This is a genomic window from Herbaspirillum sp. GCM10030257 (assembly GCF_042666555.1).
Classification (GTDB): domain Bacteria; phylum Pseudomonadota; class Gammaproteobacteria; order Burkholderiales; family Burkholderiaceae_D; genus Noviherbaspirillum.
Window position 1 is genome coordinate 1 of record NZ_JBHTDH010000005.1, and the last position, 113,097, is coordinate 113,097.

Below are 113,097 nucleotides of genomic sequence, written 5' to 3' on the forward strand. Positions count from 1 at the left end.
TCCTGCTCCGATAGTGTGACCTCCGCTTTCTTTGGACGTCCGCGTTCCATGGCCATACTCCTGTTTCAGCAGCATAGCCAATAGACACCTCAACTTATATAAAGTTACTTGCGGGACGCCACACTAGGAGCCTCGGCGGCCCCGAACAACGCGGCAAGCGGCATTTTGATAGGCGCTCTAAGTAAGGCGCCACATGGACGCCTTTGTTCAAGCAGCACAGGAAGCTGAGGGAGGCGGACGCCTGTCCGCCGCCGCTTAGAACTTGTGACGGACGCCGACGTTGAAGACCGACGGATCGCGTCCTGCGCTTGCCGCACCATTCAATGCCGCGAGACCGTCGTTGCGGGTCTTGCCGATCGATGTGTACAGGTTGGTGCGCTTGGACAGATTATGCGTATAGCCAAGTGCCCACAGGTTGGTATCGCGGTTGTTGACCAGGTCGTCGCTGCGGCGGATGTAGGAAGCAAGGATGGTACCGGCACCACCAATTGGTGCGCTCAGGCCGACGAGAAGGTCGTTGCTGTCGGCCGTGGCGACGCCGGCTGCAGTGTTGTTCTTGTTCCAGGCATAGGCAAGATGCGCCTTTGCAACACCGAAGTTGTAAGTGCCGCCGAGCAGCGTCGTCTTGGCATCGCCGGTATCCACAGCGCCGGTAGCGAGGTTCTGCTTGTGATGCGCTACCAGGACATTGATTGGGCCAGCCGCGTAGCCGGCGGAAGCGCCGAGCTGGCTACCGGTCGAGTTGCTGCCAGCAACCTCACCGAAGCTATAGGCAAGCTGACCGGTAAAACCGCCAAAGGTCGGCGTGGTGTAGTTAATAGTGTTGTCGGCACGGTCACCATACACGTTGAATACGAACGACGCGTTGCCGGCGAGGCCGAGGTTGAATGGATCGAGCGTATCGAGGGCCGAGCGGATCGGGTTGTACTGGCGACCCAGTTTGAGCGCGCCGAAGCCACCCTGCAGACCGACAAATGCCTGGCGACCGAACAGGCGTCCGCCCTGACCCTGCGTACCGTTATCGATGCTAAAACCGTTTTCGAGCAGGAAGATCGCATTCAGGCCGCCACCGAGATCTTCGGTGCCACGGAAGCCGATACGGCTGCCGGACTGGATGCCGCTGTCGAGCGATGTGGTCTTCGTCACGCCGTTGTTGCTACGGCTGATACCGGCATCGGCGATACCGTAAATAGTGACATTGGTCTGGGCAATTGCGGTGCCTGCTACGGTGCCGAGCACGGCAAGTGCGATGAGCGATTTTTTCATTTTATTCCCTGGTTGATGATGTAAGGGCGAATGCCCGCAGTCCAACCGCGACGGTTGTCCTGCATAGTCGGGCCGCACTGTAGCACCGCACCTGTGTGAGACCAACGAATGTTTCCGTCTATGCTCATGCGTCGACGATGATTATCGATAGATCATCGGGATGTACCGCCAGAGGCGGTCGGTGCTGCTGTGCGACATCGGCAATGCGAAGCGAAGCAATCAGCCGGGATTGTGCCGAAGGTAGATGACACGTTGATGACATGCGATGCAGGGGCAAGGCATCGTGGCAAAGAGGCCACAATGCTGGTCGATACAGGAAACGCCGAATAAAAAAACGCCTGCGTATCGAATGCCGGGGAAACCAGGCAAACACTACGCAGGCGAAGTCAAACCTTGGGGATCAGGAGACGGTGTCATCTTGCCAGCGCTTTATTACGCAGTCATGACAGTGCTACCGATCCAATGCGTCAGGCAACCCTGGGCTTTTGCAGCAAAGCTTTCAGGTTTGCCAATCGGCTTTGCGGCGTGATCGCTTCCTCTTCCGTCGGCACCGCAGTTCCTTCGTCGAGCTTCATTTCCTTGATGAAGCGCGAGACGTCGCAGTTAATGCTTTCACGCGCGCGCTTGCGCTTCTTGCACCAGGTGATGTGGAGGCTGCGCTGGGCACGCGTAATTCCGACATACATGAGTCGCCGCTCTTCTTCGATGCGTGCAGCCAACGTGTCGAACGGCGCGTCGGGATCACCCTTGTGCGGCAGGATGCCCTCTTCGACGCCGACCAGGAACACATGCGGAAATTCCAGGCCCTTCGATGCATGCAGCGTCGACATGCGCACTGCATCCGGTTCTTCGTCGCGACCTTCGAGCATGGTCATCAGCGCCACCATCTGCGTCAGTTCGAGCAGGCTCTTTTCTTCACCCGCGCCGTCCTTGCCGCCGGTGCCCTTTTCCTTCAGCCAGCTGGTAAAGTCGATCACGTTCTGCCATTTGCTCTGCGCCTGACGGTCGTCGAAGGTATCGTAGAGATACGCTTCGTAATGAATCTCCTTCATCATTTCATCGAGCAGTTCGGCGGCGTTCTCGCCACGCTTGGAAGCGCGTGCCTCAAGCCCGTTGATGAAGTGGCAGAACTCGCGCAGCGGATGCAACTGGCGATCGGCCAGCTTGGATTCAATACCGCCTTTGAACACGGCTTCGAACAGCGAACATTGCCATTGCCCGGCAAAGGCACCGAGTGCTTCGAGCGTCGACTGGCCAACACCGCGCTTGGGCGTGGTGACCGCGCGGATGAAGGCGGGGTCATCATCGCCGTTGGCCACCAGGCGCAGATAGCTGACGATATCCTTGATCTCCGCACGGTCGAAGAAGCTTTGGCCGCCGGAGATGGTGTAGGGGATGCGTTCCTTGCGCAGTGCCTGTTCGATCACGCGTGCCTGGTGATTGCCGCGATAAAGAATCGCGTAATCGGAAAACTTGGCGCGGCGTTCGAACTTGTGCGCGGAGATCATGATCGCAACCTGTTCGGCTTCCTGTTCGTCATCCTGCATTGCCAGTACCTTGACCGGGTCGCCGAGGCCGTGTTCCGACCACAACTGTTTCTCGAACAATTTCGGGTTGTTGGAGATCACCGCATTCGCCGCCTGCAGGATGCGCGTGCTCGATCGGTAGTTCTGTTCCAGCTTGATCACTCTCAGATCGGGGAAATCGACCTGCAGCTGCTTGAGGTTTTCGATGGTCGCGCCGCGCCAGGCGTAGATTGCCTGGTCGTCATCGCCCACTGCGGTGAACATCGGCTTTTTGCCAACGCCGGTGACCAGCAGCTTCACCAGTTCGTACTGGCAGGTGTTGGTGTCCTGGTATTCGTCGACCAGCAGATAGCGCAGCTTGCGCTGCCAGCGGTCGCGTACCGCGTCGTTGCTACGGAACAGTTCGACCGGCAAGCGGATCAGGTCATCGAAGTCGACTGCCTGATAGGACGACAAGGTCGCCACGTAATTGCGATATACGCGCGCAGCCTGCGCCTCGTCTTCGGTGACGGCCTGCCGGAGTGCGGTTTCAGGATCGACAAGGCCGTTCTTCCACAGCGACATCGTGGTCTGGATGCGACGGATCAGTTGCTTGTCAGTGGTGACCGCGAGGTCCTGCACCAGTGAAAAACAATCATCGCTGTCCATGATCGAAAAGCGATCCTTGAGACCAAGCTCCTTGGCTTCGCGACGCAGGATTTGCACGCCGAGCGAATGGAACGTACACACGGTCAGCTGCTTGGCTTCCTTGGGTTCTTTGAGCAGCTTGGCGATACGCTCCTGCATTTCCAGCGCAGCCTTGTTGGTGAAGGTCACTGCCGCGATATTGCGCGCTTCGTAGCCGCAATCCTCGATCAGGTGGGCGATTTTTTGCGTAATAACGCGGGTTTTACCGGAGCCGGCGCCGGCCAGCACGAGGCAGGGACCGTCCATGTATTTCACCGCTTCGCGCTGCGGGGGATTCATACCATGCATACCGGGAGACGAAGGATGTGACATGCGGAAACCGAAGAAGCAAAGCGGCCCATTGTAGCAGCGTGACGAAGAGACGCCGTTGACGTTGCGGCAATGCGACGGATAGTGCCGCAACGCCTGTTTCGTTAGCGTGGTGAGGAAGAATTTCGCTGTTGAAACCTTGTTAGCCTGATATTGCATCGTTACTGGTCGATCGTACAATAATTCATGGCCAGACCTTCCCAGCACATTGACCAGCGGCTGTTGCAAGCCGGACTTGAGCTACTGCCGCGCACTGGCTGCCGTGGTTTGTCGGCGCGCAAACTGACTGAGCATGCCGGTGTGCACCTGGGCATGTTTCATTATCACTTTCGCAGCAAGGAGAATTTCATCCGTACGCTGCTCGGTCAAGTGTATGAAGATATGTTTGCCGAACTGGAAATCCGCACACGTGAAAACGCTTCTGCTCTGCATAACCTGCGCAACGCGGTGCAAGTCATTGCCCGCTTTGGCCGTACGCATCGACAGTTGCTGTTGCGCATAGGCGGCGATGCGCTTGCCGGCGAAGCGGTGGCGGCGCAATTCCTGCAGCAAAACCTGCCGCGTCATCTTGCCGTAGTCGCACGCCTGATCGGCGAGGCGCAACGCGATGGCGACCTGATTGCAGCGCCACTGCCACAAATGATCGGCTTCATCGCCGGCGCAGTCATGGGACCGGTGTTGCTTGGCACGGCGGCACTGGAGCATGACTTGCTCGGCCCGGTGCTGGGCGGGATGATTGAGCGCGAGATGCTGTCGCCTGAAGCGGTGGACCAGCGAATCGACCTCGCGCTGCGAGGCTTGTCGACGTCCAGGGAAGGATCTCTACCATGATTGCCATGTTTGCATGCCCTGCCCGCCTTGCTCTGCTTCTCTGTGTATTTCTCGCGGCCTGCGGCGACAAGCCGGCCGATTATTTTCCCGGTTACGCGGAAGCCGACTATGTCAGGCTTGCAGCGCCGATCGCCGGTACGCTGGTCAAACTGCAGGTGCAGCGCGGCGATGCGGCGCAAGCCGGTGCGCCGGCGTTTGTCCTAGAACAGGAAAATGAGCGCGCCGCACGTGAAGAAGCGACGTTTCGCGCCGAGCGGGCGCGGGCGCAACTGGCCGATCTGCGCAAAGGCAAACGTCCCGACGAAGTGGCGGCTGTGTTGGCACAGTTGAACCAGGCCGCTTCGGCGCTGCGCTTGTCGACGTCCAATTTCGCGCGCCAGGGGCAACTGGTGGCCGACAAGTTCATTGCGCCATCCGCCGCCGATGAGGCGCGGGCCGCGGTCGAGCGCGACCAGGCACGCGTCAATGAATTGCAGTCGCAGCTGCGGATTGCCAGAACCGGCGCTCGCAGCGATGAAATTGCTGCCGCCGAACAGGAATTGAAGGCTGCCGAAGCACAGCTGACCCAAGCCGAATGGAAACTCGAGCAGAAGACCCAGCGCATCCCGGTCAAGGCGAGCGTCAATGATGTGCTGTTCCGGGAAGGTGAATTCGTGCAGGCGGGAAGCCCGGTCATCAGCTTGCTGCCGCCGCAGAATATCAAGCTGCGCTTCTTCGTACCCGAGCCGGCGCTGGCCACGCTGAAAATCGGACAGGCGCTGGACGTGCAATGCGACGGCTGCAAGGGGCCGATCCCGGCGAGCATCAGTTACGTGTCCAGTACGCCGGAGTACACCGCGCCGCTGATCTACAGCAAGGAAAACCGGGCGAGCCTGGTGTTCATGATCGAAGCGCGACCCGCACCGGAGCAGGCGGCATTACTGCATCCCGGCCAGCCTGTCGAGGTGCGCATCGCCAACGCACGGGTGGAGCCATGAATACACCGGCTGCGATCATTGATGTGCACGGTTTGACCAAGCGTTATGGTAGCAGGACCGTGGTCGACCACGTCGACATGCGCGTCGAGCGCGGCCGGATTTACGGCTTCCTCGGGCCCAACGGCAGCGGCAAGACCACCACGATACGGATGTTGTGCGGCTTGCTGACGCCGGACGAAGGCAGCGGTACCTGCCTCGGTTTCGACATCCGCAAGCAAGCTCGGCGCATCAAGCGCGAAGTCGGTTACATGACGCAGAAGTTCGGCCTCTACGAAGACCTGACCATCGAAGAGAACCTGGCCTTCATCGCACGGGTCTATGCAGTGCCGAACGCCGCCGCAAAGGTAAGCGCCACGCTGGAACAGCTCGGGCTGGCCAGCCGCAGGACCCAGCTCGCCGGTGCCTTGTCCGGCGGCTGGAAACAGCGCCTGGCGCTGGCAGCCTGCCTGCTGCATGACCCGCAATTGCTGCTGCTCGACGAACCGACAGCGGGCGTCGATCCCAAGGCCCGCCGGGAATTCTGGGATCAGTTGCATGCACTGACCGAAAATGGTTTGACGGTGCTGGTGTCAACCCATTACATGGATGAAGCGGAGCGGTGTCACCGGCTCGCCTATATCGCTTACGGCCGCCTGCTTGCGCAGGGCACCGCGGAGCAGTTGATCGACGCTGCCGGACTGGTCACGTGGTCGATCAGCGGTCCACGCGTGGGGGTGATTGCGTCGACGCTGCATGCACAGCCACGGCTCAATATCGCCTCATTCGGCAATGCCTTGCATGTCAGCGCACGTTCGGAAGCCGAACTGGAAAGCGCACTGGCGGCATGGCATACGCCGGAGACCAGGATGACGCGCATTGATACCAGCCTGGAAGATGTTTTCATCGCGCTGATGCAGGGCGCGGCCGATAACTATTCATCATGAGCTGGTCACGATTTCTTGCCATCCTGATTAAGGAATTTCGTCAGATCAGGCGCGACCGGTTAACGTTCGCGATGATGGTCGGCGTGCCGGTGATGCAGCTGATCCTGTTTGGTTATGCGATCAATACCGATCCCAAGCATCTGCCGATGGCGCTGGTCGAAGCTGATCACAGCGAATTTTCACGGAGCCTGGTGGCAAGCCTGGAAAATTCTGCCTATTTTCGCGTGACCGAGCGGCTACGGAGCGAAGCCGAGGGCAAGCAGGCGCTCGATGCAGGCCGCGTGCAATTCCTGCTGGTGGTGCCGCCTGATTTTTCACGTCGCGTGTTGCGCGGTGAGCAACCAGCGATATTGCTGGCGGCGGATGGCACCGATCCCGCAGCCTCGGGCAATGCGCTCGCGGCACTCAATGCGATCAGTCGGCAGGTCGCCGCACGCGACCTGCCTCAGCAGACCACTGCGACTGTATCGGCTCCGTTCGAGATACGCGTGCAGCGCCGCTACAATCCGGAAGGCATCTCGCGCTACAACATTGTCCCGGGGCTGATTGGCGTCATCCTGACTATGACCATGGTGATGATGACATCACTGGCGATGACGCGCGAACGTGAGCGCGGCACCATGGAAAACCTGCTGGCGACACCAGTCAGGCCGATCGAAGTCATGGCAGGCAAGATCGCGCCATATATCGTTATCGGCTATGTGCAAGTGGCGGTGATCCTGCTCGCCTCAAGGCTGCTGTTCGATGTGCCTGTGATGGGAAGCATGTTGCTGCTATCGGCGGCACTGGTGGTATTCATTGCGGCCAATCTTGCGGTCGGTTTCACGTTTTCAACCGTGGCAAAAAACCAGCTGCAAGCGATGCAGCTGACCTTTTTCTTTTTCCTGCCATCGATGCTGCTGTCGGGTTTCATGTTTCCGTTCCGCGGCATGCCGGTCTGGGCGCAATGGATCGGTGAAGTATTGCCGCTGACGCATTTCCTGCGTATCGTGCGCGGCATTATGTTGAAGGGCAATAGCCTGGCCGACATCGTCCCCCATCTCTGGCCAATTGCATTGTTCATGCTGGCGGCTGGGCTGGTGGCGTTGAAGCGTTACCGGCAGACGCTGGACTAGCGAATCAACATGACCCTGCGACATCAAAGCCGGGGCGCCTTGCCATCGTCATTTGGATCGCACATCTCCGGCGTGTTTCAAACCGAACATCGCCATTCCATTGCGGTACGCAATGCGCTCGGCGACATCGCGCGGCAATGCCGACAGCATGCGGCGGTAAAACGCGGCGAGCTTTTCGACTTCCGACCAGCGTGGCGTGACCCAGGTATCGGTCCCGACGACGAAGCGGTCCGGATACTTGAGCATCAACTGCTTCCAGCGCGGATTAAGTGTGCCGTTTTCTTCGAGATCGCTACGGTAGGACAGTTCGCCGACGATGTTCGGGTATTGCGCAAACATTTGCTCAACCTTGTCCATCGACGTGTTCATTCCGGTGTGCGCCCAGATCAGCTTGACGCCAGGGGCGTGGCGCAGAATGCGTTCGACCGCATCCTCATCCGAATGCGCATGCAGCCACAGTCCACGGTCCCGGGCAAGACGCGCAATACTTGCCATGTAGGGTGCGTCGGCATCTGCGCCGAAAATGTGAAACTCACCGATGCCACGATAGATGCCACGTTTGAGTTCTTTCTCGACATAGGCTTCCACACCCTTACTATTGAACCAGTCATGCCGGTCCGGTTGCACGCGGTAAGGACGCAGGAAAGGCACGATCTGGATATCCGGGGCCTGTTGCGCCATCAGTTCGAGCGTGCCGTCATTCGGACGGCTGGTAGCCAGCACACCGCGTATGCCGACTTTGCGCCACAGTGCAATCACTTTCGGCGCCGGAATGACAGCCCACGCTTCGACGTTGTAATGCATGTGCGCGTCGAATAAGGGTAGCTGTTCCTGCGCGGGGGCCTGAACGCTGACACCAATGAGGATTCCGTACAGCAGCGCGAGTCGCGCCATGCGGCTCATTCCACGACTCCCAGCTTGCCGCTGTGACTGCCCATGTACCAGAGCCTTCCCTTGGCATCGACGATCATCTTGCGTATTCCTTCATTTTTGGTAGGAAGCGAAAATACCCTGAATTTTTCAGTGGCCGGATCGAACAGTGTCACCGTGTCAGTGCCAATCTCGTTCGCCCAGACCTTGCCAGCCCCGTCAACCGTGACTGCATAGGGATTGCCCGGGGCGCCGGCCGGCATGTCGTAGCTCTTGATCAGCTTGGCGGTGGCCGCATCGATGTGGGTGAGTTTGCCGTCGCCATAGCGTACCACCCACAAAGTATTGTCGGGGGCGACCGCAATACGGCGCGGCAGCGAGCCGCTGCCCAGATCGATTTCGGACACCTTGCCGGTTGCCGCATCGATGCGTCCGACACGCTGGCCGCTGGCCTGGCAAAACCAGACGTTGCCGCCTTTGTCCATCGCCAGGCCGTAGGGGCCGTCACGCGATGAAAATTCGGTCATCTTGCGGGCGCTGCGCTCGAAGCGGGTGACCTTGTCGGCCGATTGGTTGGTAAACCACAAGGCATCCTTGCCATCAAAAATAATCGTGTGCGGACTTCCGCCGGAGGGTGTCTTGTGCGCGATCATGGTGCCGGGCTGGCCATCGCGGAAAGGAATTTCGAGCAGAGTGCCGTTGCCATTACCGGTCATCCAGACGGTGCCGCGTTCATCGACCACGAGCCCGTGCGGGCGTGTTCCATTTGGCAAATCCCATTCGTCAAACTTTTGTGTGGCAGGATCGAAGCGCGCGAGTTTGTTGCCGTGCATGACGGCGATGTAAATTTTGCCATCAGGCGCAGCCGCCGGGTCGCGTGCGAACTTCGGCGTGGGCACCATCCATTCGGTGACTTTTCCCGATGGAGTCGAGATGCCCGGGGAGACGGTGTAATTGGAGCCGCCGGCCCATGCCAGCGCAGGCAGCAACAGCAGAAGGGAGGAAACGGTACGCATGATGGCGCTCCTTTCTCGGAACGCCTATTGTGACGCAAGCACGCCGCTTATGCATCCATCATCGGGATGCAGTCATTAGTGAGGTTGTTGGCGATGCTGGGGTCGACGCTGTTTGCGATGGCGCCGGTAACGAAGATGCCGGTGCGTTTGAAGCGGCCGTCAGTTCTTCCAGCGCGGGAAAATGTGAACTGACGACAATCATGATCAGGCCCGTGACCAGTGAGGCCACCGCAAGAATGGCGCCGCCGATGTCGAGCATCCGGTTACGCTTTTCCTCCTGGGCGGCGAGCGCACGGTCATAGCCTTGCCGGCGTGATGGCGAAGACAATACAAGGTAGGCGTTACGCATGCTTTGCAAGCGCATCTGGTCACGCTTGCGTAACGGGCGGCCGCCATTGCCGAGCAGGTGACGGTTGAGATGACGGCGATAACCGTGTTCGATATCAATAAGCTTGGCCTGACGGCTGACGCCAAGTAAATCGTAAAGTGTTTTCATGTAAAAGTGCCTTCCTGACAAGCACCATCTTTATAACGAAACTGCCGCACCGCAACAATCCCCTGTTTATGGGAACATCATTTGCTCGGTAACCAACAGACAGTCAACATACGATCAACATACGGCGACTGTACGAAATCTGGCCGCGGCAGCCAAAGCTGCGGCATAATTTCCGTATAGCAAATTTTCTGTTCACATCGCCGCAGGATGGGCCGCCATGATTTCTGAAAACCCCGTATCGATTGCGAACCTGCGCTTCCTGATTGCCGAAGATGACGAGTTTCAGCGTCGCTGGCTGGCGGTGATGCTGGCCAAGTTGGGTGCGCAGCATATCCTCGAAGCCGAAAACGGCCGTGTCGCGCTCGATCTTCTGCGCAGCAAGCAGTCGGTCGACATCAGCTTCATTGACCTCAACATGCCAAGCATGGATGGCATTGAACTGGTCCGGCATCTGGCCAACGGCGATTACAAGACGGCCATCGTGCTGACCAGCGCGCTTGGGTCGGCATTGCTGTTTTCCGTTGAGACCATGTCCAAGGCTTACGGCGTCGATTTGCTGGGCACTTTCGAAAAACCGGCCACCCCCGAGATACTGCAGCGACTGATCGGTCAGTATCGGCCGCCCATGCAGCGCAATGATGGTAAAACCGCAGTGCCGTCGTTCAGCCTGGAAGAAATCCAGCGGGCCGTGCAGGCGGATCAGTTCGAACCGTTCTTCCAGCCGAAAGTGGAGCTGGCGACGGGCAAGGTGAAAGCAGTGGAAGCCTTTGCCCGCTGGCGTCATCCGCAATACGGTGTGCTGAACCCCGCATTTTTCATTCCGGTACTGGAAGCCAGCGGCCACATGGAAGACCTGACCTGGTCCGTGATCGAGCGTTCGGTCGCCGCCTGCCGCACCTGGCATGATCGCGGGCTGATGCTGTCGGTGTCGATCAATCTGTCGGTGACCTCATTGTCGGAACCAGGACTTGCCGAAAAGATTTTGCAACACATTGCCGGTCACGCCATCGCGCCGCAATACATCACGTTTGAAATCACCGAACTGATGGCCATGACCGATGTGCCGATCTGCCTTGAAAATCTGGCCCGACTGCGCATGAAAGGATTCGGACTGTCGGTCGATGACTACGGCACCGCGCATTCCAATCTGCAGCAATTGCTGCGCATTCCTTTCCTCGACCTCAAGATCGACCGCTCCTTTGTTGCCGGCGCGTCGCAAAACGGGCAAATGCATATTGCGCTGAGTTCTTCGCTGGAACTGGCGCGGAAATTACGCCGCAATTCAGTTGCGGTCGGCGTTGAAACACGGGAAGACTGGGATTTGCTGCGCGACCTGGGCTGTACCTATGCACAAGGCTATTACATTGCCAAGCCGATGGAACGCGATGCGGTGCCGGGCTGGGTGGAAGAATGGTCGCAGTTCTTTTGAGCCGGCAATCCGGCAAGGATCCAATCGCCTCCGATCTGGTGTCACTACGCGCAGGAAGCGTTACACTGGGCGATTGTCTATCGTTTCCTGCACCATGAAATTTTCACATCTGGTCGAAATCAACGACCCGCTTAACCCCCTGATCGATGCCCTGTCACGCGAGCAACTCTGGCGTGGGCTGGTGTTGCGTGCGGAAATGCCAAAAGCCTTTGTCCCGTATCTCGATGGCTGCGAGATTCTGGAAAAGTCTGCGCTGTCGATGCTGCGCGAACTTCGCTATGGAGAGTTGATCGTACGCGACCGCGTCACCTTCCTGCCACAAGAACAGATCGTCTACCATGTGCCACAACAGGAGGGCATCCCGGAGTCGACATTGACGATGACCATCGAAGAACCGGAGCCGGAAATCCTGTTCGTGCGCTTCGACTACGACGACGGCGCCAGTGAGGCGCAAGACACCGCAGACGCTTTTTACAACGACTTTCGCAAGTCCGCGTATACCGAATCGGATATCGACACGATCCGCACGATTCGCGACATGGCGGAAGAAGGTCGACTAGGCTGATCGGCCTTCATCTCCACCCTGCACCGCCAATCCCGGCTCTCTACAAATAAAAAAAAGCACCCTGCTTCGAAATGAAGGAGGGTGCTTTACCGGGCTTTACCCGGCTTTACCCGGCGGCTCTGGCCGGCGACTTAAGGCCGGTCAATGGGCATCAAATGGATGCCCATTCAGGCGCATTATTGCCGGTGCTGGTTGCCAGTGACGCGCTCAGCGCCGTAGCGCACTGCGTCCTTGACCTTTTCCCATGCGCTTTCCGGGTGGTTCGATTCCCAGTCGCTACGCATCGACGGTTCGACATCTTCCCAGCGAGCGTTCTGGTAACGGCCACTACCGGCCATCGTCGAACCATAGCGGTAGGCTGCGTCATAGTCCTCATAGCGTCCGCCGGACTGGCCATAGGCATTCTGCCAGTGCGTACGATAATCGGAATCGTCCGAAGTCATTGCTGTGTCGCGATAAGCGCTGTCTGCACGCATGCCGGTGTTGCCGGTTGCACCAAGCTGCTCGACTTCAACATCGGTGCGACGAACGGTGTCGTTGATATCCTTGGTCTGCTCGGTGACTTCCTTGCCGACCACGACTTCCTCGACGACACGCGCGGTCTTGGATACCACCGCCTCTTCTGCGGTTTCACGCAGTTCGATTGCACCTTCCTTGATCGCATCCAGGTCGGCGGAGGTCGCCGGCTGGTCGACAGGATGACGTTCGACATGCACGTGCTCTTCACGCAGTTGTACCGATTCGTTGACCGGTGTTTCTCGTACACGCTGGTAAACACGCACACCACCGCGCTCCACCTGGCGCTTGCCAACCTGCAGTTCTTCTTCGACCACCGGGATGCGGGTGGTATCGCCACCGCTCAGGTTTTGCGTCGCAGTGGTGTTCGCCGCAGTGCTCGCAGTAGTGTTGCTTGTCATATCCGCCGAAGTGCCGGCGGTCGATGTGGTGCTTGTGCCGGTCCAGTCGCTGGATGGTGTACGGGACTGCCCATACAGTGCGCGATCCTTTTCGATTTCACTGTCGGTAAACATCGGCGCGCTCTCGTCATAACCGCTCCAGCCCTGCGAGCGCCAGTGCGAACTACGCTCATCAATATCGACCGGATCGTAGCGGTTCATGATCTCGGTGGCACGGTCACGCTGCTCGTCGCTCGCGGCACTGACGGTCAGCACGCAGCTGCCGCGGCGTACCGCTTCCGAATAGATGTCACCGTGTTCGCGGTGTTCTTCCATGCCGAACAGCGAACGGAAGAAATTGCCGATGCCCGATCCGCCGGAGCTGCTTGTGTCAGTGTCTGCAACGCGGGTGGAGCTTTCTGAATCGGGACTCAGTTGCACATCGGAACGGGAGAAGCCTGCTGCCATCAATTCATTCAGTGCGTTCTGCGCCTGGGCATAACTGTCGTACACGCCTACTACGGTATTTTCCATGATCAGTCTCTCCAAGAAAACGTTGGTTGCCCGGAATAGGTACCCGGGAAAATAGGACTAGAGTGGTCCTGCGCAGGCATAACTCGTGCCTGCCAAGCCGGCCTACTGCGGACGCTGGACCTCGCCCTTATCGTTACCAATGACTCCGTCATCAAAACGTTCAACCGTGACTTGTTCCGAACGCAGGATAACGCTCTGTGGGTCGGTGACACTTCGCTGTTGCCGACGGATATGGACTTCTTCCTTGAGCATCAGCTGCTTCCTTACCACCAGTACCTCCTCCAGCACAGGGACAATCAGCGTGTCCCCCTCATAGCGCATCTGGGGCGGCGTTTCCTCCGCAATCACACGTCCGACCGTCACGTGCTCAACCAGCAGTTCATCGTGCATCAGGGGCTGGTCGATGGTCTGTTCACGTTGCGATACCGTCTTGTGTATGCGTACGCCGCGTCCGGTTTCAACCGTACGTTTGTCAACATGCAGTTCCTCTTCCATCACCGGGAAGGTCATCTGTGTCGGACTGTCGCCAGTCGCCGGCGTATTGAAGGTAAAAGGAAGGCTGTACACACCATCCTCGCGAGGCATCAGCAGGTTGGAGGGAACTAGGACGAGTGTGCCATCTGCGAGTTTTACCCAGACCTGCGCCTCTTCGGCGGAGTTGCCTTGTTCAAGCGAAGCAATCGATGCCTGATTACCGGCAGCATCCACGACGCGAGCACTAAGTAGCTGCCCTGCCGAAGCAAACAGATTGCCGTTCTGATTGAGTTGCGCCATCGCCGCTTTCCATGTGGGTCAAAGGTGGAATGAAGCATGCAAGGAGTGGGCCGGATGTGACCCAAACGCCAGCGATGAGGAAAAACTGCAGTTTCACAAAACCTCTGCGTTGTTTTTACCTTATTTGAAGAAAAATTTACATGAAGGCTGCACTGTTGCCGGCTCTAGAACTATTGGACGATGCCGGCCTCTTACTCATATTCACTTTTTAACAAAGGAGCCAGCCATGACGAGTATTATTGCAGGCCGTTTTCAGGAACAGGCAGAGGCTGACGATACGATCGCCGAACTGCTGCGCGCGGGATTCCCGCGTGAGCGTGTCTCTACGTTTTATTGCAATCCGGCCGGGCAGCATGCCACCTATCCGATCGGTGGCGACAGCGATAAATCGCCGGGCGCAAAGTCATCGGACAAAAGCACTGCGGCAGGCGCCGCAGCGGGCGCCGTGATAGGCATTGCCGCGACCCCCATTCTGGGGCCGGTCGGAACCGTTACCGGTGGACTGGTCGGCGCCCATCTCGGTGGACTCGTCGGCGGACTGTCCGGCATGAAAGAGAAAGGGGATGCCGGCGACCATGCAGAAGATGTAGAGAATGCGGTGCCGATGCGCCGCTCCGGCATGATGGTGGCCGTCGCCGTACCCGACCAAGAGTACGAAGATCGCGCACTGCAGGTCTTGCGCACACTGGGGGCAGTCGATATCGAGCGCGCGGAGGGCACGATAGAAAACGGTGACTGGTCTGATTTCGATCCAATGGCCCCGATGAATCTTGTGCAGTATGCCCCCGAACACTCGCGTCCGAGTGGTCCTAATCAACGAGCCTAGGAAGCTGCGGGAGCCTGATCGTCTTCCCGGCAACAGTCAACAGGCATATGCTTTTCTACTGCGTGACGCCGTCGCGATGACGGCGCCCACGCCCGACGCTCTTTCGTTAAAAGTCATTGCCAAATGATTGCCCCTTATCCGTCGATATGGGCGATCAGCGGAAGGTGGTCGGAGGCAATCCGAGCCAGCGGCGTAGCATGCACTTCCACATGCACCAGGCGGTGCCTTGGCCGGATCCAGATGCGGTCGAGCGGAAACAACGGGTAGCGTGAAGGAAAGGTCTTGGGGGCCGGTACTGCCTGAAAATGCGACACCAGCCAGCGCAAGGACTGTCCCCAGATAAACCACTCGTTAAGATCGCCAAGCAGGATCACCGGCATCTCGTCAGTATCGAATCTCTGCAACAGCTTGCGTACCTGTTCGCGCCTCTCCTTGACCCTGAGGCCGAGATGGGTCGCCACCACGCGCAGCAGATGACCGTGGCAGTTCACATCGGCATCGACCGCCGCGCGTGGTTCGCGGCTGCCGAAAGATAAATCGATATTGCGTACCGACAAAATGGGGTAACGGCTGAGCACGGCGTTGCCATATCGCCGTTCGGGGCGATCGCAGGCCGGGCCTTCGGCCGCGACATAGCCGGTCGCCTTTTGCAAAATGTCCAGTACGTTGGGTGTTCTGGAGCCGCCCATCGGGACTTCTTGCAAGGCAATGATGTCGGCATTGAGTTCCTGCAGCACTTGCGCGACACGTTCAGGGGCAAATTTACCGTCGCAGCCGACAGCGCCATGGATGTTATATGTCGCAATCGTCAACGGCCATGGATCAAGATCCGGCACGGCCGTGGGTATTGCTGTTCTGCTGGTGCTGATCAGGTCGTCCATTACGCGGTTCGATTCTCTCTACGGGTAAGAAGTTTTTGAAGGCCCAGCGCAACGGCGATGATGGACAGCGCGACACCGACGAGGATAGCTACCGTACCGGGAGTGGGATTTCGAATGGCTTCCGCGAGGTGATGCACGAAGGTGACAGTCATGATGATGCCAGGGAGCATACCGAGCAGCGTACCGATCAGATAATCACGCAGGCTGATATGTGATGCGCCAGCGACGACATTGACAACGGTAAAGGGAGCAACCGGCAGCATGCGAATGATGACCATCGCGACGATGCCGCGTTTGGCGATACGTTTGCTCAGCTTGTTGATGCGCGTGCCAAGCACGCGTTGCACTGTGTCGCGCCCGAGCCACTGGCCGATGCCATACGCGACGGTTGCGCTCAGCAATGAGCCACCAATCGCATACAACGAACCGGTCAACGGTCCAAAGACGATACCCGTAACAGCAATCAGCAAAGTCACAGGGACCATCACTAGTCCTGCCAGAACATAGCAGACGACTACCGCAAGCGGGGTGAACGGCAAGTCTTCAAGGTTACGCGCAAAAGCGACCAATGCGTCCAGATTGGCCCATTCGCGCAACGGGGTCCAGCGCCAGGCGACAGCAAGCAGAGCCAGTGCAATGGCGAAGAGACCCAGGCCGACGAGACGGCGCGGTATCGGCTTGCGTGCTTCATTTGGCAGAAACTGGCTGACCAGTTCGTCCGGGTCGATCGGCTTTTCCGGATCGAACAACGCCTGTTCGGGAATCAATGCATCCAGTTCAGGTGTCGTGGTGGCATCCATCACCCGCAAGCTGCGTTCGGAAGTCTGCAATGTCAGTACTGTCCGGTGCAGGCTGTCTTGCTTGTGCATCTCCGCTTCCACGGCCTCTGGCGCGGTGTCCAGGTGCTCCGCCAGCAGGCGGCTGCGCAGACGTGAAATAGCGGCCTGTATGCGTGGATCGCCACGCGCTTCTATCGTGATGTTGCACTCGGTATCGAGGGCCATGGAGCGGCTGCTCAGGTTGGCTGAACCAACCGAAAACAGCTCATCATCCACCGCAAACACTTTACTGTGCACGTTCAGGCACTGGTCTTTCAGGCCGGGAATATGCGGACAATACATCCGGTACCGTTCGTGCATGTCGGCATCTTTTAACTTTTTGTGAACCCGTGCACGCAGAACCCCCATGGTTGCCTGTTCCAGCCATCCGCTCTGCGTCTGCGGGGAGATGACCAGCACTTCCGGCCCGTCAGGCTCCTTGAGACGCGTGGCGAGTGCATCGGCAATGGTGCCGGACGTGAAATACTGGTTTTCAAAGAACAAGTGCTTGCGTGCGCTGGCGATGGCGTCCAGATGCAGTTGCCGGATTTCATGCACGCCATGCTGACCTTCGTATTCCGGTTCGGTCCGCGAAATCGCGACATCGATATCTTCAAGATCGGGCACGACATGCTCCGGCCACGGATCATGCTCGGTGCGCGAGACGATAACCGGCGTTTCACCGCAGGCACGCTGCCAGCGGTTGCGCGCCAGTTCACCAAGGGTGCGGGCAACTTCGCCATCCACCATTGCCTGCACATCATGGAAAGGCGCGTGCGGTTTGCCGTCGCTGTCGCGCCGCAGCGGTGCGTGGCATGCATGCTCGGAGGTATCCCACCTGGCCTTCGTGATGTCGAGTCCGCCGACAAAGGCGACACTGTCGTCAATGACGACGATTTTCTGGTGATGCGAGCCACCGATCGGATGTTTTGCATCCATGCGGAAAGAAAGCCTGCGGTGAGTACGCCAGTCGAGCTTGTATACCGGCAACCATTCACGCTCCAGCGCGTACAACATGGCGAAGTCCCAGTTCAGCACATAGGCGCGTAAACTCGGACGCGTTGCCACTACCTGATGCAGGAAATCGCCGAGCCCATCCGGATATCCATCGTTTGCCCCGCCAGGAATCAGTCGTGTCCGGCTATCGATATCCCAGCTGAGAATGAATACGCTATGCCGGGCATTGAGGATAGCCGCCCGCACCGCACGGAAATACGCGTCAGCATCGACCAGCATGGCAAAGCGCTGCGCATGTTCGATCCGCCAGCAATTACGTCCGGGCTGCAATAGCCCGGACAAAACGGGATGATGAGGGGAAAGCTGGGGTAAGGCCATGCGCTCGCTGTTGAAAGGAAAGGATTTGCTCTTTCGACGCGACGCCTCTGTTGAAGTTTCTAAGCTTGATCCACGTGCTTAGCGATGACCCTCGATCGATGATTGCGTGGACCGGACATGCTGTTTAGAAACCCGTCAATCACCCGATCAACTCAACAGTCCGTATTCGCCGCCGCGCTCCAGGGCCTTGCGGTAGGCGGGACGTTGGTGAATGCGCTCCAGAAAAGCTTGTAGCCTGGGATAGCGGGCGTCCAGACCACCACGCGCTGCAGCCGCCTCCAGCGGAAAACTCATCTGGATGTCGGCAGCGGAAAATTCATCGCCGGCAAACCATGGACGCTGCGCCAACTCGCTTTCCAGGTAGTCGAGGTGTCGTTTGATCTGCGGTTCGATGAACGTGCTCTTCGCCCGTCCGGCGATGGCTTTGGCGATCGGCTTCGCAAAAAATGGCATCGGACCTTTCTCGATGCGATCGAACACCAGCTTGAGCAGTAGCGGCGGCATGGCCGAACCTTCCGCATAGTGCAGGAAGTAGGTGTACTTGAGGCGGGATTCGCCACCCCGTCCCGGCGCAAGGCGGCCAGCGCCGTAGCGATCGACCAGGTATTCGACAATGGCGCCCGACTCGGCAATGGTCAGGTCGCCATCGGTGATCACCGGCGACTTGCCCAGTGGATGCACTTGCCGCAGCGTGTCCGGCGCCAGCATGGTCTTCGAGTCGCGCTCATAGCGCTTCACTTCGTAGTCGAGGCCAAGTTCTTCAAGCAGCCACAGAACGCGCTGCGATCGGGAATTGTTCAGATGATGGACGATGATCATGCGGTTTCTTTTCGAGAAATGTAGGTACTGGTAGACCGGTCCGCTGAACATCCGCGGCAGCCTGATTCTGCCATGAATGCGCGCTGGGCTCAGCAACTGAGCAGTTCAGCAGTTCAGCAGTTCAACAGTTCAGCAACCGTGTATCAGGTCGACATAAGCGCCACGGACAAGTTGGTCGGGGCGGATTCCGAGTTGCCCCATGATGCCCTCGGCAATCGCCGTGCCCTGCTCCATCGTCTGGGTGTCGTTGAGTACCACCTCAAGCTCGATGAATTCGCCCAGCCCCTCGACCAGATCAAGATGCACGCGGGTCTGGCCGATAAGGAACAAGGTGCGCTGCTTGCGCACCCGGCCGGCTTGTCCGAAGGCGTGGGCCAGCGTATCGCGCAGGCTGTCGGGATGATCGGTTGGCGTGATCAGATAAAAGGATTCCTTGGGGCCGTCGTCGTCGGCGCGCTGATAAAAGATGAGTTCGCCCTTGCCGTTTTCGAAACAGCGCAGTTTAAGGCGGCCGTTCGGACATTGGAAAAAAGTGTCGTCCTGAGCGATGTCAATGGGTCCCTTGTCGGCGATGGCCTCCACCAAAGGGCGCAGTATTGCAAGCCCTTCGGTGCGTGCTTTGATTTCTACGTTGCGTGACATGTGCGTGTTGAGTGTAAATAGGATTGGCGCAAGCGACGGTCAAATGTCGACCGGATCGACTTCGAGCGACCACTTTGCGCGAGTTTTCATTGCCCGGAGCGCCGCCATCCAGGACTTCAGAAAGGCCTGTAACGCCGGGCGGGATGGCGACTCGATGAGAAGCTGTGCCCGGTCGACGTTGGCAACCCGTGTCATCGTCATCGGAATCGGATCATTGATCGTAATGCCCGGATGCTGCATGCAATCGGCCGCCTGCTGCAGAAAGTCGAGCGCGGTCTGCAATTCGCGCGCTTCGGCCCGCAGCAGCGCCTGGTACATGAAAGGCGGCACGCCGGCCTGCTGACGTTCTTCCAGCAGCTCACCGGCAAAGCGATCATAGTCGTGCGCCATCACGGCGCCGAACAGGGGATGCTGCGGATAGCGCGTCTGTATCAGCACTTCACTGGCATTGCCACCTTCCTTGCGCCCGGCCCGCCCCGCCCGGCCGGCGACCTGCATCAGCTGCGCAAACAGGCGTTCGCTGGCACGGTAATCGTGCGAAAACAGCGCGGTATCCGGATTAAGTACGCCGACCAGTGTGAGATTACGAAAGTCGTGCCCTTTCGCGACCATCTGTGTGCCGATCAGAATGTCGACTTCGCCCTGATGAACCCGTTCGAAAGCTGCTTGCGCACTCCCCTTGAGCCGCGTCGAGTCCGCATCGATACGCACGACACGCGCCTGCGGAAATACTTGCTGCAGCCCCTCCTCCACCCGCTGGGTGCCGCGCCCGAGCGGCTGGAGGTCGATGTTGCCGCAGGTCGGGCAAGACTTTGGAATGCGCTGCTCCAGGCTGCAATGGTGACAGCGCATGCGGTTTTCCGGTTTGTGCAGCACCATGAAGGCGGTACAGCGGGTGCAATTCCCTATCCAGCCGCAGGCGTCGCAGGCAAGGACCGGCGCATAGCCGCGGCGGTTCAGGAAAAGCAGCGACTGTTCACCGCGCTCCAGCCGCAGTTTCAGCGCACTGACCAGGGTCGATGTCAGGCCCTGGGCCGGCTTGTCGCGTTCCATGTCGATCAGCCGGATGCGCGGCAATGCGGCGTCGGGTGAAGCACGTTCGCGCAATTCCAGCTTGCGATAGCGTCCCGATTGTGCGTGATGCCATGTTTCGAGAGAAGGCGTGGCGGAGCCGAGCACGATCGGAATCTTTAACTGGCGGGCACGCCAGACAGCGAGATCGCGCGCCGAATAGCGCAAGCCTTCCTGCTGCTTGTAGGAAGGGTCATGCTCTTCGTCGATGATGACCAGCTTGAGATGCGGTAGCGATGCGAGAATCGCCAGGCGCGTTCCAAGAATGATCCGGGCATGCCCCAGATGCCCTGCGAGCCAGTGGCTCAGGCGCTCTCCTTCAGCCAGGCCGCTATGCAGGGTCGCCACTGGTACGCCGGGAAACCGGGCACGAACGTTGTTTTCGAGTTGCGGGGTCAGGTTGATCTCGGGTACCAGAATCAGTACCTGAGCCTCGGTCTGTGTACCTTGCGCGTTTGCCAGCACTTGGGCAGTGGCTTGCAAGTAGACCTCCGTCTTGCCACTGCCGGTGACACCGTACAACAAGGTCGGGCTGAAACCATCGGCATTACCGATCGCAAGTGCCGCCTCAAGCTGCGCGGCATTGAGCACGGGCGCATTGGCTGGTGCGGGGTCATGCGGGAATGTGGTCTTGGCGAGCTTTTTCAGCGTGCGGTCGAGGGATACGGTTTTTTGTACGCGCAGGTTTTTCGGAATTCCTGGCACCATCACTTCGCCGATCGGTCGCTGGTAATAATCGGCGGCAAAACGGCATAGATCAAGCCATTCTGTTGTCAGTGGCGGCAATTGTGCGCGGACCTCGAGCGCGTCCTTGAGTTTGTCCGGCGGCACCTCGGTCCGGTCGCTGATGTCGACAATCACACCGACGACTTCACGCCTGGCAAAGGGCACAAGGACAAGCTGCCCGATCTGCGGCCGGTCACCATGTCCTGGCCAGCGGTAATCGAAGCAGGTGTCCAGCGGCGTATCCAGGGCGACGTTGAGATAAAGGTCGGTCACAAACTTAATGTATTTCTTGAAAAAGGCGACTAAAGTCGCGATTCTTAAAGGCTTTTCAGACTATCCACAAAGCCTGTGGATAACTTTGTGGAGAACCGAAGCTTGATCGGCAGCAAACCATAACCAAGCGTGATCCTCATTTCATGAAGCTTTGGAGGATAAAAAAATAAAGCCAGTTATTTCAATTACTTAGCGCCTGACTCTTGGCTCCATGAATGCACTCAACGGAAAAATTTTATTGCTTTGCACAAGTGAAGTAGGCGGCGCAAATTGTGAATAACTCTGTATAAGGCCACTTTTCCGCTTGACTTTTGCCAGACGTCACTGTCCTTATGGCAATACACGTGCACTGGGGTTTTCCTGGAGTCATTTTTAGATGCATCCGTTAATGGCTTGGAAGAAGAAATTTTCCACCGTTCAGTGACTTGCTGCAACTTAACAGATTTATGAAGGATCTCTGCTAAGTTCCCGATTTATAAACATTTTTTTACCTATCCACAAAGTCTGTGGATAACTTTGTGGACAAACCCTGTATGACGCCCCGGCAGCCCTGATTTTATGCGGTTTTCAATAGAATGCTAAATTGAAAAGCAAAATTTTTTCCCTTTAAAATCAGTGGCTTAGGAAAACGAAAAAGTGGTTGTATATTGACGTCCACCCATTCGTTAACGATTTGCACTATCGCAAAAAATGTGAATAAGCGCGTCATTCCGACCGGAAGTGTTTCACCGATGATAGTTGTCCACAGGGGGTTGATAACTTTATTTAATCGCCGCTGCGTTGTGCCCTGCTGAACTCGTGCACTGCATCTACCAGCACCGATACGGATTCGGGCGGGGTGAACTGCGAAATGCCATGACCGAGGTTAAATACATGCCCGTGTCCGGCGGTCGGCTTGCCGTAAGAATCGAGCAGGTTTTTTACTTGAGTACGGATCTGGTCCGGACCGGCGAACAAGACATTGGGATCGAGATTGCCTTGTAAAGCTACCTGATGTCCGACACGAGCTCGTGCTTTGCCAAGGTTCACCGTCCAGTCGAGGCCGACCGCATTGGCGCCAATATCGGCAATTTCTTCGAGCCAGAGACCGCCGCCTTTGGTAAAGACAATTGCCGGAATCTTGACACCGTCGTGCTCGCGCTTGAGTTGTTGCATAACTTCGCGCATGTAACTCAACGAAAACTGCTGATAGATGCCATCGGCGAGCGCCCCACCCCAAGTATCGAAGATCATCACTGCCTGGGCTCCAGCCTCGATCTGCGCATTCAGGTAAGCGGCGACTGCCGTGGCATTGGTCTTCAGAATGTGATGCATCAGGTCGGGGCGGTTGTACAGCATCGTCTTGACCGTCCGGAAATCATCGGAGCCACCGCCTTCGACCATATAGCAGGCAAGTGTCCATGGGCTGCCGGAAAAGCCGATCAACGGCACGCGGCCAGCCAGTTCGGTGCGAATCTGCGTGACCGCATCGAACACGTACTGCAGCGATCCTGCTTCCGGGGTGCGCAATGCCATAACGGCCTTTTCGTCGCGCAACGGACGTTCAAACTTCGGGCCCTCGCCTTCGGCGAAATACAGGCCGAGACCCATGGCGTCCGGCACCGTCAGAATGTCCGAAAACAGGATCGCCGCGTCCAGCGCATAGCGGTCCAGCGGTTGCAGGGTCACCTCGGTTGCGTAATCGGGACTCTTGGCAAGTCCGAGGAACGAGCCCGCGCGCTTTCGGGTCGCGCAGTATTCCGGCAAGTAGCGGCCGGCCTGACGCATCAGCCAAAGCGGGGTGTAATCAGTCGGCTGGCGCAGCAAGGCACGCAGGAAAGTATCGTTTTTCAGGTTGGCAAATGTGTTCGACATAAGAAGGGCTTTCAGTGAGCCGCCATTATCGCCGATGCCGGGGATTTCCTGCGGCTTCATGAGGATTTTGTCCGTGCTGACCTGCCCGATACGATGCTTCTTAAGGTAATTGTCGTGAACGTCGGCGAAAATTGCGTCGCTGGCTGCCCGTGCGGCAACTAGAGCAGTTTCGGTCTGACTGAACGATGGAGGCCGAGACGATTGCCTAGGGAACAAGGCGCGGTGAGGCGTCGTAGCGAGGCTGCGGCAAGGAGTCGCAGCGCCTTGCCGCTGGCAAGACGTCCGGGATCGGCGGTACAGTCAGGCTGAAATTGCTCTAGCGTTGCAGGATTTTTCCATGCTGCTCTTCGTCGGCAACTCGACGAATGTAGGCGGCAAAGTCAGGGTCTTCGCCGCGGAGAAGCTGCGGAAGCAGGTAGTAAAAATCTTCCCGGCGCGACCACTCGCGCATGTAATCATCCCAGGAATTCCAGCGTCGCAATGCCACCCCCTTCAGATCATCCTCATAGGAAACAATGTAGGCGCGCTCGAACAATGCGATCAGCATTTCGTAGATGATCAGAGTGCGTTCACGCTGGTCATCGGTAAGGTTATTGCTCATGGTGGCGCTGCGCAGCTGCAAGTCCGGATTGTTGAGGACAATCTTCAGGAAGTCGTTGTAGGCGTTTTGCAGTAGTTGATAAGCCTCTTCATCTTCGGAGTCACGTTCTTTCCGCTGCTCGTACAGGAACAGGAAAATTGCAAACGGCAGGCCGAACACAGTGACCACAAAGCTCGCAGTTTCCCAGAAACCGGGGTCAGTGAAGTAATTCATTGCAATCTCGCTAAGGATATTGCCATCCTACCTCCAATTTCCTTTGCCCGCGAGAATCGGTGCAGCGGTCAGGCTATACCATGTGACTATATGTCGCCTGTGCAAGCAGGTTTGCCCAGGCGGTGCATCCGGCAGCCGAGGCGTGATAGCCGTCTGAGGCCATCAGGGTGCGGTCCCGGACGTCAATGGCGAGCGGAATGTGCAGGGTACGGGGGTGCTGTGCGACGAGTGTCCGGGCAACGGCATCCAGGGTCTGGGCTTTGAGCCCCATGACATGACGTAAGGGCTGCGGCAAGGCGGGAAAATGTGCCATGGGTGGTACGCCTGACACGATAGTGAGCGTTGGCGAACAGCGTTGCGCGATGGCGGAAAGAATGGCCGAGAGGTCATGGCGCCAGCGTGCTGCCGGCTGAAATGCGGTGGTATCGTTGACGCCGAAAGCGATCAGGGCAATGTCGACCCGGGCTACCGGAATGATGGGTACCACCTGTTCCAGTGCTTCGGCGGCGGTCACGCCATTCTTCCCGCAGGCGCGCCAAGCCACCGGGCGGCTAAGCCGGGCGGAGAGTGCTGCGGCGAACTGGCAGGTAATGGCTTCGTCGTATGTGGTGACGCCCACACCGGCAATCGGTGATTCACCGACGCCAAGCAGACGTAGCGGCGGTCCGCCCAACTGTGCGCCTGCACGTCCATGCGCTGGTCCTGCAGCTTCCGGCAATCTGGGCGTCAGGCGGCGGGTACGCTTTCCCTGCAGGATAAGGAAAGGCAGCATGGGCAGGGCGACCAGTTCTGGAAAGTAATGGCGCATCGGTTCAAGAGGTCAAGAGCGTCGGCGTTCTGATGAGAGTATGGTGGCGCGGCTGTCACAATGCTGACCGGGCAGGCGGACTAGCGAGGCTGAAAGGCCGCGCCTGTTCAGCGTATCTTCAGGCCTTCAAGCTCCGGGTTTGCTGGCGGAAAGGCAAACTTCATGGCCTCCATGGTTTCGCAGACAATCGAAGCGATTGCGAGGTTGCGATGGGTCTTGGAGTCGGCCGGAATGATATACCAGGGAGCGTGGTCGGCGTCGGTCTCGTCGATCGCGGTTTGATACGCCTTCTGGTAATCATCCCAGTGGACGCGTTCATCCAGGTCTTTCGGGTCGAATTTCCAGTGCTTTTCCGGATCGTCGACACGTTCCTGCAGACGTTTGCGCTGCTCATCCCGCGAAATATGGAGAAAAAATTTCAGCAACACCGTGCCGGTTTCCGACAGCATTCGTTCGAAGTCGCGGATTTGTGCATAGCGCCGCTTGCATTCATCGGTGTCGATCCATTTGTGCACGCGAGTGATCAACACATCTTCGTAATGGCTGCGATTGAAGATCGTCAGTTCGCCCTGGCCTGGCATCTGCTGGTGCACGCGCCACAGGTAATCGTGCTCCTTTTCAGTCTGGGTTGGCGCCTTGAAGGGTACCGTCCGGATACCTAGGGGATCGATCTTGCCAAAGACGCCCTTGACGGTACCGTCCTTGCCTGAGGTATCCATCCCCTGGAGGATGACGAGGATCTTGCGTTTGTGCTCAGCGTAGAAGACGTTCTGCATGTCAGCGATGCGTTGCGCCATTTCATCGACCCGGTTCTTGTCTGCGTTCTTGTCGTCCGAACTGAGTGACTTGGCGCCGGCCGCTTTGTCGTCAATTTTCAGTTTTTTGGGTTTGCGGAACTCTTCGCGTGCGGTCATGACTTCTCCATTGGGGAAACAGTTGCATGTGCTTGATTCAGATGCTTCTTCAGATGCTTCTATTAATCTTACTGACCGCAGCACGTTCATTGCGTTCGGCGTACCTGTGTTTCGACCGATTTTGCGGCCAACAAAAAAGGCAGCCGAAGCTGCCTTTTGATTTTACTGCCGTACCGGATTAGCGTTTTTGACGCAGCTTTTGAATCGCTGCCAATTGCGCGACTGCAGCGGCCAGTTCGGCCTGTGCCTTCGCATAATCAATCGACGAATCCTTGTTCGACAATGCTTCTTCCGCCAGTTTCTTGGCTTCCGAAGCTTTCGCCTCGTCCAGGTCGTTACCGCGGATGGCAGTGTCTGCCAGTACGGTGACGCCATTCGGCTGCACTTCTAGAATGCCGCCCGCCACGAAAACGAATTCGTCTTCGGCTTGGCCCGGCACCTTGATGCGAACCGCACCCGGCTTGATGCGGGTGATCAGCGGAGTATGCATCGGGTAGATACCCAATTCGCCCGCTTCACCCGGCAACGCCACGAACTCGGCTTCACCGGCGAAGATTTGTTCTTCGGCGGAGACGACGTCTACGTGAATAGTGTTTGCCATGTTAGAACCTTATATGTTCGTCCGAAGATCCGGGAGTAGCAGGCTGACGAAAGGCGGCGGACCGCATGCCGACAACCCTTACCGGATAACTGATTTGCTCCTCTCCCCTTGCATGCAGAGGGAGAGGCTGGCTGCAGGATGCACGTTCCGAAGACGCGTGGACTGCATCCTGCCCTTGCCCTCCCCGAAGGGAGGGAGCGAAACAGTGCTACTGGATCTTCTTGGCTTTTTCGATTGCTTCTTCGATCGTGCCAACCATGTAGAACGCCTGTTCCGGCAGGTGATCGAGTTCGCCGGAAGCGATCATCTTGAAGCCCTTGATCGTGTCTTTCAGCGAAACGTACTTGCCCGGGGAACCGGTAAACACTTCAGCAACGTGGAACGGCTGGGACAGGAAACGCTGCATCTTACGTGCGCGTGCCACAACCAGCTTGTCTTCCGGTGCCAGTTCGTCCATGCCCAGAATCGCGATAATGTCGCGCAATTCCTTGTAGCGCTGCAGCGTGCCCTGAACAGCGCGTGCAGTCTCGTAGTGTTCCTGACCGACGACGTTCGGGTCCAGCTGGCGCGACGTGGAGTCGAGCGGGTCAACCGCAGGGTAGATACCCAGCGCAGCAATATCACGGCTCAACACGACGGTGGAGTCGAGGTGAGCAAACGTGGTCGCCGGAGACGGGTCGGTCAAGTCGTCCGCAGGGACGTACACGGCTTGGATCGAAGTGATCGAACCGGTCTTGGTCGACGTAATACGCTCTTGCAGGCGGCCCATTTCTTCGGCCAGTGTCGGCTGGTAACCCACCGCGGAAGGCATACGACCCAGCAGCGCGGACACTTCGGTACCGGCCAGTGTGTAACGGTAGATGTTGTCGACGAAGAACAACACGTCACGGCCTTCGTCACGGAAGGATTCCGCAATGGTCAGACCGGTCAGCGCGACGCGCAGGCGGTTGCCCGGCGGTTCGTTCATCTGACCGTACACCATCGCGACCTTGGAGTTCGCCAGGTTGTCGAGGTCGACGACCTTGGAGTCTGCCATTTCGTGATAGAAGTCGTTACCTTCACGAGTACGTTCACCCACGCCGGCAAACACGGACAGACCCGAGTGCGCCTTCGCGATGTTGTTGATCAGTTCCATCATGTTCACGGTCTTGCCCACACCTGCACCGCCGAACAGACCGACCTTACCGCCCTTGGCGAACGGGCACACCAGGTCAATCACCTTGATGCCTGTTTCGAGCAGTTCCTGCGACGGCGACAGGTCGTCGTATGCAGGTGCCTTGCGGTGGATCGATGCGGTGCGCTCGGAAGCGACAGGACCACGTTCGTCAATCGGGTTACCCAACACGTCCATGATGCGGCCCAGAGTAGCGGGACCGACCGGCACCATGATCGGTGCGCCAGTGTTCTGGATGGTCATGCCGCGACGCAGACCGTCGGAAGTGCCCAGAGCGATGGTGCGGACGATGCCGTCGCCAAGCTGCTGCTGCACTTCGAGAGTCAGCTCGGAGCCTGCCATTTTCAAGGCGTCATACACCTTGGGCATGGCGTTGCGTGGAAATTCCACGTCAACCACGGCGCCGATACACTGAACGATTTTGCCTTCAGCCATTTTCGTTCCTTCAATATTTAATGTAGATTCGTTTCGTTAAACCGCAGCCGCACCGGCGACGATCTCGGACAGTTCCTTGGTAATCGCAGCCTGGCGGGTCTTGTTGTAGACCAGTTTCAGTTCGCCGATCACGTTACCTGCGTTGTCCGAAGCGGCCTTCATCGCGACCATGCGCGCCGATTGCTCGGACGCCATGTTTTCGGCAACAGCCTGGTAGATCAACGCTTCGACATAGCGCACCAGCAGTTCGTCGATGACAGTCTGCGCATCCGGCTCGTAGATGTAATCCCATGCATGGGATGACTTATCCGCTTCCATCCGCTCGGAAGACAACGGCAGAAGCTGATCCATCATCGGCTCCTGGCGCATCGTGTTGATGAACTTGGTATAGCAAACGTACACTGCGTCGAGCTTGCCTTCCTGGTACGCATCGAGCAACACCTTGACCGGTCCGATCAGCTTTTCCAGATGCGGCGTATCGCCGAGCTGAATTGCGTGGGACACGACCTTCGCGCCGATGCGGTTAAGGAAGCCGAAGCCCTTGTTACCGATCGCAACTGCTTCAACTTTCTTGCCCTGACCTTCGAGTTCACGCACCTTGGTGGTCACCTGACGCAGCACGTTGGTGTTCATGCCGCCGCACAGACCCTTGTCGGTCGTGACGACGATGATGCCCACTGTCTTTGCCGTGTCCTGCTTGACCAGGAACGGGTGTGTGTACTCGGGGTTGGCCTGCGACAAGTGAGCGGCGATATTACGAATCTTGTCACTGTAGGGACGTGCCGAACGCATCCGGTCCTGCGCCTTGCGCATTTTGGATGCGGCGACCATTTCCATCGCCTTGGTGATCTTCTTCGTATTTTCTACGCTCTTGATCTTGCCGCGTATCTCTTTACCTGCAGCCATGAGTACTTACTCCTTTAGCCTAAAGCTCCGTGGCTCAGAATGTTTTCTTGAAGTCGGCAATCGCGGAGGCCAGTGCTGCTTCGCCGTCCTTGTCGAGTTGCTTGGTGTCTTCAATCTTCTGCAGCAGGGCGCCGTGGCTGGTCTTCATGAAGTTGTGCAGGCCGGATTCGAATGCCAGTACGCGCTTCACATCGATGTCGTCGAAGTAGCCCTTGTTCACTGCGAACAGCGATACGGCCATCAACGAGATCGGCAGCGGCGAATACTGTGGCTGCTTCAACAATTCGGTCACGCGTGCGCCGCGGTCGAGCTGCTTGCGGGTTGCTTCGTCGAGGTCGGAAGCAAACTGCGCAAACGCTGCGAGTTCACGGTACTGCGCCAAGTCGGTACGGATACCACCGGACAGGTTCTTGATGACCTTGGTCTGCGCTGCACCACCGACGCGGGACACCGAAATACCGGCGTTGATCGCAGGACGGATACCAGCGTTAAACAGCGAAGTCTCAAGGAAGATCTGGCCGTCGGTAATCGAAATCACGTTGGTCGGAACGAACGCGGAAACGTCGCCAGCCTGTGTTTCAATGATCGGCAACGCGGTCAACGAACCGGTCTTGCCCTTGACTTCACCGTTGGTGAACGCTTCGACATAGTCTGGGTTCACGCGAGCAGCGCGCTCGAGCAGACGGGAGTGCAGATAGAACACGTCACCGGGATACGCTTCACGGCCCGGCGGACGGCGCAGCAGCAGCGAAACCTGACGGTAAGCGACAGCCTGCTTGGACAGATCGTCATAAACGATCAGCGCATCTTCACCGCGGTCGCGGAAGTATTCGCCCATGGCGCAGCCGGAGTAAGCCGATACGTACTGCATCGCGGCGGATTCGGAAGCGGAAGCGGCGACGACGATGGTGTACTCGAGGGCGCCATTCTGTTCCAGCGCGCGCACGATGTTCTTGATGGTCGATGCCTTCTGGCCGATCGCGACATAGATACATGTCATGTTCTGGCCTTTTTGGTTGATGATGGTATCAACCGCAACAGCAGACTTACCGGTTTGGCGGTCGCCAATGATCAGCTCACGCTGTCCACGGCCGATCGGCACCATCGCGTCAATCGCCTTCAGGCCGGTTTGCATCGGCTGGGAAACGGATTGACGTGCGATAACGCCCGGAGCAATCTTTTCGATCGGAGCGGTCAACGCGGTGTTGATCGGGCCTTTGCCGTCGATCGGCTGACCCAGTGCGTTGACAACGCGGCCACGGAGTTCCGGACCGATCGGTACTTCCAGAATACGGCCCGTGCACTTGACGGTATCGCCTTCGGAAATGTGTTCGTAGTCACCCAGGATAACGGCGCCAACGGAGTCGCGCTCGAGGTTCAGCGCGAGGCCGAAGGTGTTGCCCGGGAATTCCAGCATCTCGCCTTGCATCGCGTCGGACAGACCGTGAATGCGGCAGATACCGTCGGTCACGGAAATGACCGTGCCCTGGTTGCGGATTTCAGCGGTTTCGCCAAGGCCTTGAATCCGGCTCTTGATCAGTTCGCTGATTTCAGACGGGTTGAGTTGCATGTTAACTCCTAATATTTTTCACTCTGCCTGGCTTGCGCCAGGGGTCAGAAGCAGCCAATCACGATGCCAGGGCTACGTACATGTTCTGCAGTTTGGCGCGGACCGAAGTGTCGAGCACTTCATCGCCGACTGCGACACGTACGCCGCCGATCAGGGAGTTATCCACTTTCACGGACGGATTGAGCTTGCGGCCAAATTTCTTTTCCAGCGTCGCTACCAGGTCTTTCACTTGCGCGTCGGACAACTCGAACGCGCTCGTGATTTCCGCGTCGGCTGCACCTTCCGCTGCATTCTTCAATGCATGAAACTGCGTACCGATTTCCGGCAGCAACGTCAGGCGGCCGTTTTCCACCAGCATCGCAACGAAGTTTTTCGCTTCGGGCGTGACACTGGATTTCAACAGCGACAGAAAGGTATCGACAATTTGCGCATCCGTATGTTTCGGATTGCTTGCGAAAGACTTGACGTCTGGATTGGCGGCAACCGCAGCCATTTCCGACACGAGATCGGTCCAGGCGGCGAGATTGCCTGATTTGGCAACACGGAACAGTGCTTCTGCGTAAGGACGAGCAATCGTTGCGAGTTCGGCCATGATTACAGTTCAGTCTTCAGTTGGTTCAGCAGGTCGGCGTGAGCCGCTGCGTTAACCTCACGCTTGAGGATCTGCTCGGCGCCGCTCACCGCGAGGGTAGCGACTTGGCTGCGCAGTTCTTCGCGCGCACGAGTGACTTGCTGTTCAGCATCAGCCTTGGCGGCGGCGATAATGCGCGCAGCTTCGTCGGATGCAGTCTTCTTGGCTTCTTCGATAATTGCCTGCGCACGCTTTTCAGCGTCGTTGATGCGCTTTTGGCCTTCGTCACGGGCGGTAGCCAGTTCAGCCTGCGCACGCTTTTCAGCCGCAGCCATCTCTGCCTTGCCCCGGTCGGCGGCAGCCAGACCGTTCGCAATCTTCTCAGCGCGCTCATCGAGCACTTTCATCAGCGGCGGCCACACGAACTTCATTGTGAACATCGCCAAGATGAAGAAGACCACGAACTGTGCAATCAGGGTTGCATTTAAGTTCACGGTATTTTTCCTTCTCAGAATAACGAGAGCCGAACCTGGGTCAGGTCCGGCGGCTGGAAATCGGCGGGTACCGGAGGCGGTACCCTGTGCGCCGGATTACTTCGCGATGAACGGGTTTGCGAACGCAAACAACATAGCGATACCAACACCGATCAGGAACGCAGCGTCGATCAGACCAGCCAGAACGAACATCTTGGCTTGCAGAGTGTTCATCAGTTCAGGCTGACGAGCGGATGCTTCGAGGTACTTGCCGCCCATGATCGCGATACCGATACACGCACCGATAGCACCCAGGCCGATGATCAGACCACAAGCCAGAGCAACAAAAGAGATATCAGTCATTTGAATTCCTTCAAAAAGTTAAAGTTAAAAATTAAAAACAAAATACCCAAAAACAAACTTCGTTACGTACTTCCTATCTTTCGATTCTTTACTGGCTGCTATTTGCTATTAGTGGCCTTCATGCGCCTGGCCGATGTAGATCAAGGTCAGCATCATGAAAATGAATGCCTGCAGGAACACGATCAGGATGTGAAAGATTGCCCAGATAGAGCCGGCAACCACATGACCGAAGAAGCCGAACACGGTGGCTGTCGAGCCGAGCAGCGCGATCAGCAAGAACACCAGTTCACCTGCGTACATGTTGCCCCAGAGTCGCATACCGAGCGACACGGTGCGGGCGATGTATTCAATGAAGTTCAGCAGCAGGTTGAACGGTGCGAGCCAGATGCCGAACGGTGCGGCAAACAGTTCATGCACCCAACCACCGAGGCCTTTGATCTTGACGTTGTAATAGAGAACCAGTGCCAGCACGCCGAGCGCCATGCCGAGTGCGCCATTGAGGTCGGCGGTTGGCACGACACGGTGATGGATATCGATGCCGAACAGACGGAAGATGCCGGAGAACAGGTCTACCGGCAGGAAGTCGAGAGAGTTCATCAGGGCGACCCAGACGAAAACGGTCAGCGCCAGCGGGGCGATGAAGTCACGCTTACCATGCACGATGGACTTCGACTGGTCTTCAACCAGTTCGACGAGCATCTCGACGAAGGCCTGGAATCGACCAGGCACGCCGGAGGTGGCATGACGGGCTGCACGATACATCAGGAGGCAGCCGATGATACCGACGAAGATCGACCAGAAAATGGTATCTATATTGATGATCGAGAAATCGACCATCTTTTCCTGGTGATGGTTTTGCAGGTGTCCGAGGTGGTGGACGATGTATTCTGACGCCGTTGGCGCGTGTGATGCCGCTTCAGTGGTAGATGCCATGTCAGTGCCTAAATAATAAGATGATGTAACTTTTCAGCGCCACGATGAAAGCGGCGATCAGCGCCAGCCAGTTCAAATCGTGGTACAGCCAGACCACCGCACCCAATAGCGCGAGGGTCAATGCAATCTTGATAAATTCGCCGATGAAAAAAGTCATCGGGTTGACCGCGCCCGGCTTTCTCGCGCTGATAAATAAGCGCAGAGCGAACAAGCCGTTTGGCACCACACAGCACAGCCCACCCAGAAGCGCCGACACCAGCGCATGTACGCCGCCCAGCATGCCGGCTATCAGTCCGGCGATAACCGTAGTTGCAAATTGCATGAGGACGATGTGCAGCATAAAGGTCCGAATCGTGCAATCCGTGCCACCAGAAGAATGCTTCTGATGCCTGCTACGGGCCGCGGTGTTTCAAGGTGGTGCGTTGCGTGAAACCACGGGATTATAAGTGTTTTCCGCAGTCACCGTCAAACAATTGCCGGGCTGAATGCCGCATGGATGCTACGGTAAAACTACGATAGACAGCTTTACAAATCCCTGATTGATGCTCCTCTGCACCGCACCTCGAAGACCTTTCCATCCATGGCCAGAATAGGTATTCTTGGTCGGCAGAACAATTACCTGATAAGTAATCCATTCTGCTTCGCCCCCTGCTTCGGTGCGTAGAATGTCAGGTTGTCGTTCTTTGTTGTTGCGGAAGGACGCGCTTCTTGCGGTGAGAGGATTTGCTCACAGATGTGTTGCCCGTTGTGAATCGTTGCTGCTAGGGTTCGCGGCGGCGCGCCAGCATTCCCAGCCATTCCCTTCCTTCCGGCCAGTCACCAAGACCGCTCTCGCCATTAATATGTCCACGCGGACCGATGTCATGGAAACCTGCATTCCAGCCATTCGCCCATGCCCGCGCACGCGATAATTCACACCACGGGTCATCCGATGAAGCAACGACAATTGCGGGAAACGGAAGCGGCGCACGGGGCATCGGTGCAAAGCCGGTGATGAAGCTGGGAAAATCGGCACGCTCGACATCCGGTGGCGCGACCAGTAGCGCGCCGAGCACCTTGCCGACGTGCGCAGCCTGGTGCCGCTGGCTGGCCCACCAGGCAGTCAGTGCGCAACCCATGCTGTGCGCAGCAAGCACGACCGGTCCATCCGCGGCGGCGATGGCGGCGTCGAGCGTTGCTTCCCAGTCATGCCGGGCAGGCTTGTCCCAGTCGCTCTGCACGACACGTCTGGCATTCGGCATGATGGCTTCCCAGACGGTTTGCCAATGGCCTTCGCCGGAGTTATACAGACCGGGCAGGATCAGGACGCTGTAGGTCATCGATAGACAGAATTCATGCAGCTTGTTTTTCAGTGCGCAATTTGGCGATCAGATCATCAAGCGCATCCAGGTTGGCAAAGTCGATAACCAGCTGTCCCTTGTTCTTGGCACCAAGCTTGATCGCGACCTGGGTGGCAAGCAGGTCGGACAACTCTTCCTCGAGCCGGGAGATGTCACGTGACTTTTCCTTGTTGGGGCGCTGCTTGTTGGCCGATGCCTGTTCGCTGCCGGCGCGGATGACCAGCTTTTCGGCTTCACGTACCGACATGCGGCGGGCGACGATCTGGTTGGCGAGCGTAATCTGCGTTGCGGAATCAACGGCCAGCAACGCACGGGCATGGCCCATGTCGATATCGCCGGCCATCAGCATGGTCTGCACCGGCTTGGCGAGGTTCATCAGACGGAGCAGGTTGGACACCGCGCTGCGCGAGCGGCCGACCGCGTTTGCCGCCTGCTCGTGTGTGAAGTCGAAATCCGAAATCAGTCGATGAATGCCTTGCGCCTCTTCCAGCGGGTTGAGATCTTCACGCTGGATATTCTCAATCAACGCCATCGCGGCGGCGGCCTGGTCATCAACATCCTTGACCAGCACCGGTACTTCCGTCAGGCCGGCGATCTGGGCGGCACGGAAGCGGCGTTCGCCGGCGATGATTTCATATTTGTCGGGTCCCATGTGCGCAACCGGACGCACGAGGATGGGTTGCATCAGGCCCTGCGCCTTGATCGATGCGGCAAGTTCATTCAATGCGCCTTCATCCATGCGTGTGCGCGGCTGGTATTTACCAGCCTGCATCTGCGTGACATTCAATACCGATGGCGCGCCGGGCACGGTAGGTACCGCCTCGGCCATGTCGGACGAACCGCCCAGCAAGGCATCAAGCCCACGTCCGAGTCCCTTGGATTTTTTGATAGCCATGATCTGCCTTACATTGAATGAATGCGTTCAACCATCTCCGCACCGAATGCGATGTACGCCTGCGCACCCTTGGACGACGGATCGAAGGTAACGCCGGGCATGCCATACGAAGGCGCTTCCGCCAGTCGGACATTGCGCGGAATGATGGTCTTGAAAACCTTGTCGCCGAAATGCTGCTCGAGTTGCGCGGAAACCTGCTGCGACAGGGTCATGCGCGGATCGAACATCACCCGCAGCAAGCCGATGATCTTCAGATCCGTGTTGAGCTTGGCGTGCACCTTCTTGATGGTGTTGACCAGATCAGACAGACCCTCGAGCGCATAGTATTCGCACTGCATCGGGATGATGACGCCGTGCGCGGCGCACAAGCCGTTGAGGGTAAGCATCGATAACGCGGGCGGACAATCGATCAGTACGAAATCGTACTCGTCACTGACTAGGGCGATCGCGTCTTTCAGGCGCTTCTCGCGATTGTCGAGTTCGACCATTTCCACTTCCGCACCAGCCAGCTCGCGATTGGCCGGCAAGATGTCGAACTTTCCGGTGTCCGATGTCTTGCATGCGGTCTTGATGTCGGACATGCCGAGCAGGACCTCGTAGACAGAAGCTTCCAGCTCCGACTTGTTGATACCCGCTCCCATGGTGGCATTCCCCTGCGGGTCCAGATCAACCAGCAATACGCGTTGCTTGAGTTGTGCGAGTCCTGCGGCGAGGTTGACGGCAGTAGTTGTTTTGCCGACGCCGCCTTTCTGGTTGGCGACGCAGAATATTTTGGCCATTTGTTCTTAGTTGGTTGTTAGTTTGATGCCGAAGCCAATCAGAAAGATGCCGGCCGCGCGTGATGCGAATGCCGCAATACGGCGATTGCGTGCCAGTCGCTTCGCCGCGGCATTGCCGGCGATGACCAGCAGACTGCCATAAAACAGCGTGCAACAGGAAATCACTGCACCCATCGCGAGGAAAGTTGTTGCGCCCTGCTGTGTCGCCGGATCGATAAACAACGGGAAGAATGCCATGTAGAACACGATGGCCTTCGGGTTGATGATGGTGACCAGGAAGCCACGGCGGAAATCGGCCGCGTTGGAAAATGGGATAACTGCGGCATCCTTCCCCGCCTTTGCCGTCATCAGCTTGAAGCCTAGCCATGCGAGATAAACCGCGCCCAGGTATTGCAGGCCTTTGAAGAGAACCGGATTGGCCTGCAACAGGGCTGCGACACCGAGTGCGGCCAACAGCATCAGGACCGCGTCGCCGAGCATCAGCCCGATCAGTGACGCATACCCGCCACGTAGGCCATGTCTGCCGGTGCTGGTGAGAACGCAAAACGTGCCGGGTCCCGGCAGTATCAGGAACACCATGGTGGCGGCAATGAGTTGCCAGACATCGGTGATGCCGATTGCGTGAAAGACAGCGTTCATGTTTCCCCTGCTCTCTTGATGAAGATGAGGTGGCGCTCTGCCTCCATGCCGGGTACCTGCAGCGCTTGGGTGGCCGTGACTTTCCAGCCGGCCGGCAGACGCGCGATTTCTTCCTGCGGCAGCACACCCTTGAGGGCTATGAACTGGCCGCCCGGTGCGAGCAAGTGTCCGGACCAGGTGACGAAATCCTTGAGTTCGGCGAAGGCGCGCGAAGTAATTACATCGAATGGTGTCGCGACTTTCAGCTGTTCGACACGCGCAGTGTAGATCGTCACATTACGCAGCCCGAGTTCAGCTTTTGCCTGAGTCAGGAATGCGGTTTTCTTATGTACGGTATCGATCATCGACATTTGCATGTCGGGACGCGCAATCGCCAGCACGATGCCGGGAAGTCCACCGCCGGCACCGACATCGAGCACATTGTTCGCCTGGCTGAATGCCGGTACGGCAGCGAGTGAATCCAGCAGATGCTGGATCACCATTTGCGCCGGATCGCGTACTGCAGTCAGGTTGTAGACAGCGTTCCATTTTGCTAACAGGCTCAGGTAGTCCATCAATTGACCAGTCTGTGCATCACTGAGTCCGAGCTGCAAAGCGCCAATGCCATCGGCAAGTACGCGGGTGAGCTGGTCGCGGGAAAAGTCGGTCATCGGCCGGCTTTCTCAGGCGACGGCCTGGACCGTGGCGAAATCCCTGAACCCGCCCTTTTTCAGATGCACTAGCAGCAGGGAAATGGCTGCCGGTGTCACGCCGGAAATGCGGGAAGCCTGGCCTAGGGTTTCAGGACGGTGTGTATTCAGCTTTTGACGTACTTCCACAGACAGTCCGCGCACTTCCATATAGTCAAGTTCCGCTGGCAGCTTCAGGTTTTCGTAGTGGTCGTGGCGCTCAACCTCCTTTGCCTGACGGTCAATGTAGCCGGCGTACTTGATCTGGATCTGGACCTGTTCCTTGACGGCTTCATCCGTGACGCCCGGCCCGGCGAGGTCCTTGCCGTCTGCGTCTTTCAGGCTCATCAGGGTATCGTAGTCAACATTGGGGCGGCGCAGCAGATCAGTGAGCGCATACTCTCTCTCAATGGCTTTACCTAACACGCGTTCAGCTTCCGTAACTGGAACGATGCGTGGATTAACCCAAGTCGATTTCAAGCGCTCCATTTCACGTGCAACCGCCTCGCGCTTGCGTTCGAAGATTTCCCATTGCGCGTCACTGACGCAGCCGAGCGTGCGACCGATCTCGGTCAGGCGCATGTCGGCATTATCTTCCCGCAGGCTAAGCCGGTATTCCGCCCGGCTGGTGAACATCCGATATGGTTCCTGAACACCCTTGGTGATCAGGTCGTCGACCAGAACGCCGAGATAGGCTTCATCACGGCGTGGCGTCCAGGCTTCGCGTCCTTGGGTTTGCAGCGCGGCATTCAAGCCGGCGAGCATGCCTTGCGCTGCCGCTTCTTCATATCCGGTGGTGCCATTGATCTGACCGGCAAAGAACAGGCCTTGAATCGCTTTGGTTTCCAGCGAAGCCTTCAAACCACGCGGATCGAAGTAATCGTATTCGATCGCATAACCGGGGCGCAGGATATGCGCGTTTTCCAGGCCCCGCATCGAGTGCACCAATTCCAGCTGTACGTCGAAGGGCAAGCTGGTGGAAATGCCGTTGGGGTAAAACTCGTTTGTGGTCAGCCCTTCTGGTTCCAGAAAAATCTGATGCGCGTTCTTGTCTGCGAAGCGGTGAATCTTGTCTTCGATCGATGGACAATAGCGTGGCCCTACTCCTTCAATCACACCGGTGTACATGGGGCTGCGGTCCAAGCCATTACGGATGATGTCGTGGGTACGCTCGTTGGTATGGGTAATCCAGCAGGGCAATTGCTGCGGATGCATAGATGCATCACCCATCACGGAAAACACCGGCACTGGATCGAGGTCGCCGGGCTGCTCTTCCATCACGGAAAAATCAATACTCCGGCCATCAATGCGCGGCGGTGTACCGGTCTTCAGTCGTCCTTGTGGCAGCTTGAGCTCTTTCAGGCGAGCTGACAGAGAAATTGCCGGGGGATCGCCAGCGCGACCTGCCGAATAGTTATTCAAGCCAACGTGGATCTTGCCATCGAGGAAGGTTCCAGCGGTAAGTACCACTGCGCGACCGCGGAACCGGATCCCAATTTGGGTTACGGCACCGACGACGCGCTCACCCTCCACCATCAGATCATCAACGGCTTGCTGGAATAACCAAAGGTTTTGCTGGTTTTCCAACCGATGGCGAATGGCTTTTTTATAGAGAATTCTGTCCGCCTGAGCACGCGTAGCGCGAACTGCAGGGCCCTTGGAAGAGTTGAGAATCCGAAATTGGATGCCGGCTTCGTCAGTGGCAATTGCCATTACACCGCCCATGGCATCGACTTCCTTAACGAGATGCCCCTTGCCGATCCCGCCGATTGACGGGTTGCAAGACATCTGGCCGAGAGTTTCAATATTGTGGGTTAGCAGCAAGGTCTTTTGCCCCATGCGTGCAGCAGCTAATGCAGCTTCGGTGCCGGCATGACCGCCGCCGACGACAATAACGTCAAATTCTGTAGGAAAAAGCATAGTTCGCCTCGGTGAGACGGTGATGAAGGGAGCCGGCGAAGTGCTGCCGGAGGCGAGATTATACGGGGTTTTTATGGTTGACCGTTGAGCCCTGTATGCTTTCTACGTCAGTTTGTTTCACGTGAAACAATCAGAATGGGAGCTTGGCGGCAACAAAGCCGGCGATGAAGGCAAGGCCAATACCAATACTCCAATATGGCCAGTTGGTTGAGCGTTGTAGTGCTTCCACTTTGCGCCGCGAACTCGTGACCGGCCGAGTGTATTCCCGCGATGGCTTGGCTGCTTGGTGCCTGCCTTGTACACGTCGCTCCCGCAACTCGCTGGTGAGCGAGTCGGCGAGCGCAATATGATGCTCGTCCATGGCTGCTTGGGTCACCGGAGTAGTAATCGACTCGCCTGCCGCGTCGGACATCATCGTTTGCACCTCGGTTACGGGTGCGGCCGAGGCAAGGCGCGCCTCCGCACCGATAGCGGAATTGCGCGGCCTTGTCTCGCCAAGCTCTTCTTCTACGTCATGGATAATGATAGTGACTGGATCCAGAGGGTCTTGCTGAAGGAATCGGTCGATAATTGAGCGTTCCACAGCCTCCGGTGATTGGTCGGGTACTGGCATAAATACTTCAACGATCAACTCCTTCTTAATCAGTGTATTGAAGGCCCGTGCAAAGCGTTCATCCCGCAACACTGGAAGTTTTTTCCGGACATCACTATACGGTGTAACGCCATCGACCATAATCAGGACCAAGCGCTCGCTCTGTGTCAGGCCATGACGTTTTTCATGTATCTCTTCACGCCCGGTATGTGTTCGTTGGAATATCAAACTGGTATCCACCTTCTTCGCTCCCCTTATGTTTCACGTGAAACATTACATGTGGCGTTGGCTGCTTTCTGCATTGGCGCCTAGTTAGGCTATCATGCAAGCTATCCTCTCAAAGTCACCAGCGCTCTACCATATCTGCAACAACCTATTACATTAAAGAAACTATCCAAGGAGATTCCATGACTGCCCCCTCCCCAACCGGTGCATTTAGCTTTAGTACTGTTGCACACATTGTCTCAGAACCAGGTGCCGTAAAGCGCCTGGGAAGCATTGCAGCGCAACACTTTCCTGCTGTTCGCCGTGCGTTGATTGTGACTGATGGTGGATTTCTGAAGACTGGATTAGTCGATGCACCAATTGCTTCCATGCGTGAGGCCGGCATACACGTGAGTATTTATTCGGACGTGGTCGCCGATCCGCCTGAAGCCGTGATAGTGAGTGCAGTCGAGGAAGCGCGCAAGAATGAAACCGATCTGGTGATTGGCTTGGGCGGTGGCAGTTCAATGGACGTTGCCAAGCTGATTGCCGTCCTCGCCGGCAGCGATCAGGAACTGAAAGCCATATATGGAATTGGCAATGTCAAAGGCCCGCGGCTTCCCCTCATCCAAGTCCCGACCACTGCCGGCACAGGTTCCGAGGTCACACCAATTTCCATCGTCACCACCGGCGCCACCACCAAGACGGGCGTTGTTTCCCCGCAGCTCTATGCGGATGTCGCTATCCTTGATGCGGAACTGACCGTCGGCCTGCCGCCAAAAGTTACCGCGGCCACTGGCATTGACGCGATGGTGCATGCGATTGAAGCCTATACCACCAAGATCAAAAAGAATCCGCTATCGGACATGCTTGCACGGGAAGCATTGAAGCTGTTATCCACCAACATCATCGCTGCCTGCGAAGATGGCAAAAACCTGGAAGTTCGCCAGGCCATGCTGTTAGGTGCGATGCTCGCTGGCCAATCCTTCGCCAATGCGCCGTGTGCAGCAGTTCATGCCCTCGCCTATCCGATCGGCGGCATATTTCACGTGCCACATGGGCTGTCCAATTCCCTGGTCTTGCCGCACGTATTGCGCTTCAATGCAGCGAATGCTGCCCCATTGTATGCGGAGCTGGCCGACATCATTGCGCCGGGCGCAACGGGCAGCGACGAAGCACGCACCCAGGCATTGATCGACCAGATGGACCAGATTGCGCGACGAACCGGCATTGAAACCCAATTGCGCCAGGTTGGCATTGCCGAATCGGATCTCGATCGCCTGACTGACGACGCAATGTTGCAGACACGGCTGCTGACCAACAACCCGCGTGAGGTGACACGCAACGATGCCCGCGCGATATACGCCGCGGCGCTGTAATACGCTAAAAAACCAAAGGGAAGAAGCCGGCAGCAGGACGCTGCCGGCGCAAGACAATCAGTGTGCGGAAGACGATGCTGCAGGGGCTCGCTTGAAGAGAGCGCTGATCTCTCCAACGATGCCGCGGCGGAAGGCAAGCACGCAAACGATGAAGATGAAACCGGTAACGATGGTGACCGATTCACCGATCGAGCGGAACCATTCAATGCTGGTCATGGCAGCAAGCCAGTTACCCAAGTCACCCAGTTTATTCTCCAGAGCAATAATCAGGATGGCACCGACGATCGGGCCGGTCAGTGTGCCCAAGCCGCCGACCAACGTCATCAATACCACCAGGCCGGACATCGACCAATGCACATCGGTCAGTGTCTCGAAACCAAGCACTACGGTTTTAGTAGCGCCCGCCAGTCCCGACAGCGAAGCCGACAACACGAAGGCGAGCAGCTTGTAACGGTCAACGTCATAGCCGAGCGAGATGGCACGCGGTTCGTTTTCCTTGATCGCTTTCAGCACCTGGCCGAATGGAGAATGCACAGTTCGCACGATCAGCGCATAAGCTGCGATGCAGATGGCCAGCACGACAAAGTACAGTGTTATGTCGCTTTCAAGGTCAATGACACCAAGTAACTTTCCACGTGGCACGCCCTGCAGGCCATCTTCACCGCCAGTAAACGGTGCCTGCAAAAAGACGAAATACAGCATCTGCGCCAATGCCAATGTAATCATGGTGAAGTAAATGCCCTGTCGACGGATTGCCAGCCCGCCCATGATCAAGCCAATCAGCGCCGCCACAATGACGCCGGCAGCGATGCCCAATTCAAATGGCAATCCCATGACCTTCAGCACATGACCGGTGATATAGCCCGCGCCCCCAAAAAACGCTGCATGCCCGAACGACAGCAGTCCGGTAAAACCGATCAACAAATTGAAGGCGCATGCAAACAACGCAAAGCACAACACTTTCATCAGGAATACCGGATAAAGAAAATATGGCGCCGCCAGCGCAACCGCGATGGCGATTGCATATCCGACTTTCTTGTTCATGGTTCCAACCTTTTCAAACCTGTGATTCCGAACAAGCTATTCAAACAATATTCAAACGACCTGCAATACCTCTCATCGGCCGGCGGCTTCGCTGCGTTCGGAATGACAGCGAAACCTGCGACCGGGCGCAGCGGGTTTATTTCTCTTTCCCGAACAAGCCGGCCGGACGAATCATCAGCACGATGGCCATGATGATGAACACGACGGTCGCCGACAGCTCCGGATAAAACACACGTGTCAGGCCCTCAATGACACCGAGGCCGAGGCCGGTAAGGATCGACCCCATGATGGAACCCATACCACCGATCACCACCACGGCGAACACAACGATGATCAGGTTGGACCCCATCAGCGGCGATACCTGGATCACCGGCGCCGCGAGCACGCCGGCCAGCGCGGCCAGCGCCACGCCGAAGCCGTAGGTCAGCGTGACCATCAGCGGCACATTGATGCCGAAAGCCTCGACCAGCTTGGGGTTTTCGGTACCGGCACGCAGGTAGGCACCGAGTTTGGTCTTCTCGATGACGAACCATGTGGCGAAACACACCACCAAAGACGCCAGAACGACCCAGGCGCGGTATTTTGGCAGGATCATGAATCCGAGGTTGAACGCACCCGAAAGCGCCTCAGGCACTGAATACGGCTGTCCCGATACGCCATAGATGGAGCGGAACACCCCTTCCAGCATCAAGGTGATCCCGAAGGTCAGCAGCAAACCATACAGGTGATCGAGTTTGTACAGCCAACGCAGCATCGTCTTTTCGATAATGATGCCGAACACGGCAACGATCAGTGGTGCGACGATCAGCATGATCCAGTAATTGACCTCAAAGTAATTGAGGCCCATCCACGCCAGGAAGGCGCCCATCATGTAAAGCGCGCCGTGCGCAAAATTGATCACGTTAAGCAGGCCGAAGATCACCGCAAGGCCGAGCGACAGCATTGCGTAGAACGAGCCGTTCACCAGGCCGAGCAGCAGCTGGCTCAGCATGGCCTGCAGGGGGATGCCGAATATATCCATAAACGATTAGAGAGTAGATGATGCCGATGATGCCAGTCATATGCCCTCACCCGCCGTCCTGATCCTGACAGAGAGTCATGAACGATGAGCGAAACAGCAGGGCTGCTGTTACAACGCGACCTTCCGGCAAGAGAGGTTGCGTAATCCGCCCGGAGCGCCGTACCTCTGCCCCGGGCGTAAAGTGAAACAGTAACTACACAAACAAAACCCGGACCTTTAAATCCGGTCCGGGCTGATTCCTACCTGCTTACTTCCACAAAGCGCACTTTGATTCGGCCTTGGTAGTGAATGCCTGGTCGCCCGGGATGGTCTGCACCACCTTATAGTAATCCCATGGATACTTGGATTCGTTCGGGGCCTTTACCTGCATCAGGAACATGTCATGCACCATGCGGCCATCCGGACGGATCATGCCGTTCTTGGCGAACATGTCGTTGATTTTTGTTTTTTTCATGTGCTCGATGACCTTGTCCGAATCATCGGTACCTGTCGCCTTGACCGCATTCAGGTAAGTCAACGTAGCCGAGTAGTCGGCGGCTTGCAGGCTGGAAGGCATCTTCTTCATTTTTTCGAAGTAGCGACGCGCCCATTTGCGGGTCTCGTCGTTCTGGTCCCAGTACCAGGCGTCAGTCAGGTACATGCCCTGTGTCAGTTTCGGGGTCAGCGAGTGCACGTCGTTGATGAACATCAGCAGGCCGGCCAGCTTCATCGACTTGGTGATGCCGAACTCGTTGGCTGCCTTGATAGTATTGATCGTGTCACCGCCCGCATTGGCGAGACCCAGGATCTGTGCCTTGGAAGACTGAGCCTGCAGCAGGAACGACGAGAAGTCGGACGCTGACAGCGGATGGCGTACCGAGCCGACCACCGTGCCACCGGATGCCTTGACGACATTGCTGGTATCACTTTCCAGCGATGCGCCGAACGCATAATCGGCAGTCAGGAAAAACCAGCTCTTGCCGCCCTGTTTGACGACCGCGGAGCCGGTACCCTTGGCCAGAGCAACCGTATCGTACGAATAATGGATGGTGTACGGTGTGCATTCTTCGTTGGTCAGACGCGCGGTACCTGCACCGATGGAAATGAAGGACTTCTTCTTTTCCGCCGCGACCTTCGCCATCGACAGGTTGGTACCGGAATTGGTACCGCCGAGCAGCATGTCGACGCCATCGCGGTCGAACCATTCACGCGCCTTGCTGGCCGCGACGTCGGCCTTGTTCTGGTGGTCGGCGAAGACCAGTTCGATTTTCTTGCCGTTGACCGAGCCACCGAAGTCGGCGATGGCCATCTTGATCGCTTCGACGCCGCCCTGTCCATCGATGTCCGAATACAGGCCCGAGATATCGGTGATGAAACCAATCTTCACCGTATCGCCGGAAATTTGCGCGGATGCGGATCCGGCCATGGCGAGCGCCAGCGTCGATGCTACGGCAACTGCAATTGCTTTCAACTTCATTTGGATCTCCTTTGTTATAAACAATGCCACCCAGTGGCATGCTTCCTTATACCCCGAGCAGAGAATTCAGCACGGGCATCTTGTTATTCAGTTCGGATGAAGCAAACGTCTCGACGATTTGGCCATGTTCCATCACATAGAACCGATCGGCCAGCGGCGCGGCAAAACGGAAGTTCTGCTCGACCATCACGATGGTGTAACCCTTCGCCTTGAGCATGGTGATCATGCGCGCCAGGGCTTGCACGATGACCGGCGCCAGACCTTCCGAAATCTCATCGAGCAACAACAGTTTCGCGCCGGTGCGCAGAATGCGCGCGACCGCCAGCATCTGCTGTTCACCGCCGGACAGGCGGGTGCCCTGGCTGTTACGCCGCTCCTTCAGGTTCGGAAACATGTCGTAGATTTCTTCTATCGACATGCCCTTGTCGGTCTTCGAGACCAAGGGCGGCAGCAACAGGTTTTCCTCGGCCGACAGCGATGAAAAAATGCCGCGCTCTTCGGGGCAGTAACCAACGCCGAGATGGGCTACCTTATGAGTCGGGAAGCCGATCGCTTCGGTACCGTTGATCTTGATCGATCCCTTGCGCGCCCCGGTGAGTCCCATGATTGCACGCATGGTGGTGGTGCGACCGGCGCCGTTACGGCCGAGCAGCGTGACCACTTCGCCCTGGCTCACTGATAGATTAACGTCATGCAGAATATGCGACTCGCCATACCAGGCGTGCAGATTGGTGATTTGCAATGCGGGTGTCGCCATTCAATGCGCTCCTTCCAGCGCACCGGATGTCGTGCCCATATACGCTTCCATGACCTGAGGATTGTTCGATACTTCCTGATAGTTGCCTTCGGCCAGTACCGCGCCGCGCTGCAAGACCGAGATGCGATCGCTGATGCCGGAAATCACGCTCATGTTGTGTTCAACCATGAGAATGGTACGGCCCGCCGATACCTTCTTGATCAGTGCGGTGACGCGATGCACGTCTTCGTGTCCCATGCCCTGCGTCGGTTCGTCGAGCAGCATCAGCTCCGGTTCCATCGCCAGCGTAGTAGCGATTTCAAGCGCGCGCTTGCGGCCGTATGGAAGATCGACCGTCATCGTGTCGGCAAAATTTTCCAGATCCACTTCGTGGAGCAAGGCCATCGCCTTGTCGTTAAGCGCATTCAGCCTTTTCTCGCTTTGCCAGAAGGCGAAGGAATTGCCGAGCGGACGCTGCAGACCGATACGCACGTTTTCCAGCACCGTCAGGTGCGGAAAAACAGCAGAAATCTGGAATGACCGAATAATGCCCTGGCGCGCGATCTGCGCCGGTTTGGCCATCGTAATGTCGCGACCGTTGAAAAGAATCTGTCCCGAAGTCGGGACCAGAAATTTGGTAAGCAGGTTGAAGCAGGTTGTCTTGCCGGCACCGTTCGGGCCGATCAATGCATGAATATGTCCGCGCTGCACCTGCAGGCTGACATTGTTGACCGCGGTGAAGCCTTTGAACTCCTTGGTCAACTGCTTCGTCTCCAAAACCACATCCGCCATGGGTTCTCCCTGTTGACTGTTATGAGCAGAAAGTTGTGCATAACGTTGATGCACAGTACACAGTACGACTGGGGGGGTGGCAATACAGTAGATAAATCTTCTACCGATTGTTTGGCCTGTATCAATGTTATTCAGCACTTGACTTCAGGCAACTCCGGCGAATGTTAGCATGAAGAAAATGGAGATGCCAGTAAGCTAAGGTTATTGATGCCTTTCGCAGTGCAATCTCGCGTAAAGCTCTCCTAATTCTCTCTTTTTCTACGTATTTTTACGGTATTGCGGCCACCGCGGTGGCCGCAATCTCATGCGATTACGATATCGGCCGCTGCCTGAACAGCTGGCGCTTCCGCATTGCGACGGGCTGCCTTGATCCATTCAGCAGCCTTTTCCGCGATCATGATCGTCGGCGAGTTGGTATTGCCCGATGTGATCGTCGGCATCACGGAAGCATCGACAACACGCAAACCTTGGACGCCGCGCACGCGCATATGGCTGTCGACAACGGCAAGCGGATCATCAATGCGCCCCATCTTGCAAGTGCCTACCGGATGGAAAATGGTTGTGCCAATCTCGCCGGCCGCCTTGGCAAGTTCTTCCTCGGTACGGTAATGCACACCCGGTTTGAATTCTTCCGGTGTGTATTTCCGTAGGGCCGGGGCAGCAACGATGGTACGCGTCAAGGCCAATGCTTTCGCGGCGACACTGCGGTCTTCCGGTGTGCTCAGGTAATTCGGCGTAATCTTCGGCGCGGCAAATGCGTCGCCGGAAGCGATCCGGATATGGCCGCGTGCGGTCGGGCGCAAGTTGCATACGCTGGCGGTAAATGCCGGGAAAGGATGCAAAGGCTCACCAAAGCGTTCCAGCGACAGAGGCTGAACGTGATACTGGAGATTCGGGGTCGGTTGAGATGCGTCGGAGCGCGTAAAGGCGCCAAGCTGGGAAGGTGCCATCGACATCGGTCCACTACGCGACACCGCGTATTCCATGCCGATGCGCATCTTGCCGAACCAGTTGTTGGCAATGGTATTAAGGGTTTTTGCACCTTTGATGCGGAATGCCATGCGCAGCTGCAGATGATCCTGCAGGTTTTCGCCGACACCCGGCAGGTCAACCACGACCGGGACACCATGTCGCTGCAACAACGCGCCCGGACCAATGCCAGACAACTGCAGGATTTGCGGTGAACCGACGGCGCCGGCGGTCGAAATCGTTTCCCTGGCCGCTTCGGCAAACCACTCGGTGCCGCCGCCGGTAAATTCAACACCGCTGCAGGTTTTGCCTTGCGGACCATCCTGAATGCGCAGACGCCTCACATGGCATCCCGTCATGATGTCGAGCTGGCCCTTGCGGCCATTAGGCGCTTTCAGGAAAGCACGCGCGGTGCTCCAGCGCAGGCCTTTTTTCTGATTCACTTCAAAGTAACCGCAACCTTCATTGTTGCCGCGGTTGAAATCATCCACCTTGGGAATGCCGACCTGCTCCGCCGCATCGCGGAAGGCATCCAGGATTTCCCATGACAGGCGTTGGCGCTCGACCCGCCATTCGCCACCGGATCCATGGAATTCATTGGCGCCCAGGTGGTAATCCTCGGTTTTCTTGAACACGGGCAGCACCTTGTCCCAGCGCCAGTTGTCATCGCCGGTCAGGTCGGCCCACAGGTCGTAATCGCGACCCTGTCCGCGCATATAAATCATGCCGTTGATCGACGACGAGCCACCCATCACCTTGCCCCGCGGATAGATCAAGGCTCGTCCGTTCAATCCGGCATCGGCTTCCGTGCGGAATAGCCAATCGGTGCGCGGATTGTCAATGCAATACAGGTAACCGACAGGGATATGAATCCACATATAGTCATCCTTGCGCCCTGCTTCCAGCAGCAGCACCGAGACGCCTTCGTCTTGCGCCAGCCGGTTGGCGAGCACGCAGCCGGCAGTACCTGCGCCGATGATGATGTAGTCGTATTTTCCAGCCGATTCCATGGTGAGGCTCCTGTACCGCGTTGTGATCCTGATGTTACCCCGAAGGGGTCTTGAACATTGGACTTTTGCTTCTAGGGGGTTACCGCATTTGCCAAGGCCGATGAAGCTTTGCGGTTTTTAATCTAGTAGTTGATATATACGAATAGTAGTAATGGTTAACGCCCGCCATAGTCTGTGGATAAGTCTGGTTAACCCTGCACAATCAATCGCTTGGCGAATGCATAGCTAGTTGGACAAACGGTGTATTGGCGAAGGATGGATTCGGGATAAAAAAATGGCTTTGTCTTTTTTCGCAGTTGTCCCGTTTACATCCAGCGGCTGTCCATAGACTTATCCACAGAACCAAAAACCACAGGAAGACCGTTCCGCACGGCAGGCACAGAGGGAATGGTCGGTGTGCCCTTCCCCCACACCTGCATCATTAACTTATTTCGCCACTGGCATCGTGAACTCCGCGCCCTTGCCGATCGAATCGGGCCAGCGCTGCATCACCGATTTGTAACGGGTATAGAAACGAATGCCTTCTTCGCCATATGCGTGGGTATCGCCGAACAGCGAGCGCTTCCAGCCGCCAAAGGAATGCCATGCCATCGGCACCGGAATCGGGACGTTGATGCCGACCATGCCGACTTCGATGCGGCGCGAGAATTCGCGCGCGGTATTGCCGTCCGATGTGAAGAGCGCAACACCATTGCCGAATTCATGGGCGTTGATCAACTGCACGGCCGATGCAAAATCAGGCACGCGCACCACACACAGCACCGGACCAAAGATTTCTTCCTTGTAAATCGTCATGTCGGGGGTGACATGGTCGAACAGCGAACCGCCGAGGAAAAAGCCGTTTTCATGTCCTGCCACTTTCAAGCCACGGCCATCGACCAGCAGCTTGGCGCCAGCCTGCACGCCATCGGCGATGTAGCCTTCGATCTTTGCCTTATGCTGGGCGGTGACCACCGGTCCCATTTCGGCTGCGGCTTCCATGCCGTTCATGACCTTCAGCGCCTTGACGCGGGGGATCAGTGCTTCGATCAGCTTGTCGGCGACACTGCCGACCGCCACTGCCACCGAGATCGCCATGCAGCGCTCGCCAGCCGAGCCGTAAGCTGCACCCATCAGCGCATCGACTGCCTGATCCAGATTGGCGTCCGGCATCACGACCAGATGATTTTTCGCACCACCCAGCGCTTGCACACGCAACGGGTACGGACCTTTGCGCTTCGCGCCCTCGGTATAGATGTATTCGGCAATCGGTGTCGAACCGACGAAGGACACCGCATTCACCGAAGGATGATGCAGCAGCGCATCGACCGCCACCTTGTCGCCCTGGACCACATTGAATACGCCATCCGGCAAGCCGGCACGCTTCAACAAGTCAGCCACCATCAAGGATGGCGACGGATCGCGCTCGGAAGGCTTGAGGATGAAGGTGTTACCGGTAGCAATCGCCATCGGCGCCATCCACATCGGCACCATGAAAGGAAAATTGAATGGCGTGATGCCGGCAGTCACACCAAGCGGCTGGCGCAATTGCCAGTTGTCGATGCCACCGCCGATGTTGTCGGTGAACTGGGTCTTCAGCAGTTGCGGGATGCCGCAGGCAAACTCGACCACTTCCAGCCCGCGCGTGACTTCGCCCTTTGCATCCGAAAACACCTTGCCATGCTCGCGCGTAATCGCAGCGGCGAGATCGTCATGATGCTCTTCGATCAACTCCTTGAACTTGGACAGGATGCGGGCACGCTTGAGCGGCGCGGTGTCGGCCCAAGCCGGCGCTGCCGCCTGGGCGGCCGAGACGGCGGCATGGACTTCTTCCTGGCTGGCCAGCACGACCTGTGCGCTGACCTCGCCGGTGGCCGGATTGAAGACATCTTGTTTCCGGCCGCTGGTCGATTCAACGGTGCGACCACCGATATAGTGCTGGATAAGCTGCGTCATAAGAATTCCTTTGGCAAGTTGACGATTTTCGACAGAATACCCCGCAACAACAACGAAGGCCAATCAGTTATTATCAACTTGATATAAGAACTATTTATGATGTTGCTATGGACCTCACCCAGCTACGTGCCTTTGTCACCGTCGCCCGCGAAGGCAACCTGACACGCGCGGCCGAGCGCCTGCACCTGACCCAGCCGGCAGTCAGCCTGCAAATCAAATCCTTGCAGGCCAGCCTCAATCTCCAGCTGTTTCATCGTACGCCGAGTGGCATGTCGCTGACCGATGACGGCGCCAAACTGCTGCCCTTCGCCGAAAGGGTGATGGAAAGCGTCGCCGAATTTCGTCAGGGCGCTGCGGCACTGCATTCGACACTGTCAGGCACGCTGGCAATCGGCACTATCCTCGACCCGGAATTCATCCGGCTCGGCGCTTTCCTGAAACGCCTGGTGGAAACCTACCCGCAACTATCGACCCAGTTGCAGCAAGGCATGTCCGGCTGGGTGCTGCAGCAAGTCCGTTCCGGCGCGCTCGATGTTGGTTATTACCTCGGCACGCCCGGCAAGGAATTCCATTCGCAAACCCTGACCACCTTCACCTACAACGTCGTCGCGCCCAAGGGTTGGAAAAACCGCGTCGCCGGAAAAGGCTGGGAAGCACTGGCGCAACTTCCCTGGATCTGGACGCCGCCGGAATCCGCCCATTTCCGCCTCCTGACCAAGACTTTCGCCGAGTACAAGGTGGTGCCTAACAAGGTGGCACTGGTCGATCAGGAAATGTCCATGCTCGACCTGGTGAAGTCCGGTGTCGGCCTCTCACTGATCCGGGAATCAATCGCACTGCGTGAAGCGCATGCGCATGGCCTGGTGATCGCCGACCGCGTCAGCCTGTCGACGGAACTGTCCTTCATTGCCTTGGCAAAACGAAAACAGGAACCCACGATTGCAGCCACCTTCGCTTTATTGCAGGCGCTTTGGCCGCATTGAGGTGTGGGCGTCTTTCGCCTGTGGATAAGTCTATGGACAGCCGCTGGACGTAAACGGGACAACCGGCAAAAAGAACACAGCCGATTTTTTTATCCCCGATCTGTTCGTCACAGATACAAGCTTTATTCGCGTCCTTATCCGTATCCCAAACACTTGATCCGTAAACGGTTTACCCGGTTATCCACAGAAACGTGTCAGTGTTAACAACTACTACTATTTATATATATCAACTACAAGGTAAACCAAACCTTCCTTTTTTATCGGCTGCGACCGGCATACTGCCGCCTGAAATCCAAACCCCGGCACAATGCTGGTTTTGAATCATTTAAAAGGAAACATTGATGACGGTTGGATTTCCGCGACTCGGAATCATCAGCGCGCTGCATCAGGAACAGACCGGACTGATCGATCTCATGCAGAACAAGTCAATCCTGACACGCGGCATGCGGGATTACACCAGCGGGCGCCTGGGAAATACCGACACGGTCTGCGTACTGTCACGCATTGGCAAGGTCGCGGCTGCGGCAACTGCCGCCACGCTGATCGAACACTTCGGTGTTACCCATATCGTCTTTACCGGCGTGGCAGGCGCGATGGATGAATCGGTACAGGTTGGCGATATCGTGGTAGCTGACGCTCTGGTACAGCACGACATGAATGCCTCACCGCTCTTTCCGCGTTTTGAAATCCCCTTATTGGGCCAGTCTCACTTCGCCAGCGATTTGCCGTTGACTGAACAATTGCTTAGCGCGGCACAAAGCTTTGTCGAGCAAGACCTTGCCAAGGTACTCAGTGAGCAGGACCGTATGCAATTTCGCCTGGAGCGGCCGCGCGTGCATCGTGGGTTGATCGGCAGCGGCGACGAATTTATCCACAACGGGGACAGGCGTGAGGTATTGCGTAGGCAGTTTCCGGATTTGCTGGCTGTGGAAATGGAAGGCGGCGCGGTTGCACAAGTCTGCTTCGAGTTCGGCGTGCCGTTTGCGGTCATACGTACTATTTCCGATGGCGCCAATGAAGGTGCGCCGTACGACTTCATGCAATTCATCGAACGCGTCGCCTCGCGATATGCATTCGCCATCGTGCGCCGCATATGTGACTAGAGCAGAAAGTGCGGAAAGTGTGAAATAGACATCTCCGGCTGATTCATCTGCCGCTGGTTTCCGGTATTCGCCGCTTTGCGGTCTTCGTGGTCTTCGTCTTGGTAGCTTTTGCATCAGGCTGTTCCGAGGCTTTTGCCATCAGCGCACTGCAACCGCTGTTTTCTCCCGGACCGACATGAATCAGAGGAATCAGCGCGGCGGCGAACGGTGCGAGTACGCCGAGTGCCAGTGCGCTTCCCGCGCGTAGCGCCAGCACGCCTTTGTCAGCCTCGACCTTGGGTTTGATCAGCGGTCCGGTTACATAGAGAGGTGCACCGAGAGAGATCAGTCGCAGTCCCTTGCTTTCCGGCTGCAGCGTCAGCGCCAACTGTTCCTTTGCAAGATCAATACTGCCGCTCACGTAAATATTCGCCGTTTCCGTATCGACAACGAAGGCTTTCGGCCGCATCACGCCTTTTTCAATGCTCAGGTCAGCCACTGCGCAGTGCAATTTGACCTGCTCATCACCGAACAGCCGGCTGATCACGATGTCGCCGACATTCAGACCGATCCGGTCCAGGACCAGTTTGCTGACGGTTCCTTCGCTCGCGACCAGCCTTACCTCGCCGCCGGACGATGCAAACAAGCCCGCGATCGAATTTCCGCTTCCATGCAGGACCACGTCACCGTTGATTTCACCGGTGCTTGCCTGCGTGTCAGGAACCTGAAACAAGTCCTGTAATTTCAGGTGCCGGGCCGTCATCTTTAATTCCCCTTTCACCGGCTTTTGCCGGGCATCGAGGCGCAGATTGGCCACCATGGTGCCACCTGCGATGCCAAACCTGACCGGGGCCAGGGACAACACGCCACCGCCCAGCCGTATCCTGGTGACAATATTGTCGATTGGGAGTTCATTTTTGCGCACCATCTTGCCAACGGTGAACTGGACATCGGTATCGATGCTGTTCCAGCGTTCGGTCTTGAATGGTTCGACCGGAAGGATCCTGTTTTCCGGCTGGACCACACGGATACCGCGTGCTCTTTTGCTTGCCATGGAGTCGGCGCCGATCAGTGGCGACAGATCACTGACATTGAGCACTTCGGAAGTGAGCGTACCTTCCAGCCGTGGACGCGGATCGCCCGGCGTGAAGCGCAGGTTGCCTGCCATGTCAGAAATGCCGACCTTGCCCTTGAAGTCTTCATATGACCAGCCGCCACCCGGGATACCCGGCGAGCCGCGTAGCCGGCCTTGCGTCGAGAATGGCCGGGTCTCCGGCAGCACCATGTCGAACAACGGGTACAGATGCGCCATGCTGATACCCGAAATCTTCAGCAGCAAGTCGACTTCGCGCGTCTCCATCGGCCCGGTCAGCGTACCCTTCGCATCGATGCGTGTCTGACCGAGACGCAGGCTGAGCTCCAGCGGATACTGCAGATCTTGCGACTTGAACGACAACACACTGCCCGAGCGGCCGTCGCCACTGGCTTCTTCGCCACGGAAGCTGCCAGCCATGCGCCAGCCCAGCAAATAACCTTCTTTGCTACGGCTGCCCAAAGTGTCGATCTCGGCTTTCATGTCGGTATGGCGCAGGGCATCGACGAAACGGACCGAGCCTTTCGCGAAGCTGACGCGCTCCAGATTGAATTTCCAGCCGGAGCGTTTGCGCGGCGTGAAGGTCCAGTTGTTTTGCTCCGGCTCGTGGCCGCGTTCGAGCAGCACGTCGACGTTATGCAGTGCCAGTACGGGAACGATGACATGCTGGCGCAGCAGTCCCAGCGGACTGATGGACAGGGTGATCTTGTCGGCATGCGCCATCCAGGGTTCTTTTGCCCATGCCGCATTGCCGAGTGTTACGTCGTCGGCGGTCAAGCGTGGCCAGGGTACCCATGCGCGCCAGCCGCTATCGCCCTGTGTTGCTTGCCAGGTCAGCGACAAGTCGCCATTGACGGCAAACGTGCGTCCGGTGACATCGCTGACCTGCGTTGTGATCCAGGGCTTGGCGCGATTCCAGTCGTACGACAATAGCAATGCAACGGCAATCGCCAGTACGGCAAGCACGCCGATGAAGCAGCCGATCGCGATATGTGTCGCCCTTGACATACCCTGTAGGACTTACCAGAAAGGCAAGAGTTCATGTATGTAACAATGCTCGGGCAAATTGGATGCCGCGTTACTGATGCATATCAGTGCACATCGTACAGCGTCGCGACTGAAAACCAGCCGGAAAGCAAAATGGCGTCATCCTTGTGAGGATGACGCCATTTCAGTCGCGCGTTGGCGAGATCTAAGGCTCTCTAACGCAGGGCGCTTATGTCGCTTATGCCGCCAAAGTCATCAGGCTGGCGTTGCCGCCTGCGGCCGTCGTATTGACGCAGAGAGCACGCTCAGCGACAAGACGCCACAAGGGCACTGGCTCGCTTTCGCTGCTGTCGACCACTGGGACCAGTGCACCGTCGCGTGCGGCCAGCACTGGCAGCAATGCAGGCAATGCTGGCCTATCGACGACAGCTACCTGCAACGAAGCTTGTGTAAGTTCTTTCTGATCCAGCACCCTGATCGTATTGCGTACCTGCGCCGGCAATCCGGGAGGCAACAAGCGCGCAGTGTCGCTCAGCACCAACGCTGAATTACCTGTCGAAAATACTGCAGCCAGCTGATTAAGCAAGCTGTCGACGCTGCTCGCGCAACACAAGACGGCACCACGCGGCGCAAAGCTGAGCGTATTGCGTTCGCCAGTCGGACCAGGCAGCACCACTTCGGTATCCAGCAGGGTTTCATGCGCATAAGCATCTGCCAGCGCCGCGATGCGTTCATGCCCGTGCGTACCGGCCCACGTCATCAGGCTGTTGAATGCCGGACGATTTGCCGCGACATCCTTCTGGTGAATCGTGTGTGGCGTGCGCTTGAATGTTGCATTGCGCTGCAGGCGTTTCAGGTAAAGTGGGCCGCCCGCCTTGGGACCGGTTCCGGATTTGCCTTCACCGCCGAAGGGTTGCACCCCGACCACCGCGCCGACGATGTTGCGGTTCACATAGATATTGCCGACATGCGCGCGCGCGGTGATGAAATCGATCGTTTCATCGATGCGCGAATGTACGCCAAGCGTCAGGCCATATCCGGTTGCATTGATCGAGTCCAGCAACTTCGGCAGTTCATCGCGACGATAGCGCAGCACATGCAGCACCGGACCGAAGACCTCACGCTGCAGTTCGGCCAGTGATGCAATCTCGATCACTGTCGGCGGCACGAAGGTACCTGTTTCGCAGGCAACTGGCAGACGCAACTGATGCACCTTGTTGCCCTGCGCGCGCATGCGTTCGATATGACGCAACAGGTTTTGCTGCGCTTCTTCATCAATCACCGGACCGATATCGGTGGCAAGGCGGTCCGGATTGCCGATACGTAGTTCCTGCATCGCTCCTTTCAGCATGGTGATGGTCTTGTCGGCAATATCGTTTTGCAGGCACAGCACGCGCAACGCGGAGCAACGCTGTCCGGCACTGTCGAACGCCGAACTGATCACATCGGTGACTACCTGTTCCGGCAAGGCGCTCGAGTCGACGATCATCGCATTCTGTCCACCGGTTTCAGCGATCAGTGGAATATCGCATCCTTCCTGCGCGGCACGTTTGGCGAGCACACGATTGATCAACTGGGCCACTTCAGTCGACCCGGTAAAGATCACGCCGCGTACACGTTCATCAGCAGTCAATTTCGCACCGACGATGTCACCACGCCCTGGCAGGAATTGCAGTGCGCCGCGCGGCACGCCGGCTTCATGCATCAGTTGCACGGCACGGCAGGCGATCAGAGGGGTCTGTTCGGCGGGTTTGGCGAGGACCACATTACCAGCGGCCAGTGCGGCACTGACTTCCCCAATGAAGATCGCCAGCGGGAAATTCCAGGGGCTGATGCAAACCACCGGACCAAGCGCTGCGGTGTTGGGCGATTGCGCAATCTCGGCTGCGTAATAGCGCAGGAAGTCAACTGCTTCGCGGACTTCGGCAATCGCATTCGGCAGCGACTTGCCGGCTTCACGAATCGCGAGCGCCATCAACTCAAGCTTGTGTTGTTCAAGCAAATCGGCAGCCTTGAACAGGGCTTGCGCACGCGCCGTCGGCGGCAATGTCTGCCAGTCGGTCGCATAGGCAGCGGCTGCCACAAGCGCCTGCTCGACTTCCTCGGCGGTCGCTTCGTTCACCTGCCCGACCACATCACGATGGTTGGCCGGATTGCGGATGTCTTGCGGTGCACCCGTTGCCTGGCAGTTATCTGCCAGCAAAGGTGCCGCTGTCCACTGGCGCTTGGCAAAGCCTGCAAAGGCTGTGTCGATTTCACGCAGGACAATTTCATTACTGAGGTCGAGGCCGGCCGAGTTCTTGCGCTCTGCACCAAACATGTTCAGCGGGAGGGCAATATTCGGATGCATTTCGCCCTTCAGACTCGTAGCTACCTCGAAGGGATCGGCGATCAGCGAATCGATCTCGACGTTTTCATCGACGATTTGATTGACGAAGGAAGAGTTTGCGCCGTTTTCCAGCAAGCGGCGCACCAGATAGGCCAGCAGCGTTTCATGCGAACCGACCGGGGCGTAAATGCGGCATGGCTTGCCGAGCTTGTCGGTACCCACCACCTGGTCGTACAGGGTTTCACCCATCCCATGCAGGCACTGGAACTCGTAATCGATCACACCGCGTTCCTGCGCCCAGGTATAGATTGACGACAGCGTGTGCGCATTGTGTGTGGCGAACTGCGGATAGATCACATCGGTCGCCGCCAGCAGCTTTTGCGCGCAGATCAGATAAGACACATCGGTATAGACCTTACGGGTATAAACCGGATAACCAGGCATGCCGTCGACCTGCGCCCGCTTGATTTCCGCATCCCAGTAGGCGCCTTTGACAAGGCGTACCATGAACTTGCGGCCGCTGCGACGCGCCAGATCGGCAAGGTAATCGATCACATACGGACAGCGCTTCTGGTAAGCCTGCACCACGAAGCCGATGCCGTCGAAGCCGGCAAGGTCGGCGTCATGCGCGAGCGCTTCCATCAGGTCCAGCGACAGTTCCAGTCGGTCCGCTTCTTCCGCGTCGATGTTGAGACCGATGTTGTATTGCTTGGCCAGCAAGATCAGTTGCTTCAGGCGCGGCAGCAGCTCATTCATGGTGCGCACGCGCTGTGCGCGTGAATAGCGCGGATGCAATGCCGACAGCTTGACCGAAATGCCAGGGCCATCCTTGATGCCGCGCCCATTCGACGCACGGCCGATTGCATGGATTGCCTGTTCGTAGGCAGCATAGTATTTCGCCGCATCCTCTTCGGTCAGCGCTGCTTCGCCCAGCATGTCATATGAGTAGCGATACCCGCGCTTTTCGTTGTCGCGGCTGTTGTCCAAGGCTTCATCAATCGTCTGGCCAGTCACAAACTGATTGCCCAGCATGCGCATCGCCAAGTCCACGCCTTTGCGGATCAGCGGTTCGCCGCCCTTGGCGATCAGCTTGGTCAGCGCCGAGCCGAGGCCCTGCTCGCTGCTGGTGCCGACCAGCTTGCCGGTAATCAGCAATCCCCAGGTCGCGGCGTTGACGAACAGCGACGGCGATTCACCCAGATGGCGGCGCCAGTCACCCTTGCTGATCTTGTCCGCAATCAGGCGGTCCGCGGTCTGGTGATCAGGGATGCGCAACAGCGCTTCGGCCAAGCACATCAGCGCCACGCCCTCTTCGGACGACAGCGAAAACTCATGCATCAATGCATCGACTCCCGACGCCCGGGTCCGCTTTTCGCGGACCGCTTCAACCAGCCCGCGCGCCAGCTTTTGCGTTTGCGCTTTGGTGGCTGTGCCGGCCTTGGTCTGGCCCAGCAGCCATTGCACCGCTTCAGCCTCATCGCGTCGGTAGGCGGCGGTGATGGCTGCCCGCAATGGTGCCGGTGCGTGGTTGATATCCGCATGGAAGGCCGAAAACGGCTGGACGGCGGTGTTCACTACAGGGTCGATGGCTGTCAGCATGGTTTGGAATCGAATTAAAATATGAGAGAAAACAATGATTCGATTGTAGGGAGGTTCATTAAGGATTAATTCTGGAAATCTGATTGACTATCGAAATTTTGTATTTTGTGGGACAATCCTGCCGAACAAAATTTATTCAGTACAACCTGCCATGCTTGATAAGATCAGCAAAAAAATCCTCTCCGAACTGCAGAACGACGGACGCATCAGCAACGTGGAACTGGCTTCCCGTGTCAACCTGTCTCCCGCTGCCTGCCTCGAACGGGTGCGCAAGCTGCAGGAAGCCGGCTACATCGTCAACTACACTGCCCAGCTCAATCCCCAATTGCTAGATGTGTCGCTGCTGGTGTTCATTGAAGTGGTGCTGGACCGCACCACGCCGGAAGTGTTTGAAGCTTTCAAGCGTAGCGTGCAGGTAATCCCGGAAGTGCAGGAATGTCATATGGTGGCCGGGGGTTTTGATTACCTGGTCAAGGCGCGGGTCAAAGACATGAACGCTTACCGGGAATTCCTCGGCAAATCGCTGCTGCAGCTGAAAGGTGTGCGTGAGACCCACACCTACGCGGTGATGGAAGAAGTAAAAAACACCACCAAACTGCCGATTCGTTAATCGGTCAACGACCCGGACGGCGCCGAAGCCGCCACGCGCTGCATTCGCTGTGTCTCGCGAAACAACTGCGGTGTAACGCCAAAACGCCGCTCGAAGGCTTTCGACAGGCGCGCCGCACTGCCGAATCCCACTTGCCCCGCCACTTCCTTCAGGCTTGCCTTTGACATCAGCAGATCGCGTGCGCGATCCAGCCTGAGCGTCTCGGCAAAACGGGCTGGCGTCTCCCCGATACTTTCCGTAAAGCGCCGATAGAAACTGCGTTCCGACATCGCCATGCGCGATGCCAGTTGCGGCACGTTCAGCGGTTCGCCGAGATGCGCGGCCATCCAGTCGATGAGTGCTGAAAACGGGGCATCCGCCCGCTGCTGGGCATGCAGCAGCGGACTGAACTGCGATTGATAACCCGGCCGGCGCGCATACAGCACCAGTCGCTCCGCAATCCGGTTGGCCGCGGCCGTTCCCAGGTCTCTTTCGACGATTGCCAGACACATGTCGATACCCGTGGTCACACCGGCCGATGTCCATACCTTGCCATCTTCGACGTACAAGGCCGCACCGTCGACTTCCACCTCCGGGAAGCTGTCAGCCAGAAATCGGCATGCGGACCAGTGTGTGGTTACCCGCTTTCCTTTCACCAGGCCGAGCGCAGCCAGCAGCAATGCGCCTGTGCAGATCGAACCGAAGCGTGCCGCACTCGCGCAGGCCTGCGCCAGCCAGCGGCTCACATCAGAGTCATGTGCAAGCTTCAGCAAGGCGGCTTCATCGCCGCCCGCAATCAATAGCAGATCGACCGTCGCAGGCGGCACCTGCGTCATCGCTTCGCTGAGAATATCCATGGCGCTACTGCTCCGCACGGCGCCGCCGGTAGCGGAAAGGATATGGACTTGATACACAGGCTGGGGGCAAGCGTCGTTCGCCGCGGCGAACACTGCTGCGGGACCACTGACGTCGAGAATCTGCACACCGTCGTAGACAAGGATGGCAATCGTGATGGGAGCGGTCATGGATATAAGCCTGAATATTGGCAGAATTTAACCTGCTTCTGTCATTTCTGCCAAACCTGTACGGCATTAGAATTTGCTGATTGTTTTAATTTCTCCGTAAAAGGACACGCTCCCATGCTAGAACTCAGGCCCACCTGCGAACACTGTAATACGGCCCTGCCGCCAGAATCGACACAGGCCATGATCTGCAGCTTTGAATGCACCTTCTGCACTCATTGCGCGACCACGGTATTGCAGAATATTTGCCCTAATTGTGGCGGCGGGTTTACCGTTCGCCCCGTGCGTCCCCTGCAGAACTGGAAGAACGACAACTTTCTCGGAAAGTACCCGGCATCCACCATGGTGAAATACCGGCCTGTCGACTTGGCGGCCCATCGCCTGTTACTGGAAAGACTGAGCGCTATTGCGCCGGAGAAGCGTTAAAACGGCGTCTGGGTGCTTGCCCGCCTTGCAAGCATGACAAGCTTTGAGTTCAGTCAACAGCATGAGCGTCGCAATTCTGTAAAACAGAAACAAAGCCCGACACAAGAGGCGTTATACGGAAGGGAGTCGAAGGGCATCACGATGCGGGAGCTGATGCGATGATGTGGATTCATGAATTACCCTGGCACTGGCTGGAATCGTTCGCCATGGTGCTGTTCTGGGTGCTGGTCATTGTGCTTGCTCTGGTACCCATCAATTACCTGCGTGACCAGCTTAACTCACCCGAAATGTCGGCGTCTTCCGGACCCGAGCAGATGCCGGCACCCAAGCAGGGACCACCAGGTCACGGCAAAACCTGAGATCCGTGTATCTGTCGCCACCGATGATGGCTTGGGGCGGGGTGTCGCCCAGCTATTCTGCCCGACATAACGTCAAGGATGAAATTGCAAAGCCGACAACGCACTGCATGCGGAGGACGACTGTTGTACCCATGTTCCAGCAGATTCGGCTTTTCAAGATCAATCCCTGTTTTTGCAGGCTTACAGCGTTTGACAAAGGTCAACGCCGCCTCAGATTGCGGATATTCCGGATTGTCATTGGCCACTGATTTGCGAAAATACACGACTTGGTTCTGCAGCAATTTCTGCATACCAATTCAAGAATCCCATTCAGCAAAACAGGCGGTTACCAGATGCAGTTTTTCGAACTTCGCACTCCTTCCAGAATGTCACATTCCGTTATCGGTGCCTCCCGCAAACAGGGCCGGCGCGCGATTCCGGAAAGTGCATGATGACGGCTGCGCTGTTGCGGATCCTGGTAGTCGAGGATGACAAGGCCCTGTTAAGCATCCTGTGCGATATGCTTGCCGGCCTGGGATATCATGCCGTCGGTGTGGCTAGCGCGGAAGAAGCACTGGTCCAACTCGAAACTGGCAGCTTCAACGTCCTCCTTTCCGACATCAATCTTCCCGGCATCTCCGGTATCGACCTCGCCTCCAGGGCAGTGGCCATGGTTCATGGCATTCGGATCATCTTTTCCTCGGGCTTTGGTTACCTGGTGACCGACAGACTGGAATTCAGCTTCCAGCTGCTCAACAAACCCTACCATCTTCAGGAACTCGCGCGCGCGATCCGGCACTCCGCCCATCAGCTTTCCGGCGCAGAACAATAAGCGGCATGCATGGCCGCCTCGTTGCGGCCATGTACACAGCGCATCACCAAATCGTCACGCAATCTTCATCTGGTCGTCATAAATCATCCGTAGCATCACGGTGCGTGAAGTAATCAGCGTATCGCTGCTCTTTCTGGATCTGGAGGTAATCATGAGTCACGATATCGTCATTGTCAGGGAAGGCGACGGTTATCGTCTTTTGCACGGACATCTGCGTCTGGCAAATGAACTCGGACAGCATGGCAAAATCGATATCGATGTTCCGGGCGAAGGAAAAATCAGCATTGTCAGGATGCGCAATGACTACACAGTGCATCGCGATGGCAAGCGTTTGCCGCTCTACAGGCAATAGAAACAGGAAAGAGAAAACAGAAAAGCAAAGCCGTATCCAATCTCAAAGGTTCGCAAGGCTTTGCACAGGCCGCACAGCATATTAAAGAGGGGAAAACACCCATGGACGATCTGCCCCGCAGCGCCTGCGGCGAACTGCTGGAGCCTGAAGATATTGGTACAAACTCTTCCGGCAACCCTTCCTTTGACAGTGTGCTTACCGCGTGTCTGAGCCGCCGCTCCATTCTGAAGGGGACTTTTGGCCTGGCCTCCAGCGCATTTTTCGGTACCGGGCTGCTTGCCTGTCGTGGCGGTCATGGCGTTCTCGCTGCACCGACAACTCCGCCGGTAACAGCGCCGGGAGTCGCCAAGAGTCTCAAGCTTAATTTCAATGCGGTCGCCAAGAGCCTTGCCGATGTGGTGGCCGTCCCCGCGGGCTATACCGCCAGCGTGCTGTACCGCCTCGGCGACCCAATCGCGGCCGGCATTGCAGACTACAAAAATGATGGCACGGAAAGTGGTGCGTCCTTTGCCCGACGGGCCGGCGACCATCACGATGGTATGCATTTCTTCGGCATGTCGGCCGATGGCAAATACAGCGCAAGCAACAGCGATCGCGGATTGCTGGTGATGAATCATGAAGCGATCACGGGCGCCTACCTGCATGCGAACGGCCAGACCATTGTCAGCAATGCGCGTACGGTTGCCGATGAAGTGCTGAAAGAAATGAATGCGCACGGCGTCAGCATCATCGAAGTCAACCGCAGCGATAGTGTCTTCAGCTACAAGAAGGATTCCACGTTCAATCGCCGCATCACCGCACTGACCGAGATGAGCCTGTCGGGTCCGGCAGCGAAGTCACCCATGATGATCACCGCCTATTCGACCGATGGCTCGAAAACCCGCGGCACCGTAAACAACTGCGCCAACGGCTACACCCCTTGGGGCACTTATATCACCTGCGAAGAAAACTGGGCCGGCTACTTCTGCCGCGTCGCCGCAACCGACGACGCGAACCGTACGGCTAAGGAAAAAACCTCGTTCACACGCTATGGCGTCAACACCAACGGTACCCATTTGTGGGCAACGGTGACTACTGCGGGGACCAGCGATACCACATTCAGCCGCTGGAACGCGATGAAGACAGGACCATCGCCGGACGGCAGCGACGACTTCCGCAACGCACCCAATACCTATGGCTGGATCGTCGAAATCGATCCCTTTACGCCGACATCGACACCGAAAAAACGTACGGCGATGGGCCGCTTCGCCCATGAAAACGCTGCTTACCTGCCCGTGGTCGCCGGGCAACCGGTGGTGTACTACATGGGCGACGACTCGCGCGGCGAATACCTGTACAAGTATGTCTCCACCGCGATGTGGGACCCGGTCGATGCCACCAGGGGTCTGGCTGCCGGCGACAAGTATCTGGACGATGGCAAGCTGTACGTCGCAAAATTTAATGCAGATGGTACCGGTAGCTGGATCGCGCTCAAGTTCGGCAGTAACGATTTGACAGCATCGAATACCACCTATGCATTCGCTGATCAGCCCGACGTGCTGATCAATACCCGTCTGGCAGCGGATGCCGTCGGCGCCACCAGGTTGGATCGCCCGGAATGGGTTGCTGTCAATCCGGCCAACAACGAAGGCTACCTGACGCTGACCAATAACAGCAATCGCGTGCTGGCGAATCCAACCTCGAACCAGCAGCTGGTGGACGCTGCCAATCCACGCTTCTACAACGATCCCAAGGGCAGCGCCGGGACCACGCAGAAAGGCAATCCGAACGGTCACATCATTCGCTGGAAAGATGCGTCGGCAGCAGCGACGTCATTCCAGTGGGATGTGTTCCTGTTCGGCGCCCGCTCTACGGCCAGTGTGGCAGACATCAACGTGTCCAACCTGACCGCCAACAATGATTTCTCCAGCCCGGACGGGCTATGGTTTTCAAATAATACCGGCCTGCTGTGGATTCAGACCGATGATGGCGCCTATACCGATGTCACCAACTGCATGATGCTTGCCGCTGTCGCCGGCAAGGTTGGCGATGGCGGCAAGAAAACTATTAACCATGTCGATGGCGCTACGATCAAGGCAGTGGATACCTATGTCGGCGCTGCGCCGGACGATACCCACCTGCGCCGTTTCCTGGTCGGTCCGAAGGAATGCGAAATCACCGGTGTCGCCGAAACCCCGGATGGCAAGGCATTGTTCGTCAACATCCAGCATCCGGGCGAAGACTCCAAGCCCGACTATGCCAATCCTGCCAGCTATGGCAGCCACTGGCCGGACGGCGGTACTTCGCGCCCGCGTTCAGCGACCATCGTGATCACCAGGAGCGATGGCGGCACGGTTGGCGGCGGTCTTGCCTGACGAGTCGCGGCTTCACCATCCGCATGCAAACCCGCTTCGGCGGGTTTTTTGTTTCATGAATCAAGGCACAAAGTCGCTGAAAGGCATGCGTACTTTTGCTTCCTGACAGCTACGCAGGTTGGCTAACCGGCGGGTGCGCACAAGACATAGGAGGCAATTCAGCTAAGGCTCTTTTCCGGCGCAACGCTCAACTTCAGGATGCTGTCCTTGGTTGTGCCGCTCAAGTGGGAGCGGAGCCATTTATGAGCGGGACTCCGGGTATCCCTTTCATGCCACAGCATGTCGATGTGCACGGTCGGCGTGGGGAACGGCAATTCCTTTGTGATCAACGCTCCGGTAATCCCGGTTGATGCAATCAAATGCCTTGGCAAAACGGTGATCAGGTCGGAAGTCGCCACCACACGGCCGGCGGTAAAGAACTGGTTGACCGTCAGCAGGATGCGCCGTTCACGCCCGAGCTGGGCCAGTGTCTCATCAATCAAGCCATGGGCGCGTCCGGAAAAACTCACCAGCAAGTGGTTTGCCGAGCAGTAGCCATCGATCGTTAAGTCTTCTTTCGCCAGAGGGTGATTCTTGCGCATTACGCAAACATAGCGTCCCGAATACAACTGTTCATGCCGGATCGGCGACACGGAGGCGCCCTGCCCTCCCGCCAGCTGTGCGACCACGCCGGGAAAGAAACCCACTGCCAGGTCGATGTCGCCGCGCAGCAGCATCGGCCTCGGCTCACGTGTCGTCAGCGGCACCATGCGAATCGTAAGTCCCGGTGCTTCCCGTTCGATCGAACGTACAAGAGCCGGCAGCCATAATGCGGCAGTCGCATCGGCCATTGCCATCCGAAAGGTATTTTGCGCAGTAGCAATATCAAAGCTCTGTTCCGGGACAATGGCTTCTTCCAGTTCGGACAGGGCACGTCGTACTGCAGGCCATAGTGTTTCCGCCCGCAAAGTGGGTTTCACACCATGCGCGGTACGGATCAGCAACTCGTCGCCAAGTGCATCGCGCAATCGACGTAATGCGTTGGAAACCGCAGGCTGCGTCATTGCCAGGCGGCTTGCCGCGCGTGTCAGGTTTTGCTCGGTCATCACGGCATCGAAGACACGTAAGAGGTTCAGGTCGAGGGTAAGGAAACTCATGATGAATGTCCGGCAGAGGTTCTTTCAAGAAAGATAACTTCGTTATCTCTTCCGTCGTGGATATTCACGAAAAGTATAGCTGATATGCACAACCGAAATTGGTTTTATAACTTTTGTCTACTTATACTGCAATGCAGCAAAAGAGAAAAGTCATTCTGAAAAATTTATTGGGAGTAAATCATGTCCATCCTGTCCATCGCATTCCCCGCTGAAGCAGCTTTGCCTGCACTGCAGGCGTTTGCGGGAACCGCAGTATCGGCGATTCGCCCGGCTGTCGGATTGGGCATCGTCGCTGCATTCCTGTTGGCATTCAGGCCGCTGCTGATCGGCTTGCTCCGCGCTGCGCTGCTCGTAATCAAGCCACGTCAGACCCTGGAACAGCGCTCCGAGCGCCGCATTCTGCAAAGCGTACTGCTGTTGAACCGCATGGCGCGTGATCTCGACGGTCTCGACCCTAGCCAAGCGAGCGAACTGCGTGCCCTCGCCGCACGTGGCTAAGCATTAAATAAGCATTAAAAATCATTTGCGGAGCCGCCATGAACGCCTTGACAAGATCGACTGCCCAGCGTGACCAGTTGCCTAGCCTACTAGTGGAATGCGCGTTTTTCGTGCGCCGTTCGCGCAGCGTTGCGTCAATGCTACCGGCCTTCCTGATTAGCGGCATGGTAAGTCTGGTAATGAGCCTGGTGTTGCATGCGGCCGGGGCAGGTGGTAACGAGCACCTGGTAACCGGCTGGGTCGAAGGCTGGCTCACCGCATGGCCCATCGCATTCCCGCTTACCTATGTTGTCGCGCTGTCCCTGCGGAAAATGACCTCGCTGATGAAGAAGGGTTCACAACCGGCAGGCGGCCTTGGCTTTGCCGACGTGATTGAGGTGTCCAACGGAGTAACGAAGGCTCATCGCCTCCATGTTTTGCGTGGTCTGCGGGCCTGCGATCCTTATCGCGCCTGAGCAGGCAAGATAGTCACAGCGTCTCCCTCATTATTTCCAGAATCAACCCCGCGGTGCAAGCAGCGGGGCTTTTTTATTTCTTTGCCAGCAGTTACAACCCGCGCAGCAATAGTTCAGTATTCACGACCCGGACCGTGCCTCTAATCCGCGCTCCAGACTCATCGAACCAGCGTTGCGCGACAAATGGCGCGAACCCGGTCTCTTCCCGAATCGCAAACTGGAATATCGCGTCCCAGTCGCTGTCGCGCGGCATCACCCAGACAACCTGGCGGCCACTGTCGGTGCGGATGCCGGCATGGCGCAAGTTGGCGCGCACACCCTCGGCACGCTCCTCCCGGCTTTGTGCATACCTGCCGTTTTCATCAGGCAGAGGCAGCACGGCCGGCACGCGCTTCTGCGTCAGCGCGGAAGCCCTGCTAGGAAAACGCGCCCATGGACCAATCAAAACCTGACCGACGAACTGTAGTTCGGGTTCGTCAAGCGGTTCATCCAGGTAATAACAGGAAAGCAAATATGGCATGGCGTCGCCGTCAGTCCGATTCTGTAGATCAATGCCTACCCCGGACCATCATACCGCCGGACCAGCGGCCGGCAAGCGAAAAATGTCAGCTTTCGTCAGCCTTGTCGCGGCCACGCGGCCGGTTTTTGTCGTAGATCGCAAACAGGATCAAGCCGTAACCAAGCAGACGTATCAGGTAATACAGTGGGAATTCCTCATCAGCTTGTCCCATGTTGGATGTCAGCGAGGTTCCCACCATCAGGCGGTTCAATGCGTCAAGAGCGAAGGCCATGGCAAAGAACAGAAAAAAACGGTCGCCCGTGCTGCGCCAGAACCGCAGAAAGAACAATGCCGCAATCAGCGATGCCGTGACGATGGCGCCAAGTAACATATCATTCATCGAAGCCTCACTCTTCCCAAATCAGCCCGTACAGCAACGGTAGCAAGGCGATCAACGAAGTTGCCAGTCTCCAGGTCATCAGGTCGACCGATGTCGCAAACACGACGCGGTCGAGGATCAGGAGTACATTGTTGATCGATAGGCCAACGAAGCACAAACCGCTCCAGAACAGCAAACGGTAACCATTGCGACGGTAACCACGCAGTAGCAGCCATGAGCAAAGCATCGAGGTAATTGCGCACAGCGCATAAATAACAGGAGCCATCTCAGGAATCCTTTCGCCATTTGAAAGCATCGGCAAACTGTTGTGCTTTCCTGCCGGATTTGGAATGGATAAGATTGGTCATCGCCACAAGTTGTGTTGAATACGCAGCGGCTACCTGATCGATCATTTGGCGCAGCCCTTCGGAAGTCGGAGCGTAACGGTAACGGCCAGGAGATGCTGCATCGTGACTCAGAATGCCAGCATCATGCAGTTCAGTCAGCAGCAAGGCTGCCGCTTTCTCGCTCAGATACAGGCGATTGGCCAGCATGACACTGTCCCAATCCCCGGTATCCTCGGCGCGCAGCAACAGCATCGCTTCAAGGTACGGGACGGACGGAATGCTCGTCAGCACGAAACGACGCACGTCGTCAGTAATGAGAGAGCCAGTAACCATGCTGGGTATTGTCAACGAGAAACATGCAAAAGGGAAAGCGAATGTTACCTACCCCTGCGTGTAACGTCGATGCCGTTCTGACCATATCCTCCCCACTCTTGATTTGCCTCAACCCGTAACTTGCCTTGATAGCGTCAGCCTAATCTGCCGCAAGTGGTTTGCGCAGGAAAGGTAAAACCAAACATCTGCAACCTTGTCCAAATGGCCATCAACTGAAAAGGTGTCAATGGTGGACAACGAGAAGCCCGACAAGCCAGACCAGCAACATCGTTCAAGCAAAGATAAGCGACAGCCCCAGCGAAAGCGCAAAATTTGGCGTTATTTCTTCATCCTGTCAGGTGTTTTCACCATCATGCTGCTGGGCGTTTCCGCGTTGGTCGCCAGCTATGTCGCCAAGATTGTTCCCACTACTCCGGGCCTAGAAGCACTGTTACATGCCCGTAGCGCGCAGCCCAGCATCCTGCTGTCTGCAGACGGTACCCATCTCGCCACCTTTAGTCGCGGCCAGCAGGAACAGGTCGGACTTGAGCAAATTTCGCCACATGTGCTGGAAGCACTGATCGCCACCGAAGATCACCGTTTCTATGAACATCGCGGCATCGATGTCAGCCGGACCTTGTCCGCTATCGTACATACCTTGCGCGGTGACGCCCAGGGCGGTTCCACGATCACCCAGCAGCTTGTGCGCAATCTCTTCCCTGAGGAGATCGGCCGATCCCGCACGATAGACCGCAAGCTGCGCGAAATCATTACTGCCATCAAGATTGAACAGACATACACCAAGGACGAGATCCTCGAAACGTATCTGAACAGTGTACCTTTTCTGTACAACGTCGTTGGCATCGAAATGGCGGCGCGCACCTATTACGACAAGCCGGCCTCCGAACTGGACGTCGTCGAAAGCGCTACCCTGGTCGGCATGCTCAAGGGAACCAGCTATTACAACCCGATCATCAATCCGGAACGCGCGCAGAAGCGCCGTAACGTGGTACTTGCGCAAATGCTCAAGCGCGGCCTGCTATCCGAGGACCAGTTCAACACCATGCGCGAGCAAGCCTTGCAGGTCAAGCTGACGCGCCAGCCGGATCCGCTCGGCGTGGCTCCGCATTTCGCCGCCTATGTGCGCAGGCAGCTGATCGAATGGGCTGACGCCAACGACTATAACCTTTACACCGACGGGCTGGTCATTCAGAGCACCATCGACGATCGCTTGCAGCAGATGGCGGCCGAAGCGGTCGAGCGGCAATCGCAGGTACTGCAAGACATTGCCGATGTCGAATGGGGCCGCAGTACCGAGCGCGTTGCTTCACAAACACCGACTGCCTATGGTGCGCTACGCAAGAGCGTCGAGCCCTTCAGCTATTTCTGGTCCGCACGTCCCGAGTTGCTTGACGCCTTCGTGCGGGAAACCGCGGAGTACAAGAAGGCAATCGGTTCAGGACAGACCGACGAAGCTGCACTGGCAAAGCTGAAAGCGAACACCGGCTTCATGACCCGACTTCGTGACAACAAGACGCGACTTGAAGCTGGCTTCCTGGCGATGGATCCGGTAAGCGGAGAGATCAAGGCCTGGATCGGCAGCCGCAGCTTTGAGCGCGACCAGTTTGACCATGTCGCCCAAGCAGAACGGCAACCAGGCTCCACGTTCAAACCAATTGTGTATGGCGCTGCGCTGGAACAGGGATTGCGCCCGGATCGGGTCTACCCGGATGGTCAGGTTGAAATCCGCGCACCCGACGGCAGCGTCTGGCGGCCAACGGACATGTCGGGCTTCAGCGGGCGCATGATGAGCCTGCGTGAAGGCCTGATTTATTCCAAGAACACGATTACCGCGCAGGTGATGCAGGACGTCGGCTTGCCCAACGTGCTCAAGCTGGCGCGCGACATCGGCGTAAGCCAAAGCCGGCTCGACCCGGTACCCTCCCTCTCGCTGGGCACAAGTCCCGTGACGCTGCTGGAAATGGTGTCAGCCTATTCGACGATTGCCCGTGTTGGCAGCTACCGTGAGCCGGTCGCGATCCGAAAGATCACCGACCGTGACGGCAATGTGGTGGCCGAATTCAATACCGAGTCGCGCCGCGTCATGTCCGAAGACACGGCAATCGAACTCATTGACATGATGCGCGGCGTAGTGCGCCAAGGCACCGCAACGGAAGTCCGCAGCCGCTTTAAAATCGTGGCCGACATCGCCGGCAAGACTGGCACCACGCAAAACAATACCGATGGCTGGTTCATCATGATGCATCCCAATATCGTTGCCGGCGCCTGGGTCGGTTTCAATGACTCGCGTGTGACCATGCGCAGTGACTATTGGGGCCAGGGTGGCCATAACGCCCTGCTGCTCGTCGGAGATTTTTTCCGCGACACCATCAAATCGAAGATGATCGATGTCAAGGCCAAGTTCCCGCAGCCGAAACGACCGCCGCCCGTACTGGTCAACGCGCCGTCCGAAGCGTGGGTGGATAAGGTGACTGAAAATATGGAAATGCCGGCGCCTGGCTACGGCGTAATTCAGCGCGAGAGCACGACCGTCGTCATCGCGCCGCCTGAAGCACCGCCCATGGAACGCGGCAATGATCCCGCACCAATGCTCAGCGGCGATGAACTTAACCGGTATCTCAGCGGCATCGGGCGCGACTTGGCGCCCGTGCCGCGTTCCGATACCGCCACCAGTTCCGGTGGAAGCGGGGGCGGTAGCCGCCAGTCAGGCGGCCGCGATTTGATTTTCCCGGACGTCGGGCATTAAGCGACACGCTATACGGGAGTGCTTACAAGGTGACTTCGCCTTCCGGTTCCAGCAAGGGCGGTGATTTGAATACCTTGGGAATATGTCGGTCCATATTGGCCCAAGGCAAGGCGCTGACCGTCCAGATATCGGCGACCGGTTTGAACCAATCCGGCTCGTCGAGCGACGATGCGTGGATCAAGATTACATCCGGCGTGCGCTCGCCCAGCACAAACAGCGGCGAACCACATTCGCCGCAAAAGCAGCGCTCGCTGTGGCTGTCCGCAATTGCCTGAGTGAAAAACCGCTTTGGTGTGCCGCGTACATCAAGGGATGGTGCGGCAACCACTATTAAAGGAGCAAACGCGCCACCACCCGCATGCTGGCAACTTTGACAGTGGCAGTTGTACATCGCCAGCGGTGGCGCTGCGCACTGATAACGTATGGCGCCACACGCGCAACCGCCCGAGAATTGTGTCGGCATGGAAACCTCCATGGTCAATGAAAGTTAGACCGACCGGGTGCGCTAAAAATCTGCCGGCCACGCAATAGGCTGGCCGGAAACATGTCCGCTTATGCTGCTTCGGATGCTGCCTTAACCGAGTCGAAACGGCTTGCGGCCGTGCTCGGTTGGGCAAGGAAATAAATGATCGCGATCCAGCCCAGCACGGGCACGATGCCAATCAACTGCATCCATCCGCTACGGTCGGTGTCATGCAGCCGGCGTGTGGCGGCGGCAATCGACGGTAGCAGCATACCCAGCGAAAATAGCCCCGACAGCGTATTGCTGACAAAGGAAAGTACGACGCTGGCGATGATGGTAAACAGCACGAACCACCAGTATTCCGAGCGTGATGCGCGACCATTGAAATCCGCGTACTTGGACAGGCAGGTCTTGGTCGCTTCGGTAAAGGTCATTTTTTGTCTCCTTGGTTATTTGATTTTCAGTTCGGCATATACCGGCACTTATTTGCCGTTCCGGGTATTTCTTCAGGGTATCACGCTGATAACACCTTAACGATGAATTGCCGCTGACGCCATCCCATCTATATGGGGCATCATTCGTCCGCACCGGACGGCGAACCGCCAGCCTGCCGCGCGGTCGTAGCGATGTAAAGACCACAAATTGGAGAATAAAAGAATGGATATGGATATTGGAATTTCCGAACAGGACCGCCACGCTATCGTCGATGGTCTTTCCCGCCTGCTGGCCGACACCTACACGCTTTATCTGAAGACCCACAACTTTCACTGGAACGTGACTGGCCCGATGTTCCAGACACTACACCTGATGTTTGAAACCCAGTACACCGAACTGGCAGACGCGGTGGACGTGATCGCCGAGCGCATCCGTGCGCTGGGTAGCTTCGCGCCAGGTACCTATGGCGACTTTGCTCGCCTGAGCACGATCAATGAACCCGATGGCGTACCGAATGCGCAGGAAATGATCCGTCAACTGGTGCAGGATCAGGAGGCGGTCATCCGTACCGCACGTTCAATGTTCAAGGTGCTGGAACAGGCAAATGACGAGCCGACTGCGGACTTGCTAACCCAACGCATGCAAATTCATGAAAAGACAGCGTGGATGTTGCGGTCGTTGCTGGAAAAGTAAGGCGGGGAAAAAAAGGAAGAGAAAAGTGTGCGGGCGAGCGGCCCGCCATGCACGGGTGGGATTCAGGCGGTGACGGACGCCGTCGGAGATGTGCGCTGCGCGCCCGCTCTCTGTGCGCCGACACGCTCGCGGATCCGTTTCCATAACTTGTCATGCAGGGGCATGACAATCACATTGCAGATCGGCTCAAGGATCGCGGCAAGGCCGCCGAACGCAATCGATCCGGTCACCACGTAGAGCGTCACAAACGCCACGGCCATGTGGACGACGATCTGGCTGATGGTTCTTGCAGCGGTAACCATGTCTGCTCCTTCTTCTATATCAACGTATCAAAGATCCTTACAGAAGATGATAATGATTCGCATTTGATAGAACAAGTTGATTTATCCAAGGCTTCTGATAGTCAATTCCTATAAGCCGCGTTGCGAGGGCGACAATCATGCACAGTCAGGATCAGAATCGATAGCTGATACCCACCCTCAGTACCGGATAAGCCTTGAACCGCCCGACCTCATCGCGTAATTGCTCATTTTCCCGTGCGAGATCATTCGCAAACTGTGTGCACACCGCCGCTCCCGCAGCGCAACCTGTGTTGGAAAGCGAAGTTTTGGGCGAGCCCTGAAACAGCACGCCGACATCAGTGGAAAACGACCAACCCTTTTCCTTTTCCGAAGGACGTCCCCAGCCGATGCCGAGATAAGGTGCAACTTTGTTAAAGCTGACCTTGCCATTGACCTGACCGACAACACCGGTGCTGTAGGTCCTGCCATTGACGGTATAGCCACCGGCGACATTCGGCTGCGCGACCACATCAATCTTGTTGCCGTTATACGCCAGACCCGTCGTAACGCGGAAGCTGCTATCGGCTGCAGGAAACCAGTCAAGCAAGGCTTCGTAGGTATTCGCCTTCAGCTTGAGTTGATATTCCATATCGCGCGTTTTGCCCTCATAGGAATAGCCGAGGAAGCCTGAGCCCAAACGCGCATTCATGTCAGGCCGCAAGGGAATGCTTGCATGGAAGCCGATACCTGTGGTTCCGACATCCCCGATAATGCGCACTTCCGCCTGTGCCGCTGTTGCGATTGTCCATCCTCCTGCGATCAAGCCGATCGTCGCCAATGTTTTCTTTACCATTTCCATCCTGTTCATCAATCAGAAGCTGCGGAGATTTCGCAAACGCAAAATTTCCTGCTGTACAGCCGCTTCTGACTACAGGCAAGCTAGAGCGGTTCCAACTAATTTGATGGAAATAAACCTGACGCGACAGTGACTTGGCACGGACTTAATAGGCACTAAGGAATGAATTTCTGCCCTGCATTTCAATGCGGAAATAAAGCGCCGGTGTACTGAATACCCGCATTTTGCAGATCAGATATCAAGGCAAACAATCAGAATGCGGCAACAACTTCCAGTGCACGTTCTACATCGGCACGATTCACATCCAGATGCGTGACCCAGCGTATCCTTTTCATGGCTTTCTCTTTGGTCTTGTAGTAGCCGCTCGTTACCCGCACCTTGTGTGTTGCGAGATGTTCCACGAAAGCGTCGGCGATCTCGGCGTCGACGTCGAAGAACACGATATTGGTTTGTGCTGGCTGGACGGTGGCCTTGCCTTCCAGCCTGGAATGATTCGCGACGGCGCGGCCAAGGCCCTGTACCAGCAGCTGGGCATTGGCATGGTCATCCCCCATGCGGCGCACATTGTTTTCCAGCGCATAGATGCCGGCCGCCGCCAGCACACCTGCCTGGCGCATGCCGCCACCCAGCATTTTCCGGATGCGCCGGGCGCGTGCAATGAAGTCCTTCGAACCCAGCAGCAGCGAACCTACCGGCGCACCCAGTCCCTTGGACAGGCACAGCGACACTGAATCATAGGACTGACACATGGCGCGTGCCTGTGTTACCGGGTCGCCGCCGTCAGCCAGTGCCACCGCCGCGTTGAACAATCGGGCGCCGTCAATATGGGTATTCAGGCCGTGGCGCTGCGCCAGTGACTGGACTTCGCGCATGTACGACAGCGGCAGCACCTTGCCACCGGTGGTGTTCTCCAGCACGATCAGCCTGGTTTTTGCGAAATGCGGGTCATCCGGCTTGATGGCCGCTTCGATATCGGTCAGTGCAATGGTGCCGTCCGCCTGGTTTTCCAGCGGCTGTGGCTGGATCGACCCAAGCACCGCCATGCCGCCGGCTTCCCAGCGGTAGGTATGCCATTGTTGGCCGACGATGGCTTCCTCGCCGCGCTGGCAATGCGTCATCAATGCGATCAGGTTGGTCTGGGTGCCACTGGGTGCGAACAGTCCAGCCTCATAGCCCAGCATGCCGGCACCTAGTTCCTGCAATCGGTTAATGGTCGGGTCGTCGCCAAACACATCGTCGCCCAGCGGCGCCTCCAGCATCGCCTGCTTCATGGCTGCCGTTGGTTGTGTCACGGTATCGCTACGAAAATCGGTCATGGTTTGCCTCAACAAGTTCGCCAAGCCTTATTATCGACGTTTTGCAAAAAACGCGACGCCCCCGGCAAGACTGGCAAAACTACTAGGCTGCAGACGAATTCTGTTATCATTAAGTTAATTTTTTGACCTGCCCCTACTAGCATAATATTCGATCGAACCGCCGTCATCTCCTACGAAAATGGCCTTTTCCTCCGACACTCCTGTTTCAGGCAACCATCGCTTCGTATTGGAAGTGGTCGGGTTCACCGACGCTGAAAAAAGCCTGCTTTCCTCCACCTTCCGTCTGACCGGACGCCGACCCTTCTGCTACGTCGAGGCAGCGTCGACTGATGAGCGTCCCGATATTTACCTCGTCAACGGCGATAGCTCGGAGGGCATTCGTCAGATGCAGGAGCGCAAGCCCAACCTGTTTGCACCCGTGGTGTTCATCGGACGCGGAGATGGCAGCAGCGCCTGGCCTGTGGTGGCGAAGCCTATTCATTGGATGCGTCTTTTCGAGCAACTCGACGCCCAAATGCATGCTGCGCTGGCCGAACGCGCACGCCGGCGTCAGCATGCTGAAAACATTCCCTGGGACGGAACAGCGCGGCGCCGTGCCACCGACCGGGACATGCCGATGCCGCCGGCCGTCGTGGACGCCAAACCAATTGAATCGGTGCTGGTAGTCGATGACAGTGCAACAGTACGCGCATTCATGCGGGCCAAGCTCGCGCCTTTCCGATTCGACGTCGACTTCGCAGAAAACGGCGAAATCGCCATCGACATGGCGCAAGCCAAGCAATACACCTGTGTTTTTCTCGACATCCTGATGCCCGGCATGGATGGTTACCAGGTTTGCAAGCGAATCAAGTCCAGTGCTGCCACCAAAGGATCGGCAGTTGTCATGTTAAGCAGCAAAACTTCGGCTTTCGATAAATTCCGCGGCAGCTGGGCCGGATGCGACGCCTATCTCGGCAAGCCTGTCAGCGAAGATGAGTTGTTGAGTACCATCGCCCGTTTCCTGCCAAGCGCGCGCCGGGTGGCGAACGCGATCCTTGCGCGTACCGATTAGGACGCTATTGAAAAGCGCGGTGTACGGTTCAGCGTTAAGCCTGCAGTTCCGCAATACGCCGTTCTCGCTCCAGCTGCACCACATGCGCGGCACTCCCTTCTGGCAGCCCTACTGCCTGCAGCACCAGCGCCGACAGCTGTAATCCGGCTTCCAGGGTTTCCGGGATAACGTGCGTGGCTCCCGCATGGCGCAACGCAACCGCGTGCTTTTCATCGCGTGAACGCGCATAGAGCGGAATACCCGCATAGGCGCGACGGATGGCTTTTACTGCATGCAGCGCTGATGCCGGATGATCCATGGTCAGCACGATGGCGGCCGCTTTTTCCGCGCGGACCTTGTGCAACAGTTCCACTCGCGCCGCGTCGCCGAAGAACACTGGCAATCCCATGCCATGCAGCTTGCTCACCATCCGCGCATCCGTTTCGAAAGCGACATAAGGAATTTCTTGTGCCGTTACCAGTTGTGCCACCAACTGCCCGACACGACCAAAGCCAGCGATGATGACGTGGCCCTCTTCCCGCTCCGCCTGCTCCGGCAAGTCACGCTCGGCCTGCGCTGCCGACCGCCGGCTTTCCGTATGCTCACGGAAACTGCGGCCTGCTTTCGCGATCAGGGGCGTGGCGAACAAGCTCAAGCCAACGACCAGCATGATGAATTGCCCGGTCGCCACCGGCATCAGTTTGGCGGTCAACGCATAGCCGATCACGATGAATGTAAATTCCCCACCCTGCCCCAGCAAGGCGCCGCCCTCGATAGAATGACCCCAGCGAAAACCGCCAATGCGCAGGACGACAGCCGTTACCAGCATCTTGATTGCAAACAGCCCGGCCACTGACAGCGGTAACCATAAAGGCGAGCGCGCCACTTCGCGCAAGTCGATCGACATGCCGACCGACATGAAGAACAAGCCCATCAGCAAGCCCTTGAATGGCTCGATGGTCACTTCGACCTCGTGCCGGAACTCGGTTTCCGCCAGCAGCAGACCGGCCAGAAAAGCTCCCAGCGCCATCGACAAGCCGGCCATTTCCGTCAATGCCGCAATGCCGAGCGTGCTCAGGAGCGTCAGTGCCATGAATACGTCCGGCTGGCGTTGCTGTACGAAGGTCTGGAACAGCGGTCGTATCACGCGGCGTCCGAGCAGGTAAATCAGCACGATGGCAACGGCAGCCTTCAACAATGCCAGTCCGGCCAATGCCACCATGCCCTCGGTGCGGCCGGTTGCCAGCACGCCGATCAGGATCAGCAAAGGCACCACTGCCAGGTCTTGCAGCATCAGGATCGAAAAGCCGGCACGGCCAAGCGGCGTACCGAGCGAACGCTGCTCATCCATCAATTGCATCACTACCGCAGTCGACGACAACGACAGCACAAAGCCGAGGATGGCGGCCACCTCCGGGGGATTGCCAAACCACCAGGCCAGCCCGCCAATCAGTGTTGCACTGAAGACGACTTGTGCAACACCTGCGCCGAATACCCAATGTCTTAACGCCCAAAGGCGCGAGGCCGACAATTCGAGGCCGATCATGAACATCAGAAACAGCACACCGAACTCCGCCAGTGCCGCCACACCATCGCGATCAGGAAAGGTGAAGTACGCCAGCCAGGGAAATTCGCCCGCCCACAGTCCCAGTCCGAACGGTCCAATCAGGGTGCCGACAGCCAGAAAACCGAGTACCTGGTTGACGCGCGCCCGCTGCAACAGGGGAATCAGGATGCCGGTCAGTGCCAGGAACAGGAGTGTTTCACGAAGATAAGGGATGGATTGATGTACTTCCACGTCGAACTATCCTTTGACAAGCGATACGGATGCAACGGACGACCGCCATGGCGCATCCGCGTGCAAAGGAGTGTGTCATAAATCAGGCTGGATATCCCTGAGCGGATTATGCGGGTATTGGGACGAGGCATCCCGCAGGCTCGGGTGTTATCTGCGGCGCTTTTTCCAGTTGTAATCGGGGTCGGGATCGGCCACGCCGGGATGGCCCACCGAATCGGGGTTTTCGGATGACATGGCAACAAAACAGATTCCCTCGCCAGCTCGCTGGCGTGCGCGCAAGTTTTCCATGAGCCTCATTGCGCCAGTCATATCGCTCGACGCGAATTCCTGGCCCCGGGCTGAGGCCTCGCCGTTTTCCACCACGGTCCAGTACACCATGTACATTGTTGTCTCCGCTGCGATGAATGCAGGCCGGCTCTGCGATGTCCGGCCCCTGAAAAATACGACCGGATGGCAAGAGCGCAGTTCAGCGGCAAAGGCGCGCAGCAAGCGGGATGCATCAGCTCGCTCATACTCCCGCCGGAAACAACGACGCTAGAACGACAGAAAACCTTTTTGCCACAAATATCTGCCAAGCATGACCACGCACACGGTCACGATCATTGGCCGTATCAGTTTGGTCCCGCCGCGCACCATCGCATGTGAACCTCCCCAGGCCCCGATCACCTGGCCAGCGACCATGGCCGCGCCGGCGGTCCACAAGACCTTGCCGCCGGCAATGAAAACCGCCAGCGATGCAATGTTGCTGGCAAAGTTCAGCACCTTGGCCTGCGCGGTTGCGGTCAGCAGGTTATGGCCACGCAAGGCGACGCCGGCCAGTGAAAAAAATGACCCGGTACCCGGGCCGAACATGCCATCGTAGAAGCCAATGCCGGGCACCACCACACCACGATAGGCCGCCTGATTGATGCGCGGTTTTTTTTCGACCGCGCCTGCATTCGGCGCCAGCAGGAAATACATGGCGATCGCGACCAGCACCACTGGAATGACGATATCGAGCGTCTGCGCACGAACGAATTGCACGGCAAACGCGCCGATTGCCGAACCGATCAACGAACAGACGAACAGTACCCGCATGTCCGACCAGTGCACCAGCCCGCGTTGTAGAGCCATCACCGACGCAGTCAACGAACCAAAACTGCCTTGCAGCTTATTGGTCGCCAGTGCATGCAGGGGCGGTACCTGCGCCAGCAGCAAGACCGGGATGGTGATCAGCCCGCCGCCGCCGGCGATGGCATCAACAAAACCGGCGATCATGGCGGCACAGAACAACGCCGCGAGGATTTCCGGCGATAAAACGACATCCATGTGGATCTTTCTTGGGAATAGCAGGAAGCGGCGCCGACCAGTATTTCGCTAAATACTGGTCGGCGCCGCGCAGAAGTATCGGGACTACGCGTTCGGCTTGTTGCGCAGCCGGATCAAGCCCTCCTGCGCAATCGTGGCCACCAGATCGCCGCCGCGATTGTACACGTACGCCAGGCAGAGCCCGCGGCCGCCGGAAGCGTTCGGCGACTCCATCGCAAACAGCAGCCATTCATCCATCCGGAACGGACGGTGGAACCAGATTGTGTGATCCAGGCTCGCAATCTGCAGGCGAGGATCACCGAGGCGGATTCCGTGCGGCTGCAGCGATGTCCATAACAGACTGTAGTCGGACACGTAGCCGAACAGCGTGTCATGCACCAATGGATCGTCCGGCAGGCTGAACGGTGACTTGGTCCATATCTGCTTGCCTTGCATGCCGGCATTGCCGCCCAGGATGTCGCCGGCATGGTCGGCACGGAAATCGACCGGCACCGGCATGAAAGGACGCTTGGGATTGGGCGGTTGGAGTTTCCATGCCGCGATATTGGATTCGATGGTTTCCGGATCCTGCGACTGTGGCGCTTCCTTCTGATGCGACAATCCTTCTTCGATATTCTGAAACGATGCGGACATCACGAAAATTCGCCGGCCTTCCTGGATCGCAACCACGCGACGTGTACTGAACGAGCCGCCGTCGCGCACGCGCTCGACTTCATAGTCGATCGGCAGACGGTGATTCCCCGGCAGCAGGAACATCGAATGCAGTGAATGCACGCGCCGCTCCGGCACGGTGACGGCCGCTGCGTACAGCGACTGCCCCACTACCTGGCCGCCGAAAACATTCGGGCTACCCATGAAATGGCTCTGGCCACGATAGCGGTCGGTATCAGTTTGCTCAAGCTTGAGCAGGTCAAGAATTTCCTGCGTGTTGTACAGAGAGGAATCCGGTATGTTCATGTCGTTCATTATTTTGGAAAAGTGAAGCACCACCGCTCATTCGCTTGGTCGCTCAGTCATTTTGTCGTTTAGTCGCTCAGTCAAGCGTGCGGCCGAAGCTGTCGCGCAATTCGCGCTTGAGGACTTTGCCGATCGCGCTGCGCGGCAGCACATCGGTGATCTGGACCGCCGCCAGCCTCTGCGTCTTGCCTAGCCGTTCATTCGCCCAGGACAGAAGGGTTTTGTCGTCGAGCGCAGCTCCCGGGCGCACCACGGCGAAAGCAATTGGCGTCTCGCCCCAGCGGGTCGACGGCACCCCGACCACCGCCGCTTCAACCACGTCGGGATGCTGCTGCAGCACCGCTTCCAGATCGCTCGGATAGACATTGAAGCCGCCGGAAATGATCATGTCCTTCTTGCGGTCCATCAGTGTCAGGAAACCATCTGCATCGAAACGGCCGACATCGCCGGTCCGGATGAAGCGCTTGCCGCTCGGGTCGTACCATTCCGCTTCGGCGGTCTTTTGTGGCTGGTTGTGATAACCGGCCATCATCGCCGGTGAATGGCCGACCACTTCGCCAAGTTCGCCCGGGCCGACTTCCTTGCCTTCATCGTCGATCAGGCGGATGTCATGTCCGGGGGCCGGCTGACCGACGGTGTGTAACTTGTCCGGGTGTTCATGCGCGGACAGTATGCAGGTGCCTCCGCCTTCGGTCATGCCGTAATACTCAACCAGGCCGCCCGGCCAGCGCTTGAGAATGTCAGCCTTCAGTGCAGCGGAAAACGGTGCACTGGTACAGAACTTCCAGCGGAACGATGAGAGGTCGTACTGACTGAAGTCCTCGCGCGCCATAATGCGCTGATACTGCACGGGGACCAGCATGGTATGGGTGACACGATATTGTTGAGCCAGTTTCAGGTAAGTGCCGGCATCGAATTTCGCCATCAGCACCACGGTGCCGCCCAGCGTGACGGTCGGGAAAAAACAGACCAGCGTCGTGTTCGAATACAGTGGCGTTGAAATCAGCGTCACGGCACTGCCGTCATAACCATTGATGCGACCGCGCTGCACATGGGTCCAGCGCATCGAATGTGGCTGCACGATGCCTTTTGGCGCACCGGTCGTTCCTGACGAATAAATGATATTGAATGGCCAGTCGGGGGCAATCTCCACCGGTTGCGGCTTGCTGCCTTCCGGTGCCAGCCAGGCATCGAAAGCCTTGCCGGCGTCGCTGCCGTCTAGCGCAACCGCAGGTGCGGTGATGGATGCACGTACCGGTGCGAGTTGCTCCGCCACTGTCCGGTCCAGAAACAGCAAGCGCGCATCCGCGTCTTTGGCCATGGTCACCAGGCTTTCCGCCGACGACGAGGGTGCCAGCGGCGCCACGGCGACACCGGCGCGCAAGCTACCGAGGAACACCGCAGCATACGGGATCGAGGTCCCGGCGCAAATGGCAATCGCATCACGCGGACGCAGGCCGTCACGCTGGAGCGACGCCGCAATGCGGTCCATCAAGGCATCCAGTTCGGCATAGGTCAGCGAATTGCCGTCCTGGACCAGTGCCGGCCTGTCCGGCGCGGCTTGCGCATGCAAACGGATCAGGTAAGGCAGTGGATGAAAATCGTCTTCGAGAATTGTATCGATGGTGGACTGGTGCGTCATACGTATCGTCAATCAGATCAATCGGTTGAATCGGCGTGCCGGGTAAATTCATCGGTAAATGCTGGACTCAATACTAGAGCAGATTTGAATTTTTTGTGAAAAGCGATTCAATTACCTGCCGACTATCGTTCCGCTTCAAGGCGGATTGCGAATAATCAACCAATTTATTGATGCAAGCGTGCATCGTTTTGAGACGTGCTCGTATGCTGAAGAAATGGCGTAAACGGCGTAGAAGAACACAAACCTCGAAGCGCAAACCGCAAAGATCCAAGGGGAAACCATATGAACTTCCGTACTGCCATTGCTGCAGCAATGCTCGCCCTTGCCGGCGTGCCACTCGCGGCTTTCGCTTGCGATACACAGAAGTCAGAAAATTTTTCCAGTTTCTTCAACCAGTTTTCGAACGATAAGAATTTCGCTCTTGGCCGCACGATCTACCCATCGACCCGGGTGCGTCTTGAATACGGCATCGAAGGCGGCAAGCAACAGATCACCGAGCAGCGGCGCACGGTGACCCGGCAAGGTGACGCCGCCAGTTCTGCGCTTGGCGACTACATCAAGGCCAACCAGCTGGAATTTACCGTGGACGAGAGTGCACAGGGCAAGACCGTGGTCGATGTCTTCAAGCCCGACCGCAACTGGGTGTTGAGCTATCATTTCATGAGCAAGAATGGATGCTGGTTCCTGCGCGAAATCCAGTATCACGCATTGTAGGTCGCCAAGCAAACGTCAATGGCGCTCGCTTTTGACCCGTACTCCTATCCCTTGACAATGCGGTTGCGCCCGCTGTTCTTGGCGTCATAGAGCGCCACATCGGCCAGCCGGAACAACTCGTCCGCTCCGGTATCCGCATCCCGGCTGACCACGCCGGCGGAAAATGTCACGGTAAAGTCCTGATGCTCGGCGTGATGCCGGATCTTTGAAAATGACTCGCGGATCTGGTCAAGGACAGTCATCGCAGCGTCAACCGGCGTATTCGGCATGATCACCGCAAACTCTTCGCCGCCGTAGCGGCCGATGATGTCGCTGCGCCGCAAGCGTTGCTGCAGCAAGCGTGACAGCCCGCGAATCACCTGATCGCCGACCGGATGTCCATAGCTGTCATTGATGTTTTTAAATCGGTCGATATCGATCATCACCAGCGATAGCTGCGTTGCCGTACGACGCGCGTTCGATATCTCGCGAATCAGGTGTTCCTTGATGGCAGAGTGGTTAAACAGCCCTGTCAAGCTGTCACGCATAATCAGCGCCCGCAGTTCGCGATAACGTTTGGCGCGGCTGGTCAGTGCCGACACCAGTTGCAGCGGCTTGATCGGCTTGGTCAGGAAATCGTCGGCGCCGGACGCAATCGCGTCCAGCTGGTTATCGAGATTGCCTTCGCTCGACAGGAACACGATGGGCACGTCGAGGTACATGGGATCCTGGCGGATGATGCGTGCGAGGTCAATGCCGTTGCAGGTCGGCATATATACATCCAACAAGATCAGTTCCGGCCGGTACTCGCCGAGGACTTTCAGCATGTCGACAACCTTGTGCAGCACCCGCACTTCCATGCCGGCGCCGCGCAACACTGTGGCATAGTAATCGGCAGTTTCGATTTCATCATCGATCACCAGGATGCGGTAGAGCCGCTCTTCCTCTGCCGTCACCAGGTAGTCGAGCCGGTCGATCAGCGCGACCATATCAAGCGGCTTGGAAAAATAGCCGTCCGCACCGGCGCGCACGGTGGCCAGCCTCGCTTCGAAATTGCTGCGTGTCGACAGGAATATCAACGCGAAGCGATGCGCGTTGGCAGTCTTGATGCGTGCTATTTCCTTGGCACCGGCGAGGATGCCAGCCGGGAAGCCGAGGTCCATGACGATGGCCGCCGGCATACGCCGGTCGATGCAGGCTTGTAGTCGCGCCAGTTCGCTGATGACCTCGACTTCATAACCGAAATACTGCAGTTGCACGGCAATATCGGTTGCCAGCATCGGATTGTCATGTACCAGGTAAATGAGCCGCCGCTCGGCGACATTGCCGTCGTTAGCGCGAAGATGGCGCGGCATGGTGGCGGCCATTTCGCGCAAAGCGTCATCCCCCTTGGGATTGACCTTCGCCCAGCGCGACAGGTCGCGCACACCCGAAGCAATCGGCGTGAAATCCTTGCCAAAGGGTGCCGTGCCTTTCATGAAGGCACTCAGCAACATTTCGAGGTCGGTCGCCTGCAGGCCGAGACGCGCAAAGCCAAAGGTACCAGCCGATCCGGCCAAACCGTGCAGCTTGATCAGCAACGTATGGTGATGCTCTTCATTGGCCGGTTCGTCGAGGCAGTGCTGCAGAGCGTCGTCGATATCGGCAAGCCTGGCTGGCAGGTTGGCCTCATAGGTTGCCTCGATGGCTTTCAATGTCTGATTGAGATCCTCATCTTCCGGTTGTTGCTTATCCATTGATGTCCTCCCCGGGGCCGCCTGTGCCGCTGCAACGATTTTCACTTAGAGCAGCACTTAGGACGGATATCGTCCTGCTGTCCTGTCGCCATGCGCGCCTCGCGTTGCACGACAAATCAACCTGCTTCTTCACCGGCCAGTTCGCAATCCGTTCGGGCCTTAGCTGCTCTCGCTCTCGCATTCGCTTTCGTTGACAAGGCGTTTTTGTCGGCGCCGGTCGAGCCACCAGGCCAGGACAGGCATCGCCAGAAAACCACCCGGTGACACAAATAGCACCATGTAAGGGCTGAGCGATGCCAGCTTGCGCAATTGAGCACGGATCTTTCGCCGGTCGGTCTCGGTCCAGCGATAGCCGTTGCGTTGCTTCATTAGCAGTTGCATCAGCCCGCGCACCTGCGCCATTTCCTGCCAAAGCCTGATTCGCTCTCGATTTTGTACCGCCCACAGATGTTGTACGAAACGGCGTGTGAGCTGCACGGGTGCTTTCACGACGGAAAGTAGGTGTGGGTTCACGTTGCTCGATTGTTGGAATGATTGGCATGGGCAATAGGCGGGTTCTCACGCCGGCTGTAATAATTCTACGGTAGTTCATGATGCTTGCTGAAAAACATTGTTCTGTCACGCATGCACGGACTAGGTGCTTACGCCTGATTCAAGGTAACTGCAATGCATTGCGCTCGAGCCGCTGGAAGTACTCGCCTTCCAGCTTACGCAAGGACATCGTTTGTAAAGCGGTGTTGAACGCCTGTTGCATCACTTTGCCTTCCGCCGAATGCCGGAAACATATATGCAGCGGCAACTCCGCGAGCGGCTTGTCATGAAAGGCGATTTGCTCTCGCTCACGCGCAATGCTGGGCTCGCTCAGCAACAGATAGCGTAACACCAGCTTGTCGATGACCACGGCATTTACCCGACCTGCCAGCAGCTTACGCAGGTTAAGCATATCGCTCGGCGACGCATCCGGTGCCAGTTTGCCGTCGCGTACCATCGCGTCCAATGCCGGCCCGTTGGAAAAGCCGGCGACCACGCCTATCTTCAGGGTAGTCAGGTCTTGCACGCTGATCCAGTTGACCGGCGCGCTTTTCAGATAAGCGAGGCCGACAGTGCTACTGCCGATCGGCAGTGAAAAATGGCAGCTACGGGCACGTTCTTTCGTGAAATAGGCAGGAAAATAGCCTGCGTAGCGGATGTCCCGCGAACCCAGCTGGACTGCCCGGGTCCAGGGAAAATACTCGATTCTGATCTGATAGCCGCTCGCACGCGCCGCACTTTCGGCGACAAAGCTCGACCAGCCTTCCTGTTCAAGCGAACCATTTACATAGGGCAGCCAGTCCAGGCTGGCAAGCCGCATTGTTTTTGGCAGGTCGGCGGCGGAAGCCGGCAAGCTCACTGGCAGCGCCGCGCATAACAGGCCAAGCAACAGACCGCGAATCATTTCTTTGCCCCCTTGCTGGTATCCAGCATGCGTCGTTGTACTAGTAGGGTGGCGTGCATTAACTGCGTCAAATCTCACCAATTCATCCAATCTTTATGGGATTAGTGTAGCTGTTTGCAGGAAAGATGTCGCGATTCGTGTAGAAAAGCAAGTCGTGCGTCGCAGCAGTACTACGCACCTGAAGTCAAAAAGCCGTAGTGATTCATGGGAGGGATGCAGGCATGCGATCGCTTGCGGAACTTCGCTGCTTCAACCGGTTTAACCAGATGCAAGTCGACGCTGGCGTCCAATGTCGGGCAGCGAAGCGCCATACCCAGAACGGGTGTTGATGAGTTGCTGGCCATCGCGGTCAGACAGCACGATTGTTACCGGAACCAGAACTGCGGTCGCGGCCAGCGTTAAGTAGGTGGGGACTTTCAAGTGCCGAGGTCTTCCCGAAAATTGACGTCGCCTAACCCGGCAACGCCGTCCTGGCATTATGCCGGGGCTTTAACTTTTTCTGAAAGCGCTTGGCGAGTCTCGGAGCACAAGATTAAAAATGCCCGTATCAACGTTTTCGACCTGGATGCAGGCCTAACTGCTCAGCGCGCGCATCTCGCTGTACAGGTTGGCTTTTCCTTCAAAGCCGATACCCACCAGTTCCGGCATGTGCACGTAACCGTTGACGACTTCGACGCCATCCGGGAAACCGCCGAAAGGCTGGAACAGGTCTGGATACGATTCATTGCCGCCCAGCCCCAGCCCGGCTGCGATATTGAGGGACATTTGGTGGCCGCCGTGCGGAATGCAGCGTGATGGCGACCAGCCATGCTGGCGCAGCATATCCAGTGTGCGCAGGTATTCCACCAGGCCGTAGCTCAGTGCACAGTCGAACTGCAGCCAGTCGCGGTCGGGGCGCATGCCGCCGTAACGGATCAGGTTGCGCGCATCCTGCATTGAAAACAGATCTTCGCCGGTCGCCATCGGTTTGTCGTAGTAATTGCGCAGTACCGCCTGCAGTTCAAAGTCGAGCGGATCGCCCGGCTCTTCGTACCAGAACAAGTCATACTGCGACATCGCCTTTGCATAGGCAATCGCAGTGTCCATATCGAAGCGGCCGTTGGCATCGACGCACAGTTTCTGGCCATCCTGCAGCACACTCATGATGGCATCGATACGGCGCAGATCCTCGTCCAGCGACGCACCGCCGATTTTCTTTTTGACCACGGTATAGCCGCGGTCGATATAGCTGCGCATTTCATCCTTCAGCGCGTTCAGATCCTGTCCGGGGTGGTAATAACCGCCCGCCGCATAGACAAAGATATCCTTGTTCACCGTGCCGTCGCCATAGCGTTCGGCGAGCAGGCGGAACAGCGGCTTGTTTTCGATCTTCGCCACCGCATCCCAGACCGCCATGTCAATGGTGCCGATCGCCACCGACCGCTCGCCGTGGCCTCCCGGTTTTTCATTGGTAAACATGCAGTTCCAGATCTTGTGCGGGTCAAGGTTATTGCCCACCTCATTGACCAGCGTTGCCGGATCGGCGGCAAGGATGCGCGGGATGAAGCGCTCACGCATCAGGTTGCCCTGGCCATAGCGCCCGTTGGAATTGAAGCCGTAGCCGACCACCGGTTTGCCGTCACGGATCACGTCGGTGATCACTGCCACCAGGCTCAGCGTCATCTTGCTGAAATCGATGTAAGCATTGCGGATGGGCGAACTGATCGGAAGTGTTTTTTCGCGGATTTCAACGATTTTCATTCGGGCACCTTACCTTTTCTTCAGAGAGAACCTGCATCAGGGAGAACACCAGCATACTGCGTAAGCCGGTCCGTATAATTAACGGTATTTCAATACACCATTCACCATCAGTGAAAACCGACTCTGCATCCGAGTTACAATTCTTTGTTGTTCTCGCCAAGAAAGCGAGCCTTTCGGCGACCGCCCGCGAACTGGACATTACGCCGCCTGCCGCCACCAAACGCCTGGCGCAGATGGAGCAACGGCTCGGTGTGCGACTGGTCAATCGCACGACCCGGACTCTTAGCCTGACCAACGAAGGCGAGCTTTATCTGGTCCACGCGACTCAGATCCTTGCCAGTATTCGCGAAATGGAAGAGCAACTTGCGGGAAGCCGTGGCTCGCCCAAAGGATTGCTGCGCATTAATGCCACGCTGGGCTTTGGACGAACCGCCATCGCGCCCATCATTTCCACGTTTGCACAGCATTATCCGGAAGTCGAGGTACAACTGCAGCTGACCGACCGGCCGATCAACCTTGTCGAAGAAGCCTTTGATCTGGGGATACGCTTCGGTGAATTGCCAGATACCCGGTTGACCGCACGCAAGATCATGTCGAATGCACGTTTCCTGTGTGCGTCACCGGCCTACCTGAAGAAAATGGGCGAGCCGCGCACACCGCAAGAACTGAGCACGCACCGCTGTATCCTGCATCGTCAGAACGATGATGCGCATGGCGTCTGGCGTTTGCAAAAAGGGCGCAGGACGGAATCGGTGAAAGTAGGAGGAACGTTGTCGAGTAACGATGGCGACGTGGTACTGAAATGGGCACTGGATGGACACGGCATCCTGATGCGATCCGAATGGGATGTCGCCAAATATCTGGACAGCGGACGCCTGCGGCCGGTGCTGCCCGATTACAAGCCGGCGCCCGCCGATTTGTTCGTGTTTTATCCAAGCCGGCGCAATCTGCCGGCCAAGGTGCGGACCTTCATCGATTTCCTGATCGCGGAATTCAAGCCGGCTTGATTGACGGCGGCTACCCAGTGCGAAGCGCTCTATACGCCCCAGTGCACCGCCTTCACGCCGAACAGCAGGCGATGGACTGTCATGACCAGCAGTGCGATCACGATGCCACCGAGCACTGCACGAACATCATGCCGCGACGTCGGCGTAAATGATTTCACCGCATGCCGGCTGGTTGCGGACAACAGGTCGATGATTGCGTACGCGAGAAAGGCGCCGAACAGCAACGTGGCCTTCAGTTCGCCGTTGGCCAGCATATGCACCGTCGCCCACAAACCAACTCCAATCAGCATTGGATGCTTGACCGTATGGCGGATATGGGTCTTCATGTTGGCCGCCGCCAGCAGGATGAAGCTGATGATCATCACCAGCGGCGCAATCATGATGGCAAATGGAAAGGGGGCAAACAAGTAGGGCTCGGACGGCGCGCGTGCATAGCCGACAACGATGAGAATCAGCCCGAGCGCGGAGACCAGCGAAAACATTCCCTTGTAGCGCTTCTCGCCCAGCGACGAGAACAGATTGTTCCGCATGCCGGTCAGCACCGGAACGAGATGGATGCCCAGAAACAGTACGAGACCCGTAATCAAGATTCCCATGACACGCCTCCTGAAGATAAACGTGAATGCGATTACATCACAGTTGCCGCGATGCGTGGCATTCATTGGGGCGGGAGGATAGTCCAAGGACAACGCAGGCAGCCTGCGTAACGATGCAACCGAATGCTATTTGAGTGGCGAGAGCTTATGCGGCGGACTTGTCGCCGGCGGAGTCCGAGTTGGCGCTATGGCCAAGGTCGATACCGAGTGCTTCGGCCAGCGCCTGCCCTATCAGCCCGGCCCCCGGGACAATATGTGCACGTCCTTCGCGCAGGGCCTGCGCAAATTCTTCCGCGGTCATCGACAGCGCTTCCTGCCGCTCACGGGTGCCGAAAATGTAGAGGTTGCGCAGCGGACTGACCCAGCCAAGACGCAGCCGCCGGGTGCGGTCTTCGCGCCCGATATCAACCCATGCGCCTTGCTCCAGCGCCTGTACCTGCGCATCGTATGCATCCGGTACCCGTTCGGGTTCCGCATTGGCCTGCCGCTGCAGGCGGCGCTCAGCCGCTTGTTTCGCCAGTGCCAGTGCAATCTGGACCTGGCGCTCGGGCGACAACTCCAGTGGCGCCCGCACAATTGAGGCGTGGCATTTGGCCAGATCGTTGAAGAACTTGACGCGCGCGTCATCATTCCAGCGGATGATGTCCAGCCATTTGTTGAGGCTGGCAACGATGGTGGGTAGCTTGGCGAGCAGTTCCTTGCGCTCTTCAGCCGTGATCTTCGGCTTCACGCTCCAGACCAGGTTGTCCATCGTTTGCAATGCATGATCGAGTGCCTGCGGTTTTTCATCCTTGACACTGTAGGCCAGAGTCAGCACCGGGACCCATTTGTCTTCCAGGAAGGCTTCGACGAAGGCAACGACCTCACCGGTGCCGATGCGCAGTGCAACCTGCTGCCTGGCTGCACGGCGCGCCTCGATCATTTTTTCATCCTGCAGCCGCTGTGCAATGCTTGTCTTCAGCGCCTGCAACGTCGTGGTTTCTTCGCGGCGCCGATACGCATCCAGATCCGATACCACATCAAGGAAAACAGCCGGCCGACGGTCGGCTTCCTGCGCGATACGGTCAATGCTGCGCACCAGGAGCAGGTATAGCGGGTCGGACGAGCCCTTGTCGGGATCCCAACCTGCACACAAACCGATCAGCGTGTCGATTGCGCGCCGCGCCGGATGTGAACGTTTGAAAAAGAACTCCGGCTGTTGCAGCGCCGCCTTCAGCACCGGTAATTGCAGGCGGAGCAGTGTCGACTTCAATTCTTCTGCGACATGCGGGTCACGCTGGATGACTTCAAAAATTTTGGCGACAAGTTCAAGAACACTCGCATCCGCATGGCTTAGTCCTTCGCGCGGTGCGTTGCGCTTGATCTCGTCGAGTAACCCGGTAAGCGATGCATCGGCTCTGCTCTTGTCGAAGCTGGTGAGATAACCGAGCAAGGCATTGCGCGCAGCGCTGGCAATTACCGCATCATCGTCGAATAGCGCCGGAAACCCGTTGGACAAAGGCTTGTCCGTGGATGTCGACGACGATGAAAACAGCCGGCGCAGCTGTGGCAGCAGCACATCGTCTTCTGGCTCTTCGAAGTCTTCGACGCCGCCGGCACCATTCTCGCCACGGGTTTTCCTGACCAGCTGCGGCATGACGCCCAGCTTGACCAGCGCCGTGTTCAGCGCATGCAGCAACGGCCCCATGTCCAGACAGAGTTCCGGTCCCAGCAGCGGATAGACGATGTGATGCGCAGTAACGTCTGGCTGAAATTCGCACCAGGCATCATGGATCACGGAAAGAAAAATGTGCGGACGAAAAGGATTCTCGGCAGTGATCAGCGGATTGCGTTGAAGCAGTGCGCCGAGACGCATGCCGAGCGCGACCATGCGCTCCGTATGTTCATTCTCGATGGCGCGGCTAGCCTTGACCAGGCAGAGCTTCTTGTCGATTTCAACGTCCGGCTCCAGTGAAGGCGGCGCATCGCCCGCATCAAAAGGCTGGAAATCCGGGTTGGCCAGCGCTTCGACTTCTTGCTTGAGCATGGCTCCGAGCCGGTCCGATACCACGTAGTAAAACGGATATCGATTTTTCTTCAGCAGGCTGGCCGCATTGAAATGCAGGCGTGCCTGGGCCGGATCGGCGCAGGATGCGGACGCTCGCAATAGCGCTTCGGAAAGTCGTGTCGTCAACCCGTCGATTTGGGCATTCGCTGCATTCGATGCGAGAACGGCGAGTTCGAGCAGGATCTCGCCTCGCCGTGACGCGGGAATAGCAGTGCTAGCTTTGTTGTCGGCGGAGCTGGGGACCATGAAGAGCTGCTTGTTAAAATGTGCAAAGAAACTGCAACGGTATCAGCGAGAGTTCTATTTTTGCATAACATTGCCTTGTGGCAAGTTTTATTTTGTAATGATACGTTACGAATACGGATATTCCGTGGATGAAAGATAGTGGCAATTTTGCAATTTTAGAGCAGAGCGGCTAGACCAAGTGGATGTGAGTTGGCACTTACCATTCCCTTTGAGCCATGCAAGACGTATTGCGAATTAAGTAAGGAGAAATAAGTAAGGAGAAATTCGGTTTCCTGGCCTTACTTTCCAAGTTTCGTGAAATCCTGCGCCCGCAGTCGCGGTGCCGCGAAATCGATGAAAGCCCGCACACGTGCCGACATGAGCTTGGAATGCGGGTAAAGCATATGGATCGGAAGCGGTTCAGCTTCGAACTTGCGCAACACTGGTTTGAGTTCGCCTGCGCGCACCGGCGCCTGGATCATATAAGACAAGAATGCACCGATACCAAGCCCGTCGCGACAGGCATTGATCGCCGCATCGACAGAATTGGTGATCAGGCGCGGTGTGAAGCGCACGTTCAGCGCGCGACCATTTTCACGGAACTGCCACTCACTGAGCACGCTTCGTCCGGAAAAACGTATGCCGGCATGGGCACTCAGTTCGCTCGGATGCGTTGGCGTGCCGTGCTGCTTCAGATAGCCAGGACTGGCACAGATCACTCGATGCAGGAGACCGGCAGGGACCGCATGCAAGCTTGAATCCACGAGGTGACCGATCCGTACCGCGACGTCGACGCCTTCCTCGATGAGATCGATGTTGCGGTCCAGCAGCAGCATTTCGACCGTCAGCTCCGGGTATATGCGCATGAATTCCGCTACCAATGGCGCAACATGCAGGCGGCCAAACAAGACGGGGGCTGTCAGCATCAGTTTGCCGGTCGGCTTGGCCTTGGCATCGAACAGTGCTTCTTCCGCTTCTTCCAGCTGTCCGAGTGCGGTCTTGCAGATAGCGAGATAGCGCAATCCTTCATCAGTCAGGTGAATGCGGCGCGTCGTCCTGTTGAACAGGCGTACGCCAAGGCTTTCTTCCAATTCCGCAAGCTTGCGCACTACCGTTGGCAATGAGGTGTCGAGCGCATTGGCTGCAGCGGTCAGACTGCCCTTTTCGGCAATGGCGATGAAAGTCTGGATACCACGCAGCTTGTCCATGTCGTTCGTGCGAGAAGAAAGAAGAGGCGCAGGAGATGCTGTCCGCTTATCGCGGACTGCGCCGGATTATCCTGAATTGCTTTAAATTACTCCGGATTATGAAGCAATTTTGTTTGTTTCATCCCATTTATTCAGTAATGCCTGCCGCGGACAATGGCGTCTCCATACCGACCAGGAGGCACAATATGCAAACCACATCCCCGATCAAGCTGTATCGCAGCATCGTGTCCGGCCATGCGCATCGGGCAGAACTGTTTCTTTCGCTGTTGGGTTTGCCCTACGCGACGATCGACATCGATCTGCGCGCGGGCGAGCAAAAGAGCGAAGACTTCCTCAAGCTCAATCCTTTCGGACAAGTGCCGGTCATCGACGACAACGGTACCGTGGTCGCCGATTCCAACGCCATCCTGGTGTATCTGGCGTTGCGATACGGCGATCAACACTGGATGCCACGCGACCCGGCCGGCGCCGCGCAAGTGCAACGCTGGCTGTCGGTCGCCGCTGGTGAAATCGCATTCGGGCCTGCGTTGGCGCGGGTGATCAAACGCTTCAATCGACCGTATGATATCGACACCGCGACCGCGATTGCCGCTCGCTTATTCACCGTCATGGACAAGCAATTGCAAGAGCGCCCCTATCTCGCCGCTACGCATCCGACCATCGCGGATATCGCTGCCTATAGCTATATCGCCCGCGCTCCGGAAGGCGACGTGTCGCTGGAACCCTATCCCGCCTTGCAGGCTTGGCTGAAACGCATCGAAACACTGCCACGATTTGTGCCGATGATTGAACTGCCACCGCATCCCGGCAAAGCCGCTTAGGAGATCGCCATGGATACCGCTCGTTCACCGCAAGCCCTCAATCCCGAGCCCTTCCATCGCGGAGAAATCGACGCGCAGGAACGCGCCGGTGTCCGCGCGCAGATGGAGAGAGTCGGTGCGGTCGTGCTGCGCAATTACATGCCCGACCAGCATCGTGAATTGTTCAACAAGCTGCCCACCCTGCTTCTCGGCGGTGCCGATGCGAATGCACAGGTCTGGGCGTCCATCATCTGGGGCAAGCCTGGCTTTATCGCTTCACCCGATGCGACCACGCTGCGCGTCGGTGCACGTCTGGATGACGATGATCCGCTGGCAGCAATGGTAAAACCGGGTGCCGGATTCGGTGCACTCGGCCTGGAATTCGACACCCGGCGGCGTAATCGTGCCAATGGCATTGTCACGCAGGTCGACGAGCTGGGCTTTACGTTTTCCGTACAACAGAGTTTTGGCAATTGCCCAAAATATATACAGACGCGGAACCTTGCGACCCGTGAGCCGGGAGGGCGCGACGCTCGACTGGTGTCAGGTACCGGAGCGCTACCGCCAGACGCGGTAGCGCTGGTCCGCCGCAGCGATACCTTTTTTATCGCAACCATGGCGGATGCCTCTGCTGGCAAGGCACATGGTGCTGATGTGTCGCACCGTGGAGGCAAGCCGGGTTTTGTGAACGTCGGCACGGAGGGAGAGCTGATCTGGCCGGATTTCGTCGGGAACAATTTTTTCAACACCATCGGCAACATTCTTGCCGATGGCCGGGCCGGATTGCTGTTTATTGATTTTGAATATGGCGACCTCCTGCAGGTTACTGGGAACGCCAGTGTCCTGTGGGATGAAGAAGAAGTAAGCCGATTCGAGGGCGCCAGGCGACTGCTGCGCTTTCAGCCCGAACGCTATGTACTCAGGAAAAATGCGTTTCCGCTGCGCTGGGTGCTACGGGAACAGTCTCCTTATCTGGAACCGACCGGCATGTGGAATTAAAACAGCAGCAGGCGCCTTTTGCGGCTCGCTGTACCGCATCAGCTCAACCTAAAAGGCCGACATTTACTTAATGTGCTGCTGCGCTTTTGCGAAATGTCTTCTTGTATAAATGCACCAGCGCAAGGACGATTGTGCCTACAACGAGACCGATTGCCATGTTGATGAGCAGCGGTGTCCCGAACGCTAAAACATTGCCCACGGTAGGCAGCTCCTGAGCTTCGTGTGCAGCATGCTCCGCAAAATGATGAAGGAACGGAAATCCGTGTGCAATGATGCCGCCGCCGACAAGGAACATGGCAACAGTTCCCAGAATAGAAAGTGTCTTCATCAGGTAGGGGGTGATCCACAGTATGAAGCGGCCTGCCGCTTTTTTCGCGCCATTGACACCAGCGGCAAGATAAAGCCCAAGATCGTCTAGCTTTACAACCCCGGCGACGACAAGATAAACACCAATCGTAAACAAAATAGAAATGGCAACGAGTACGGCGGCTTGAGTCATGAACGGCGCGCCTTGAAGCGTACCGAGTGAAATTACAATGATTTCGGCACTCAAGATGAAGTCCGTGCGCACGGCGCCTTTAATCTTCTCTTTTTCGGCGGCAAGTAACTGCTCAGGCGTCAATTGCACGTGATGGATGAGTTCAGCGTGGCGAGCCTTGTCTTCTGCCTCAGAGTGCAAAAACTTATGAAAAACCTTTTCGACACCTTCGAAGCAAAGGAATGCGCCCCCAATCATCAACAACGGCGTTAATGCCCAGGGTGCGAAGGCGACAAGAAGAAGTGCAATAGGCACCAAGATCGCCTTATTTATTGCAGAGCCTTTTGCTACAGCAAAAACTACTGGCAACTCCCGGCTCGGAGCGAAGCCGGTCACTTGATCGGCATTCAATGCAATGTCGTCTCCAAGTACACCCGCCGTTTTTTTCGCTGCGACTTTCGACATGGCTGCGACATCGTCGGCCAAAAATGCTATGTCATCAAGCAACGCCAATAAGCTGACAGCCATATTTTCAATCCTCGTTTCGGTACAGAATTTATTCCACGGTTTAATAGTTTCAGCTGACAGCACAAAATTGGTCCGTATCGCGCCGCTGATCTTTTTTTCCAAAGGCCGTTGCGCCGGCGATCGGATTTCACACGTAATTTAATTTAAGCAAAAAGTATGACTACCAAAGCATGGCAGCGAATGATGTCGCATTTTATGCTCTGAGCCAAAGAAATGGATGGCAACCCGGTAAATTTTGCATGGAATCCTGGCAAGGAAAGAAAAAGGCACCCGAAGGTGCCTTGTTGTTCAATATCGCCAAGCCTGAATCAGGCTTGGCTGATATTTACATTATGCTGCCAGACGTTTTTCCAGCTGAGCCTTGGTCGATTCCAGCTCGCCCGGCAAATGGTACTTCAGCTTGTCGAACAGCTCGGCGTGCAGCTTCAATTCGGCTTCCCATGCGCTCTTGTCGATCGAGGTGATCCGATCGAACTGCTCGCGGGTGAACTCGATGCCGTCCCACTTCAGGTCTTCATAGCGCGGTGTGACACCGAAAATGTGTTCGACGCCGCCGGCATTGCCTTCAATGCGGTCGAGCATCCACTTCAGTACGCGCATGTTGTCGCCGAAGCCGGGCCAGACAAACTTGCCGTTCTCATCGGTACGGAACCAGTTGACGCAGAAGATCTTTGGCAGTTCGGCCGGAGAAGCAGCAATCTTCTTGCCGATGTTCAGCCAGTGCTGGAAGTAGTCGCTCATGTTGTAACCCATGAACGGCAGCATCGCGAACGGATCGCGCCGCACCACGCCCTGCTGGCCTGCGGCGGCGGCAGTGGTTTCCGAACCCATGGTCGCGGCCATGTAGACGCCTTCCACCCAATTGCGGGCTTCGGTGACGAGCGGCACGGTGGTCGAACGGCGGCCACCAAAGATGAACGCCGAAATCGGTACGCCAGCCGGATCGTCCCATGCCGGATCGATCACCGGGTTCTGGGTTGCGGCGACGGTAAAGCGTGCGTTCGGATGAGCTGCCTTGCGGCCGGTTTCCTTCGCGCTTTCCGGTGTCCAGTCCTTACCCTGCCAGTCGATCAGGTGCGCCGGCGCTTCCTTGGTCATGCCTTCCCACCAGACATCGCCGTCGTCGGTCAGCGCGACGTTGGTGAAGATGGTGTTGCCGCTGAGCGACGCCATGCAGTTGGCGTTCGAGCTGGTGTTGGTGCCCGGTGCCACGCCAAAGTAGCCGGCTTCCGGATTGATCGCATACAGGCGGCCATCGGCGCCCGGTTTGATCCAGGCGATGTCGTCGCCGATGGTGGTGACTTTCCAGCCGTTAAAGGCCTTTGGCGGAATCAGCATTGCGAAGTTGGTCTTGCCGCAGGCCGACGGGAATGCCGCTGCCACATAGTGCTTCTTGCCTTCCGGCGATTCAACGCCGAGGATCAGCATGTGTTCAGCCAGCCAGCCCTGGTCGCGACCCATGGTCGACGCGATGCGGAGCGCGAAGCACTTCTTGCCCAGCAGCGCGTTGCCGCCATAGCCGGAGCCGAACGACCAGATTTCGCGGGTTTCAGGGTAGTGAACGATGTACTTGGTTTCGTTGCAGGGCCACGGCACATCCTTTTCACCTTTGGCCAGCGGTTTGCCGACTGTGTGCACGCAAGGCACGAATTCACCGTCGGTACCGAGCACGTCGTACACGGCCTTGCCCATGCGGGTCATGATGCGCATGTTGACGGCGACATAGGGGGAGTCGGACAGCTCGACGCCGATATGCGCGATCGGCGAACCGAGCGGACCCATCGAGAATGGCACCACATACATGGTGCGTCCACGCATGCAGCCGTCGAACAGGCCGTTCAGCGTGACGCGCATTTCGGACGGAGCCATCCAGTTGTTGGTCGGGCCGGCATCTTCCTGGCGCGCTGAGCAGATGAAGGTGCGGTCTTCGACACGGGCGACGTCGGAAGGATCGGAGCAGGCCAGATAGCTGTTCGGGCGCTTGGCTTCGTTCAGCTTTTTCATGGTGCCGGCGGCAACCATTTCAGCGCACAGGCGATCATATTCTTCCTGGGAACCGTCGCACCAGTAGATGCGGTCGGGCTTGGTCAGGGCGGCGATCTCGGCTACCCAGCTGATCAGCTTTTGCTGCTTAATGTAAGTTGGCGCATTCAATGGTGCAATGCCTCCCATGACGGGTTGGTTCATAAGTTACTTCCTCCAATGCCAATAAAGAATTCTGTCTTGTCCCGGCACGGCAGGATCGTCGTTAGCTTGTGGCTCGGCTGGCAGTGGTAACCAGCGGTACGGCGGTCTTGTCGAACGCGGTCTCGGAGTGACCGCGCTGCAGCCCGAAAAATAGAATAATGGCCGGGCTGGTGGGTTCGCGCCAACGTCGAAAATGCGTTTCGAGGCGCGAAAAATAGGAACCGATTGTACACGCGGGGGTACCCTTGCTCAATGATTTACAACAAAAATGTAGGAGGAATTCTCGAGTTTTGTAGTAGACCTTTATTGTTTCTCGGCATACTTGTATCTTTCTTACGTAATTACCAAAAACTTGCTAAACCACCATGAAAATCGCGATCCTCGACGACTATCAGGACAGTGTCCGCCACCTAGATTGCTTCCGCCTGCTTGACGGACATGAGGTGAAGATATTTAACAATAGCGCACGCGGACTCGTCCAACTTGCGATACGTCTAGCCGACTACGACGCGCTGGTGCTGATCCGCGAACGCACTTCATTCAATCGGGCGTTATTACAAAAACTGCCGCGCCTGAAACTGATTTCGCAAACCGGCAAGTTGAGCGGCCACGTGGACGTGGATGCCGCTACTGAGCGCGGCATCGCGATTGCCGAAGGGGTGGGCGATCCGACTGCGCCGGCGGAATTGACGTGGGCACTGATCATGGCGGCAACACGCAAGATTCCACAGTACGCGGCAAATTTGCGTGATGGCTTGTGGCAGACCGCATCGGTAGCCCCAGAACTCAACACGCTCGGTACCGTCCTTAAAGGGCGCACGCTTGCCATCTGGGGATATGGTCGCATCGGGAGGATGGTGGCCGGTTATGGCAAGGCGTTTGGCATGGATGTGATGGTCTGGGGCCGTGAAGCTAGCCGGGCCGCTGCGGAGAACGACGGCTATCGCGCTGCAGCAAATCGCGAAAGCTTCTTCGCCGGGGCCGACGTGCTGTCACTCCACCTGCGCCTGAACGACGCAACCCGTGAGATCGTGACCGCGGAAGATCTTGCGTGCATGAAGCGCTCCGCTCTTTTCGTCAATACCAGCCGGGCGGAACTGGTGGCTTCCGGTGCACTTGATGGCGCATTACGTGCCGGTCATCCGGGATTTGCCGCGCTCGACGTGTTCGAAACCGAGCCCCTAACGAAAGATTTCCCCTTGCTGCGCTATGCCAATGTGCTGGCGACGCCGCACCTCGGCTATGTCGAAAAGGATAGTTACGAGATTTATTTCCGCGCCGCCTTTCAGAACATCGTCGATTTTGCCAACGGAACACCGAAAAACGTTTTAAATCCGCAAGTACTCGGATAATGCACACGTCGGGTGCACGCTCGAAATACGATAGCATGTACGGGCAACGCTTATTTCCTATCCAAGGTCAAACAAACAGCGGAAAGCATGCCTACAATGGTTTGACGCCACTCGATCAGGAGATTGCACATGCACAGCGTTGCCCAAATTCTGAAGAATAAAAGCAATACTCAAGTCTATACGGTCACGCCGACCACCACCGTGCTCGATGCAATCAAGCTGATGGCGGAACGCGGCATCGGCGCCCTGCTCGTCATGGAAGGCGAAAAAATCGTCGGCATCGTGACCGAGCGCGACTATGCGCGCAAAGTGGTGCTGAAGGGCCGTGCGTCCAATGAAACGCCGGTGCGCGACATCATGACGACTTCGGTGATGTACGTGCGACCGGATACAACCAATGAGCAATGCATGGCGCTGATGACCGAGAACCGCCTGCGGCATTTGCCGGTCATGGAAAACGAAAAGCTCGTCGGTCTGGTTTCCATCGGCGACCTGGTAGCCGACATCATCTCGGAACAGCAATTCATCATTGAACAGATGGAACACTACATTCGTGGAGAGCGATAACGCGTCACCGTAGATCTCCTGTCAGGCTGACGGAACTATAGCCACATGCCGACCTCCTATCGGAACGCATCACCGCAAACACCCGTCCACTCACTGGCCGCTGAAATCCCTTTCGGCATGTTGTACGGCGCGCTAGCTAACCACAGGAACGATTACAGGAGATAACTATGGGACTCGGATTCGACATCGGCCGTATTCTGGAGCAATACAGTGGCGCTGGCGCTGGCCGCGCATCGCATGAAGTGGAACAGGACTTCGATAACATCGCGCAAAATTCTCCGCAGGAAGATTTACGTGACGGCTTAAGCCAAGCCTTCCGTTCCGATCAGACACCACCGTTCAGCAACATGGTGGGCCAGCTCTTCAATCAGGCTGACACGAACCAGCGTACAGGCATGCTGAACCAGTTGCTGGGTGCGATCGGCCCTTCTGTACTCGCCTCGGTACTGGGCAGTGGCGCCCTAGGTGGCTTGGGCGGCCTGCTCAATCGCGGTGGCGGTGGACAGCAAGTACAGCTGACACCGGAACAGGTTGACCAGCTTAGTCCGCAGCAAGTCGAGGAACTGGCTGCACATGCCGAACGCGAAAATCCCGGCGTCATTGATCGCATGAGTAGTTTCTATGCCCAGAACCCAACCCTGGTTAAAGCGCTGGGCGGCGCCGCGCTGGCGATTGCCCTTGGTCATATGTCGCAACGCCGACGCTAAGTAGCCAGCTAATCCACCGATACGCAACATCCTCAAAGCGCCGTGCCTCCATTAAGGGCACGGCGCTTTGGTTCTCGCGTACCGTTTCCGGCCATTCAGCAAGCTTGGGCGGCTTTGGTTACACTGGGATCCTCGTTTTCCGGAGCAGCCATGCAACCCAAATTGTGGTCCCTCACCCTCGGCAATTTCGCCATCGGCACCGGCGTCATGGTCGTGCCCGGCATGCTCAATGAGCTTGCTGCCGACCTCGTGATTTCGCATGCCATGGTTGGCATGCTGATTTCCGGCTTTGCGATGATGATCTGCGTCGGCGGCCCTTTTCTTGCAAGCTGGACCACAGCGGTTAACCGGCGCAAGCTGCTCACCGCTTCCCTCGTGCTTTACGCTGTCATGCATGGGATTGCCGCACTGGCGCCGGACTATACCAGCCTGCTAGTAATACGCATCGTGACGGCCATTGGCGCCGCACTTTTCACTGCCCAGGCCGCAGCGACCGCAGGCTTGATGGTGCCTATCGCAATGCGCGGCAAGGCGATCGGCCTGGTATTCCTCGGCTGGTCGATTGCCGCGGTGGTCGGCACGCCGCTCGGCTCTTATCTGGGTGCGCATATTGGCTGGCGATCAACCATGGCGCTGGTCGGCGTAATCTCTGCGCTGTTTGCCGTCGCTGTCTGGATACAGATTCCCGCCAAACTTTACGTCGCGCCGATGGACCGCGCGGCATGGAAGGCGCTGTTTGCCAACACACCCCTGCTGCTGGCGATTTCCGTCACCGCGATCCAGGCGCTGGGCATGTTCACCATGTTCTCGTATATGGCATTGCTGCTGAAGGATTTCATCGGCGCGACGCCGACCGTCATCAGTCTCCTGTTCCTGTGCTTCGGAATCACCGGCGTCATCGGTAATGTGATCGGCGCGCGAGTGATGGACCGCATCGGGCCTATGCGTGTCGGCGTGGTGGCGATGAGCTGCATGCTGGCGGCGATCATCGCATGGCCGCTGTCGCGCGGCTCGCTGCCGGCAGCGGTAGTGCTCATGTTGTTGTGGGGCCTCGGCTGCTTTGCAATCAATGGCTCGCAGCAGGCACGCCTGGTTGGCATGGCGCCCTCGCTTGCTTCGGCATCGGTATCGCTTAACTCCTCCGCCATTTATCTCGGCCAGGCGGCAGGCGCCTTCCTCGGCGGTGTCATCGTATCGGGAGCGGGCACGGCCAACCTGTCGTATATCGCGGCGGTACCCATGGCGGTCGCCATCGCGGTATCGGTGATGGCAGGCAACATGGCGCAGCGCCGTCGCATGGCCGAGGCAGCATGAAAGTCATCAGTGTTAATGTCGGCGCCATCGGCGACCTGTTCGTTCGGCCATCGGAACACATCACGGAACCAGTGCGGCGCATCGCCACCGGAATTCACAAGCAGTCGGTCGCTGGTGCGGTCCGGGTGAACCGGCTTGGTCTTGAAGGTGATGAACAGGCAGACCCTACTGTGCACGGCGGGATCAATAAGGCCGTGTATGCCTATCCTTCCGAGCATTACGGTTTCTGGATTGCACAGCGTCTCGCGGCACTGAAGCGTGAAGAGCCGCTGCTGCCCGGCGCGATGGGAGAAAACCTCACGCTGCAGGGTTTGCTGGAAAAGGACATCTGGATCGGCGACTGGCTGCGCATCGGCACCGCGCTGCTGGAAGTGACGGAACCGCGCCAGCCCTGCTTCAAGTTCAACGCAAAGATGGGCTTTAGTCATGCGTCAAAGATGATGGTACAGGCCGGCAATAGCGGTTTTTACCTGCGTGTGATCGAACCCGGAGAAATTGCGGCCGGCGATGCGCTCATGCTGAGCGCCGGCCCGCGTGAGACTTCAATCTCGCAAATCAACGAAAGACGTCTGAAGGGGCGCCAGCGGGACTTGTTCTGACGCTGCTGCGCACCAGCGCGCTTCCACCGGTCCACAGACGCGTCCAGCCAGGTGGCCATGGCAGTGGCGGCCCCGCATACGGCGGCACACCGCGACGTACCGGAATCACCGGAAGGTGCTCGGGTACCGGTCCATCGCGATAATCCCAGCCCAAGGTATACGCATAATTCGGCAGCAAGGCTTCGCACACCGCATCGAACCATGCGGTGTGATCTTCATCGCGCTTCAAGGCCTGTGCGAGACCATGCGGATCGAATTGCGCAAATGCGTTCACCAGTTCCTTGGAAGTGGCGCCCGGCTGGTCACCCCAGCCGAGTATCGGGTTGAAGTTGTAATCCGCGCCGGATCCATACCAGCCTTCGCGCCATGCGCGGTCCATCCAGTTGCGCTGTCCGGTGAACAGGTGCCAGCGCCAGTGCAGGCCTGACGGTTTCGGCCAGCTATACAGGTATAAGCGTTGATAGCCGGCGCGATGCAGTTCGCGCACCATGGCCATCAGCCGCGCGTGCGGCATGCGGTCCGGCGGATCGCGCCGGAAACGGATCGGCTCGCCATCGGCGTGCTGCAACTCGTCATGGGAAAGATTCAGGTCGAGCGTGCGCACCTCGTCACCGAAACGGGCCGAAATCCAGCCGGTCAGCAGATTGACCGACGTGATAACGCCATAGCCTCGGTGGCGGTGAAAAATGACGGTGCCGGGTGCAACAGGTTTCATAGGTCTATCACTTGCAATAACGGTTCTAGTTTAGCTTCATTCGCCGGACGGCCAGCAAAAAAACATCGCCTCTGGTCGCTCTCGATCAAGCACCAGCATTGCGCATGCCTCTGCGGAGTTTTCCCATACGCACCAAAACGGCGCTGGCTGTCTGTATAAGCACGCGGCGCGAATAGGGACGACAACAGACGTTGCCCTTGCCTGCTATTGCCTGGCCATTGCCTGATAACAGCAAAGGCAACGTTTGAGGCTTAAAAACGCCGGAAATTCCCTGCTGGCCTGCAAATTGCAAGAATGTTGCAGTGCACCTAAATGTGCTGCCCGCCTCGAAGCGTGTCTCTATTCAGGATGCGTGGAGAGATCAAAAAAAATAATGATCAGGACCGTCATCATGAGTGATTCAGCGCCCTTGCCCATCGACACATTTCTTCCGTACATGCGTGACGTCGTTCGCTGCGAGCAATCGCTGCGCGAACTGAACCTGATGTGGCGCATGATCGAAGCTTCCGCCAAGATGAATTGCCCGGTCGAAGCGAAAACCATCTTGCCGACCATGGCCGCGACCCGCACCGGCTTCAATCGGCTCGAACAGGAACTGGTGACCAGCCTGGTCACCGAAAAAGTCGGCAACGTGCTCGACGAGATTGGCACCAAGGCGCAGTATGTGATCGACATCGTGGTGCGCAATCTTTACGAGCGCACTGCCGATGTTGGCTTTCTTGCCACCGACCGTGAACTCTGCGCCTTTGTCGCCGGCATGCACGACGACGCCGACGCGATTCGATTGCGTCTGCGTGCTTACCGCAACAAATACACCGTCTACGATGAGATTATCCTGCTCGACGCCGAGGGCAACGTGCTGGTGCAGATCGATGAATCGTCACCACTCGAAGGCAGCACCGACCCGCTGATCCGGCAGACGCTCGCAGCGGAAAGTTATGTCGAGACCTTCCGCGCGACCGACTTGCGGCCGCTGAAAAAACAGGCGTTGGTTTACTCGCGCCGCATGCTGCACCCGGACACCGGCGTCGCGGTCGGCGTGCTGTGCCTGTGCTTCCATTTCGAGGAAGAGCTGGCCGGGATATTCAATTCACATCGTGATGCCGATGAACGCGCCAACATGCTGCTGCTCGATGGAAAAAACCAGGTGATCGCCAGCGCCGATGAACTCTGGATTCCGGTTGGTGCCGCCGTGCCGGTCAATCGCACGGCCAGTCCGCGCCTGATGGTCTATGGCGGTCGTGAATATCTGGTGCGGACCATCAGCGCCGAAGGCTATCAGGGCTACATGGGACCGCCCGGCTGGCAAGGCCAGGTCATGACTCCGGTGGATGTCGCGTTCCATGGCAACAGCAGCAATGCGCTTGCCACACTCGACCCGGGCGTCGCCGAAGGTCTGCTGTCGCACGCCCGCTCCTTTTGCCCGCCGCTGTTTGAAATCATGACCGCGGCGGATACCATCCGCCGCGTGGTCTGGAACGGCCAGGTGATGACCGCCGGCCAGCATGGCGAGCTGCTCAAGCTGAAAACCATTCTCGACCAGATCAGCGAGACCGGCAGGCGTAGCAATGAACTGTTTTCGCAATCGATCCGCGACCTCTATGGAACGGTGCTGGCATCGAGCCTGCGCGGTGCGGAATTCGTGTCGCACTTGCTGGTGGATTTACTTGACCGGAATCTGTACGAGCGTTCTGACGACTGCCGCTGGTGGGCGCTGACGCCGGAACTGCGCAATGCGCTGGCATCGGAAGAAAAGGATCACGAAACCATCGCCAGCATCACTGCGATCCTCGACTACATCAACCGGCTTTATACCGTCTACACCCGCATCTTCGTGTACGACAGCGAAGGCCGCATCATTGCCAGCACCAATCCGATGGAAGCCGGCGTCCCGGTGGTCGGCACGATGATCGATGCAAGCACCCTGAACAGCGTCATGGCCTTACGCAGCGAACAGGATTACTACGTATCGCCGTTCGCGCCCACGCCGCTGTACCGCAACCGGCCGACCTACATCTATCATGCGGCGATCCGTGATCCGCATCGCGAATCGACGGTGATTGGCGGCATCGGCATCGTGTTCGACTCCGAGCCGGAATTTTCCGCCATGCTGCGCGGCGCACTGGCTGACAAGAGCGGCATGACAGCGCTCTTCATCGATCGCAGTGGACGCGTGATCTCCAGTACCGATCCGACACGGCCGGTCGGCGCGCAGCTCGACATCGACCCGGAACTGCTGACTTCGGCCAACGGCAACAGCGCATCGCGCATCATTGTCCACGACGATCGTTACGCGATCATGGCTTGCACGGTATCCAACGGCTACCGTGAATTCAAGGTAGCCGATGGATACCGGGAGGACGTGCTGGCCGTGGTCTTCGATACCTTTGGCGAAGTACGCGAACGCAGTTCCGCAGCCAACCGCGAAGATACGGTACTGGAGACCGATGTCACCGCCAGCGTCGGGACCGAGTATGCAAGCTTCTTCATCGACGGCATGCTGCTCGCCCTCCCCGCCGCACACGTGCTGGAAGCCTTGCCGGCATCGGAAGTGTCACCGGTCTCGATGGGCGGCCGGCCTGAACGTATCGGCGTGCTGGCGCTGCAGCGCTACGGCGAGAACCGGCAGTTCGTCTGGGTGTTCGATCTGCGCCACCTGATGCGCGGCGCACCTGCGCATGTCGAAAGTAGCAGCCAGGTCATCATCGTCCGCTATGACGGGCAGGACATCGGACTGCTGGTCGACGAACTGCATGGCGTCCCGGAATTTCAGGCATCCCAGATCAAGCCCACCCCGTTTGCCGGCAATGCCGAAGGCTTGCTGGTCAAGCAAGTGATCCAGGCCAACGAAGGCCGCTTGCTGATCCAGGCGCTGGACGTGGCACAGCTGTATACGTGCCTGAAAGACCCCAGCCTGCCTACCGTACTAAACGTCACTGATGTGAACCGCCTGACCGACATGGCGTTCGGCGCAGATTTACTGGAGAAAGCAGCATGAAAGCCATCGATGATTTTTTAATGGGCGACAGCGCCTTGTACGCACGCCTCTGCATGACGACCGAAGTGCTTGGCCAGTTCGTGTCCTGCGCACCGCGTTCCCTGACCCTTGACCAGCTGGAGCGGCAAACGCGCATGCCGGTAAAGGACTTGCTGAAACTGTGCGCGACGCTGTGCCGCGAACAGCTATTGCGTCCGCATTCGGAACAGCCACAATGCTGGGCGCTGACCTGCGAAACCAGTAAACTGACGCTGGAAGATGCGTTCCGTTGCGTCGTGGCCGAACAATCCGGGCGTACCCGCGCCGCGAAACGCCGTGCACTGGCGGAGCCGCCATTGGCCGACACCGTCCATTGGGAAGTCGACATGCTGGTGATGCAGGCCTCGATGGAAATCAACCAGAGCGTGTCCCAGCACCTGCGACAGTTTTCGCTCGACCGGCTGAAGATGACCGCAGCCGGCATGTTCCCTGCGCGCCGAGGCAATGACGAGGCGCTGCGTGGGTGGCCGCCGACCCGACTGTTGTTTTCCTGAGGCGGATGACGGGTGTCGGCGACAGTCAAAGCGACTCGAGATAGTCACGGTAAAACGCAATGAAGCTGCGCACCTTGGCCGGCACATGCCGCCCCGGTGGGTACACGGCATACACGCCGCCACGCGGCAATGACCATTCCGGCAACACGTGCACCAGGTAACCGGCCTTGATGCCTTCGCTGGCCGCCTGCTGGTCCAGCACCGAGATGCCGGCGCCGTGCCGCAGCAAGGCGCGCAGGGCGCCCGGTGAATTGACCCGGATGCGTGATTTCATTTGCACGCTACACGTCTCGCCGGACGGCGCGCTGAATTTCCAGGTGAGCGGCGTTGGCAACAGGCTGAGCGCCAGCCATTCCTTGTCCACCAGTTCTTCGGGCCGGCCTGGTGTACCGCTGCGCCGCAGGTAATCAGGGGATGCCACCAGATACTGACCGAACTCGCCGAGCTTCACCGCGCGCAGCGAGGAATCCCGCAACCAGCCAAGACGGATGGCGACGTCGATTCCTTCGCCGACCAGGTCGGCGACCGTATCGCCGGCCCGCAGGTCGATGTGCAGATCCGGATGCAGGGCGGCAAAGCGTGCCAGCGCGGGCGCCAACGACAGCACCGCATGATCGACTGCCGCGGTCAGCCGCAGGGTGCCGCTCAGCCGGACCGCTTTTCCGGTGTCCCGTCCATCCTGCCCGACCTGCATCACCGCATCTTGCAATCCCTGCAGCAAAGGCTGGCATTCCGCATGCAAACTGCGGCCCGCATCGGTCAGTGTCACGCGCCGCGTCGTCCGATGGAACAGGCTGGTGCCCAATTGCTCTTCCAGACGGGCAATCTGTATGCTGACCCGGGCCTTGGCAATGCCGAGGCGTTCCGCGGCGGCGGTAAAGCTGCCGCATTCGACCAGCCGATCGAAGACCACCAGGCTGTTGAGATCGATTTGACCGAGCAGGGACATGGCAAGTATTGATTAGAAAAAAGTAACAATGAATTATCGATCTTGCCGTTTATCGAATCAATGCTTTCCGCGATGATGACTGCTCCATCGACACTTTCAAGGGGAACATCATGCACATCGCACTCATCGGCGCAAGCGGCTTTATCGGATCGGCTTTGCGCAAGGAGGCGCTTTCTCGCGGCCACGGCGTCACTGCCCTGGTTCAGCATCCGGACAAGCTGGCCGGGGACGACCATGGCAATGGCAAACTTCGCGCCGTCAAAGCTGACGTACTGGACCCGGCGCTGGCTGCGCAGTTGAAAGGCCACGATGCTGTGATCAGCGCATTTAGCGGCCATGCGCAAAGCGATATCTACGATTACTATCTGCGTGGCATCCGCGCCATCATCCGCGCCACGCAAGAAGCCGGTGTCCCGCGACTGCTGGTGGTTGGCGGTGCCGGCAGCCTGGAAGTCGCGCCCGGCTTGCAGGTGGTCGATACGCCGGAATTCCCGGCGCAATGGAAGGCCACCGCCGAAGGCGCACGGGAAGCACTCAAGCTGCTGCAGCAGGAAACACATCTTGACTGGACCATGCTCAGTCCTTCGGCGCATATCGCACCGGGGCAAAGAACAGGCAATTTTCGCCTCGGCACCGATCAATTGCTGGTTGACAAGAGCGGTGAAAGTCACATCTCGCTGGAAGACTATGCGGTGGCGATGATCGATGAGCTGGAAAACCCGGTGCATCCGCGACAGCGCTTCACCGTCGGTTACTGAGCCCGGCCCGATGTGCATCGGTGCTTGTGCAGCCAATGCAGCCAATGCAGCAACTGCACTACCGATGCGGCTTCATTTCCTGACTATCCGTGCCGGTTTTTCAGGCGCTGCGCCAGCCGGAACAGCGGGCCGATGCTGATCACCAGCGCCGCCAGCCGCGTCACATGGAATGCCGTGACGATCGGCACTCCAAGCTGGAGATTCTTGGCCGTCAGGCTCATTTCCGCAATGCCGCCCGGCGAGGTCGCCAGGATCGCCGTTGCCGGATGGATGCCGCTGATGTGTGCCAGCCCGAATGCAAAGGCGGCGGCAATGGCCATTGCCACCAGCGTGCAGAAAGCCACGCTGACCAGGTAGCGCGGTGCCGTATGGAGAAATTCCGGTGTAAAGCGCGTACCCAGCGAAATCCCGATGAACAACTGACCAAGGTGCACCATCCATTCCGGCAGTGCCGACAGATTGATGTCCGAGGCAGTCAGCGCAATCGTGATGGCCAGCGGTCCGAGCACGAAAGCATTCGGCGATTTCATGCGCTTGAACAGCAAGGCGCCCAGGATCGTCAGACCAATCAGCGCCAGCAAGCCGCCGTAATGCACGACCCGTGCTCCCGGAACGAAAGTATCCAGCCCCCGTATATCCTGAAACTTGAACAGGAAGGGAATGATCGCCACCACCATCATGATGCGCAGGCTGTGGGAAGCCGCGACACGGTCCACCTTGGCGCCATGGCGTTCGCCCTGGTTGGCCATTTCCGATGCGCCGCCGACCGCCATCGCAAAAAACGCCGTGGTGCGGTCAACACCCGACACCTTGTGCAGTAGCCAGCCGCAGGCCGCGCCGAGCACCAGCGCAAACAGTACGCCAAGCACGATATAGCCGCTATACGAGGCCAGCACCCGCACCACGGCTGGCGTGAAATACAGGCCGAGGGCAGCGCCGATAGCCCATTGCCCTGCTTCCCGCACGCGCACCGGGCATGCCAGCGATGTGCCGCCCATGCGTGCGGCAGCGGTGGCAAACAGAGGACCGATCATCCACGGCAGAGGCGTGTTGATCCATTCGCAAAACAACGCGGACACAAAGCCGATGGACAAGGCGAGCAGGAAAGGGCGAAAACGGATTTGAAGCATGACGAATGATGTGGATGCATCGGACAAACGAAAGGCATGTGCAGCAGGCATTGGCAACGCACGTCAGGACCAGCGGGGTATGCGACGTTGCCGACTCCTCCCATCGATGAGCTCGACGGTTCGACGGTTTTATAGCTATCTCACCAAACCCAGTTCCTTTGCCTGTTTGCCATAAGTGGCAACAACGCCACGCACATATTCGCTCAATGCATCGCCGGTCATGGCGAAGGGATACAGACCGTGTGCCGCGCGTAGTTGATCGAACGACGGCTCGGCCATCATCCTGTCGAAAGCGGTCACCCATTTGCGATAATCCGCGTCCCCCACTTCCGGTCCCATGTACAGGCCGCGGATGATCGGCCAAGTGACGTCGTAACCTTGTTCGCGCGCGGTGGGCACATTGGCCAGTACGCCGGGCAGACGCTGGTCGCTCATCACGGCCAGCACCCGTATCTTGCCGCCGGCGGCGTACAGTGCCGCTTCCGAGGTATCACCGGAAACCGCCTGCACATGGCCTGCCAGCAAGGCCGTGAACGATTCGCCGCCGCCTTCAAAGGCAACGAAGCGCAAGGACCTCGGATTCATGCCGGCCTGCTTCGCAATGATCGACACCTTCAGCCAGTCCTGGCTGCCGACCGTGCCGCCGGCGCCGATCGAAATCTTGCCGGCATCACGCTTGAGCGCCTTCAGCAGATCGTCCAGCGTCTTGTAGGGCGAATCGCTGCGTACCGCCACCATGCCGTAATCCGTGCCGAGCGCCGCAACCCAGCGTACATCGGCGGCTGAAGCCTTGCCGTATTTGCCTTGTGCAAGGTTGAGCAGAGAACCGCCGGAAAACACCACCAGCGTATCGGCTTCCGCGCGTCGCTGCGACAAGACCGAATTCCAGGCGACCGCGCCGATGCCGCCCGGCAAATAGCTGATATGCAATGCAGGATCGACACGCGTGTCAGCGGCGACTTGCGCCAGCCCCTTGCGCGCCAGCTTGCAGGTCAGGTCCATGCCGCCGCCCGGTTTTGCAGGCACCACGCATTCGGGTGGGCGTGCCAACGCCGATGCCGGCATCGATACCTGCCACGCTATCGATGCCAAGGCCAGCACGATTGTCACTGCGTTTCGCTTTCCCACCATGTCTCCTCAACGCCGCCGTGGAGGCGGTATCGCTGCAATTATCCATCCATCGGCGATCTGCCGCTGACAAAGGCATGCACTTTTGCAATCCGAGCGAAATGCGTATGATGGCATCGCAACGCAGGCGCTGACTTGTTTGTTTTGTCGCACTGCCTTTTGAGCAAGCACCATAACCGTCACAAGCTTTCAAAATGCTTTCAAAAAATTGATAGAAAGTTTTTCGTCAAGCTTTCCAGAAAGCCTCCATTTTTCCAGCCCGAGTACTGCCATGCGAATCCTGTTGGTCGAAGATCATGCCGAACTGTCACGCTGGCTCACCAAGGCGCTGCAGGATGCGCGCCTGTCGGTAGAGTGCGCGATGAACGGCGCCGATGCCGATGCCTTGCTGCATACGCAGGAATACGCACTGGTGATCCTTGACCTGACCCTGCCGAAAATGGATGGCCTGGAAGTGCTCAAGCGCCTGCGCGCGCGTGGCAGCAAGACGCCGGTGCTGGTATTGACTGCCCGTGGCGGCCTCAACGACCGCGTGCAGGGACTCAATCTGGGCGCCGACGACTACCTGCCCAAGCCGTTCGAACTGGCGGAACTGGAAGCACGCGTCAAGGCGCTGCTGCGCCGCTCGCAAGGCAACGAAGCCGTCACATTGACCTGCGGCGCCCTCTCCTTCGATACCGTGTCGCGCATGTTTACCTATGGCGGCGCGCCGCTGGCCTTGACGCCGCGTGAACATGCGGTACTGGAAGTGCTGCTGACGCGCGCCGGACGCGCCGTGTCCAAGGAAAAGCTGTTCGACGACGTCTTTGCGCTCGACGACGAAGCCAACATCGACGCGATCGAAATCTATGTGCACCGGCTACGCAAAAAACTCGAACGCGCCGAGCCGGGACGCGTTGCCATCACCACCCTGCGAGGCCTCGGTTATTTATTGGAAGAAAAGCCGCAATGAACGCAGCATTGCCGGAAGCGCCCCTTGGCAGCCTGCGTTCGCAACTGCTGCGCTGGCTGCTGATCCCGCTTGCGGTGCTGGTGCTGATCGATGCCGTGTCGGTGTACAACAATGCGCTCGAAGCCGCCGACCAGGCCTATGATCGTTCACTCCTCGCCTCCACCCGTGCACTGGCCGAACGGGTGTCGATTGTCAACGGCCGCGTGGTGGCTGATGTGCCTTACGTGGCGCTGGATAGTTTCGAAACCGACACGCTGGGACGCATTTATTACAAGGTCACCGGCGTGAATGGCGAGCATGTCTCCGGCTACGACGATCTGCCGGCCCTGCCGCGCAACGCGGCGCGCTCCGATGCCTATCCGGCATTGGTGTATTTCTATCATGCGACGTATCGCAGCGAACCGGTCCGCATCGCTGCGTTGTACCAGCCGGTGTATGACGATTCCATGCGTGGCATCGCGATGATCCAGGTCGGCGAAACCCTGGAAGGCCGGCACGAGTTGTCGCGCAAGATCCTGATCGATACGCTGGCGCGCCAGGCGGTGCTGGTGCTGGCCGCGGCCGCGCTGGCGTGGGTTGCCGTACGTCTGGTGCTGCGCCCGCTGATGCAGCTGAAAAGTGATGTCGAATCGCGTGCACCGACCGATCTGTCCGATTTCAATGCCGACCTGGTGCACAAGGAAGTGCGCCCGCTGGTCGTTGCCATGAATGGCTACATGGCACGCCTGCAGACCCTGATCGCTGGCCAGCGGCGCTTCATTGCCGACGCCTCGCACCAGTTGCGCACGCCGCTCACCGTGTTGAAAACGCAAGCCGAACTTGCCTTGCGTTCCAACGATCCGAAGGCGATGCGGGAAATCGTCGAGAGCATCGCGCGCACCACCGATTCGACTGTGCATCTTGCCAATCGCCTGCTGACGCTGGCGCGTGCCGAACATGGCGCTGTCGTCGCCGACATGCAGCGGGTGTCGCTGGTCGAAGTCGCTCGTCAGGTCGGACTTGAGCTGGCCCAGCTTGCGGTACGCAAGGATATCGATTTGTCCTTTCATGCCGACGAGGGGGATGTGCAGGTCAATGCCAATCCCTTGCTATTGCATGAATTGGTGTCAAACCTCGTTGACAACGCGATCCGTTACACGCCGCCCGGCGGCAAGGTCATGTTGCGCATTACACAGGATGACGGCGAACCACGGCTGGAGGTTGAAGACAGCGGCCCCGGCATTGTCCAGTCGGAACGGGAGCGTGTATTCGCGCCCTTCTATCGGGCCGCGTCCGCGCAGGAAGCCAACGTGCATGGCAGCGGTCTGGGACTGACCATCGTGCGGGATATTGCCGCGATGCACAAAGCATCGGTACAGTTGGAAGAAGGCACCAGTGGGTTGGGTCTGAAAGCGCAGATCCGTTTCCCACGATAAGACGCAGGTAAGCAAGTGAGCAAAGCCAACTCAGGCGCATAGATTTATTACCACTGTCGTTGCCACGTATCTCACGCTTTCCCGTATACATCAACATACAGCTTATCCACATCAGGTAATTTCACAATCTGGCCTGCAACCGAATACTAAACTTGCCGTCTAACCGGCGTTTGTCTTGACGGTGCTTGCAGGCATGTCCGCACCGGATTTTGTTAAAAGGAATATTCATGGGGCGACCAACACGCTCGATCTACCCCGTTTTGCTTGCTTCGCTGATTCTGGCTGCCTGTGGCGGCGGCAGCGATTCCGGCCAAAGCACCACCTCTTCCAACGCCGCCGCGACGATCTCAGCACAGGAACCCAATGCGCCGCAGGCAACCGGCAATACCGCCACCGATGGTTTCAACTGGTTTAATTTTCGCCGCCGCCAAATCGGGCTGGAAGCGGTGGCACGCAATGCGTTGATCGATGTTGCCGCGCAGGGCCATTCGAATTACCAAAAGACGAATAACATCATTACCCACGATCAGATTGAGGATAGACGCGATTTCACTGGCCGGACCGTGGGAGATCGCCTGGCCGCGGCCCGTTACGGATTCGCGTCGACCAATAGCTATGCCTATGGCGAAGTCATTTCCGCGACCTCGGACCCTTCCGGCTTCAATGCCGCGGAAGACTTGATTGCCGCGATTTACCACCGCTTCGTGATCCTGGAACCGATGTTCAAGGAAGCCGGCGCCGGT

Annotated in this window: 107 protein-coding genes (1 of these 107 only partly in view); 36 read left to right on the top strand and 71 right to left on the bottom strand. The window is 57.6% G+C overall.

Annotated elements, in window-relative coordinates:
- Positions 1-255 precede the first annotated feature (255 nt).
- Positions 256-1,266, bottom strand: coding sequence for a porin (locus tag ACFQUU_RS08970; protein WP_382245774.1), 1,011 nt, complete (start codon positions 1,264-1,266; stop codon positions 256-258).
- Positions 1,267-1,733: 467 nt separating this feature from the next.
- Positions 1,734-3,791, bottom strand: a complete 2,058-nt coding sequence (locus ACFQUU_RS08975; RefSeq protein ID WP_382246701.1) for a UvrD-helicase domain-containing protein — start codon at positions 3,789-3,791, stop codon at positions 1,734-1,736.
- Between the two features lie 183 nt (positions 3,792-3,974).
- Between ACFQUU_RS08975 and ACFQUU_RS08980 the strand changes: the two genes are divergently transcribed.
- From ACFQUU_RS08980 to ACFQUU_RS08995, 4 genes are read left to right on the top strand one after another with little or no spacing between them, the layout of a single operon-like run.
- Positions 3,975-4,619, top strand: a complete 645-nt coding sequence (locus tag ACFQUU_RS08980; protein ID WP_382245777.1) for a TetR/AcrR family transcriptional regulator — start codon at positions 3,975-3,977, stop codon at positions 4,617-4,619.
- On the top strand, positions 4,616-5,596 hold the full coding sequence (locus ACFQUU_RS08985; protein ID WP_382245780.1) for an HlyD family secretion protein: 981 nt from the start codon (positions 4,616-4,618) through the stop codon (positions 5,594-5,596). Before ACFQUU_RS08980 ends, ACFQUU_RS08985 begins: the two co-directional genes overlap by 4 nt.
- Positions 5,593-6,519, top strand: a complete 927-nt coding sequence (locus tag ACFQUU_RS08990) for an ABC transporter ATP-binding protein (protein WP_382245783.1) — start codon at positions 5,593-5,595, stop codon at positions 6,517-6,519. Before ACFQUU_RS08985 ends, ACFQUU_RS08990 begins: the two co-directional genes overlap by 4 nt.
- Positions 6,516-7,634, top strand: a complete 1,119-nt coding sequence (locus tag ACFQUU_RS08995; RefSeq protein WP_382245786.1) for an ABC transporter permease — start codon at positions 6,516-6,518, stop codon at positions 7,632-7,634. Before ACFQUU_RS08990 ends, ACFQUU_RS08995 begins: the two co-directional genes overlap by 4 nt.
- A gap of 48 nt (positions 7,635-7,682) precedes the next feature.
- Here the strand turns inward: ACFQUU_RS08995 and ACFQUU_RS09000 are convergent, their stop codons facing one another.
- Genes ACFQUU_RS09000 through ACFQUU_RS09010 form a run of 3 tightly spaced genes read right to left on the bottom strand, consistent with a single transcriptional unit; the run spans position 7,683 to position 10,016 of the window.
- Positions 7,683-8,537 (bottom strand): amidohydrolase family protein, encoded by an 855-nt coding sequence (locus ACFQUU_RS09000; RefSeq protein WP_382245788.1) that lies wholly within the window; start codon positions 8,535-8,537, stop codon positions 7,683-7,685.
- Positions 8,534-9,520: a hypothetical protein gene (locus ACFQUU_RS09005; protein ID WP_382245791.1), complete on the bottom strand. Its 987-nt coding sequence runs from the start codon at positions 9,518-9,520 to the stop codon at positions 8,534-8,536. Before ACFQUU_RS09005 ends, ACFQUU_RS09000 begins: the two co-directional genes overlap by 4 nt.
- Before the next feature lie 58 nt (positions 9,521-9,578).
- The gene (locus ACFQUU_RS09010) at positions 9,579-10,016 is read right to left on the bottom strand and encodes a hypothetical protein (protein WP_382245794.1); all 438 of its coding nucleotides are present in this window, start codon (positions 10,014-10,016) and stop codon (positions 9,579-9,581) included.
- Between the two features lie 217 nt (positions 10,017-10,233).
- On the opposite strand from ACFQUU_RS09010, the gene ACFQUU_RS09015 reads away from it, so the two are divergent.
- The gene (locus ACFQUU_RS09015; protein ID WP_382245797.1) at positions 10,234-11,445 is read left to right on the top strand and encodes an EAL domain-containing protein; all 1,212 of its coding nucleotides are present in this window, start codon (positions 10,234-10,236) and stop codon (positions 11,443-11,445) included.
- A gap of 94 nt (positions 11,446-11,539) precedes the next feature.
- Complete coding sequence (locus ACFQUU_RS09020) at positions 11,540-12,010, top strand: SRPBCC family protein (RefSeq protein WP_382245800.1); 471 nt, start codon at positions 11,540-11,542, stop codon at positions 12,008-12,010.
- 176 nt (positions 12,011-12,186) lie between these two features.
- Here the strand turns inward: ACFQUU_RS09020 and ACFQUU_RS09025 are convergent, their stop codons facing one another.
- Complete coding sequence (locus tag ACFQUU_RS09025) at positions 12,187-13,440, bottom strand: DUF2382 domain-containing protein (protein ID WP_382245803.1); 1,254 nt, start codon at positions 13,438-13,440, stop codon at positions 12,187-12,189.
- A gap of 102 nt (positions 13,441-13,542) precedes the next feature.
- The gene (locus tag ACFQUU_RS09030) at positions 13,543-14,214 is read right to left on the bottom strand and encodes a YsnF/AvaK domain-containing protein (RefSeq protein WP_382245806.1); all 672 of its coding nucleotides are present in this window, start codon (positions 14,212-14,214) and stop codon (positions 13,543-13,545) included.
- Between the two features lie 226 nt (positions 14,215-14,440).
- Between ACFQUU_RS09030 and ACFQUU_RS09035 the strand changes: the two genes are divergently transcribed.
- Positions 14,441-15,040 (top strand): hypothetical protein, encoded by a 600-nt coding sequence (locus ACFQUU_RS09035; protein WP_382245808.1) that lies wholly within the window; start codon positions 14,441-14,443, stop codon positions 15,038-15,040.
- A gap of 134 nt (positions 15,041-15,174) precedes the next feature.
- Here ACFQUU_RS09035 and ACFQUU_RS09040 read toward each other — a convergent pair whose 3' ends face one another.
- The 25 genes from ACFQUU_RS09040 to ACFQUU_RS09160 all read right to left on the bottom strand — a co-directional run bounded on the left by ACFQUU_RS09040 (position 15,175) and on the right by ACFQUU_RS09160 (position 40,082).
- Positions 15,175-15,921, bottom strand: a complete 747-nt coding sequence (locus tag ACFQUU_RS09040; protein ID WP_382245811.1) for an endonuclease/exonuclease/phosphatase family protein — start codon at positions 15,919-15,921, stop codon at positions 15,175-15,177.
- Positions 15,921-18,074, bottom strand: a complete 2,154-nt coding sequence (locus ACFQUU_RS09045) for a VTT domain-containing protein (RefSeq protein WP_382245814.1) — start codon at positions 18,072-18,074, stop codon at positions 15,921-15,923. Before ACFQUU_RS09045 ends, ACFQUU_RS09040 begins: the two co-directional genes overlap by 1 nt.
- 147 nt (positions 18,075-18,221) lie before the next feature.
- Positions 18,222-18,893: a glutathione S-transferase gene (locus tag ACFQUU_RS09050; protein ID WP_382245817.1), complete on the bottom strand. Its 672-nt coding sequence runs from the start codon at positions 18,891-18,893 to the stop codon at positions 18,222-18,224.
- 129 nt (positions 18,894-19,022) lie between these two features.
- Positions 19,023-19,535, bottom strand: coding sequence for a class IV adenylate cyclase (locus ACFQUU_RS09055; protein ID WP_382245820.1), 513 nt, complete (start codon positions 19,533-19,535; stop codon positions 19,023-19,025).
- A 39-nt stretch (positions 19,536-19,574) separates the two neighbouring features.
- Complete coding sequence (locus ACFQUU_RS09060) at positions 19,575-21,605, bottom strand: primosomal protein N' (protein ID WP_382245823.1); 2,031 nt, start codon at positions 21,603-21,605, stop codon at positions 19,575-19,577.
- 765 nt (positions 21,606-22,370) lie between these two features.
- Entirely contained in the window at positions 22,371-23,459 is a 1,089-nt protein-coding gene (gene hemE / locus ACFQUU_RS09065) for a uroporphyrinogen decarboxylase (RefSeq protein ID WP_382246704.1), read from the bottom strand.
- A gap of 316 nt (positions 23,460-23,775) precedes the next feature.
- Positions 23,776-24,273, bottom strand: a complete 498-nt coding sequence (locus tag ACFQUU_RS09070) for a hypothetical protein (protein WP_382245826.1) — start codon at positions 24,271-24,273, stop codon at positions 23,776-23,778.
- A 73-nt stretch (positions 24,274-24,346) separates the two neighbouring features.
- Positions 24,347-25,081, bottom strand: coding sequence for an SGNH/GDSL hydrolase family protein (locus ACFQUU_RS09075; protein ID WP_382245828.1), 735 nt, complete (start codon positions 25,079-25,081; stop codon positions 24,347-24,349).
- Positions 25,082-25,188: 107 nt separating this feature from the next.
- On the bottom strand, positions 25,189-25,995 hold the full coding sequence (locus ACFQUU_RS09080) for a PPK2 family polyphosphate kinase (protein ID WP_382245831.1): 807 nt from the start codon (positions 25,993-25,995) through the stop codon (positions 25,189-25,191).
- A gap of 178 nt (positions 25,996-26,173) precedes the next feature.
- Positions 26,174-26,596 carry a F0F1 ATP synthase subunit epsilon gene (locus ACFQUU_RS09085; RefSeq protein ID WP_382245834.1) on the bottom strand — a complete coding sequence of 141 codons (423 nt, stop codon included), beginning with the start codon at positions 26,594-26,596 and terminating at the stop codon, positions 26,174-26,176.
- 208 nt (positions 26,597-26,804) lie between these two features.
- A complete protein-coding gene (gene atpD, locus ACFQUU_RS09090; RefSeq protein ID WP_382245837.1) occupies positions 26,805-28,205 on the bottom strand; it encodes a F0F1 ATP synthase subunit beta in 1,401 nt (466 codons plus the stop codon).
- Positions 28,206-28,241: 36 nt separating this feature from the next.
- Positions 28,242-29,111 carry a F0F1 ATP synthase subunit gamma gene (atpG, locus tag ACFQUU_RS09095; RefSeq protein ID WP_057288920.1) on the bottom strand — a complete coding sequence of 290 codons (870 nt, stop codon included), beginning with the start codon at positions 29,109-29,111 and terminating at the stop codon, positions 28,242-28,244.
- A gap of 34 nt (positions 29,112-29,145) precedes the next feature.
- Positions 29,146-30,681: a F0F1 ATP synthase subunit alpha gene (gene atpA, locus ACFQUU_RS09100; protein ID WP_382245841.1), complete on the bottom strand. Its 1,536-nt coding sequence runs from the start codon at positions 30,679-30,681 to the stop codon at positions 29,146-29,148.
- 58 nt (positions 30,682-30,739) lie between these two features.
- On the bottom strand, positions 30,740-31,273 hold the full coding sequence (locus ACFQUU_RS09105; RefSeq protein ID WP_057288922.1) for a F0F1 ATP synthase subunit delta: 534 nt from the start codon (positions 31,271-31,273) through the stop codon (positions 30,740-30,742).
- A 2-nt stretch (positions 31,274-31,275) separates the two neighbouring features.
- Positions 31,276-31,746 carry a F0F1 ATP synthase subunit B gene (locus tag ACFQUU_RS09110; protein ID WP_382245844.1) on the bottom strand — a complete coding sequence of 157 codons (471 nt, stop codon included), beginning with the start codon at positions 31,744-31,746 and terminating at the stop codon, positions 31,276-31,278.
- Between the two features lie 96 nt (positions 31,747-31,842).
- Positions 31,843-32,088, bottom strand: a complete 246-nt coding sequence (gene atpE / locus ACFQUU_RS09115; protein WP_057288924.1) for a F0F1 ATP synthase subunit C — start codon at positions 32,086-32,088, stop codon at positions 31,843-31,845.
- 108 nt (positions 32,089-32,196) lie between these two features.
- The gene (gene atpB / locus ACFQUU_RS09120) at positions 32,197-33,021 is read right to left on the bottom strand and encodes a F0F1 ATP synthase subunit A (protein WP_382245848.1); all 825 of its coding nucleotides are present in this window, start codon (positions 33,019-33,021) and stop codon (positions 32,197-32,199) included.
- A 1-nt stretch (position 33,022) separates the two neighbouring features.
- Positions 33,023-33,361 carry an ATP synthase subunit I gene (locus ACFQUU_RS09125; RefSeq protein WP_057288926.1) on the bottom strand — a complete coding sequence of 113 codons (339 nt, stop codon included), beginning with the start codon at positions 33,359-33,361 and terminating at the stop codon, positions 33,023-33,025.
- A 421-nt stretch (positions 33,362-33,782) separates the two neighbouring features.
- Positions 33,783-34,340 carry an RBBP9/YdeN family alpha/beta hydrolase gene (locus ACFQUU_RS09130; protein WP_382245852.1) on the bottom strand — a complete coding sequence of 186 codons (558 nt, stop codon included), beginning with the start codon at positions 34,338-34,340 and terminating at the stop codon, positions 33,783-33,785.
- A 13-nt stretch (positions 34,341-34,353) separates the two neighbouring features.
- Positions 34,354-35,256, bottom strand: a complete 903-nt coding sequence (locus tag ACFQUU_RS09135) for a ParB/RepB/Spo0J family partition protein (protein ID WP_382245855.1) — start codon at positions 35,254-35,256, stop codon at positions 34,354-34,356.
- Between the two features lie 8 nt (positions 35,257-35,264).
- Positions 35,265-36,035, bottom strand: a complete 771-nt coding sequence (locus ACFQUU_RS09140; RefSeq protein WP_382245858.1) for a ParA family protein — start codon at positions 36,033-36,035, stop codon at positions 35,265-35,267.
- A gap of 6 nt (positions 36,036-36,041) precedes the next feature.
- Positions 36,042-36,674, bottom strand: coding sequence for a leucine efflux protein LeuE (gene leuE / locus ACFQUU_RS09145; protein ID WP_382245861.1), 633 nt, complete (start codon positions 36,672-36,674; stop codon positions 36,042-36,044).
- Positions 36,671-37,324 (bottom strand): 16S rRNA (guanine(527)-N(7))-methyltransferase RsmG, encoded by a 654-nt coding sequence (gene rsmG, locus ACFQUU_RS09150; protein ID WP_382245864.1) that lies wholly within the window; start codon positions 37,322-37,324, stop codon positions 36,671-36,673. The genes leuE and rsmG overlap by 4 nt, the downstream gene beginning before the upstream one ends.
- 12 nt (positions 37,325-37,336) lie before the next feature.
- On the bottom strand, positions 37,337-39,262 hold the full coding sequence (mnmG, locus tag ACFQUU_RS09155) for a tRNA uridine-5-carboxymethylaminomethyl(34) synthesis enzyme MnmG (protein WP_382245867.1): 1,926 nt from the start codon (positions 39,260-39,262) through the stop codon (positions 37,337-37,339).
- A 130-nt stretch (positions 39,263-39,392) separates the two neighbouring features.
- Complete coding sequence (locus ACFQUU_RS09160; RefSeq protein ID WP_382245871.1) at positions 39,393-40,082, bottom strand: hypothetical protein; 690 nt, start codon at positions 40,080-40,082, stop codon at positions 39,393-39,395.
- Between the two features lie 179 nt (positions 40,083-40,261).
- Here ACFQUU_RS09160 and ACFQUU_RS09165 point away from each other — a divergent pair, with 179 nt between their 5' ends.
- Positions 40,262-41,437 carry an iron-containing alcohol dehydrogenase gene (locus ACFQUU_RS09165; RefSeq protein ID WP_382245874.1) on the top strand — a complete coding sequence of 392 codons (1,176 nt, stop codon included), beginning with the start codon at positions 40,262-40,264 and terminating at the stop codon, positions 41,435-41,437.
- Positions 41,438-41,494: 57 nt separating this feature from the next.
- Here the strand turns inward: ACFQUU_RS09165 and ACFQUU_RS09170 are convergent, their stop codons facing one another.
- From ACFQUU_RS09170 to ACFQUU_RS09200, 7 genes are all read right to left on the bottom strand, one after another.
- On the bottom strand, positions 41,495-42,481 hold the full coding sequence (locus ACFQUU_RS09170; RefSeq protein ID WP_382245877.1) for a branched-chain amino acid ABC transporter permease: 987 nt from the start codon (positions 42,479-42,481) through the stop codon (positions 41,495-41,497).
- A 136-nt stretch (positions 42,482-42,617) separates the two neighbouring features.
- Positions 42,618-43,502: a branched-chain amino acid ABC transporter permease gene (locus ACFQUU_RS09175; RefSeq protein WP_382245880.1), complete on the bottom strand. Its 885-nt coding sequence runs from the start codon at positions 43,500-43,502 to the stop codon at positions 42,618-42,620.
- Between the two features lie 247 nt (positions 43,503-43,749).
- Positions 43,750-44,958, bottom strand: a complete 1,209-nt coding sequence (locus tag ACFQUU_RS09180; RefSeq protein ID WP_382245883.1) for an ABC transporter substrate-binding protein — start codon at positions 44,956-44,958, stop codon at positions 43,750-43,752.
- Between the two features lie 46 nt (positions 44,959-45,004).
- Positions 45,005-45,715 (bottom strand): ABC transporter ATP-binding protein, encoded by a 711-nt coding sequence (locus tag ACFQUU_RS09185; protein ID WP_382245885.1) that lies wholly within the window; start codon positions 45,713-45,715, stop codon positions 45,005-45,007.
- Positions 45,716-46,486, bottom strand: a complete 771-nt coding sequence (locus ACFQUU_RS09190; RefSeq protein WP_382245888.1) for an ABC transporter ATP-binding protein — start codon at positions 46,484-46,486, stop codon at positions 45,716-45,718.
- A 302-nt stretch (positions 46,487-46,788) separates the two neighbouring features.
- Positions 46,789-48,465: a GMC family oxidoreductase gene (locus ACFQUU_RS09195; protein WP_382245891.1), complete on the bottom strand. Its 1,677-nt coding sequence runs from the start codon at positions 48,463-48,465 to the stop codon at positions 46,789-46,791.
- Between the two features lie 426 nt (positions 48,466-48,891).
- A complete protein-coding gene (locus ACFQUU_RS09200; RefSeq protein ID WP_382245893.1) occupies positions 48,892-50,400 on the bottom strand; it encodes a CoA-acylating methylmalonate-semialdehyde dehydrogenase in 1,509 nt (502 codons plus the stop codon).
- 107 nt (positions 50,401-50,507) lie between these two features.
- Between ACFQUU_RS09200 and ACFQUU_RS09205 the strand changes: the two genes are divergently transcribed.
- Together ACFQUU_RS09205 and ACFQUU_RS09210 are read left to right on the top strand one after the other, a co-directional pair.
- On the top strand, positions 50,508-51,383 hold the full coding sequence (locus tag ACFQUU_RS09205; RefSeq protein ID WP_382245896.1) for a LysR family transcriptional regulator: 876 nt from the start codon (positions 50,508-50,510) through the stop codon (positions 51,381-51,383).
- Positions 51,384-51,724: 341 nt separating this feature from the next.
- Complete coding sequence (locus ACFQUU_RS09210) at positions 51,725-52,486, top strand: 5'-methylthioadenosine/adenosylhomocysteine nucleosidase (RefSeq protein WP_382245899.1); 762 nt, start codon at positions 51,725-51,727, stop codon at positions 52,484-52,486.
- A gap of 43 nt (positions 52,487-52,529) precedes the next feature.
- On the opposite strand, the gene ACFQUU_RS09215 is transcribed toward ACFQUU_RS09210, so the two are convergent.
- The gene (locus tag ACFQUU_RS09215; RefSeq protein WP_382245902.1) at positions 52,530-54,566 is read right to left on the bottom strand and encodes an AsmA family protein; all 2,037 of its coding nucleotides are present in this window, start codon (positions 54,564-54,566) and stop codon (positions 52,530-52,532) included.
- 217 nt (positions 54,567-54,783) lie between these two features.
- Positions 54,784-58,473, bottom strand: a complete 3,690-nt coding sequence (gene putA / locus ACFQUU_RS09220) for a trifunctional transcriptional regulator/proline dehydrogenase/L-glutamate gamma-semialdehyde dehydrogenase (RefSeq protein ID WP_382245905.1) — start codon at positions 58,471-58,473, stop codon at positions 54,784-54,786.
- 151 nt (positions 58,474-58,624) lie between these two features.
- On the opposite strand from putA, the gene ACFQUU_RS09225 reads away from it, so the two are divergent.
- Complete coding sequence (locus ACFQUU_RS09225) at positions 58,625-59,083, top strand: Lrp/AsnC ligand binding domain-containing protein (RefSeq protein ID WP_057288946.1); 459 nt, start codon at positions 58,625-58,627, stop codon at positions 59,081-59,083.
- Here the strand turns inward: ACFQUU_RS09225 and ACFQUU_RS09230 are convergent.
- On the bottom strand, positions 59,080-60,087 hold the full coding sequence (locus ACFQUU_RS09230; RefSeq protein WP_382245909.1) for a GlxA family transcriptional regulator: 1,008 nt from the start codon (positions 60,085-60,087) through the stop codon (positions 59,080-59,082). The genes ACFQUU_RS09225 and ACFQUU_RS09230 overlap by 4 nt on opposite strands.
- A gap of 114 nt (positions 60,088-60,201) precedes the next feature.
- Between ACFQUU_RS09230 and ACFQUU_RS09235 the strand changes: the two genes are divergently transcribed.
- The 5 genes from ACFQUU_RS09235 (at position 60,202) to ACFQUU_RS09255 (ending at position 64,386) form a co-directional block, all read left to right on the top strand.
- The gene (locus ACFQUU_RS09235; RefSeq protein WP_382245912.1) at positions 60,202-60,510 is read left to right on the top strand and encodes a DUF1272 domain-containing protein; all 309 of its coding nucleotides are present in this window, start codon (positions 60,202-60,204) and stop codon (positions 60,508-60,510) included.
- Between the two features lie 158 nt (positions 60,511-60,668).
- The gene (locus ACFQUU_RS09240; RefSeq protein ID WP_382245915.1) at positions 60,669-60,869 is read left to right on the top strand and encodes a hypothetical protein; all 201 of its coding nucleotides are present in this window, start codon (positions 60,669-60,671) and stop codon (positions 60,867-60,869) included.
- Between the two features lie 427 nt (positions 60,870-61,296).
- The gene (locus tag ACFQUU_RS09245; RefSeq protein ID WP_382245918.1) at positions 61,297-61,680 is read left to right on the top strand and encodes a response regulator; all 384 of its coding nucleotides are present in this window, start codon (positions 61,297-61,299) and stop codon (positions 61,678-61,680) included.
- A gap of 151 nt (positions 61,681-61,831) precedes the next feature.
- Positions 61,832-62,032, top strand: a complete 201-nt coding sequence (locus ACFQUU_RS09250) for a hypothetical protein (RefSeq protein WP_156396315.1) — start codon at positions 61,832-61,834, stop codon at positions 62,030-62,032.
- Positions 62,033-62,133: 101 nt separating this feature from the next.
- On the top strand, positions 62,134-64,386 hold the full coding sequence (locus tag ACFQUU_RS09255; RefSeq protein ID WP_382245921.1) for a PhoX family protein: 2,253 nt from the start codon (positions 62,134-62,136) through the stop codon (positions 64,384-64,386).
- Positions 64,387-64,544: 158 nt separating this feature from the next.
- Here ACFQUU_RS09255 and ACFQUU_RS09260 read toward each other — a convergent pair whose 3' ends face one another.
- A complete protein-coding gene (locus ACFQUU_RS09260; protein WP_382245924.1) occupies positions 64,545-65,522 on the bottom strand; it encodes a LysR family transcriptional regulator in 978 nt (325 codons plus the stop codon).
- Positions 65,523-65,702: 180 nt separating this feature from the next.
- Between ACFQUU_RS09260 and ACFQUU_RS09265 the strand changes: the two genes are divergently transcribed.
- Positions 65,703-66,020 carry a hypothetical protein gene (locus ACFQUU_RS09265; RefSeq protein WP_382245927.1) on the top strand — a complete coding sequence of 106 codons (318 nt, stop codon included), beginning with the start codon at positions 65,703-65,705 and terminating at the stop codon, positions 66,018-66,020.
- A 38-nt stretch (positions 66,021-66,058) separates the two neighbouring features.
- Positions 66,059-66,475: a DUF2798 domain-containing protein gene (locus ACFQUU_RS09270; protein WP_382245930.1), complete on the top strand. Its 417-nt coding sequence runs from the start codon at positions 66,059-66,061 to the stop codon at positions 66,473-66,475.
- Positions 66,476-66,566: 91 nt separating this feature from the next.
- Here the strand turns inward: ACFQUU_RS09270 and ACFQUU_RS09275 are convergent, their stop codons facing one another.
- The 4 genes from ACFQUU_RS09275 to ACFQUU_RS09290 all read right to left on the bottom strand — a co-directional run bounded on the left by ACFQUU_RS09275 (position 66,567) and on the right by ACFQUU_RS09290 (position 68,033).
- The gene (locus ACFQUU_RS09275; RefSeq protein ID WP_382245933.1) at positions 66,567-66,995 is read right to left on the bottom strand and encodes a hypothetical protein; all 429 of its coding nucleotides are present in this window, start codon (positions 66,993-66,995) and stop codon (positions 66,567-66,569) included.
- Between the two features lie 85 nt (positions 66,996-67,080).
- Entirely contained in the window at positions 67,081-67,374 is a 294-nt protein-coding gene (locus tag ACFQUU_RS09280) for a DUF5985 family protein (RefSeq protein ID WP_382245936.1), read from the bottom strand.
- 7 nt (positions 67,375-67,381) lie between these two features.
- Positions 67,382-67,639: a DUF5985 family protein gene (locus tag ACFQUU_RS09285; RefSeq protein ID WP_382245939.1), complete on the bottom strand. Its 258-nt coding sequence runs from the start codon at positions 67,637-67,639 to the stop codon at positions 67,382-67,384.
- A 1-nt stretch (position 67,640) separates the two neighbouring features.
- Entirely contained in the window at positions 67,641-68,033 is a 393-nt protein-coding gene (locus ACFQUU_RS09290) for a hypothetical protein (protein WP_382245941.1), read from the bottom strand.
- A gap of 226 nt (positions 68,034-68,259) precedes the next feature.
- Here ACFQUU_RS09290 and ACFQUU_RS09295 point away from each other — a divergent pair, with 226 nt between their 5' ends.
- Complete coding sequence (locus tag ACFQUU_RS09295; protein WP_382245944.1) at positions 68,260-70,779, top strand: penicillin-binding protein 1A; 2,520 nt, start codon at positions 68,260-68,262, stop codon at positions 70,777-70,779.
- 22 nt (positions 70,780-70,801) lie between these two features.
- Here the strand turns inward: ACFQUU_RS09295 and ACFQUU_RS09300 are convergent, their stop codons facing one another.
- Complete coding sequence (locus ACFQUU_RS09300) at positions 70,802-71,242, bottom strand: GFA family protein (RefSeq protein ID WP_382245947.1); 441 nt, start codon at positions 71,240-71,242, stop codon at positions 70,802-70,804.
- Between the two features lie 89 nt (positions 71,243-71,331).
- The gene (locus ACFQUU_RS09305) at positions 71,332-71,676 is read right to left on the bottom strand and encodes a DUF805 domain-containing protein (protein ID WP_382245950.1); all 345 of its coding nucleotides are present in this window, start codon (positions 71,674-71,676) and stop codon (positions 71,332-71,334) included.
- Between the two features lie 223 nt (positions 71,677-71,899).
- Between ACFQUU_RS09305 and ACFQUU_RS09310 the strand changes: the two genes are divergently transcribed.
- The gene (locus ACFQUU_RS09310) at positions 71,900-72,370 is read left to right on the top strand and encodes a Dps family protein (protein ID WP_382245953.1); all 471 of its coding nucleotides are present in this window, start codon (positions 71,900-71,902) and stop codon (positions 72,368-72,370) included.
- Between the two features lie 62 nt (positions 72,371-72,432).
- Here ACFQUU_RS09310 and ACFQUU_RS09315 read toward each other — a convergent pair whose 3' ends face one another.
- The 3 genes from ACFQUU_RS09315 to ltaE all read right to left on the bottom strand — a co-directional run bounded on the left by ACFQUU_RS09315 (position 72,433) and on the right by ltaE (position 74,823).
- Positions 72,433-72,672: a DUF2061 domain-containing protein gene (locus tag ACFQUU_RS09315; protein ID WP_382245956.1), complete on the bottom strand. Its 240-nt coding sequence runs from the start codon at positions 72,670-72,672 to the stop codon at positions 72,433-72,435.
- A 151-nt stretch (positions 72,673-72,823) separates the two neighbouring features.
- Positions 72,824-73,504 carry a hypothetical protein gene (locus ACFQUU_RS09320; protein WP_382245959.1) on the bottom strand — a complete coding sequence of 227 codons (681 nt, stop codon included), beginning with the start codon at positions 73,502-73,504 and terminating at the stop codon, positions 72,824-72,826.
- A 254-nt stretch (positions 73,505-73,758) separates the two neighbouring features.
- The gene (gene ltaE / locus ACFQUU_RS09325; protein ID WP_382245962.1) at positions 73,759-74,823 is read right to left on the bottom strand and encodes a low-specificity L-threonine aldolase; all 1,065 of its coding nucleotides are present in this window, start codon (positions 74,821-74,823) and stop codon (positions 73,759-73,761) included.
- Positions 74,824-75,001: 178 nt separating this feature from the next.
- On the opposite strand from ltaE, the gene ACFQUU_RS09330 reads away from it, so the two are divergent.
- Positions 75,002-75,874 carry a response regulator gene (locus ACFQUU_RS09330; protein ID WP_382245965.1) on the top strand — a complete coding sequence of 291 codons (873 nt, stop codon included), beginning with the start codon at positions 75,002-75,004 and terminating at the stop codon, positions 75,872-75,874.
- 34 nt (positions 75,875-75,908) lie between these two features.
- On the opposite strand, the gene ACFQUU_RS09335 is transcribed toward ACFQUU_RS09330, so the two are convergent.
- From ACFQUU_RS09335 to ACFQUU_RS09355, 5 genes are all read right to left on the bottom strand, one after another.
- On the bottom strand, positions 75,909-77,651 hold the full coding sequence (locus tag ACFQUU_RS09335; protein ID WP_382245968.1) for a cation:proton antiporter: 1,743 nt from the start codon (positions 77,649-77,651) through the stop codon (positions 75,909-75,911).
- Between the two features lie 147 nt (positions 77,652-77,798).
- A complete protein-coding gene (locus ACFQUU_RS09340; protein WP_382245971.1) occupies positions 77,799-78,035 on the bottom strand; it encodes a hypothetical protein in 237 nt (78 codons plus the stop codon).
- A 150-nt stretch (positions 78,036-78,185) separates the two neighbouring features.
- On the bottom strand, positions 78,186-78,959 hold the full coding sequence (locus ACFQUU_RS09345; protein WP_382245974.1) for a TSUP family transporter: 774 nt from the start codon (positions 78,957-78,959) through the stop codon (positions 78,186-78,188).
- Between the two features lie 84 nt (positions 78,960-79,043).
- Positions 79,044-79,916, bottom strand: coding sequence for an acyl-CoA thioesterase (locus ACFQUU_RS09350; RefSeq protein WP_382245977.1), 873 nt, complete (start codon positions 79,914-79,916; stop codon positions 79,044-79,046).
- 76 nt (positions 79,917-79,992) lie between these two features.
- Positions 79,993-81,558 carry a class I adenylate-forming enzyme family protein gene (locus tag ACFQUU_RS09355; protein WP_382245980.1) on the bottom strand — a complete coding sequence of 522 codons (1,566 nt, stop codon included), beginning with the start codon at positions 81,556-81,558 and terminating at the stop codon, positions 79,993-79,995.
- A gap of 282 nt (positions 81,559-81,840) precedes the next feature.
- On the opposite strand from ACFQUU_RS09355, the gene ACFQUU_RS09360 reads away from it, so the two are divergent.
- Positions 81,841-82,272, top strand: coding sequence for a hypothetical protein (locus ACFQUU_RS09360; RefSeq protein ID WP_382245982.1), 432 nt, complete (start codon positions 81,841-81,843; stop codon positions 82,270-82,272).
- Between the two features lie 44 nt (positions 82,273-82,316).
- On the opposite strand, the gene ACFQUU_RS09365 is transcribed toward ACFQUU_RS09360, so the two are convergent.
- The 5 genes from ACFQUU_RS09365 to ACFQUU_RS09385 form a co-directional block, all read right to left on the bottom strand.
- The gene (locus ACFQUU_RS09365; protein WP_382245985.1) at positions 82,317-83,987 is read right to left on the bottom strand and encodes a diguanylate cyclase; all 1,671 of its coding nucleotides are present in this window, start codon (positions 83,985-83,987) and stop codon (positions 82,317-82,319) included.
- A 159-nt stretch (positions 83,988-84,146) separates the two neighbouring features.
- Positions 84,147-84,500, bottom strand: a complete 354-nt coding sequence (locus tag ACFQUU_RS09370) for a hypothetical protein (protein ID WP_382245988.1) — start codon at positions 84,498-84,500, stop codon at positions 84,147-84,149.
- Between the two features lie 139 nt (positions 84,501-84,639).
- Positions 84,640-85,422: a substrate-binding periplasmic protein gene (locus ACFQUU_RS09375; RefSeq protein WP_382245991.1), complete on the bottom strand. Its 783-nt coding sequence runs from the start codon at positions 85,420-85,422 to the stop codon at positions 84,640-84,642.
- A 258-nt stretch (positions 85,423-85,680) separates the two neighbouring features.
- Positions 85,681-85,842, bottom strand: coding sequence for a hypothetical protein (locus ACFQUU_RS09380; RefSeq protein WP_382245994.1), 162 nt, complete (start codon positions 85,840-85,842; stop codon positions 85,681-85,683).
- A 153-nt stretch (positions 85,843-85,995) separates the two neighbouring features.
- Entirely contained in the window at positions 85,996-87,162 is a 1,167-nt protein-coding gene (locus tag ACFQUU_RS09385) for a mandelate racemase/muconate lactonizing enzyme family protein (protein ID WP_382245997.1), read from the bottom strand.
- A 110-nt stretch (positions 87,163-87,272) separates the two neighbouring features.
- Between ACFQUU_RS09385 and ACFQUU_RS09390 the strand changes: the two genes are divergently transcribed.
- Positions 87,273-88,169 (top strand): LysR substrate-binding domain-containing protein, encoded by an 897-nt coding sequence (locus ACFQUU_RS09390; RefSeq protein ID WP_382245998.1) that lies wholly within the window; start codon positions 87,273-87,275, stop codon positions 88,167-88,169.
- Between the two features lie 29 nt (positions 88,170-88,198).
- On the opposite strand, the gene ACFQUU_RS09395 is transcribed toward ACFQUU_RS09390, so the two are convergent.
- From ACFQUU_RS09395 to ACFQUU_RS09405, 3 genes are all read right to left on the bottom strand, one after another.
- Positions 88,199-88,765, bottom strand: a complete 567-nt coding sequence (locus ACFQUU_RS09395) for an NnrU family protein (RefSeq protein ID WP_382246001.1) — start codon at positions 88,763-88,765, stop codon at positions 88,199-88,201.
- Between the two features lie 145 nt (positions 88,766-88,910).
- Entirely contained in the window at positions 88,911-91,058 is a 2,148-nt protein-coding gene (locus ACFQUU_RS09400; protein WP_382246003.1) for a DUF1631 family protein, read from the bottom strand.
- Positions 91,059-91,336: 278 nt separating this feature from the next.
- Positions 91,337-92,245 (bottom strand): LysR substrate-binding domain-containing protein, encoded by a 909-nt coding sequence (locus ACFQUU_RS09405; protein WP_382246006.1) that lies wholly within the window; start codon positions 92,243-92,245, stop codon positions 91,337-91,339.
- A 185-nt stretch (positions 92,246-92,430) separates the two neighbouring features.
- Between ACFQUU_RS09405 and ACFQUU_RS09410 the strand changes: the two genes are divergently transcribed.
- On the top strand, positions 92,431-93,066 hold the full coding sequence (locus ACFQUU_RS09410) for a glutathione S-transferase family protein (protein WP_382246008.1): 636 nt from the start codon (positions 92,431-92,433) through the stop codon (positions 93,064-93,066).
- A 9-nt stretch (positions 93,067-93,075) separates the two neighbouring features.
- Positions 93,076-94,044, top strand: coding sequence for a pyridoxamine 5'-phosphate oxidase family protein (locus tag ACFQUU_RS09415; RefSeq protein WP_382246011.1), 969 nt, complete (start codon positions 93,076-93,078; stop codon positions 94,042-94,044).
- Between the two features lie 67 nt (positions 94,045-94,111).
- Here ACFQUU_RS09415 and ACFQUU_RS09420 read toward each other — a convergent pair whose 3' ends face one another.
- Both ACFQUU_RS09420 and ACFQUU_RS09425 read right to left on the bottom strand, forming a co-directional pair.
- Positions 94,112-95,050 (bottom strand): DUF808 domain-containing protein, encoded by a 939-nt coding sequence (locus tag ACFQUU_RS09420; RefSeq protein ID WP_382246707.1) that lies wholly within the window; start codon positions 95,048-95,050, stop codon positions 94,112-94,114.
- 330 nt (positions 95,051-95,380) lie between these two features.
- A complete protein-coding gene (locus ACFQUU_RS09425; protein WP_382246014.1) occupies positions 95,381-97,237 on the bottom strand; it encodes a phosphoenolpyruvate carboxykinase (GTP) in 1,857 nt (618 codons plus the stop codon).
- 365 nt (positions 97,238-97,602) lie between these two features.
- Between ACFQUU_RS09425 and ACFQUU_RS09430 the strand changes: the two genes are divergently transcribed.
- From ACFQUU_RS09430 to ACFQUU_RS09450, 5 genes are all read left to right on the top strand, one after another.
- On the top strand, positions 97,603-98,589 hold the full coding sequence (locus ACFQUU_RS09430) for a D-2-hydroxyacid dehydrogenase family protein (RefSeq protein ID WP_382246016.1): 987 nt from the start codon (positions 97,603-97,605) through the stop codon (positions 98,587-98,589).
- Positions 98,590-98,718: 129 nt separating this feature from the next.
- A complete protein-coding gene (locus ACFQUU_RS09435) occupies positions 98,719-99,156 on the top strand; it encodes a CBS domain-containing protein (protein ID WP_382246019.1) in 438 nt (145 codons plus the stop codon).
- Positions 99,157-99,323: 167 nt separating this feature from the next.
- The gene (locus ACFQUU_RS09440) at positions 99,324-99,863 is read left to right on the top strand and encodes a hypothetical protein (RefSeq protein WP_382246022.1); all 540 of its coding nucleotides are present in this window, start codon (positions 99,324-99,326) and stop codon (positions 99,861-99,863) included.
- 150 nt (positions 99,864-100,013) lie between these two features.
- Positions 100,014-101,177 carry an MFS transporter gene (locus ACFQUU_RS09445; RefSeq protein WP_382246025.1) on the top strand — a complete coding sequence of 388 codons (1,164 nt, stop codon included), beginning with the start codon at positions 100,014-100,016 and terminating at the stop codon, positions 101,175-101,177.
- Positions 101,174-101,776 (top strand): MOSC domain-containing protein, encoded by a 603-nt coding sequence (locus tag ACFQUU_RS09450; RefSeq protein WP_382246028.1) that lies wholly within the window; start codon positions 101,174-101,176, stop codon positions 101,774-101,776. The genes ACFQUU_RS09445 and ACFQUU_RS09450 overlap by 4 nt, the downstream gene beginning before the upstream one ends.
- Here ACFQUU_RS09450 and ACFQUU_RS09455 read toward each other — a convergent pair.
- A complete protein-coding gene (locus ACFQUU_RS09455; RefSeq protein WP_382246031.1) occupies positions 101,733-102,491 on the bottom strand; it encodes an L-asparaginase in 759 nt (252 codons plus the stop codon). The two genes, ACFQUU_RS09450 and ACFQUU_RS09455, sit on opposite strands and share 44 nt — an antisense overlap.
- 391 nt (positions 102,492-102,882) lie before the next feature.
- Between ACFQUU_RS09455 and ACFQUU_RS09460 the strand changes: the two genes are divergently transcribed.
- Complete coding sequence (locus tag ACFQUU_RS09460) at positions 102,883-105,489, top strand: chemotaxis protein CheW (protein WP_382246034.1); 2,607 nt, start codon at positions 102,883-102,885, stop codon at positions 105,487-105,489.
- Positions 105,486-106,022: a hypothetical protein gene (locus ACFQUU_RS09465; RefSeq protein WP_382246037.1), complete on the top strand. Its 537-nt coding sequence runs from the start codon at positions 105,486-105,488 to the stop codon at positions 106,020-106,022. Before ACFQUU_RS09460 ends, ACFQUU_RS09465 begins: the two co-directional genes overlap by 4 nt.
- A gap of 25 nt (positions 106,023-106,047) precedes the next feature.
- Here ACFQUU_RS09465 and ACFQUU_RS09470 read toward each other — a convergent pair whose 3' ends face one another.
- On the bottom strand, positions 106,048-106,971 hold the full coding sequence (locus ACFQUU_RS09470; protein WP_382246039.1) for a LysR family transcriptional regulator: 924 nt from the start codon (positions 106,969-106,971) through the stop codon (positions 106,048-106,050).
- 110 nt (positions 106,972-107,081) lie between these two features.
- Here ACFQUU_RS09470 and ACFQUU_RS09475 point away from each other — a divergent pair, with 110 nt between their 5' ends.
- Positions 107,082-107,729, top strand: a complete 648-nt coding sequence (locus ACFQUU_RS09475; RefSeq protein WP_382246042.1) for an NAD(P)-dependent oxidoreductase — start codon at positions 107,082-107,084, stop codon at positions 107,727-107,729.
- Between the two features lie 83 nt (positions 107,730-107,812).
- Here ACFQUU_RS09475 and ACFQUU_RS09480 read toward each other — a convergent pair whose 3' ends face one another.
- Positions 107,813-108,859: an AbrB family transcriptional regulator gene (locus ACFQUU_RS09480; protein ID WP_382246045.1), complete on the bottom strand. Its 1,047-nt coding sequence runs from the start codon at positions 108,857-108,859 to the stop codon at positions 107,813-107,815.
- A gap of 135 nt (positions 108,860-108,994) precedes the next feature.
- Complete coding sequence (locus ACFQUU_RS09485) at positions 108,995-109,990, bottom strand: Bug family tripartite tricarboxylate transporter substrate binding protein (RefSeq protein ID WP_382246048.1); 996 nt, start codon at positions 109,988-109,990, stop codon at positions 108,995-108,997.
- Positions 109,991-110,258: 268 nt separating this feature from the next.
- Between ACFQUU_RS09485 and ACFQUU_RS09490 the strand changes: the two genes are divergently transcribed.
- The 3 genes from ACFQUU_RS09490 to ACFQUU_RS09500 all read left to right on the top strand — a co-directional run.
- On the top strand, positions 110,259-110,939 hold the full coding sequence (locus ACFQUU_RS09490) for a response regulator (protein ID WP_382246051.1): 681 nt from the start codon (positions 110,259-110,261) through the stop codon (positions 110,937-110,939).
- Positions 110,936-112,354 carry a sensor histidine kinase gene (locus ACFQUU_RS09495; protein WP_382246053.1) on the top strand — a complete coding sequence of 473 codons (1,419 nt, stop codon included), beginning with the start codon at positions 110,936-110,938 and terminating at the stop codon, positions 112,352-112,354. The genes ACFQUU_RS09490 and ACFQUU_RS09495 overlap by 4 nt, the downstream gene beginning before the upstream one ends.
- Positions 112,355-112,581: 227 nt before the next feature.
- Positions 112,582-113,097 carry the 5' portion of a CAP domain-containing protein gene (locus ACFQUU_RS09500; protein WP_382246056.1) on the top strand. It continues 435 nt past the right edge of the window, so only the first 516 of its 951 coding nucleotides appear in the window; its start codon is at positions 112,582-112,584; its stop codon lies off the right edge, out of view.

What these genes read in the sequence shown, in the direction of transcription:
- ACFQUU_RS08970 (WP_382245774.1), bottom strand. Translation starts at nt 1,266, where the DNA reads ATGAAAAAATCGCTCATCGCACTTGCCGTGCTCGGCACCGTAGCAGGC.
- ACFQUU_RS08975 (WP_382246701.1), bottom strand. Translation starts at nt 3,791, where the DNA reads ATGTCACATCCTTCGTCTCCCGGTATGCATGGTATGAATCCCCCGCAG.
- ACFQUU_RS08980 (WP_382245777.1), top strand. Translation starts at nt 3,975, where the DNA reads ATGGCCAGACCTTCCCAGCACATTGACCAGCGGCTGTTGCAAGCCGGA.
- ACFQUU_RS08985 (WP_382245780.1), top strand. Translation starts at nt 4,616, where the DNA reads ATGATTGCCATGTTTGCATGCCCTGCCCGCCTTGCTCTGCTTCTCTGT.
- ACFQUU_RS08990 (WP_382245783.1), top strand. Translation starts at nt 5,593, where the DNA reads ATGAATACACCGGCTGCGATCATTGATGTGCACGGTTTGACCAAGCGT.
- ACFQUU_RS08995 (WP_382245786.1), top strand. Translation starts at nt 6,516, where the DNA reads ATGAGCTGGTCACGATTTCTTGCCATCCTGATTAAGGAATTTCGTCAG.
- ACFQUU_RS09000 (WP_382245788.1), bottom strand. Translation starts at nt 8,537, where the DNA reads ATGAGCCGCATGGCGCGACTCGCGCTGCTGTACGGAATCCTCATTGGT.
- ACFQUU_RS09005 (WP_382245791.1), bottom strand. Translation starts at nt 9,520, where the DNA reads ATGCGTACCGTTTCCTCCCTTCTGCTGTTGCTGCCTGCGCTGGCATGG.
- ACFQUU_RS09010 (WP_382245794.1), bottom strand. Translation starts at nt 10,016, where the DNA reads ATGAAAACACTTTACGATTTACTTGGCGTCAGCCGTCAGGCCAAGCTT.
- ACFQUU_RS09015 (WP_382245797.1), top strand. Translation starts at nt 10,234, where the DNA reads ATGATTTCTGAAAACCCCGTATCGATTGCGAACCTGCGCTTCCTGATT.
- ACFQUU_RS09020 (WP_382245800.1), top strand. Translation starts at nt 11,540, where the DNA reads ATGAAATTTTCACATCTGGTCGAAATCAACGACCCGCTTAACCCCCTG.
- ACFQUU_RS09025 (WP_382245803.1), bottom strand. Translation starts at nt 13,440, where the DNA reads ATGGAAAATACCGTAGTAGGCGTGTACGACAGTTATGCCCAGGCGCAG.
- ACFQUU_RS09030 (WP_382245806.1), bottom strand. Translation starts at nt 14,214, where the DNA reads ATGGCGCAACTCAATCAGAACGGCAATCTGTTTGCTTCGGCAGGGCAG.
- ACFQUU_RS09035 (WP_382245808.1), top strand. Translation starts at nt 14,441, where the DNA reads ATGACGAGTATTATTGCAGGCCGTTTTCAGGAACAGGCAGAGGCTGAC.
- ACFQUU_RS09040 (WP_382245811.1), bottom strand. Translation starts at nt 15,921, where the DNA reads ATGGACGACCTGATCAGCACCAGCAGAACAGCAATACCCACGGCCGTG.
- ACFQUU_RS09045 (WP_382245814.1), bottom strand. Translation starts at nt 18,074, where the DNA reads ATGGCCTTACCCCAGCTTTCCCCTCATCATCCCGTTTTGTCCGGGCTA.
- ACFQUU_RS09050 (WP_382245817.1), bottom strand. Translation starts at nt 18,893, where the DNA reads ATGATCATCGTCCATCATCTGAACAATTCCCGATCGCAGCGCGTTCTG.
- ACFQUU_RS09055 (WP_382245820.1), bottom strand. Translation starts at nt 19,535, where the DNA reads ATGTCACGCAACGTAGAAATCAAAGCACGCACCGAAGGGCTTGCAATA.
- hemE (WP_382246704.1), bottom strand. Translation starts at nt 23,459, where the DNA reads ATGTCGAACACATTTGCCAACCTGAAAAACGATACTTTCCTGCGTGCC.
- ACFQUU_RS09070 (WP_382245826.1), bottom strand. Translation starts at nt 24,273, where the DNA reads ATGAATTACTTCACTGACCCCGGTTTCTGGGAAACTGCGAGCTTTGTG.
- ACFQUU_RS09075 (WP_382245828.1), bottom strand. Translation starts at nt 25,081, where the DNA reads ATGCGCCATTACTTTCCAGAACTGGTCGCCCTGCCCATGCTGCCTTTC.
- ACFQUU_RS09080 (WP_382245831.1), bottom strand. Translation starts at nt 25,995, where the DNA reads ATGACCGCACGCGAAGAGTTCCGCAAACCCAAAAAACTGAAAATTGAC.
- ACFQUU_RS09085 (WP_382245834.1), bottom strand. Translation starts at nt 26,596, where the DNA reads ATGGCAAACACTATTCACGTAGACGTCGTCTCCGCCGAAGAACAAATC.
- atpD (WP_382245837.1), bottom strand. Translation starts at nt 28,205, where the DNA reads ATGGCTGAAGGCAAAATCGTTCAGTGTATCGGCGCCGTGGTTGACGTG.
- atpG (WP_057288920.1), bottom strand. Translation starts at nt 29,111, where the DNA reads ATGGCTGCAGGTAAAGAGATACGCGGCAAGATCAAGAGCGTAGAAAAT.
- atpA (WP_382245841.1), bottom strand. Translation starts at nt 30,681, where the DNA reads ATGCAACTCAACCCGTCTGAAATCAGCGAACTGATCAAGAGCCGGATT.
- ACFQUU_RS09105 (WP_057288922.1), bottom strand. Translation starts at nt 31,273, where the DNA reads ATGGCCGAACTCGCAACGATTGCTCGTCCTTACGCAGAAGCACTGTTC.
- atpE (WP_057288924.1), bottom strand. Translation starts at nt 32,088, where the DNA reads ATGACTGATATCTCTTTTGTTGCTCTGGCTTGTGGTCTGATCATCGGC.
- atpB (WP_382245848.1), bottom strand. Translation starts at nt 33,021, where the DNA reads ATGGCATCTACCACTGAAGCGGCATCACACGCGCCAACGGCGTCAGAA.
- ACFQUU_RS09125 (WP_057288926.1), bottom strand. Translation starts at nt 33,361, where the DNA reads ATGCTGCACATCGTCCTCATGCAATTTGCAACTACGGTTATCGCCGGA.
- ACFQUU_RS09130 (WP_382245852.1), bottom strand. Translation starts at nt 34,340, where the DNA reads ATGACCTACAGCGTCCTGATCCTGCCCGGTCTGTATAACTCCGGCGAA.
- ACFQUU_RS09135 (WP_382245855.1), bottom strand. Translation starts at nt 35,256, where the DNA reads ATGGCTATCAAAAAATCCAAGGGACTCGGACGTGGGCTTGATGCCTTG.
- ACFQUU_RS09140 (WP_382245858.1), bottom strand. Translation starts at nt 36,035, where the DNA reads ATGGCCAAAATATTCTGCGTCGCCAACCAGAAAGGCGGCGTCGGCAAA.
- leuE (WP_382245861.1), bottom strand. Translation starts at nt 36,674, where the DNA reads ATGAACGCTGTCTTTCACGCAATCGGCATCACCGATGTCTGGCAACTC.
- rsmG (WP_382245864.1), bottom strand. Translation starts at nt 37,324, where the DNA reads ATGACCGACTTTTCCCGCGACCAGCTCACCCGCGTACTTGCCGATGGC.
- mnmG (WP_382245867.1), bottom strand. Translation starts at nt 39,262, where the DNA reads ATGCTTTTTCCTACAGAATTTGACGTTATTGTCGTCGGCGGCGGTCAT.
- ACFQUU_RS09165 (WP_382245874.1), top strand. Translation starts at nt 40,262, where the DNA reads ATGACTGCCCCCTCCCCAACCGGTGCATTTAGCTTTAGTACTGTTGCA.
- ACFQUU_RS09170 (WP_382245877.1), bottom strand. Translation starts at nt 42,481, where the DNA reads ATGAACAAGAAAGTCGGATATGCAATCGCCATCGCGGTTGCGCTGGCG.
- ACFQUU_RS09175 (WP_382245880.1), bottom strand. Translation starts at nt 43,502, where the DNA reads ATGGATATATTCGGCATCCCCCTGCAGGCCATGCTGAGCCAGCTGCTG.
- ACFQUU_RS09180 (WP_382245883.1), bottom strand. Translation starts at nt 44,958, where the DNA reads ATGAAGTTGAAAGCAATTGCAGTTGCCGTAGCATCGACGCTGGCGCTC.
- ACFQUU_RS09185 (WP_382245885.1), bottom strand. Translation starts at nt 45,715, where the DNA reads ATGGCGACACCCGCATTGCAAATCACCAATCTGCACGCCTGGTATGGC.
- ACFQUU_RS09190 (WP_382245888.1), bottom strand. Translation starts at nt 46,486, where the DNA reads ATGGCGGATGTGGTTTTGGAGACGAAGCAGTTGACCAAGGAGTTCAAA.
- ACFQUU_RS09195 (WP_382245891.1), bottom strand. Translation starts at nt 48,465, where the DNA reads ATGGAATCGGCTGGAAAATACGACTACATCATCATCGGCGCAGGTACT.
- ACFQUU_RS09200 (WP_382245893.1), bottom strand. Translation starts at nt 50,400, where the DNA reads ATGACGCAGCTTATCCAGCACTATATCGGTGGTCGCACCGTTGAATCG.
- ACFQUU_RS09205 (WP_382245896.1), top strand. Translation starts at nt 50,508, where the DNA reads ATGGACCTCACCCAGCTACGTGCCTTTGTCACCGTCGCCCGCGAAGGC.
- ACFQUU_RS09210 (WP_382245899.1), top strand. Translation starts at nt 51,725, where the DNA reads ATGACGGTTGGATTTCCGCGACTCGGAATCATCAGCGCGCTGCATCAG.
- ACFQUU_RS09215 (WP_382245902.1), bottom strand. Translation starts at nt 54,566, where the DNA reads ATGTCAAGGGCGACACATATCGCGATCGGCTGCTTCATCGGCGTGCTT.
- putA (WP_382245905.1), bottom strand. Translation starts at nt 58,473, where the DNA reads ATGCTGACAGCCATCGACCCTGTAGTGAACACCGCCGTCCAGCCGTTT.
- ACFQUU_RS09225 (WP_057288946.1), top strand. Translation starts at nt 58,625, where the DNA reads ATGCTTGATAAGATCAGCAAAAAAATCCTCTCCGAACTGCAGAACGAC.
- ACFQUU_RS09230 (WP_382245909.1), bottom strand. Translation starts at nt 60,087, where the DNA reads ATGACCGCTCCCATCACGATTGCCATCCTTGTCTACGACGGTGTGCAG.
- ACFQUU_RS09235 (WP_382245912.1), top strand. Translation starts at nt 60,202, where the DNA reads ATGCTAGAACTCAGGCCCACCTGCGAACACTGTAATACGGCCCTGCCG.
- ACFQUU_RS09240 (WP_382245915.1), top strand. Translation starts at nt 60,669, where the DNA reads ATGATGTGGATTCATGAATTACCCTGGCACTGGCTGGAATCGTTCGCC.
- ACFQUU_RS09245 (WP_382245918.1), top strand. Translation starts at nt 61,297, where the DNA reads ATGATGACGGCTGCGCTGTTGCGGATCCTGGTAGTCGAGGATGACAAG.
- ACFQUU_RS09250 (WP_156396315.1), top strand. Translation starts at nt 61,832, where the DNA reads ATGAGTCACGATATCGTCATTGTCAGGGAAGGCGACGGTTATCGTCTT.
- ACFQUU_RS09255 (WP_382245921.1), top strand. Translation starts at nt 62,134, where the DNA reads ATGGACGATCTGCCCCGCAGCGCCTGCGGCGAACTGCTGGAGCCTGAA.
- ACFQUU_RS09260 (WP_382245924.1), bottom strand. Translation starts at nt 65,522, where the DNA reads ATGAGTTTCCTTACCCTCGACCTGAACCTCTTACGTGTCTTCGATGCC.
- ACFQUU_RS09265 (WP_382245927.1), top strand. Translation starts at nt 65,703, where the DNA reads ATGTCCATCCTGTCCATCGCATTCCCCGCTGAAGCAGCTTTGCCTGCA.
- ACFQUU_RS09270 (WP_382245930.1), top strand. Translation starts at nt 66,059, where the DNA reads ATGAACGCCTTGACAAGATCGACTGCCCAGCGTGACCAGTTGCCTAGC.
- ACFQUU_RS09275 (WP_382245933.1), bottom strand. Translation starts at nt 66,995, where the DNA reads ATGCCATATTTGCTTTCCTGTTATTACCTGGATGAACCGCTTGACGAA.
- ACFQUU_RS09280 (WP_382245936.1), bottom strand. Translation starts at nt 67,374, where the DNA reads ATGAATGATATGTTACTTGGCGCCATCGTCACGGCATCGCTGATTGCG.
- ACFQUU_RS09285 (WP_382245939.1), bottom strand. Translation starts at nt 67,639, where the DNA reads ATGGCTCCTGTTATTTATGCGCTGTGCGCAATTACCTCGATGCTTTGC.
- ACFQUU_RS09290 (WP_382245941.1), bottom strand. Translation starts at nt 68,033, where the DNA reads ATGGTTACTGGCTCTCTCATTACTGACGACGTGCGTCGTTTCGTGCTG.
- ACFQUU_RS09295 (WP_382245944.1), top strand. Translation starts at nt 68,260, where the DNA reads ATGGTGGACAACGAGAAGCCCGACAAGCCAGACCAGCAACATCGTTCA.
- ACFQUU_RS09300 (WP_382245947.1), bottom strand. Translation starts at nt 71,242, where the DNA reads ATGCCGACACAATTCTCGGGCGGTTGCGCGTGTGGCGCCATACGTTAT.
- ACFQUU_RS09305 (WP_382245950.1), bottom strand. Translation starts at nt 71,676, where the DNA reads ATGACCTTTACCGAAGCGACCAAGACCTGCCTGTCCAAGTACGCGGAT.
- ACFQUU_RS09310 (WP_382245953.1), top strand. Translation starts at nt 71,900, where the DNA reads ATGGATATGGATATTGGAATTTCCGAACAGGACCGCCACGCTATCGTC.
- ACFQUU_RS09315 (WP_382245956.1), bottom strand. Translation starts at nt 72,672, where the DNA reads ATGGTTACCGCTGCAAGAACCATCAGCCAGATCGTCGTCCACATGGCC.
- ACFQUU_RS09320 (WP_382245959.1), bottom strand. Translation starts at nt 73,504, where the DNA reads ATGGTAAAGAAAACATTGGCGACGATCGGCTTGATCGCAGGAGGATGG.
- ltaE (WP_382245962.1), bottom strand. Translation starts at nt 74,823, where the DNA reads ATGACCGATTTTCGTAGCGATACCGTGACACAACCAACGGCAGCCATG.
- ACFQUU_RS09330 (WP_382245965.1), top strand. Translation starts at nt 75,002, where the DNA reads ATGGCCTTTTCCTCCGACACTCCTGTTTCAGGCAACCATCGCTTCGTA.
- ACFQUU_RS09340 (WP_382245971.1), bottom strand. Translation starts at nt 78,035, where the DNA reads ATGTACATGGTGTACTGGACCGTGGTGGAAAACGGCGAGGCCTCAGCC.
- ACFQUU_RS09345 (WP_382245974.1), bottom strand. Translation starts at nt 78,959, where the DNA reads ATGGATGTCGTTTTATCGCCGGAAATCCTCGCGGCGTTGTTCTGTGCC.
- ACFQUU_RS09350 (WP_382245977.1), bottom strand. Translation starts at nt 79,916, where the DNA reads ATGAACATACCGGATTCCTCTCTGTACAACACGCAGGAAATTCTTGAC.
- ACFQUU_RS09355 (WP_382245980.1), bottom strand. Translation starts at nt 81,558, where the DNA reads ATGACGCACCAGTCCACCATCGATACAATTCTCGAAGACGATTTTCAT.
- ACFQUU_RS09360 (WP_382245982.1), top strand. Translation starts at nt 81,841, where the DNA reads ATGAACTTCCGTACTGCCATTGCTGCAGCAATGCTCGCCCTTGCCGGC.
- ACFQUU_RS09365 (WP_382245985.1), bottom strand. Translation starts at nt 83,987, where the DNA reads ATGGATAAGCAACAACCGGAAGATGAGGATCTCAATCAGACATTGAAA.
- ACFQUU_RS09375 (WP_382245991.1), bottom strand. Translation starts at nt 85,422, where the DNA reads ATGATTCGCGGTCTGTTGCTTGGCCTGTTATGCGCGGCGCTGCCAGTG.
- ACFQUU_RS09385 (WP_382245997.1), bottom strand. Translation starts at nt 87,162, where the DNA reads ATGAAAATCGTTGAAATCCGCGAAAAAACACTTCCGATCAGTTCGCCC.
- ACFQUU_RS09395 (WP_382246001.1), bottom strand. Translation starts at nt 88,765, where the DNA reads ATGGGAATCTTGATTACGGGTCTCGTACTGTTTCTGGGCATCCATCTC.
- ACFQUU_RS09400 (WP_382246003.1), bottom strand. Translation starts at nt 91,058, where the DNA reads ATGGTCCCCAGCTCCGCCGACAACAAAGCTAGCACTGCTATTCCCGCG.
- ACFQUU_RS09405 (WP_382246006.1), bottom strand. Translation starts at nt 92,245, where the DNA reads ATGGACAAGCTGCGTGGTATCCAGACTTTCATCGCCATTGCCGAAAAG.
- ACFQUU_RS09410 (WP_382246008.1), top strand. Translation starts at nt 92,431, where the DNA reads ATGCAAACCACATCCCCGATCAAGCTGTATCGCAGCATCGTGTCCGGC.
- ACFQUU_RS09415 (WP_382246011.1), top strand. Translation starts at nt 93,076, where the DNA reads ATGGATACCGCTCGTTCACCGCAAGCCCTCAATCCCGAGCCCTTCCAT.
- ACFQUU_RS09420 (WP_382246707.1), bottom strand. Translation starts at nt 95,050, where the DNA reads ATGGCTGTCAGCTTATTGGCGTTGCTTGATGACATAGCATTTTTGGCC.
- ACFQUU_RS09425 (WP_382246014.1), bottom strand. Translation starts at nt 97,237, where the DNA reads ATGAACCAACCCGTCATGGGAGGCATTGCACCATTGAATGCGCCAACT.
- ACFQUU_RS09430 (WP_382246016.1), top strand. Translation starts at nt 97,603, where the DNA reads ATGAAAATCGCGATCCTCGACGACTATCAGGACAGTGTCCGCCACCTA.
- ACFQUU_RS09435 (WP_382246019.1), top strand. Translation starts at nt 98,719, where the DNA reads ATGCACAGCGTTGCCCAAATTCTGAAGAATAAAAGCAATACTCAAGTC.
- ACFQUU_RS09440 (WP_382246022.1), top strand. Translation starts at nt 99,324, where the DNA reads ATGGGACTCGGATTCGACATCGGCCGTATTCTGGAGCAATACAGTGGC.
- ACFQUU_RS09445 (WP_382246025.1), top strand. Translation starts at nt 100,014, where the DNA reads ATGCAACCCAAATTGTGGTCCCTCACCCTCGGCAATTTCGCCATCGGC.
- ACFQUU_RS09450 (WP_382246028.1), top strand. Translation starts at nt 101,174, where the DNA reads ATGAAAGTCATCAGTGTTAATGTCGGCGCCATCGGCGACCTGTTCGTT.
- ACFQUU_RS09455 (WP_382246031.1), bottom strand. Translation starts at nt 102,491, where the DNA reads ATGAAACCTGTTGCACCCGGCACCGTCATTTTTCACCGCCACCGAGGC.
- ACFQUU_RS09460 (WP_382246034.1), top strand. Translation starts at nt 102,883, where the DNA reads ATGAGTGATTCAGCGCCCTTGCCCATCGACACATTTCTTCCGTACATG.
- ACFQUU_RS09465 (WP_382246037.1), top strand. Translation starts at nt 105,486, where the DNA reads ATGAAAGCCATCGATGATTTTTTAATGGGCGACAGCGCCTTGTACGCA.
- ACFQUU_RS09470 (WP_382246039.1), bottom strand. Translation starts at nt 106,971, where the DNA reads ATGTCCCTGCTCGGTCAAATCGATCTCAACAGCCTGGTGGTCTTCGAT.
- ACFQUU_RS09475 (WP_382246042.1), top strand. Translation starts at nt 107,082, where the DNA reads ATGCACATCGCACTCATCGGCGCAAGCGGCTTTATCGGATCGGCTTTG.
- ACFQUU_RS09480 (WP_382246045.1), bottom strand. Translation starts at nt 108,859, where the DNA reads ATGCTTCAAATCCGTTTTCGCCCTTTCCTGCTCGCCTTGTCCATCGGC.
- ACFQUU_RS09485 (WP_382246048.1), bottom strand. Translation starts at nt 109,990, where the DNA reads ATGGTGGGAAAGCGAAACGCAGTGACAATCGTGCTGGCCTTGGCATCG.
- ACFQUU_RS09490 (WP_382246051.1), top strand. Translation starts at nt 110,259, where the DNA reads ATGCGAATCCTGTTGGTCGAAGATCATGCCGAACTGTCACGCTGGCTC.
- ACFQUU_RS09495 (WP_382246053.1), top strand. Translation starts at nt 110,936, where the DNA reads ATGAACGCAGCATTGCCGGAAGCGCCCCTTGGCAGCCTGCGTTCGCAA.